The following is a 114,381-nucleotide window of genomic DNA, read 5'->3' as shown; positions in this document are numbered from 1 at the left end:
TATTCACCCCGGACGAATTCACGCATGTCTGGGAGAACGAAACGAGTCTGGACCGCCGCCCCTACCCGGTCAATCTGGCACCCGCCGCCACCGTCCGCACCGAATCCGAATACACCGCACTGCGACTACCCCAGCGCTTCACCCGCCAGGCCGATGCCGATCTGGCCGCCGCGCTCATGCTGTGCGCCCGCACCGACGCCACCACCATCACCGTCTCCGGTGAGTCGGGCGCCAGACGGATCCTGATCTTCGCCGCAGTGGTACACAACCACGCCGGCATCCTGATCGCCGATATCGACAAGGTGACAGTGCGCATGTGCCACGCCCGCAACCTCGGCAAACACCTCATCGAGATCATCGGCTCGGCCGAGCCGGGCAAGCTCGCGCCCATGCGAGAGCCACAGGACGCGGTACTGAACTCCGAGGAAGGCGACAGCGCGACCAACGGCCATCGCCGCGCCGCCCGCTTCCGCCAAACGCTCCGAAAACCGGTGGACGGTCGCGGCTTCATCACCGTGACCGTGGAACCGGAAAACCCGATGTCGCCACCCACCCGGCACCGCAGCTGGCTCGATTTCACCGGCGACGGACGCTATCTGCTCACCACCTCGCACGAGCTGACGCTCACCCCGGTCACCGACGAGGATTTCGCCGACCAACTGCTCCGACTGGCCCAGATCCACTGACCCCCTTGGCCGGAGGGTCGACAATCGCCACGCCCGAGCATCCGCGACCCCCACGGAGCGAGTATTACGAACGACCCGTTCGCGGCCCGTCTCGCGTCCGCGCCGAAGGTGCCGCCATCGAACACAACCGAGCCGTCGAAGCGCATGCGCCGCAGGCACGAGACTCACCCGTCCGGCGTGTGTACATCAGGTGCCGAACACCCCGCCATAAGTAACCACCGCGGAGCGAGTCTTGCGAGCGAGGTTCGCGGCCCGTCTCGCGTCCGAGCCGTCGAAGCGCATGCGACGAAGTCGCGAGTCTCGACGGCTCGGACGCGAGACCGAAGGGGGCCGCGAACACGCCGCGCCCGCGCGGCCAAAAATCCAGCCATAAGATATGTCGATGGCGAAGAAATGGTCTCTGCCGCCCATCGAGGCCCTGCGGGCCGATGGTTTGCGCATCGCCGAGCTCGACGCCGCCGGTACGCCCGGATTCAAAGGTGACAAGGGCGAGGGCTTGGAGCTGCTCGCCGAACGCACCACCGTGCTGTCGGGTCTGCAGGAGAAGCTCTTCGCCAGCGGCCGCTCCGGCGACACTCGCAGCGTGCTGCTGATACTGCAGGGGATGGATACCGCGGGCAAGGGCGGCATCGTCCGGCACGTCATCGGTTCGGTGGATCCGCAGGGCGTCGACCACGCGTCCTTCGGCGTCCCGACCGAGGAGGAGAAGAGCCACCACTATCTGTGGCGCATCCGCAAGGCACTGCCACGCGGCGGCCAACTCGGCGTCTTCGACCGCTCGCACTATGAGGATGTGCTGGTCGCGCGGGTGCATAATCTGGTGCCGCCGGAGGTATGGGAACCGCGCTACGACGAGATCAACGCCTTCGAGCGGGAACTGATCGACCACGGCACGACGCTGGTGAAGGTCGCCATGTTCGTCTCGCTCGACGAGCAGAAGAAGCGACTGCGCGAACGTCTGGACCGACCGGACAAGTACTGGAAGTTCAATCCCGCCGATATCGACGAACGCGGCTACTGGCCCGCCTATCAGCAGGCCTACCAGGTCATGCTGGACCGCACCTCGACCGACCACGCCCCATGGCATGTGATCCCGGCTGACCGCAAGTGGTTCGCCCGTCTCGCGGTCACCGAACTGCTCATCGCCGCCCTCGACGCGCTGAAACTCGACTGGCCACCGGCCCAGTTCGATATCGAGGAGCAACAGCGCCGCCTCGCCGAGGCCTGACCAAGGTTCCTCTCAGGTTGACCACGGATGATGTCGCCGTGCCCGTCCACGCCCCGGGGGAGTTCTGGATCTACCATCGTGGCGGCAGGAAACCGGCAGGCAAGCGAAAGGCGTGGTGAACGCACGGTGAGCAACAAACCGGGTGGTAAGACGAATCCGCTGGCGGCGGCGGAGCGCGCCGACCGCAACCGCAAGATCCTCATCCAGGTGGGTGTGGCCGTCGTCCTGGTCGGGCTCATCGCGGCGATCGGCATCGGTATCGCGGTGAAGAACGCCGGCAAGAACGATCTGGGCGCCACCCCGTCCATCGCCGCCACCGCGAGCCAGCTGCCCAACGGGGCCACCGCGACCATCACCGATAACGGTGCCGTCCGCATCGGCAAGCCCGATGCGAAGGTCACCGTCCGCGTCGTCGCCGACCTGCAGTGCCCGGCCTGCAAGGGCTTCGAGGCCGCCAACGCCCAGGCCCTCGTGAATGCCGTCGACAACGGCACCGCGATCGTCGAATACAACATCATCTCGTTCCTGGACAAGGCCTCCACCACGAAGTACTCCTCGCGCGCGGCCAATGCGTCGTACTGCGTCGCCGAGGCGGATCCATCGAAGTACCTCGGCTGGTTGGCCACCATGTACGAGCAGCAGCCCGCCGAGGGCAGTGCGGGTCTGACCGATGACCAGCTGATCGATATCGCGAAGAGTGCCGGCGTTCCGGATTCGGTCGGGCAGTGCATCAAGGACAACGGCTACAACAAGTACATCGGGGCCAAGACCAAGGACGTGCTGAACAGCGGCGTCCAATCGACCCCGACGATCTTCGTCAACGGCACCCAGCTGAACAGCCAGGACCTCGCCTTGCCATCCGGTCAGTTCAAGCCGGACGCGATGACAGCGATCATCGCGGCCGCTGCGGCCAAGTGAACAACACCTCCGCCAGGGCCGCCTGGGTGCTGCTGATCGGTGGGCTGGCCGGGTGGCTGGCCTCGGTCACGCTGACCATCGAGCGGTTCAAGTTGTTCACCGATCCGAACTACCGGCCCTCGTGCAGCATCAATCCGATTCTGTCCTGCGGCAGTGTGATGACCACCGAACAGGCCGCCAGATTCGGATTCCCCAATCCGATCATCGGCATCGTCGGCTTCTCGGTGGTGGTCACCCTGGCGGTGCTCGCGGTCGCCGATGTGCGCTTTCCGCGCTGGATCTGGGGCGGACTCTGGGTGGGGACCGTGCTCGGCACGATCTTCATCTGCTGGCTGATCTTCCAGAGCCTGTATCGGATCGGCGCGCTGTGCCCCTACTGCATGGTGGTGTGGGCGATCATCACACCGCTGCTCGCGGTGGCCACCGAACAGGTGTGGGGTGGTGCGCGCGGGCCGATGCGGATCGTCGTCGAGTGGCGGTGGACCTTCGTCGCGGTGTTCTACGCCGTCGTTCTGCTGCTGATCTTCCTGAAGTTCCAGGACTACTGGCTGTCGCTGGTCTAGTTCGGTGTGCCGAGCGCGAGCACGACGGTCACCGTGCGTTGCCCGCCGCCGACACCGAGAACGCCCAGTTGCACAGTGTCATCCGGTTTGTGCACATTGATCGCCGCCCGCAGCGCCTGCGCGCTGGTGATGTCACGACCGTCGATCGAGGTGATCACATCACCATCGGTGAGCCCGGCGGTATAGGCCGGCAATCCATACAGTGCGACATCGACCCGTGCCCCGCTCGGTCTCGCATCGGAGATCAGTACGCCGAGCGTCGCGGTCGGTCCGATGTGCACGGTTTCGGTGGGCGTACCGGAACGGATCTGGCCTACCACCCGCATCGCGGTGTCGATCGGAACCGCGTAGCCGTTCGCCGTGTGCCCGACATCGCGTGCGCTCTCGCCGGACGCGGCGGTGATCACGCCGACCACCGCACCGCCCGGATCGGCGAGCGCGCCGCCGGACTGTCCGGCGGTGACCGGCGCCGCGATCTCCACCATCCCGGTCAGCGCTTTGCGGGTCAGATCCGAGGAATTGAGCGCGACGATCGTACTGTTCAGATCGGTGATATTGCCCCGGATCGAGGTCGGAATGCCGCCTACGCCGCCGGCATTGCCGATGGCCAGTACCTCCTCGTGTACGCGCAGCTCGGCGGAGCGTCCGATGCGCGCGATCGTCAGATCGGTGGCGCCGGTGAGCTCCAGCAGCGCGATATCCGCACCGGCGTCGTAGCCGAGCACCGTCGCGTCGTAGACGGTGCCGTTGCCGACATCGGTGACCGTCACGGTTTCGGCGCCCTTGACCACGTGATGGCTGGTCAGCACCTGTCCGTCGGCGGTGAGCACGATCCCGGATCCGGCCGCGCCGACTCCGAACGGCCACGCGGACGTGCTGATATTCACCAGCGCCGGTTGGACGGTGTGCGCCACCGCCGCCGGATCCAGCGGCGGGAGCGGCTCGAGCAGAGCGGGCGGGGAGTTGTCCGCACCCGAGGACGACGACCAGTCGGGCAGTTCACCGCGCAGGCCGAAGAATGCGGCGACGGCGAGCAGCAACGCCATGAACAGCGCCAGCGCGCCCCCGCCGCCGACTCGCCGCCCCTCGGGCACGCGGTGCCGCTCGTCGTCCATGCCGCTCTCCCGCCTCCGGCTGGGCCCTTGACCAATTCCATTGTGGCCGGAGACCTACGCGGTAGATCAGAAAATGGCGCGCACAATTGCTCCGGCGGTGCGGTTGGCAAACCTGCGCATGCAACGGTAGGCATGTACGCATGACCGTTGCCGCCGCGTATGCGATGTCCGAGCCCGATGGGCATTTCGAAAAGCTCGCGATCGAGCGGCGCACGCCCGGGCCGCGCGATGTGCTGATAGATGTCAAGTACGCGGGCATCTGCCACTCCGATATCCACACCGCCCGCGACGAGTGGGGCGGCGCCAAATACCCGTGCGTCCCCGGCCACGAGATCGCGGGCATTGTCGCCGCGGTCGGCGCCGAGGTGACCAAGCATCGGGTCGGCGATCGCGTCGGCGTCGGCTGCATGGTCGATTCCTGCGGTGTCTGCGGTCCCTGCCTGGCCAATGAGGAGCAGTACTGCGACAACAGGGCCACCATGACCTACAACTCCCCGGTGGACGCGTCCATCCAACCGGGTGGCTACACGATGGGCGGCTACTCGACCCAGATCGTGGTGACCGAGAACTTCGTGCTGTCCATTCCGGAGGGCATCGGACTCGATGTCGCGGCGCCGCTGCTGTGCGCGGGCATAACGCTGTTCTCTCCGCTGCGGCACTGGAATGCGGGGCCGGGCAAGCAGGTCGCGATCATCGGCATGGGTGGACTCGGGCACGTCGGGGTGAAGATCGCCGCGGCGATGGGGGCCGAGGTCACCGTGCTCAGCCATTCGCTCAGCAAGCAGGACGACGGCAAACGCTTCGGCGCGCACCACTACTACGCGACCGGCGATCAGCAGACCTTCCGGGATCTGCGCAACCGCTTCGATCTGATCCTCAATACGGTCTCGGCCGATCTGCCGATCGACAACTATCTGCGACTGCTGAAGCTGGACGGCACCCTGGTAATCCTCGGCCTGCCCGAGAACCCGATGAGCATCAAGCCTTTCACCATCACCGGACGCCGGCGCGCGCTGGCCGGTTCGAATATCGGCGGTATCGCGCAGACCCAGGAGATGCTGAACTTCTGCGCCGCACACGGGATCGGTGCGGAGATCGAGTTGATTTCGGCCGACGAAATCGATGGCGCGTACGACCGGGTCGTCGCGAGTGATGTGCGGTACCGGTTCGTCATCGACGCCTCGACCATCTAGTCCGTGTCGTTGCGCCGATTCGTCGCCGGTTCAGTAGCTTGGCGGTGTGTCTGCGGATGAAGAGCAATCCCCGCCCACCGAAACGGCGGTGGTCACCGCCGATGTGACTGCGGGGCCGCCACCGTGGCTGCTGCGAGCGTTCCTGCTCGCGGCGGCCACGGTGGCTGGACTGGTATTCGGCTTCTGGGTTCTTCAGAAACTGCAGGGTTTCCTGCTGGTACTACTGGTTTCGCTGTTCTTGGCCTTTGCCATCGAGCCCGCGGTGAATTGGCTTGCCGCGCGCGGCGTTCGACGCGGGCTGGCGACCGGACTGGTCTTCCTCGTATTGGCCGTCGGCACCGTCGCATTCGCGTGGACGCTCGGCGCACTGTTGGTCGATCAGGTCACCACCCTGGTCAAGAACGCACCCGACAACGCGGATCAGGCCGTCGACTGGGTCAATCGCACCTTCAGGACGCATCTGTCCAGCGACGATCTGCGGAAGTATCTCGGTGAGTGGAGTTCCACCATCGACCGCTATCTGGTCGGGCTGGCGGGTAATGCCTGGGGTGTCGGCACCGCCGCGATCGGTGCCATCTTCCAGGCCCTCGGCGTCCTGTTGTTCACCTACTACTTCGCCGCCGACGGACCGCGCTTCCGCAATGCGGTCTGCTCGCTGCTGCCGCCGCGCCGCCAGCGACATGTATTGCGTGCATGGGATATCGCCGTCGAAAAGACCGGCGGCTACATCTATTCGCGCGCACTGCTGGCACTGTGCTCGACGATCGCACACTATGTCGCGCTGCGTATCCTCGACGTACCGTCCGCATTCGCCCTCGCGCTGTGGGTCGGCGTTGTCTCGCAGTTCATTCCGACCGTCGGCACCTATCTCGCCGGTGCGCTGCCGGTGCTCGTCGCCCTGGTGCACGGCCCGTCCACCGCGCTGTGGATTCTGGGCTTCATCGTGGTGTACCAGCAGTTCGAAAACTATGTCCTGCAACCGAGGATCACCGCGACCACGCTGGATATGCATCCGGCCGTCGCATTCGGCGCGGTCATAGCGGGTGCGGCGATACTCGGGCCGACCGGTGCACTGCTGGCGATTCCGGTCACCGCGACGGTGCAGGCGTTCGCGGGCGCCTACATCCGTCGCTACGAGGTCGAGGCTGACGGCGATTCCGAAGGGCCCGAGCGGCCGCCGAAGAAACAGCGAAAGTGGACTCGCCAGTTGACCATTCGCCTCACCGGCAGCGGTCGACCACCGGAGTGATCATGCGGCGCGCATGCCTTGCAGTGCGTCGATCAGCGCCAGACCGACCTTGCCCATCTGGGCGCGGCTGTACAGGGCGGTGTCGTATTCGACCTGGATGGTCAGGCGCCCGCCGACGGTGAAAACGGTGAGCTTCGGCGGCATGCCGGGGCCCATGGCGTAGACATCGTCGCGAATGTGGCGGATACCTTCGGGGGTCGAATGTGCGGGCAAGCGGCCGATATTGGAGATCGCGACCGTTGGCGCGGCCGCGAGGACCGTGGCGGTCGTCTCGTCCTGGACGCGCTGCGAGGCGAGTAGGAAGATGGGGGCTTCGCGCTGCTCCAGTGCGGCCGCCATGCCGGCAGCCACCTCGTGTGCGATGTCGATCGGCCCCGCGTCCTCGGCGACGAGCGCGGCGGTGCCTACGCCGGAAGCGCAATTCAGGATCGTATCCGCGGGCAGCGGCGGGTTCAGCTCGGATCGCACATCCACCGCGTGGCCGCAGAATACCGGGAGCCCTCCCGTCGCGGGTTCGAGCTGGGCACGGATCGCGACGAGTGCGGCGCCGCCGAGCAGGCTGTTGACCGAAAGCCCTTGTGCGCGAGCGGTGTCGACCATGTGCTGGGTTTCCGTGGTATCCAATTCGATTCGCTGCACCGCGAATCGGCCGAGTGGATCGTTGCCGAACCCGTCACCGTCGATCGGTAAGTTATGCGGAGCCGATTCCGGACCCATTGTCGCGGCCGCGGCCCGGATTTGGTCGAGCCACCCGGTGACTTCGACATCCGAGACAACCTCGGCGAGTTGGGTATCAATGCTATCGGGCAAGTCGTGATCGAAATCCGACTGCGGCAGTGCGGTTCCCGTCGCATGTGCGGTGTAACGCTGCCACAGCTGCGCCAGCAGCGCGAAAGCCGATCTGCCATCGGCGATTCCGTGATGGATGACCAGGACGATCCGATCGCGGTCACCGTCGCGGAGCAGATGGGCGCGGAATAGGCCGTCGCGCCAATCCCGGGGTCCATTGACCAGATTCAGGTATTCGGCTTCACCGCCATCGGCGATCTCGAGACGCGGCCGGTAGGTGTCGTCCCTGCGCAGATACCGCGTGCCATCGGCATCGGCCTCCGGCCTGGTGCGTAGCAGCGGATGCCGAGCCGCAAGTTCGTCGAGCACCCGGCGCAGGATCTCGATATCCAGCAGGCCGTGCACGGTGGATCCGATGAAAAGCGGCATACCGCCGGTCGGCACGCTGCCGAGGCGGGTTTCGGAGCCGAAGAAGGTGAGCTCGAACGGAGAAAGCCGTCGCTGTGCGGTCATTGGTCGTCTCGTACTTCCGTGTGGTGGAGCAGGCTACGCCCTCAACATACAGATGTTTCAAACATTTGTCAGAGACGATTGTTTGAAACGTGCGTCACAAACGGACGTATGCCACGCTGATGGGGTGGGAACCCGAGAAGATCTGCTCGCAGCGGCCAAACAGTGTCTAGCCGAACGCGGCTATGCACGCACCACCGTGCGGGATATCGTGGCCGCCTCCGGCAGCAATCTGGCTGCCATCAACTATCACTTCGGCACCCGCGACAAGCTGCTCTACCAGGCGATGATGGAATCGAGCGCGGATGCGGTGCAGCAGATTCTCGAATCGCTGCGCGCCCACGATGCCGAGGATCCGGCCGCCCGTCTACGCGATTTCCTCCAGCGGCTGATCACCTCGTTCACCGAGGATCGCGCCCTCTGGTCGGCCAATGTCGAAACCCTGACCCAGGCGCTGCACTCCCCCGAACTGCGCACCGAACTCGGCACAGCTCAGGCCGAGGCACGCGACGAGCTATCCGACTTCTTCGGGCCGGACGCCCAGGACCCGCGACTCGGCGCGATCCTGCAAACCATGATCGGCGGCCTGCTGATCCAACACCTGGTCGACCCGGACCATGCCCCGACCGCCACCGATATCACCGCGGGCCTGCACACCCTCGGCACGCTGCTCCCGCCCGCGCACCGCCCCCACTGATCCCGCAAACCGCACGTCACCAGACCTCGTGGCGAACCGACCGCGAACCCGATGTGCGTATATCGCAGCGCCGTCGGTTTCGGTGGCAGATGCTGGACCGGTGGCGATTCTGCTTGCATTGGTATCGATGTGCTCGACGCTGGTCGGCGGGCTGGTGGCGGTGCGGATCGGCGACCGCAAGCATCTCGTGCTGGGGCTGGCGGCAGGTGTCCTGTTGGGTGTGGTGTTCTTCGACCTGCTACCGGAGGCATTGGAGCAGTCGGGCGATAGCGTGCTCGGCCTTCCGGCTGCGCTGGTCGCCACCGTCATCGGCTTTCTCACCATCCACGTCATCGAGCGCGCGGTCGCCATCCATACCGGTCATGAAGGCGAATTCGGTTCGCACAAGCACGGTTTCGAATCGGTCGGGCTGGTCGCGGCGGCCGGGCTGATCTTCCACAGCACCCTCGACGGTCTCGGCATCGGATTGGGTTTCCAGGCCGGAGCCACCGTCGGTATCGCGGTCGCCATCGCCGTCATCTGTCACGATTTCGCCGACGGCTTCAACACCTTCACCATCACCACGCTCTACGGCTCGGCCCGCAGACGCGCCTTGATCCTGCTCGCCCTGGACGCGATCGCCCCGGTCATCGGTGCGATAGTCGGCACCGTCATCCGGGTTCCGGCGGGGACCGTCGGCCTCTACCTCGGATACTTCGCCGGATTCCTGCTCTACCTCGCCACCGCCGATATCCTCCCCGAGGCCCACGCCGAACACCCCTCCCGCCTGACCCTCGCCTGCACCGTCACCGGCGCGACATTCATGTTCGCGGTCTCTGCGCTCAGCTGAGACCAGCGGCGTCAGCGGAGCTCCGGCAGCACTTCCTGGGCCACCCAAGCCATGGCGTCGGCGAATGCGGGACCGGGTACCGGCAGCCAGATCGAGCAGGCGTGGAGTCCGGCTTCGTGCAGCGCCCCGAGTTCGTCGACAATGCTCGCGGCCGTCGGCTGCCCGCCACCGAGCAGCCGTCCCGGATCGCGGTCGATGGCGGTGAATCCAGGTGGGACCACGAAGGCCACCGAGGTCACTCGCAGCGGCTGCCGCTCGATGCCGGATGCTGCGGCGAGTTCGGTGAGTTGCCTGCGGATTCGGTCCAGTTCGGCGGGATCGGCGACGGGACCGTGCCATGCGCTGCCGAAGCGCACGGCTCTGCGCAGTGCTGCATCGCTGCGCCCACCGACCCACACCGGTGGTCCATCGGCCGTGCGCGGCGCGACACCGATCCGCGGCTCGGAATCACCCCGCCACAACGACGTGAGCACTGCCAAATGCGCGTCGGTGCGCCGGCCACGTTCCCCGAACGACACCCCGACCGCATCGAATTCGGACCGGTCCCAACCTGTTCCGACGCCGAGCGCGAACCGACCACGCGAGAGCCGGTCGAGTGTCGCGGTCTGATGGGCCAGCACGACCGGGTTGTACAGCGGCAAGATCAGCACACTGGTCGCGATGCCGATGCGCGAGGTCGCACCCGCGATCGCCGACAGCAGGATCAACGGCTCATGCGTGACCCCCAGGTCGCCGGCGAGCACATGACTCCCCGCGACAATGCGGTCGAACCCCAATTGCTCTGCGGTACGCGCGGTTTCGACAACGTCGTCGATCTCGAACGCATTGTCCGGCCACAACCGGTGCGGTGCGATCCCGACCCGAAGCGCGCTCCCCTCCTCGACCACTTCTCCCAAACGCATGGCACTCCCGATTCCGGCGTCCTAACAGAGTTCATATGGGGCACCCCGTCTATGCACCGGGCACCCTGCACACCGGATGCCCGGATGGTGGACGGGGTGCCCGGTTCAACGGACCAACACCGGCAGGCGGCCGACCATTCCGGTCAGCGGGCTATGGCACGGAGCAGGTTGTCGACGGACTGGGCGGCTAGGGAGTCGGTCAGGGGGAGATGGCCGAAGAGGGCGCGGTAGTAGATCGGCGCGGCGACGGCGTCGAGGACGAAATCGAGATCGATATCGGGATCGATATCGCCTCGGTGGATCGCCGACTCCAGGGCGATCGCGGTGGTTCGCCTGCGTGGTTCGAATACCGTTGCCAGGAAATGCGCGCGCAGCTCCGGGTCGTTGGCGAGATCGGCCACCAACGCCGGTAGTACGTGGCTCAGCGAGGTATCGCGTAGCGCGGCGACCAGGTTGCGCATTGCGGCGGTCAGATCGGCGCGCAGGTCGCCGGTATTCGGTGTCGGTTGCAAACCCAATAGGTCGGCGACGACATCGACGACCAGGTGACGTTTCGAGGGCCAGCGACGGTAGATCGCCGGGCGGTGCAGACCGGCTCTGGCCGCCACCTGGCCGATGGACATTTCGGCATAACCGTTCTCGCCCAACAGCTCTCGGGTGGCGGCGAGCACCGCGGAGTCGATGCGGTCCTCGCGGGCGCGTCCCGGCATCAGAAAACCGGTCGTGGCATCAGGACAACTCGCCAGCCGTCCGGATCCGGAAAGGTCAGGCCGCCGTTAGCCGCCCAGTACGGGTTCTCGGCGGGCACCGGCTCGACACCGAATTCGCCGAGGCGCTCTGCGACGTCGTACATCTGGGTTTCGGTCGAAAAGTAGAGCACGAGTAGGTTTTCCGCGCTCGGCGCATCGCCGGGACTGCCGTCCACGTGGGTGGTGAACTCCAGGTGATATCCGGTGCCCGGCAACCCGAGCATTACACCGTCGTAGCCCGCGTGATTTTCGAATCGGTAGAGCTCGCGCAGTCCCAACCCCTCGACGTAGAACCGCACGACCTCTACCAACCGATTGGTGGGCCTGGCAATTCGAACCTGGGCCACCGGCAACGACTCGGGCCATGTCTGCTCAGCCATATCTCAACGATACGGTACGTACTGTACCGATTTGAAATGGCATCCATCCCCCGAGCCGAAAAGGCCGCCGCCACGTCCCGAGACATGGCGGCGGCCTTCGCCTCCGGCATTACTCCGGCAGTGTGGCCCGCCGACGAACGCGACGCGCGGCCGCGACCATATTGCGCAGCGAGGGCTCCAGCTGCCAGTAGTGGCGGGTCTTCAGACCGCCGTCCGGATTCGCCCACAGACGTTCCGGACTGACGGCTTCGGCGGCGGCCGTGAGCAATTCATCGAGCTCATCGATGTCCGGAATCCGCGCCGAACGACTCTCGTAGACACCGGGACCGACGCCGTGACTCAGGCCGTGCCCCGTTGCGGAATCCTCCTTGAGCGCCTTCAACACCCATTCGATCGAGCGGGTCGCGACGATCGCGGTGACATCGGCATCGAGCTCTTCGATCGCGTCGACCACTTCGGTGCGACCGGAGTAGCCGATATGCGTGTGGATCTGGGTCTCCGGCTTGACGCCGGAGGTGGCCAGGCGGAATGCCGCGACCGCCCAGCGCAGATATTCGGCGCGCCCCTGCGGACGCATGGGTAGCAGTTCGCGGATGGCGGGCTCGTCGACCTGGATGATCGAAATCCCGGCCCGTTCGAGATCCACGACCTCATCGCGAACGGCCAGCGCGACCTGATCCGCGGTCTCGTACAGCGGCTGATCCTGCCGCACGAAAGAGCGCGCGATCATGGTGACCGGACCGGTGACCATGCCCTTGACCGGCTTATCGGTCAACGATTGGGCATAGCTGATCCACTCGACCGACATCGGCGCGGGCCGGGAAACATCACCGTAGATGATCGGCGGTCGCACACAACGGGATCCGTACACCTGCACCCAACCGAAGTGGGTAGTCGCGAAGCCATCGAGCAACTCGGCGAAGTACTGGATCATGTCGTTGCGCTCGTGCTCACCGTGCACGAGCACATCGAGGCCGATGTCCTCCTGCAGGCGGATCGTGGCCTCGATCTCGGCCTCGATCTTCTTGCGGTATTCGTCGTAGGACAGTTTGCCCTGGCCCAGGTCGTAGCGGGCCTGACGGATCTTGTCCGTCTGCGGGAAGGAACCCAGCGTGGTCGCGGGCACCAGCGGCAGATTCAGCTTGCGCTGCTGGGCATCGCGGCGCACCTCATACGGTTCGCGCGCGCGCATATCGGGTGTGATGGCGTAAACCCGTTGCCGCACCGCATGTTTCTGCTTGAAGTGCACCTCGGTGGGCCGCTTGCGCCACTTGTCCGAGGGCCCCTCGGTAAGGGCTTTCGCGAGCGAAACCACCTCGCCCACCTTCTGCTGTGCGAAGGCGAGACGGTCAGCGACATTGCCCTCGATATCGTATTCGGCGAGCACGTCATAGGGCACGTGCAGCAGTGTCGTGCCGGTGGACACCACGAGATCGGGACACACCTTCGCCAATTCGTTGAGGTATTCCAGCGTCACATAGCGGTCCGCGCGCCACACATTGAGGCCGCTGATCACACCCGCGTACAGGCGCTTACGCCGAATGCCCGGAATCTGCGCGAGCTCTTCTGGTTGGATCCGATAGCTGGCCAGATCCAATCCGATGGCCTCGATATTGGTTTCGGCCAGGATCCGCAGCGCCTCACCGAAATCACCGTATTGTCCGGTGACCAGCATGCGCGGCCGCAGCGCCGACGTCGAAAGTCGTTGGTAGGCTCGCTCGAACGCCGCCAGCTCGGCCGAGTTGCGCTCGCTGGTGAAGCAGGGCTCGTCCAACTGCACGCAGGTCGACCCGCGCTTGGCGAGGATTTCGAACAGCTCCTCGTACACCGGGAGCAGCTTGTCCAACAGGTTGAGGGTGTCGAAACCGCCTGCCTCACCGGGGATATGGCCCGCCTTGGACAGCAGCAGCAGCGACACCGGACCCAGCACCACCGGGCGCAGCTCGATATCGCTGGCCCTGGCGCGATCCCATTCGTCGAGCAAAGCCTCGGGGTGCAGCGAGAATTCGGTGTTCTCGTCGAGTTCGGGCTGGCGGTAGTGGTAATTCGTACCGAAGAACCGCACCAGCTCCAGCGGCGGCAGGTCCGGACGACCGCGCGCCATCAGGAAATAGAAGTCCAGCGGGTGCAGCTCGTCCTGATAGGGCTTGAACCGTGCGGGCACCGCACCGAAGAGCAGCGCATTGTCGAGAACGTGGTCGTAGAAGGAGAAGGTATTGCCAGGCACCTGGGTCAGACCGGTGGCGGCCAGCCCGCTGTACTGCCGCTGCTGGATATCGCGCCCAACCGCGAGCAATTGGTCGCGGGAAACGCCACCACGCCAATAGCCCTCGAGGGCCCGCTTGAGTTCCCGGTGCGGCCCGATCCTCGGGTAGCCGAGAATGCTGGATCCGAAACCGTCGGTGACGTTGACCATGAGCGGGGTCCCTTTCGATCACCTGCGCGGAGTCCTCGACCCAGTCCCCGCGGCAGCACTGCGCTCTCGGTATTTCGGCCGAGCCGCTGGTCACGGCCCGACCTTGTCTTGCAGCCTATGCCGCTGACAGCATCGGCAGGATCAGACTCCGCGGTGGTCGCTCGAGTGACCGTTGACACCTGAGCGACCACAAGGGAGTGAGTCTTACGAGCGACCTTCGCGGCCCGTCTCGCGTGCGAGCCGTCGAAGCGCACGCGCCGCAGTCGGAGACCGGCCCCGTCTGGCGCGTGTACATCAGGTGCCGAACGCCCCACCAGCACCGACCACCACGGAGCGAGTCTTACGAGCGACCGTTCGCGGCCCGTCTCGCGTCCGAGCCGTCGAAGCGCATGCGACGAAGTCGCGAGTCTCGACGGCTCGGACGCGAGACTGAAGGGGGCCGCGAACACGCCGCGCCGCAGGCGCGGCAAATTCAACACAGCATCAGACCTTGTACTGATAGAAGCCCGCGCCGGTCTTCTTGCCGAGCAGTCCGGCCTCGACCATGCGCATCAGCAGCGGCGGCGCCGAGTACAGCGGCTCCTTGAACTCCTGGTACATGGAGTCGGCAATGGACTTCACGGTGTCGAGACCGACCAGGTCGGTCAGTGCCAGCGGACCCATCGGGTGGGCGCAGCCGAGCACCATCGCCTTATCGACGTCCTCCTTGGTGGCGAAGCCGGATTCGACCATCCGGATGGCCGAGAGCAGGTACGGCACCAGCAGCGCGTTCACCACGAAGCCGGAGCGGTCGGCCGAGCGCACGACCTGCTTGCCGAGCACATCGCTGGCGAAGGCCTCCGCGCGCGCGGACACCGCCTCGCTGGTCTTCAGCGTGGTGACCAGCTCGACCAGCGGCAGCACCGGCACCGGGTTGAAGAAGTGCATGCCGACCACGCGCTCCGGATTGGCGGTGGCGACGGCGATCTTCATGATCGGGATGGAGGAGGTGTTGGAGGCCAGCACCGCGTCCGGATCGGTGACGACCTTGTCGAGTTCGGCGAAGATGGCGGTCTTCACCTTCTCGTCCTCGAGCACTGCCTCGACCACCAGCTGGCGGTCGGCGAAATCGCCGAGGTCGGAGGTGAACCGCAGCCGCCACGCGGCCTGTTCGCGTTCGCGCTCGGTGATCTTGCCGCTGCTCACGCCACGGTCCAGCGAGCGCAGGATGCGAGCGCGGCCCGCCGCGGCTAGTTCCCGAGTCTGTTCGTAGACGAGCACGTCGATATGCGCCCTGGCACACACCTCCGCGATTCCCGCACCCATCTGTCCGGCACCGATGATGCCGACGCGCTGAATCTTCTCGCTGCTCACGTCCCGCTCCTGCTGTTTTTGTCTGGCTGTCGGGTGGCTGGTGGCGAAGGACGCTCGGATGTGAGCGCGCCCTCGATGGTCCAAGGTATAGGGATGCCCTCCCCGCTGGGGCTGTTCAGCGGGGAGGGCGGTACACCCCTACTGGAGTAGAGGATTAGCGGTATTCACGTCGGGAAAACCTCATTCCCTGAAGCGAGCACCCGGTTCAAGCTCCGAAACTGCCTTAGCGACAACCACGGAGGGAGTCTTACGACCGACCGTTCGCGGCCGGCTCGCTTCCGAGTACTCGAAGCGCATGCGCCGAAGGCGCGAGTCTCGAGTGCTCGGAAGCGAGCCTTCGGGGCCGCGAACACGCCGCGCGAAGGCGCGGCTAGTGAAATTGCCCCTCTTCGGTGGAACCCTTCAGGGCCGCCGTCGAGGTGTTCGGGTCCACGGTGGTGGCGATGGTGTCGAAGTAGCCGGCACCGACCTCACGCTGGTGCTTGATGGCGGTGAAGCCACGCTCGGCGGCGGCCTTGAACTCGCGCTCCTGCAGATCGACGAAGGCGGTCATACCCTCGCGGGCGTAGCCGTAGGCCAGGTCGAACATGCCGTAGTTGAGCGAGTGGAAGCCGGCCAGGGTGATGAACTGGAACTTGAAGCCCATGGCGCCGAGCTCGCGCTGGAACTTCGCGATGGTCGCGTCGTCCAGGTGCGCCTTCCAGTTGAAGGACGGCGAGCAGTTGTAGGCCAGCAGCTGGTCCGGGAACTCGCCGCGGACGGACTCGGCGAACTTGCGCGCGACCTCGAGGTCCGGCACACCGGTCTCCATCCAGATGAGATCGGCGTAGGGCGCGTAGGCCTTGGCACGCGCGATGCAGGGCTCGATGCCGTTCTGCACACCGAAGAAGCCCTCGGCGGTGCGGGTGCCGTCCAGGAACTCACGGTCACGCTCGTCCACGTCCGAGGTGATCAGGGTGGCAGCCTCGGCGTCGGTGCGGGCGATGATGACCGAAGGCACGTCGGCGACGTCGGCGGCCAGACGCGCGGAGGTCAGGGTGCGGATGTGCTGCTGGGTCGGGATCAGCACCTTGCCGCCGAGGTGGCCACACTTCTTCTCGGAGGCCAGCTGGTCCTCCCAGTGCACACCGGCGGCACCGGCGGCGATCATGGCCTTCTGCAGTTCGTAGGCGTTCAGCGCGCCACCGAAGCCGGCTTCGGCGTCGGCGACGATCGGGGCCAGCCAGTTGGCGACGGAGGTGTCGCCCTCGACCTTGGCGATCTCGTCGGCACGCAGCAGCGCGTTGTTGATGCGGCGGACCACCGACGGCACCGAGTTGGCCGGGTACAGCGACTGGTCCGGGTAGGTGTGGCCGGACAGGTTCGCGTCACCGGCGACCTGCCAACCGGACAGGTAGATGGCCTTCAGGCCGGCGCGGACCTGCTGGACCGCCTGGTTACCGGTGAGGGCGCCGAGGGAGTTGATGTAGTCCTCGTTGTTCACGAGGTCCCAGAGGATCTCCGAGCCACGACGGGCGAGGGTGGCCTCTTCGACGACGGTGCCCTGCAGCTTCGACACCTGCTCGGCGGTGTAGTTGCGGGTGACGCCCTTCCAGCGCGGGTTGGTGTCCCAATCCTGCTGGATCTCCGCAGCGGTCTTCGGGGTGCCGACGTTCGACATCTCTGACTCCACTTCTTCGTTTCGGTGCCCCACGGTCGAGCAGCGCTCGAACTGCTGTGGCGGCAATTTGCAGGCTTGCTAGGCCCATGGGGTGTACTTCCACACGATGGCACACCAGGAAATAGCCGTCTACCTGTTGCAAGTGTGAATCCGAGCTAGGTTTCAACAGGTGTTTGCCAACTTTGCGAAATTTGCCTGCAAATTGCACGCATGCAACCTACCCGCCGGTAGCTCTGACATGCGGTTTTAGCGTAACGCCCGTACTGTTTGTGATCGGCCGAAGAGTCGCCATCCGACGCGCCCGACATTCCGGGTTGTGAGCACCTTCACAAGCGTCTGTGTGGCCTCCGCCACCTCGAGAGGGGACGGCAATGGTTCGATCGGACAGACCGAGTCCATCACGGACAGACGTCCAGCGTCCGAAAGGAGCTTCTGTGCGGAAACTGTGGTTCATCGCTGCCGTCGTATGTGGTCTGGGGCTGCCGCAACTGCCCGCGGCGGGCGCCGATCCGGGCGCAGTGCAATCCGTGGCGCCGCTGGCCGCGGCGGCCACCCCACCCGGTTCGGCGGATTCCAGCCGCATCTTGTACGCGACGACCACCACGAACGATGCGCCGACGGTGGCCAGCGCCGCGGTCTACTTTCCGCCCGGGGAGGCACCCGCGGGTGGTTGGCCGGTGATCGCGTGGGCGCACGGCACGGTCGGGCTCGGAGACGACTGCGCCTACAGCATCGCCGGCCCCGCCGCGGTCCAGCGGGACTGGGCGTATCTGGGGACCTGGCTGCGCCAGGGATACGCGATCGTGGCCGCCGACTATGCCGGAATCGGAACGCCGGGCGAGCATCCCTACCTCGATGGACGCGTCGAGGCGCACAATGTCGTCGACGCGGTCAAGGCTGCCACCAGGCAGTACTCGTCGCTGGCGCGGAAATGGGTGGTCGTCGGACAGTCACAGGGCGGCGGCGCGGCCGTGTTCACCGCCCGGTACGCGACCGAATTCGGCGGACCGGAACTCGATTACCGCGGCGCGGTCGGCACCGGCGTGCCCGCGTACATCGAAGACATTCTGCAGTTGCTCGGCCCGCAGGTGCCGCCGATCACGGTGAACCGCCACAGCACCGCGTATGTGCTCTACATCCTCAACGGGTTGCGCACGATCTATCCGGAGCTGGATATCGAATCCTTCCTGACCGACTCCGGGCGCGACTGGCTCATCCGGGCCCGCGAGATGTGCGTCAGCCCGCTGGCCGATGCGCTCGGCGCGGACGGCGTGCTGGTCGGCGATCTGTTCGCGCGCCCGCTCGCGCAGATTCCGAATCTGCACGGACTGCTGGCCGGATATCTCGGCCTGCCCGAATCCGGTTACGACCGGCCGCTGTTCCTGGGCCAGGGCCTGCGCGATACCGATGTGATCACCCCGGAGACGCTCCGGTTCGCCGCGGTGCTCACGGCCAACCGCCAGCCGGTCACACTGCACGTCTACCCCGACGATCACGACGGGACGGTCAACGCGTCGCTGCCGGATTCGCTGCCGTTCGTCCGCGATCTTTTCTCCTGAAACGATCCGAACCGCCCATTCCCGCACCGGTTTCGGTGGGCGCTGTCATCGGACGCCAATCGGGGCCGGGTGGGTACGGCGCCAGTGCTCGGCGATATCGATGCGCCGGGTGATCCAGACATCGTTGTGGGACTGGACATGGTCGAGGAAATGCTCGAGAGCCGCGATGCGGGCCGGGCGGCCGACCAGACGGCAGTGCAGACCGATCGACAACATCTTCGGACTGCCCTCCGCGCCTTCGCGATAGAGCACGTCGAAGGCGTCGCGGAGCTGGGCGAAGAATTGGTCGCCGCTCGGAAAACCCGCGGGTGAGGCGAAGCGCATGTCGTTGGTGTCGAGGGTGTACGGAACGACCAGGTGATTGCGGCCGTGCACGGTGACCCAGTACGGGAGATCGTCGGCGTAGGAGTCGGAGTCGTAGACGAAACCGCCGTGTTCGACCACCAGTTCCCTGGTGTGCGGGGAATCGCGGCCGGTGTACCAGCCGAGCGGGGCCGCGCCGGTGAGTTCGGTGAGAATTCGAACCGCCTCGGCCATATGCTCGCGCTCGGTGTCGCGGTCGGTGAGTTGGTAGGACTGCCAGCGCAGACCGTGGCTGGCGATTTCGTGGCCGAGTTCCCGAAAGGCGGCCACCGCCTCCGGATTTCGCTGCATGGCACGGGCGACGGCGAAAACGGTCAGCGGTAGGTCGCGGCGTTCGAAGGCGCGCAGGACCCGCCACAGTCCGGCGCGGGAGCCGTATTCGTACAGCGATTCCATACTCATGTGGCGATTCGGAAAGGCTTGTGCGGGAGTCATTTCCGAGAGAAACGTCTCCGAGTGCGGATCGCCGTCGAGCACATTGTGCTCCGCGCCCTCTTCGTAATTGAGGACGAACTGGACCGCGATCTTCGCACCACCCGGCCACCGCGGATCCGGTGGCGTGGCGCCGTATCCGACGAAATCTCGTTCGCTCATGCCGGCTCAGCCTCCCAGTTCGCCGAAGAGCCGCAGTCGCGCGAGCCCGCCATCCGGGTAGATATCCAGCCGGACCTCCTCGACCGAGGCCGCCATCGGCGCGATCGCGAAGCGATGCCTGGTATCGGGCAGCAATTCGGTGCGCGGCAGCAATTCGAGTTCGGTGCCGTCGGTGGTGCGGCCGGTGAGCCGGGCCGAACCGGGGCTATTGCCGAGGAAATACGACGTATCGATCTCGGCGAGGCGGATGAGGCCGGGTCCGGCCAGTCGGATGCGCACCCAGTCATTGCTGTCGTCGCGGCGGCGGGCGGTTTCCCAGCCGTCGCCCATTTTTCGCGCCAGCCCCGGGTAGAGCAGTTGATTCGGCGAACTGTAAAAGCGGTTGGAGCAATCCAGGACCAGGGCGCCGTTTTCCAGTGCCGCCAGGTCCAGCGGGCCGAGGCCGAGCAGCCTCGGATCGGGCCTGCCCTCGCCGTGTACGCGCAGCCGGGCGACTCCGCCGTCCGGGTGCATGGTGAGTTTCACATGGGTCCAACGGTTTTCGTTCTCGATCAAGAACCGATTGCGGCTGTCGCCGGTTATCGGGGCGCGGTCGATCAAGGTTACCCAGTCGTCGCGAACGGCAATGGTGTCCGCGGGCGGATAGCCGTCGATCTCGAGTGCGGAAACCGAAACCGCGGGCGGATAGTTGCCCTTGAACCAGGCGGTATCCACCACGATGCCGCGGACCACGCCGGGGACGCCCAGGCGCACGATGGCCGAATCGTCGCCGGGTCGGCCGCGGTGCCTGCGGGTTTCCCAGCCGTCGTAGATCTGGCCCTTGTGTCCGAAGGTCGACGGTCGGTATTCCGACGGACCCGGATTGATCAAATTCTCCTTCTCCGCGAAGAATTCGTCGTTGGCCCAGATGACCGAGCCGCCGAGCGGGCGGACCGCCAGATCGGGCAGCAGTGTGAAATCCACGGCGTCACGCCGACCATCGACCCCGATGGCATCGCTGCTCATAACACCTCCTGCGTAGTCATGCCCACCCGTCGCCCGACCACCACGGCCACGCGATGCTCCGCTCATGACGCCTCCTGCGGAATCGGCGCGCGCGCGACGAGTGCCCGCAGCACGTCGGGAGTCAGTACGGGCGCGAGCGCACGCAGTTCCTCGGTGCTGCGCGCACCACAGTTCAGGCCGCGTAATACCGTGGCCGCCAGGGCTTCCGCGGTGGCGGGTTCGTCCATCACACCGCCGGAGCGCCGATCGAGGTAGGCGACCAGACGCGGGACCGCGACGTCGATGGCTCGACGGAAGAACTCATAAGTGGCCAGCCAACGGGTGATCAGGTGGCCCGGGTGCATATCCCAGCCCTGGTAGTAGCCGAGGCGCAGCGCCCGGCCCACGAGCCGATGGTGGTTGCGCAGTGCGGATTCCGGGTCACGGTCCGGCACGATCTGAGTGGAGCCGTCACAGATCCAGACCCCCGTCTGCGCCGCGGCCACCTGCATGACCGATTTCGCATAATCCGCTGCCGGGTGGTCGAGCGCCTGATCGGGCGCGGCGATTCCGCAGGCGGCCGTGTAGTCGTACGTGCCGAAATGCAAAGCACTGCAACGACCTTCGGACATACCGAGCATCTTCGCGATCGGTGCGCTGCCGTCGGCGGCGATAATCGCCTGCGGGCTCTCGATCTGCAATTCGAACCGCAGCGTGCCCGCATCGAGTCCGGAGCCGTGCTCGAGTCCGTCACAAAGCGCGACCAGCGCTGAAACCTGTTCAGCCGCACGGATCTTCGGGACCGTGAAGACGAATCCCGGCGGCACCCCACCGGCGGCATCCAAGACCAGCTCGAGGGTGCGCAAGGCACGAGTACGTTCGGTGCCGCCCAGGCCCTTCATCCGGATGCCGAGACCGGCCGGCCCACCGGGTTGGCGCACCCACGCGGCGAGTGCCGCGCCCGCATCAGTGGCGGCCCGGTCCTCCTCGGCATCGGCACGGAAACCGTAGCCGTCCTCGAAGTCGATGCGCAGATCCTGGATCGGCCGCTGCTCGAGTTGTGTGCGCACTGCGGGCAGCGCGGCGGTGCCGTCGATTCCGGCGAGCAGGTCGCGGTGGCGATCGAGCAACTCCAGCGCCGCCGCACCCCAGTCAGCGGGGGTGGTGGCGGTGGCCCGGTCGGCGGGGACGTAGGCGGTGTGGATCGGCTGGACCCGACCGTCGGTGCCCGGGTACCGGGTCCGCAAGTCGGCGTCGACCGTGTCGAGCAGCGCGTCGATGCGAGCGCGGACATTCTCGGGTAGCCGTGTTGTCACCCCTGGTCTCCTTCCTGAAGGGCGCGCCAGATGCGGTCCGCCGTCATCGGCAAACCGGTCTGTCGTACCCCGACAGCATCGCGGATGGCATTCGCCAATGCGGGGGCGACCGGGTTGTACGGGGATTCGCTCATCGATTTGGCACCGAGTGGGCCCAGGTCATCGGCGGTTTCGGCGAAGTAGACCTCGGTATGCGGCAGATCGGCGAACTGCGGGATGTGATAGTGCCGCAGCGTCCGCGTGATTACCACGCCCTGCGCGGAACGCATGTCCTCGTAGAGTGCGGTGCCGATGGCCTGGGCCACGCCGCCGACCACCTGACCGCGGCACTGCACCGGGTTGAGCACCGTACCCGCATCGGCGGCCTGGACGGATTGCAGGATGCGCACCACCCCGGTCTCCGGCTGCACGGCGACCCGGAAGGCCTGCACATTGAAGCTGACCGAACGCGGGCTGCCCGCGTGTTCGCCGTATCCGGACAACTCGCCATCGGCCAGGAGTTCGGTGGCACCGATCAGTCGATCGCCACAGCGGACACCATCGGCCGTCAGCACGCACTCCGCTTCGACGCTACCGGTCAGCTTGGCGGCGCGGACCAGGATGTGCTCGCGCAATGCCACGGCCGCGGCGTAGGTGGCCTTGCCCGCGACGGTGATGCCCGTGGATCCGAAGGCGCCGGTGTCGTGGCCGACGACATCGGTGTCCGATTGACGGATCACTATGCGGCGCACGTCGGTGTGCAGCGCCGTCGCCGTGAGTTGGGCGTGCACGGTCGTGGTGCCATTGCCGAATTCCACTGTGCCCACCCGGAGTTCGTAGCGTCCGTCGGGGAGCAGGGTGACGGTGGCCTCGGAGCGGTGACCGCGCGGCGGAATGGTGGCGATCATGGCCAGCGCCATTCCGGTGCCGACCCGCCAGTCCGGTCCGGGCGCGCGGGCGCCGTTGCCGCGCAGTAGGGCTCGTTCGGCCAGGTCGAGGCATTGATCGAGGCCGTAGCTGCCGAAGTCCAGATCACTGTCGCTCACTTGCGCGCCGACGAACGCGTCACCGGGGACGATGACATTGCGGCGACGGAGTTCGAACGGATCGATATCGAGTGCGCGTGCCAATTCATCCATGGCCGACTCGACACCGAAGATGAGCTGGCCGAGGCCGTAGCCGCGGAATGCGCCGGAGGGAATGTTGTTGGTGTAAACCGTCTTCGCCTCGACGCGCTTATTGGCACAGCGGTAGACCTCGATGGATTCGCCGACGCCGTGGAACAGCACGCCGGTACTGTGATTGCCGTAGGCCCCGGCGTCGGCGAGCACGTCGATGGACAGTGCCGTCAACAGGCCGTCGGCATTCGCGCCCGCGGTGACCGCGACCCGCATCGGATGACGGCAGGTGGCACTGGTGAATTCGTCGGTGCGGGTGAATTCGTACTGCACGGGACGGCCGGTGCGCAGGACCGCCAGTGCTATCAGATCCTCGGCCAGCATCTCCTGTTTGGCACCGAACCCACCGCCGACGCGCTTGGCGAATACGCGCACCTGGTCCCGCGGCAAGCCGAATATCTGACACAGCTCGTCGCGCACCAGAAACGGGACCTGTGTGCTGCAGCGGATGACCAGCCTGCCGTCCGCGTCCAACCAGCCGATACCGCCGTGGGTTTCCAGATGGACGTGCTGAGCGCGCGGTGAATGCCAGACACCACTGATCACCTGTGCCGCTGCGGCGAGGCCCGCGGTGACATCGCCGACCTCGCCGTTGATCTCCGCGATCAGATTGCGTTCGGTATCGGCGATGCGAGCCGAATCCGGTTTATCGCCATGCAGTTTCGGCGCGGCCGGCAGCAGTGCCTCGGCCGGATCGAATACCGCCGGTAGGACGTCGTACTCGACTTTGAGCGCTCGGCAGCCCGCGCGCGCGATATCCAGGCTGTCCGCCACCACGGCCGCGACCCGCTGTCCGACGAAGCGCACCGTGCGATCCAGGATGTAGGTGTCGTCCGGATCGTCGACTCGAAGTTCGTGGCGCGCGGTGGAAAAGGCGATATCGGGCGCGTCCGCGTAGGTGAGCACCGCGTGCACACCCGGCAGGGCCTCGGCCGCTGTGGTCTCGATGGCGACGATTCGCGCATGCGGATGCGGGCTCGGCAGGACCGCGATGTGCAGCGGGGCCGTGGGTGGCGCCTCGGCATCACCAGGCAGGATGTCAAAGGTGAATGGCTCTGCGCCCGTGACGATCCGGGGCCCGGCGGGCGCGCCGACACCGGTGCCCGCTCGTCCGAAGGCGGCGTCTGCGGATTCGGGCTGGGTACCCGAACCGACGATCCGCGATATCGCGACTCGATCCGTCCCGCCCACCGTGGGTGAACCGGGTGCCGAGTCGGGGGCGACGTCAGCGCCCGCATCAGGGGGAGAACCGGGCGCCGCGCCGATGGCGTCGGCGATCACGCGGTACCCCGTGCAGCGGCAGAGATTTCCCTTCATGAGCTCCGGTAGCGTCTCGGGATCCGGGGCGGTCGGGCCGGCACAGCCGAGGCCCGCGGCGGTGACCACCATGCCCGCGGTGCAGAAACCGCATTGGAAGGCGGCGGAGTCGAGGAATCGCCGCTGGACCGGGTGCGGCTCGTCGGGGGTGCCGAGCCCGGCAGCGGTGGTTATGGTGCGGTCGGCGGCACGATAAGCGGGAACGAGGCACGAATGCACGGGCACACCGTCGAGTTGCACGGTGCACGCGCCGCAATCGCCCGCATCACAACCTTTCTTCACCGCGAAATGGCCGCATTCGCGCAATAACGTACGCAGGCATTGGCCGGGACGAGGTTCGGCCCACACCGACTGACCGTCCACCTCGAATCTCATTGCCCATCACCGACTTCGGTGCGTAACTCGGTCGCGACCGCGCCGGCCAGCGCACCGGCGATATGGCGCCGCCAGTCCGGGGCTCCGTGCGGATCGTCGAACCAGAGCGTCGGATCGATGGCCGCCACCGCACCCCGCACCTCGGCGTCACCGGGCGTCCCATCGAAATCCAGCACTATCGGCCGGGTCGTCGCGGCGGTTATGGTCAGTGCGCAGTGGCCGTCCACCTCACGGCGACCCATGACAACCGCACCGGAGCGACCGAGCGGCGCCAGCGCGAGCTTCCGGAAAGCGGTGCGCGCGTGCAGACTTCGGGTCGGTACGGTAATCGATCGCAATACCTCGCCCGCGGCGAGCACATTACGTTCCGGACCGAGCACGAACTCCCGCAAGGGAATCCGCCGATCACTCCCATCCGGACGCCACACCAGCGCGACGCCGTCCAATGCCACCAATGCACCCAATACCGCCCCGGCGGGCAACGACAGACACACATTCCCACCCACCGTCGCCGTGCGCCATATCTTGTGTGACGCCACCAACGCCCGACACGCCTGCGCGAACAATGCCGTCCCCGGCCAGTGCGCCCGCAACGCCTGCGCTCCCAGCTCCCGCCCTGGCGCGGCCCCCGCGAACTCCGCCAACGTGCAGGTGGCCGCGATCTCCAGCCCCTCGTCCGTCTCCGCTAACGCGGGCCACCCGAGCGCAGTGATATCAACCAGCCGATCCATCCCCTCCTGCGGCTCCGAAAACAAGAACGTCCCCCCGGCAAGCACCCCACAACCCTCGCCTACGAAAGCCAGGTCGGCCCGCCCCCGCGCCACAACCACATCCCGAATCGTGTCCAGATCCACGCCACACCTCGCTCCACGTTCCCCTGCCGCCAACCCTAGGAGCGCAGCGTTGCGCCGATATTTCACAACGGACACCCCAGATTGCGGGACGGTAACCACACCATCCTCCCTCGAGAACTATGCGCAGGTCAGCGGCAGTCGATCCGGTGGACACGTATCTGCAGCGGGGGCGCGTTTCGGCGTGTCCCGGCTCAGGGTCCGACGACTTCCATCGGGCACTCTCGACCGCAGACGAGGGCGTTGACGCAGGCGATCGAGCGCGGCGTGCCGGGGTCGCTGAAGTATCTACTCGTCACGGGACCGACCCTCACCACCATGACCTCGCCGTCCCATAGCCCGGGGACTTCGCGAATCCCCGGGCACCGGCAGGTTACGGTCGCGATGCTGGCTCGGCTCGCGGTCGGTCGCGACGACGATCCGCTCGAACGATCGCCGGGCGCGAGTCCGCTCGCACCGCGACACCGCCGACAGCACGGGGCCAGACAGCACGAAACAAGGGCAGAGAAAGAGGGACGGACGGACCCTCCGCAGGAACGACCGGACACCGGCCCGACCGGCTGCGGCACCGCAACACCGCCGACATGGCGCGACGACGGATGTCTATATACGTGTTGTATATAGACAATCCTGGATGACACCCGGCCGGGGATATGCCGTCTGACCAGTGGTCTCGCAGTTTCGGGGCGGCGTGTTTTGATCGTCGCACGGAAGACGCCACCGAATACCACCACCGAATGCCCCACGGAATGGCCTCATCAACATCAGAACACAAAAATTTGGTCTGCTATTGGAGCGTCGCGGTTATCCAGAATAATTGAAGATAATATCGGTACCCGGTCTGACGGGCGGCCTTTTGTCGCTGCAGCGCTACGACAGATTGAGATGACGATTCATCGACATTGCTGCGTCTGCCAGCTCGGGAAGCTCAATAACGGTAACGCCCTGCTGCTCCAGTTTCTCGACGCCAACACAGTCCTCAACGAACGTCGACGGCTCACGCCAGGCGATGACGACTTGCGGGATACCTGCCTGCAAGATGCGGTCGGTGCAGGGCACGCGGGTCTTGGTCGCACGCTCGGAACAGGGCTCGAGGGTGCTGTAGATGGTGGCCCGCGTCAGCCGCGGATCGTTTGCGTCGAGCTTGTCGAGCGCCGATTCCTCGGCGTGCACCTTCGGGTCGGTCTCACGCGAGTAACCGGTTGCAATCTCCGCTCCGTCGACCACGATGACCGCGCCGACCGAGAATGCACCCTCCACAACGGGGCACAGCTTAGCGAGGTCGATCGCACGATTCATCCAGTAGTGGTGGTCGCGCTGACTCATGAGATCTCCTTGAAATCCGGTGCATTGGACAGCATTAGGTGTTCAAGTGCTGCTGCCGTAGACGTAGCCGTCGACGCTGGCCGCCGATGGAGAGCAGGATGTGCGGTCACCCGATTGCCCATCGCTCCGCTGCGGCGCGGAATTCGACGACCTCGGCCTGTCGACTCTTGTGGTCGATCATGTTGTAAACGTTGCGGACGTTGTGCAGGATGCGTTCCGATCCGGTGCTGACGCCAATTTCCAGCACGGCCTGACCGAGGCGGGCGGCAGGTTCGGCGTCTCCTGCCTTGGCGTAGGCGACTGCTTGCCGCGCGACATAAACAGCCTGGTCGCGAGTTTGCCCGGACCTCATGGCGCTGATCGCCCGGCTGAACTGGTCGATCGCACCCTGGTAATCGCCGAGTGCTACTCGTCCTTGCGCTTGGTGAACGTCGATGTATGAATGGTCCAGGAAGAATCCCCACGACGGATCAACGCTCGCGTCGTCGGCCAATGCACGGGCGCGGTCAAAGGCGCGTTCGCTGTCACCACGATTACCGGACAGCGCGCAGCCTTGTCCAGCAAACGCGTATGCGACTGCGCCGAACCGGGTTCCGGGCGGGGCGGCGCGTTCGGCCGCTTCCGCGAGTTCGAGCGCTTCGTCCCCCTCACCCATATCGTTGGCGATCTGGGCTTTGCGGATCAGCGTGGCCGCGATCGAGTACGGGTCGCCGAGCTGATGTGACCATGTCAATGCTCGGTCGGTCCAGTGTTGTGCCCGATCCCAGTTGCGGCAATCTTGGTGCAGCCAGGCCGCGAACTCGGCGTAGAGGACGCGCATTCGCTGCATTCCGGCTGGATCGCCGATCCCGGCGCGCCTAAGCTGCCCGATCCTCTCAATGCTCTGCTCTACCAGAGGGATTACGTCACGGGATCCGTGTAAGTTGTCGCTCTCGATGAGGTTCAGGCGCAGCCTTCGGAAGTGGTCGAGGCGGTCGATGTCGGGTGTGTTCGCGAGGACGGCCGCAGGCTTGATGCCGACAGCGGCGGATAGCGCGCCGACCCCGATCCCGGTGACTATGGTGCGACGTGGGAGTGACACGAGAATGACCTCTCCAGCGGTGGTGCGGGCCGGAACCCATACCTGATCAGCTTCATCGGCACCCAGAACGGCCAGCGTGTGTCGACCTAGGGTGTCATTCGCCAGCGTAACCGTTGCCAACGAACTGCGATCGACGTTGCTTGGGTTGTCGGGCTCGAGTCCCAGCCTCGTGGCGAACCTGGCGACGACACTATCTGGTGCTGAGGCCAGCACCTTTTCGAGTTGACGTTTGCTGGATGCGCGTAGTGAGGCGTTCGCGCCCGCAGACTCCCATGCGTCGATGCTTCTCGGCGAAACTTGAACTGCCAGAGCGAATTCCTCGGTGGTCAGTTGCATTGCTTCGCGCAGCGCCTTGGATTCGATTCCGGTCCATTGGTAGATGATCATCGGCCCAGCTCCAGCCCCTGCTCATGCCGCGTTGTTGATCGAAAAATACACCGGTTCATGCGGTCTCGTGAATCGATCTGTCGACCACACGCATGAAGTTGCGGAAAGACTGCGGAACTACTTCGTGGTTGCTGCAAGCACGGCAGATAACGCTGGTCATTGCACCCGCCGCAGGGTTGATGCGCCGCCGTACTTGGACGCCGCCACGTGTGGCGAATCCCCCGGCGTCGGGTGTGTTTCCACTGTCAAGCGAATTGGGAGACAAGGGATGCCAGAACTGCCGCACCGGGCTGCGCTCGTAGGGCCGCCTCGCCCGGTCCGTTGCGATGTGCCGGGGGAGGTGATCGCGGCGTTCCGCGATGGCCTCCACGAATGGGACGCCACCCTCGACCCGGTTCCGGCGCTGAGCGATGAGATCGCTCGCGCTCACCACGCCCTCGGCGCGTGGTCCACCCCCGAGCGCCCCGATGGCGGGCCGTCGATGACCCCGCCATCGGGTGCAATCCAAGAGTTCCTGTTCCGGAGCCGATCATGAGCCGGGATAGGACGCGGACCAGTACCTCCCCCGATGGCCGCCTGGTCGCACAATGGCACCTTGACGGCACAATGGCCCGAATTCACCAGGTGCACAACCATGCTGGCGCCTCGACAGCGTTCTCATGGCCGAGCCACCAGCAGATCCGTAGTCGTGAGCGCGGGCTCGTGGTGTTCGACGCCTGGCCTGACCTGTCGACGGCGCGGGAAGCGTTCCCGGGCTACGAGGCCGTATGGGACGTGATCCGGCACGAACGGTTGGAGCTGGTGTTCACCGTGGCCGACCTGCCGACGGCCAGCGCGTGAGCGACAGTGCACGCGCGACGCTGGCCGATCGGGCACCGGTGCGCGTCAATGCATCCAAGCCGAACGCTGCTCGGGTGTACAACTATCTGCTCGGTGGCAAGGACAACTATGAGGTGGACCAGCACGTCGCCGCACGAATGCTCGCGGTCGCTCCGGACACCAAGACAACGGCTTGGTTCAGTCGCAAATTCCTGCTCAACGCCGTGGAAGACGCGGCGCGGGCAGGGATTCGGCAGTTCATCGATATCGGTTGCGGTTTCCCCTTCTCGCCCAACGTGCACGAGGTGGCGCAGGAGGTCGATCCCTCGGCACGCGTGGTGATGATCGACTACGACCCAGTCGTGTACGTGCACGCCAACGCGCTGCTGTCCGGTACATCCGGTGTCACGTCGATACTCGGTGATATTCGCCGAACGAACGAGATCATCGACAAGACGAGGACCGAAGGACAGATCGATTTCGACCAGCCGGTAGCGATCCTGATGGTTGGCTTGCTGCACTACTTGTTGGACGAGGAGCAGCCGTTCGATATCGTCGCGCGCCTGCGCGATGTGATGGCATCGGGAAGCATCCTGGCCTTCACCCACGCTTCGGCGTTGTCGTGCGATGAGCTTGTTGCGCGGGTGACTGCCGACACCGACGGCAGCTCGGCGCAGTGTCAATTCCGGACACCAGATGAGGTGGCTGTCTTCCTGCAAGGTTTCGAGGTGGTCGAACCCGGTCTGGTGCCGGTACAGGATTGGCTCGATGACGACCTGCCGCGCACCAGATTGGTGATCTTGGGTGGCGTCGGACGGACCCCGGGGGTGGGCTGATGGTTGGTTTCGCAGTGGTATTCGCCCCCGCGTGTGGCGGCTTCGCCCTGGCGCTTGCCCTGGTTTTCATCGGTATGTCGTTGTGGCCCAAACGGATTCCGCAGGGTCGAGGTGTTGGTGAGATCACGGACCGCGTGATCAGCGAGCGCAACCCCGCCCTCGGCAGTGATATTCGACGGGCCTGACCAGGCCCGCAACCCTGATGGAGGTATCTGCTTTGCAGGAAATGTCGAAGACAGGTGAGCCGGAACCCGTTGATATTCATTGCGAGGCCGGGTTGATCACTGAGACCCGCCCGGAGGATGACCGGGTACAGGAATATCGAAACACTCTCTCGAGGGGAATCATGCGTACTGCACGTCTGGCAGCTACCGCAATCACGACAGCCGCTTTGACCGCCACATTCGCCATCTGTACCGCCGAGGCCAATGCGGACAAACAGGACGGCCCGGTCAGCCTTACGGTGATGGGTACCGGCCTGGTTGTGGGCAAAACCGTCACCACCTATGCCAGCCCTGGCGGCGAGGGCCAAGTGCAGGCTTACTACATCATCGTCGGCCCGGACGGTCAGGCCAAACGGATCAATAGCGAGGTGACACAGCCCGGCGCGAAAAGCAGCGGCGTCTACCGGGACAGCTACGGGCCGACCGGAGGGTTCTTGGACGGTACGCGGATCTGCGCTGGGTGGTGGGACCCTACCGGTCGGGTCTCGATCTCCGGCTATCCGTGTGTGACAATCCACAAATGACCCTCCGCGATCAAGGCTGGGAGCCGGTCACACCGGTCGGCTCCCACGGCGAATACAGCTGGCGCGTCTGGTGCGACGCACGACGGCCCCCGGAAGCCGATCTGATGGGCTGGCCGAAGGATGGCGACTTCCTTATGACCTTTGTGGAGGTCACCAACGGCGCGGGCAAATTGCACTCGGGCGGCATCGGCGGAATGCGCGAGCCAAACGAGCAACTCCGGTATTGCACCGGCACGAGCGACGGGTTCCCGGAGATCGTTGCCGTCCGGGTGGCGCAGGATCGGCCTGGCATCCTGATCGAGACGACGCGGCGACACATCGAGGTCGACGCCGCTGAACTCGGCGAATCACATTATGGGATGCGGTTTTTCGCGATGGCGCTGGATGACGGGGAAGACCTCGTCGCAGTCATCAGTGGCGATGTCCGGCGTGAACATATTGCACTGTCGGCGCGCTGAAACCCGACGTTGCGAACACGAAGCCCCTGGGACATGGACAGGAGCCTCGGTTTCGTTGAGCTTGTGCCGGACTTTGACCAGATCCTCGCGGCTACGGCGAGCCCACCAGCGCGGCCTGTCCGCTCGGTTCACACCCTTTTGTCAGCGGGCTAGGCACAGCGCGGCAGCGAACCTGATCTGCATTCCGATCTGTCGAACTACGCCATCGCCGACAAGTCTCAGAGACCGCAAATCGCCACTGGCGCAGGGGAATAGAGACACAGGGTGCATAAGCCCACCGATCCAGCCGGATCTCGCAAACGATCGCGCTGTCGAAACCGTCGTCCTAACGCCTCAGCATCGTCATGACGATGGTAGCTATAGCTGTGACGATCGGCGTCAAGGTCATCACCCACAGTCTGATTCGTTCCTCGCGAGACTCGCGTCTGGGGCGTCGGACTCGGGGCCGGTGACCCGAGTCTTCTGTGGTCGGCCGTCCGGGGATTCCCGGCTCGTTTACATTGGCGTTCGCGCTGTCCATGCGAAACCCCCCTTTATGGTGGTCTTTCCACCGCGTCGGGACGGGGTAGTGGGGCAGAACAACTTTCGCTGGCTTTCCCGTCCTGTGGGTGCCATTGATCGGTGCTCGCAGGGTGTGACGATCGGCGTCGCACGCCCCACTAAAAACCAACCTACAGTCTGTTATTCGGCTTGTCTACAAACTGTTGACCTGTTTTCTGTGTCTCAGTGGTTCGCCGGTGCATCCCGACGCGCCCGCTCACGGCCGCCGGATACCGACCGGCATGATTCGAATTGCTGGTCCTTCGACGGTCAAAGTGTTCGGATTGTGGCACGTTAGGCCCACAAACTGGGAGCCGAGTGCTCATGGAGAGCGCTCGCCGCTGTTTGTTCCGCGTGTTTTTGGGGTGCGAAGCCGTCAAACCCACCAAGTGCGTGAGCGCGCCGTTAGGGAAGGTGTTCCCCAGAGGTCAGCCCTAAGAATCTTGGGAGGCTCTTTCGTGGCTCTGCACGATCAACGTCATCCCGATCGTGCTCGGCCCCCAACGCGCCCCGCTCGCGGGGAGGACGGCGGCCGCGGACCGAGCTTCAGCCCGCCTTCGCGACGAGCGCCGCCTGGGTCCGCGCGACCTCGCCGCCGACCTTCTCTTCGTCGACCGTGCGTACCTCGCCGTCTCGAACGACCATCCGCCCGTTGACGATCAACGCGGCCAGCGGCGGCGCGGCACCGAGAATCAAGGCGGTCACCGGATCATCGATGCCCGCATGTGCGGGCGTATCGAGCCGCCACAGCGCGAGATCGGCGAGTTTGCCCGGTTCGATCGACCCGATTTCGGCTGCCCGCCCCAGCACCCGCGCACCGCCGATGGTGGCGAGCTCGAGGGCCTTTCGAGTGCTGATCGCGCGCGGTCCGCCCTTGGCCCGTGCGTAGAGCAGCGCATTGCGCGGCTCCTCGATCATCGAACTGGATTCATTGCTTGCCGCACCGTCCACGCCGAGCCCGACCGGCACCCCCGCCGCGACCAGATCCGCGGTGCGCGCCGTACCGGCACCGATGCGCGCATTCGAGGTGGGGCAATGTGCCACTCCGGTACCGGTTTTCGCCATGATGCCGATGGCGGCGTCGTCCAGGTGGATGCCATGTGCGTACCAGACATCGGAGCCGAGCCAGCCGAGCCGCTCCAGGTACTGCGCGGGTGTGCAGCCGAACTTGTCCGCACAGAACTCCGCTTCATCGATCGTCTCCGCGAGATGCGTATGCAGGCGCACACCGAGATCACGTGCCAGCACGGCGGATTCACGCAGCAGCTCGGTGGTCACCGAGAACGGCGAACACGGTGCCAGCCCGATCCGCAGCATCGAGTCGAAGGATGGATCATGCCAGCGCGCAACGGCATCCGCGCTCGCGGCCAGAATGGCGTCGAGGGGCTCCACGACCTCGTCGGGGGGCAGCCCGCCCGCACTCTGCCCGAGATCCATCGAGCCGCGCGTCGGATGGAAGCGCAACCCGACCTCGGCGGCCGCGGCGATCTCCGCGCCGAGCAGATCACCACCCGCACGCGGGAATACGTAGTGATGGTCGGCCGAGGTGGTGCACCCCGTCCGGGCCAGTGCGGTGAGCGCACCGGTCGCGGCGACCCGAACCGCATCTTCGTCGATGCCCGCCCAGATCGGGTAGAGCGTGGTCAGCCATTCGAAAAGGGTGCTATCCGCGGCCAGACCACGGGTGATCCACTGATAGAGATGGTGGTGGGTATTCACCAGCCCCGGCGTCAGCAAACAACCACGGCCATCGATGCGCCGCACATCCGCGCCGAGGTCGGGTGCGTCACCCGCACCGACCGCGGCGATCCGGCTACCCTGCACCGTCACATACCCCCGACGGTATTCGGTGCCGTCCGGATCGACCGTGGCCACCGCGCACCCGTCGATGACCGTCATTGTCGTCATGGTGCCTACGCTAGCCAAGCGGACCCGGCTTCCGGGGCATCTTCCCGCTGCACAGTGGCATGGATGAGGCCGTAGGGCCGGTCGTCGGCGTGATAGACCTCGCCGTGGTTCTCGATGCCGAAGCGACCGAGGTCGTAGTCGAAATGGTGCTTATTCGGCGCGGCCAGCCGGATCTCGGCGAGCACCGGAAAGGCCTCGAGCGCGGCCTTGCCCATTTCGAAGAGCGTCTGCTGCAGCGCCTTCGAATGCAGCGTCGCGAAGACCTCGACCAGCCGCTGCCGGACGCCCGCGTACACCGCATCCCAGTCCACGCCGGTCGCGACGGCGAAACGCCACTGCGCGACAAGTGAGGTCGCGAGCATTCGGTCGTGTGTCGGCGCGAGCACCGTGAAATCGTCGGTCAGGAAGTCGGCGAACTCCGAACCGGTCGACTTGAGGATCACCAGATCCTTGACCCCGCCGATCACCCAGGCCTGCTGCCGGTCGCCCTTACCCGCCACCGTGACCGTCGCGGTCCGCACCTCGGAACCTTGCCGCACCCAGGTGTAATCGTGCGCACTGCCGTCGACGGTGACCCGCTGCCAGGCATACTCCTCGACCTCGACGCGCGCGCTGTCGACCGGGGCGATCTCGTCGACGAAATGTGCGGCGAGCGTGCGCGCATAGTCCTCGATCGGTTGCAGGCCAGGCTTTTTCGCATATGCGTAGGCGGTCTGCTTCTGGGTATCGGTGGGCAGCACCTTCGACTGGTCACCGCTGACGTAGGCAGCGGCGAAATCGCCGCGCAGCACGGTGGAGACGTTCACATCGCGGATCTCATGGCGCGGCTGATCCCGGTAGATCCGAACGATGCGGTTCTCCGCCTTTCCGTACCGGTTGTCGGACAGCACGATCGGCCCGGTCAACTCCATGGCTGGCTCAGCTCCCTCGATAGGTGGAAAAGGCAAAGGGCGACAACAACAGTGGGACGTGGTAATGCCGCTCCGCGATGACAACGAAGGTGATGGCGACCTCCGGATAGAACGATTCGAGCCCGCGTTCGGCGAAGTAGGCGCCGGTATCGAACACCAGTCGGTACGTGCCGGGTGGCAACGCCACACCGAGCGAGGCGATCCGGCCGTCGTCATCGGTGGTCGCCGAACCGAGCACCTCGGTGTCGCGATGGAGCACCACCGCGACACCGGCCGCCGGCGCACCCGCGACGGCATCGAGCACATGCGTGCCGATCGTGCTCATTCGGCAGCTCCGACCAGCAGCCGCGCCAACCGAATCCGATTGATCTTCGCCAATTCCGTTCGCATAACCCGCCTTTCGGTCTCCAGATCATTACCGAGCCGGGCGGTGAGCAAGGCCAGCAGCTCATCCCCGGACTTACCGGTCGCGCACACCAGATAGATATGGCCGAACTTCTCCTCATAGGCCAGATTGCCCTCGGCCAACCCCCTGCGCACCGCGTCCTCGGCCCCGGCCACCCCGGCCTGCTCGCGCGCCGATGCCGCGGTATCGGGCCGGGCACCGATGCGCGGATGTCCGTCGAGTGCGCGATCGATCTCCGCTTCGGACAACCCGGCCAGCACGGCATCGGCCGCATCGAGTACGGCATCGATACTCGGATACGGCCGCCCGGCGACCAGCGCACGAGCCCATCCCGGCGCAGAGCAACACACGAGCAAGGCCGCATTCGCCGCCGCCGCGGGCAACGCGTTGAATTCCACGAGGCCCAACCCGTCCGGTGTCATCGAACCAGCATCGAATACGACCGACCCGGCCGCCAGTCGAACGAGACAGATCACTCTCCGGCGTGTCGCCGCATCCAACGGTCCACTTCACAGCACTTTTCCGTAACCCATCGGCTACGCGGCCGGGCTACCGTCTTGGCATGGCTGCACCACCCGATCCGGTCTGCGCGGGCATCGTCCTGGCCGCGGGCGCCGGGACGCGCTACGGAATGCCCAAGGCCTTGGCCGAGGGTGGTGCCTGGCTGCGGGCGGCGGTGGCGGCACTGCGCGACGGTGGCTGCGATCCGGTGATCGTGGTGCTCGGCGCGACCGGACCATCGCCGGACACGGTCGACCTCCCCGAGGGCGCCGATCATGTGTGGGCGGCGGACTGGGCGACCGGACTCGGCGCCTCCCTGCGGGCGGGCCTGCGAGCCGTTGCGGGCACGTCCGCCGAGTACGTCGCGATCATGCCGGTGGATACCCCCGATGTCGGTGCCGATGTGGTCGCCAGGGTGGTCGCCGCGGCCTTCGCGGCACCGACCGGCCTGGCCAGGGCTGTGTTCCACACCACTCCCGGTCATCCAGTTGTGATGTCCCATAAACATTGGACCGCGGTGTATCAAGCAGCCGTTAGAGATTCCGGCGGGCGCACCTATTTGGCCGGTAATAACGATATGGTGTGCGTCACGTGCGACGATTTGGCGACAGGCGATGATCGTGACTTCCCGGCCACGCCGCACGGGTGAGTGGAGCTGAGCAGATGCGCGACATCGTCGACGACCTATTGCGGGTATGGCATTCCGGCCGGACCGGTGGACTGGCCACCATCGTGCGCACTGTTGGTTCCGGACCGCTGCCGGTCGGCACAGCGATCCTGGTAGATGCCAACGGCGCGGTCTACGGTTCGATCCTCGGCGGCACCGTCGAAACGACCGTGATCGAGGCGGCCGCCGACGCCGCGCGCAGCGGTCGACGCGGACTACACCGGTTCGGCGTTCCGCCCGGCGAGCCCGGATTGGACTCCGGCGGCATGGTCGATGTCTTCATCGAGCCGTTCTCGCGCCGGGACTTTCCCGAATTCCCCTCCATCGCCGCGGAAATCGCCGCGCACCGCAGGGTTACTCTCTTCACCGTGGTGTGGAACCCGGATCCGGATCTGATCGGACAGCATCTGATCACCCCGCAGCGACATGCGACCGAACTCGTCGCGCTGCCCGAATCCGATGTATTCGTCTCCTCGTTCCCGCCGCCACCGCGGCTGATCATCTTCGGCGCCAACGCTTTTGCCGCGGCGCTGACCATACAGGCCAGACTGCTCGGCTACCGCGTCACGATCTGCGATTCCCGGGACACCTTCGCGACTCCCGATGCCTTCCCGGGCGCCGAGGTCGCCGTCGATTGGCCGCACCGGTACCTGAACACGCTCTCGGCCGCGGGCGAGATCGATAACACCACCGCGATCGTCGTCCTCGGACACGATCCGAAGTTCGAAATCCCGCTGCTCACCGTGGCACTGCGACTACCCGAGCTGGGGTATCTCGCCGCGAACGGCTCCTGGTCCGCACACCTGAGACGCATCGAAGACCTGAAGGCGGGCGGCTTCGACGATGCGACGCTGGCCCGCCTGCACTCCCCCGCCGGTCTCGATATCGGGGCGCGCACCGCCCCCGAGGTCGCCGTCTCGATCGCCGCGGAACTGCTTGCCGCTCGTTCCCGAGCCGGGCAGCAGACCACCGAAAACCGGGACGCCGCACCGGAATTCAGCGAATTCCCGGCCAACGCCCCGGTCGCACTCTAGCTCTACTTCAGGCCCGGATTCTCCGCGTACACCTCACGCAAAACCGAGAGGTCGAACAGCTGGTCGGCCTTGATATCGATCTTGGCAGTGCGCAGCGCGGCGATATTCTGCTCGATCAGCTGATCGGTCATGGTCAGCAAACCATTGGCGGTCGAATCCGCGGAGACGACGAGACCGTTCTGCGCGGTCGCCTCCTGGGTCTGTTCGTTCAGATCGAGCTTCTGATCCTTGCCGTAGACCTCGACCGCGAGCCGGGCCGATTCGGCCGGATTCGCGACCGCATCCTTCCACCCCTTGATCTCGGCGATCAGGAAGGCCTTCAATTTGTCGCGTTCCTTATCGATGGTGGACTGCTTGACCGTCAGGGTCTCCGCCACCAGCGGCAGGTTGTAGTCGGCGAAGAGGAAGTTGGTATTCGCGAATCCCTTGGCGGTCAAGGTGATCGGCTCATTGGTCACATAACTGACCCAGCCGTCGACCTCGCCGTTGGCCAGCGGGGTCGGATCGTATTGCGCGGGCACGATGGTCACATCGCCGGGCTTCATGCCATTGGCGGTCAGCAGTGCGTTGAAGATCAGCTGATTGGTGTCCTGGACGCCGATCTTGCGGCCCTTCATATCCTGCGGGGTCTTGATCGGCTTGGCGGCGGAGCTGACGATACAGAACGGGTTCTTCTGATAGGTGGTCGCGACGATCTTGGCGGGTAGGCCCTCCAGGATCGCGGGCGCGGTGGTCTGCGGAGCAGAGGTGCCCAGCCAGACCTTGCCGGTGTCCAGGCCCGCCTCGACCGAGGTGCTCGCGGCGCCACCGGCGATCAGATTCACCGAACCGAATCCGGCCTCCTTGTAGTAGCCCTTGGAATCGGCGAAGTATTCGCCCGCGAATTCGATGTTCTTCAGCCAGGACAGCTGGATGGCGACGGAACCGTACTTGGATCCGTCCGCCACCGACCCGCCCGACGAGTCTTTCGAATCATCGCCACATGCGGCCAACAGGCTCGCACCGCCCAATGCGGCGCCGGCCAGCGCGGAGTAACGAAGCAGGGATCGCCGGTTCAGGTTCGGCCCGAACGAAGAGCGTTGTACGGGGTTCATGAGCCGAATCTAAAGGGATTGGTGTTTCGATTTCTTTACTTTGGCGTTCCGAGCGTTGATTTGCGAAAAACTAACCGGTCAGCGGCGGCCCGCCTCCGGGCCGAAGCGGGCCAACACCAGATTTTCGATGACGCCGACGATCGCGTACAGCAGCACCGAGACGATGGTCACAATGACGATCGAGGCCCACAGCTTGCTGTATTGAAATGTCGGGATGGCGCGAATCAGACTGGCCCCCAGTCCGGTTCCGCTACCCAGCCATTCACCGAGCAGTGCACCGATCAGCGCCCCGGGCACCGAGATCCGCGCCGCCGCGAATACCGAGGGCAGCGCGGCGGGCACCGCGACCATGCGCAGTCCGGTCCAGCGGGAGCCGCCGTATGCGGCCACCAAATCCATTGCCTGCCGGGGTGCGTTGCGCAATCCGGCCATGATCATGACCAGTGCCGGGAAGAACACCACGATTGCCGCCAGTACCGTCACACCGGCCAGTCCGCGCCCGAATACCAGCACGATGATCGGGGTCAGCGCCACCAGCGGCACCGACCGCAAGAGCATGGCGACCGGCATGAATGTCTGCTCGACCACCGAGAACGAGACGAACAGCGCCGCGACGACAAGCGCCGCCAGCATGCCGACGCCGAAGCCGATCGCCGCGTCGCGCAGGGTGATCTGCAGATCATCGAAGATGGCTTGACGTGCCGTGTGTGCGCCGGCGGAGTCGAACAGGTACTTCCAGATATCGCTCGGCGTCTTGCCTACGCGCGGGCCGACCTGCGGGAAGGCCTTCAGGAAGACGTACCAGATCACCAGCATCAGCAAGAGTGCGGTGCCCAAGGGGAACAGGAAGCGGCCGATCCTGGTCAGCACAGTGAACGTCCCCACGGCGGCACCGCGCTGGGGCCGTGTGCTTTCCACCGCGGGCGCTGTGGGGGCAGTCACGTTGTCCACCGGCCCGAGTTCGTCAGTCATCGCATTCCTCCAAGCGGGCCGCTCGGCGCGCGGTCTCGTCCGGCGCGCACTGTTTTCCCACCGCGCACCTCCTGGCTCGACGCACGCCGACATGTTCCACGCACCCGAATTCATCCGGCGACTGCGGGGCGCTGATTTGTGCGCGGCTCATCGCTGCGCGGTCCACGGGGTGACCAGTCGAGCGACCAGCGCGACAATCGCGTAACCGAGTCCCGCGAGCGCGGCGGCGGCCAGCGCCATCCCCCACGTGCGCGGCACGTTGTACGCGGTCTGTGCGGCGGTCAGCGCGACACCGATGCCGCTGTCCACACCGCCGAGGTACTCCCCGATGATCGCGCCGAGCACCGCCGACGGCGCGGCGATCTTCAACGCCGCGAACAGATTCGGCAGCGCCGCGATCGCCTGCACCCGGTACAACTGCTGCCAGCGACCGCCGCCGTAGGCGCGGATCAAATCCAGACTGGTGACATCGGCCGAGCGCAGTCCGGTGACCGTGCCGACCATGGTGGTGAAGAAGCAGTACATCGCCGCGAGGAATACCGTCGGGGTGCGCCCGCCGAAGACCACCAGGATGATCGGCCCGAGCGCGAGCAGCGGGATGCAGTAGCTGAGGATGGCGAGCTGGGTCGCCAGCGGTTCGATCCATGGGATCAGCACGATCAGGATCGCCAATCCGATGGCCAGCGCGTTGCCCCAGATGAATCCCTTCAGCGCGCCGAGCGCGGTGATCCGGAAGTTGGGGCCGTACAGGTCCCAGCCGTCGGTGTACACGGTGTGCAGCACGGTCCACGGACTCGGGATGGTGCCGCCCGCCACCTCCAGCGCGGCCAGTAGCCACCACACCGCGATCAATCCGAGGACGCCGATCAGGCCGCCGATTCGTTTCATGCGACTCCACCCTTGCCGGACTTTCCGAACAACAGCTCGGAGAGATAGTCGTGCAACTTGTGGAATTCCGGGGTCCGCATCATCTCGGGCGTGCGCGGGCGCGGCAGATCGATCTTCACCAGCTCCAGCACCCGGCCCGGCCGGGGGCTCATCACCGCGACGACATCGGAGAGGAATACTGCCTCCGCGATGCCGTGCGTGACCATCAGGGTGGTCGCGGGCTTCTCGGTCCAGATGCGCAGCAGTTCCAGATTCAGCCGCTGCCTGGTCATATCGTCGAGGGCGCCGAAGGGCTCGTCGAGCAGCAGCACGGTCGGCTTCACGACCAGGGCGCGCGCGATCGAAACACGTTGACGCATACCGCCGGACAGCTGCGCCGGTTTGGCCTTCTCGAAGCCCTCCAGGCCGACCAGTCGGACCAGATCCGCGATCAGCGCCGGATCCGGTGCGATGCCCGCGACCTGCAGCGGCAGTTTGATATTGGATTCCACCGAACGCCACGGCAGCAGCGCCGAATCCTGGAAGGCGATACCGAGTTCGTGGCGGCTGCGCAGTTGGGCGGGGGTCTCACCGTCGATGAGTGTCTTACCCGCGGTCGGTGTCTCCAGCCCGGCCAGGATGCGCAGCACCGTCGATTTACCACAGCCCGATGGTCCGAGCAGGGACAGGAATGCGCCCTGTTCGGTATGCAGCTCGACTTCGTCCAGCGCCTGCACCGTTTTCCGGCCGACCCGGAATGTCTTCGTCAAACCGCTGATGTGGATGCCCGTCCCCCCGATGGGCTCCTCGGTACCGCTCGCCGTCATGACCAAAACACTAGGAGCAGGTCGTTGCACGGATATTGCGAATCGCCACCCCAGATTGCGCAATCGTTACGCGTGCCGTGCCGGCCTTTCGATCCGGGTGCGTCGAATCCGCAGGTTGGGATGAGATATCGACCCGCCCGGGTTACAGCGGTGGTGAACCCACTTTCCGCGCTGCTCGACGCCGAACTGCATATCGCGGGCTCGGAGATCCTCTGGCGCGAGATCATCGGCAATGGCTTCGGTCTGGCTTCCGCGGTCGGCGGTATGCGGCGGCGGGTGTGGGCGTGGCCGGTCGGGATCGGGGGCAATGCGCTGTTGTTCACCGTATTCGTCGGCGGAATCTTCAATACGCCACAGCATTTGAATATGGCCGGACAGGCCGGGCGCCAGCTGATGTTCATCGCGGTCAGCGGATACGGCTGGTGGAGTTGGTACCGGCATGCCCGCGCCGAAACCGGACTAGAACACCGTGGCGTCGCGCCGCGCTGGGCCAGCGGACGGGAACGGCTGGTGCTGGTGGTCGCGATGTCGGCCGGCACGGCGGCATTCGCCGAGCTGTTCGCACTGATCGGCTCCTACGGGCCGTGGGCGGAGGCGTGGATCTTCACCGGATCGGTGCTGGCGACCTACGGGATGGCGCGCGGGCTCGCCGAATTCTGGTTGATCTGGATCGCCGTCGATCTCGTCGGTGTGCCCTTGCTGCTGAAGGCGGGCTACTACCCGTCCGCGACGCTGTATTTGATCTACGCGGGCTTCGTCGCGTGGGGCTTCGCCGTCTGGGTGCGCACCCTGCGCACCTCGTCCGTGGCGGCCGAACCCGCACCGGCACGACCCTAGAAACTTTCTTCGAAACCTCCGATGAATCGGCACCGCGGCGCCGGTACATACCCGCACAACCATCGGAGGAATGCAATGAAGATGACCACCCGACAGCGCTGGGTGCTGGCGCTGACCGCACTGGCGGGCTTGATGATCGTGCTCGACGCACTGGTGGTCACGACGGCGATGCATGCGATCCAGCTCGATCTGCACGCATCGATCGGCGAGCTGGAATGGACGATCAACTTCCAGCCGCAGCAGCGGACCAAGGCACTCGGACTCTTCGCGGCGGCAACCGGATTGGCCCCCCTCGGCGGACCGCTCGTCGGCGGTGCGGTGGTGCAGGGCCTGGCCCGGCAGTGGATCTTCTGGTTGAACCTGCCGATCGGCGCGGTGCTGATCCCGCTGGCGCACACGCGTAGCGGGCAATCCATGCGCGGCGCAATACCATCGACACGCCAGCCTGCCCGGTCATGTGGCGCGTGGCAGGCGAATCCGTGCGCGGCGCAATGCCGTCGACGCGCCAGCCTGCCCGGATCAGACCACGTCGACCCGGACCCCGGCGGCTCGGATTGTCGCCACCGCGGCTGGGTCCGCGTCCGAATCCGTTACCAGCACATCGACCTGGTCGATCCCGCAAATCCGTGCCAATGCGGAGCGCTCCAGCTTGTCGGCGGTGGCGACGACCATTACGTGACCGGAACGTCGCACCATCTCGGTGGTCACCCCGGCCTCGTCGATATGCCGACACTGGGCTCCGCCCTCGGCGGAGATGGCGTTCACTCCGAGAATCAATGCGTCCAAACGCAATTCGGCCAATGCCCGCTCGGCCAGCGGTCCGTGCAGCTCATAGGACTCCCGGCGCGCCACGCCACCCAGCACGATGGTGCGCATATGTGGCCGCAGGACCATTTCGCCCGCGATATTGAGCGCGTTGGTGACGATGGTCAGTGGGTCGCCGGCCGCATTGGCCAGATCGGTTCGTCCGGCCAATGCCCGTGCTACGGCGGTTGTCGTTGTGCCACCGTTCATTCCGATTACCGCGCTTGGTTCGATAAGTCCCGCGGCATGTTCGGCTATCCGCTGCTTCGGCTCATCCGCACCCTGCCGGTAGCGCGCGGGCAGGTCGTAGGCGACCGAAGTCGCGACCACACCGCCGTGCGTTCTGGTCGCCAGCTGCTGTTCGGCGAGTGCGGTGAAGTCGCGGCGCACCGTCGCCGGGGAAACCCCGAGGCGTTCGGCGGCCTGCTCTACCGATAGCCGCCCGGATTCGGCGAGCAATTCCAGCAGTCTGTTCCATCGCTGCGGCCGGTCCACCGGTCCGGTCATCTCACACCTTCCCGGCCAGGCGGGCGACCTGCCGTTTTTCCATGCACGCAAACAATAGGACCACAGGCACGTGCAGACCGTAGAGATTCGGTCGCCGCATTGCCAAGCCGGGCATCCGCATCACCGCGCCCGCAACCCATCGAGCACGATCTCGACCACCCGACGCACCGCCTCCGGATACGATTCACCGGCCCGGGTATATATCTGCAAAGTCATCAGCCCGGCCACCTCCCCTGGTTCGATATCGGCGCGCATGGCACCCGCATGCTGCGCCTGCCTGGTCATCCGCGAGACCAACTCGACAATCCGGCCACGCACCTCGCGCAACCGCGGATCGGCCTGAATCTCGGCATGCAGATTCGGCTCGATCGCCGAGGCCAGGGCCCCGACCCGCCGCTGCGCACATTCGTGCAGAAACCGGGAAAGCGCAGGCCACGCCGCATCTTCCTGTACCAACGCGGTCGCCGCCAATTGCGCGAGATCCGCAAGGTAGGACTGTGCGGTCTCCGCGATCAACGCATCCCGGTCCGGGAAGTGCCGATACAGCGTGCCGACCCCCACACCCGCCCGATCGGCGATCTCTTTCATCGGCACATCGACACCGCGCTCGCGGAAGGTCACCAGGGTCGCGGCAATGATCTGATCCCGATTGCTCCTGGCATCCGCCCTCTTCGGACCGGTCGACGCCCTCACCTCCAAGACTAAGTGGACGAAATCCTTCCGTTTACTGTACCCTTCGGCTAACCGGACGAAATTCGTCCACATAGCCGAAAGGTGTTGCGATGAACAAGACGGTGCTGATCTCGGGCGCGGGCGTCGGCGGCTCGACCCTGGCGTACTGGCTGGCCGACCGTGGCTTCCGGGTCACGGTGGTCGAGCGGGCGAAGGGTCAACGCTCCAGCGGAAATCCGGTCGACGTCAAGGGACCCGCCATCGATGTGGTCGAGCGCATGGGCATCCTGCCGCGGCTGCGCGACGCGAATTCCGCTGTGTCCCAGATGAATTTCGTCGATGCACGCGGCCGCCGCGTCGCTCGGGTCGACCTGAGGGCCTTCCAGGGATCGGCGGGCGACCGCGAAGTCGAGGTCCCCCGGGCCGATCTCGCCGCGATCCTGCTCGACGCGAGCCGCGACACTGCCGAATTCCGCTGGGGCGATACCATTACCGGCCTCACCCAGCACACCGAGGGCGTCGACGTCACCTTCGAATACGCCCGACCCCGACGCTTCGACTTCGTGATCGGCGCCGATGGCCTGCATTCCGCGGTGCGCCGCTTGACCTTCGGCGAGGAATCCGAATTCGTCCGACATATGGGCATCTACATCGCCACCATCCGGATCGACAAACCATTCGGCAGCGAGCGCGAGGTCCTGATCTACAACACTCCGGGACGGGCACTGTCGGTGCACCCGACGAAAGGCGGCGCTCTCGCGGCATTCATGTTCCGACACAAGGGCGTACCCGGTTTCGACCACCGTGCTACCGAACTGCACAAGCGCCTGGTCATCAAGGCCTTCGCCGAGCAGGGCTGGCGGATCCCCGAATTGCTGGACCGCGTCCGCGACACCGACGACCTGTTCTTCGACTCCGTCAGCAAGGGCGAGCTGCCGCGCTGGTCGGACGGACGCATCGCCCTGCTCGGTGACGCCGCCTCCTGCGTTTCACTGTTCGGCGACGGTTCCACCCTCGCGATCGCCGGCGCGTACACGTTGGCGGAGGAACTGGCCGCCGCCCCCGAGGACCACGCGGCCGCGTTCCAGCGCTACGAGACCCGGCACCGGGTCATGGTCGATCCCAAACTCAACGGCGTGGCCGCCGCGGCTGCAATGCTCATTCCGGCGACCAGGGCCGGAATCGTACTGCGCAATACCGCAACTCGTGTCCTGCCCGCAGTCACGGCTATCCGCAATCGGACCCGGCACGTCGCTTGAAGAGGGCTAACCCACGGCGAGCCGCCGATAGCGACGGAATCGCGAATCAGTTCAACGCAAGTCCGGAATTCACGAAATACGCGATCTCCTCGCATATTTCATCCAGTGACACCTCGGCATCGGGATGCGTGGTCCGCACCAACTCCTGGGCCAGTGAATTCACCGCACCGATTACCGCGAGCGCGAACAGATCGAACCGCCGTCTCTTGGTCTCGCCCCGCTCGACGGCCCGCTCCGCCTCGCTGATCAGCAACGATGAGAGTAGACGCCGCTGCTGCCCGCGCCAATCTTCCACCGCCGCACTGACCCCGACCACTTCGACATAGACCACCCGCGCCGACCGCCGATCGGCACAGGTCACCTCCAGGTAGGACCGGAAACCGTCGATGACCCGCGCGGAAAGCGGTTGCCCGGCAGTCTTCGCCATACTGTCCAGCGCCCGCTCGACCGCATGCGCGGTAATGCGGTTCACCAGCGCGATCAATAGTGCCTCGCGACTGCCCATATCCTCGTAGAAACTGCGCGTCGAAACATTCGCGACGGCACACAGCCGTTCGATCGAGGTGGCGGCATAGCCCTGGGTGCCGAATAATTCCAACGCGGCATCGATGAGTCGCGCCTGCCGCTGGGCTACCCGCTCCTGTTTGGACAGCCCGCCGTAACTGCGAGCCTCCTTGGGTTCGTCATCCTGCCGTGCCACGGATTCGATGCTACCGGTCGGAAGCGCCTACCCCACGGTACGGACACAGCCACCCGCGAACACGAAAACGGCGGGGGCACATGGCCACCCGCCGGCTATCGGGCTACTACTTGACGCTGCCCGCGGTAAGCCCCGCGACCAGGCGCTTCTCGATGAACGCGAACAGGATGACCACCGGAACGATGCCCACCGTCGAAATCGCGAAGACGTACTGCCACGCCGTGTCGTACTGCCCGACGAATTTGGTCAGCGCCACCGACAGCGGCTGGTTCTCCGGGGTGGTCAGCACCACCAGGCTCGCCGCGAATTCGTTCCAGCAGGCCACCACCACGAAAATCGTCGCGGTGACGATGCCCGGCCAGACCAGCGGCAGACTCACCCGGACCAGGATCTGCCAGCGACTCAGACCGTCGAGCTGCGCGGCCTCCTCGATCTCCACCGGAATCGCGGCGAAGAAGCTGTGCAGGATCCACACTGCGAACGAGAGGTTGAATGCGGCGTTCACCAGGATCATGGCCAGCCAGGTGTCATTGATGCCGAGGGTGAAGAACTGCCGGATCAGGCCGGTAACCAATACCGTCGGCTGCAACATCTGGGTCACCAGCACCAGCGCGAGGAATAGCGCACGTCCAGGAAACTTGTGCCGCGCCGTGTAATACGCGGCCGGTATGGCCACGCAGAGCACCAACAAGGTGGCGCAGGCCGAGATGACTATCGTGCTCACCAGGTTGTATGGCAGCGGCGTCTCCGGCGTGTCCCACATGGTCGCGTAGTTGTCCGGATGCCAGGTGTCGGGCAGATAGGTCGGCGGAATGCGCAGGATTTCGGCGCGGCTCTTCAGCGAACCGAGCACCATCACCACGAACGGGGTCAGGAAGATGACGGCGAGCACCACGCCCACCGCGGTGAGTTCCCAACGCCGGCGCCGAGTTCGCCCGGTCGGCACCTCGGCAATCGTGGTGTCCGGCGGGAGTTCCACACCCTCGATGTGAATATCGGCCTGTGTTGTCATGCGTCCACCTGCTGGGTCGGCTTGATGACCTTCACGTAGATCGCGATGATGACCACGATCAGCGCGAAGTTCAGCACGCTCATGGCGGCGGCGGTATCGAGCTGTTGATTCTGCCGAATCAGCTTGAACGTCAATGTCGTTGTCGTATCCGCACCGAAGCCCGCGATACTGCCGGTGATCACCTGCAGAATGGGCAGCGAATTGAACACATTGATGATGTTGATGATCGTGGCCACGGCGATCGCTGGACGCAGTTGCGGCAGCGTGAGATACCGATAGCGCTGCCACGCACTGGCGCCGTCCACCCGGCCCGCCTCATCGATCTCGGCCGGAATGGATTGCAGCCCGGCCAGAATCGTGTATGTGGTGAACGGGATCGAGACGAAAACCGCGACGCCGATCGCCACCAGGAATGCGGGGGTCGGCTGTTTGGTGAAACCGTAACCCCGATCCAGCAGCCCGATATCGACCAGGAACCGGTTGGCGATGCCGACATCGGGATCGAGCATGTAATAGAAGATGGTCGTCGTCATCACGACCGACGCCGCCCACGGCACCAGAATCGCCATGCGCACCGCGGTGCGTCCCGGAAAATCCTTGTTGAGGAACTGCGCGAGCCCCGCCGAGAGCACCAGGGTGATCAGCACGACACTGACCACCCAGACCACGGTATGCACCAATACCGATCCCAATTCGTTGATGTCGAATAGGTTTCGGTAATTGGCCAGTCCGGCGGGACCGCGGTCCTGGCCGTAGGCGCTCAGGTCCCGGGTGCTGGTCCAGACCATATAGCCGACCGGGAACGCGACAATGGCCGCGATCAGCACCAGGGACGGTCCGATCCAGGGGACGGCCCGCAGTGTCGAATTCTTCCCCGCTAGTACCCGGGTACCTGTGCGCTCCACGCTATTTCGCTGCTTCCTGTATCCGCTGCAACACCTGAGCCGGGTCCGCACCCTGCGCGATGGTGCCCATCTGCTGATGCATGGCGCCCTGCACCGCGGCCCATTTCGGGTTATTGCTCGGGTAGAACTTGGCCACCGGCAGGGTCGACGCGAAGGCCTTGGTCACCGGGTCGTCGGCGAGCACCGTGGTGGCACTGCTCGTGATCGGGATGAAGTGCTCGTTCTTGACGAAGTTCGAGTACACATTCGCCGAGTAGAAGAAGTCGAGGAACTTCTTGATCGTGTCCGCCTTCTTGCCGTCCTTCTTGAAGGCCATCAGGTGATCGGCCACGCCCAGCGTGACGGGCGTACCGTCCTTGGTCGGCGTGGGCGCGGTGGCGTACTTCAGCCCCGGATTCTTATCGGCGATCTGGGCGATGGTGGGCGGCAGGCCCGCGATCATCCCGATCTTGCCCTGGATGAAGGAATTGATGACATCCTTGCGGTTGGTCGCACCGGGATTCGGCTGGGTGACACCGGCATCGAAAATCTCCCGCATGGCCTTGACCCCCTCCAGGTTCTGCGGGGTATCCACGGTGATCTTGTCGCCATCGGACCAGTTGCCGCCCGCGCCGAAGGTCCACAGCGACGTCTCGGCCTGGGATTCCTCACTACCCAGCGGCAGACCGTAGCCGGAGACACCGCCGCCGAGCGCCTGGATCTTCTTGGCGGCGTCGGTCAGCTCGGCCCAGGTCTTCGGCGGCGTGGTCACCCCGGCCTTCTCGAAGAGGTCGGTGTTGTAGAACAGCGTGCGGGTGGAGGCGAACAGCGGCATCGCGTACTGCGTGCCGTTGAGCGAGGCGTTCTTGGCGAAGCCGGGCTGCACATCCGACAGCACATTCGGGGAGACGACCTCGGACACCGGATAGAGCATGCCGTCACCGGCGAAGCTGGCGTAGGCGTCGATATTCAGCAGGTCCGGGGTGGTGGACTCGGACTGCAGCTTGGTCTTCACCACATCGTTGATCGACTCCCAGGACTCCATCTGCAGGTTGACCTGGTAGCCCGGGTTCTGCTTCTGGAAGTCGTCGATGATGCGGTCCCACAGCGCCTTCGTGCCATTGGCACCGTCGCTGTAGGTGGGAGCCAGGAAGTTGATCGTCGTATCGGAGTCGGCCGAATTCTTGGAGCCGAAACCACAGGACGAGACGGCGAGCGCGAGGCCGGTCGCCAACGCGATCCCCGCGAGTACGCCGTGGAGGGGTCTTTTCACGAGCAGAACCTTTCAAATTTTCACTCCGGGCGCTACCGCACCGCCGATGATGGAGCGAACGAATCGACTGCCCAAAAGATTAGACCCAATTGTGATCAGATGTGACTGATTTGATCGTAAATTTGACATGAACGATCACATGGGTTGATTCTGTTGGTGTGCCGATCTCCGCTCACCCCACCCCCGTGACTCATCTGGCCGCCGAAGTCGCCACCCAGCCGGACGACTGGGTGCGCGCCGAGACCACCGCCGCCGAATACCGCGCCGTACTGCCCCAACCGGGCGAGCGCGTCGCCGTCATCGGATGCGGCACTTCCCTGTTCATGTCCCGTGCCATCGCATCGCTGCGCGAGGGCTCGGGGCAGGGCATAACCGACGCCTGGCCGGCCAGCGAGGTCCGCGCCGGTCGCGATTACGACCGCTACCTGGTCATCTGCCGCTCCGGCACCACCACCGAAGTGGTCGATGCCATGCGCGCGATTCCGGCGCACATCCCGCGCACCGTCATCTGCAGCAGTCCGGGCACCCCGGTGCTCGACCTCGGCGATCCGATCCTGATCGACGAGGTCGACGAGCAGTCGGTGGTGCAGACCCGCTTCGCCACCACCGCGCTGGCGATCCTGCGCTGGCATCTGGGCGCGGATCTGCGTCCGGCCATCGAGCAGACCAGGGCAATACTCGCCGAAGATCCGGCGACGGCACTCGCCGCCGTGCGGCGGGCCGAGCAGATCAGCTTCGTCGGGATGGGTTTCGCGGCCGCGATCGCCGAGGAGGCGGGCCTCAAGCTGCGCGAATCCTGCCAATCCTGGACCGAGGCGTATCTGCAGACCGAATACCGGCACGGCCCGATCAGCATCTCCACCCCCGGCCGCGCCGTCTGGGCCTTCGGACCGCTGGTCCCCCATTTCGCCGCCGATGTGGCCGTCACCGGCGCCCACTTCGAACACCGCGAGATCGACCCGATGGCCGATCTGGTCCGCGTGCATCAGCTCTGTGTGCTGCGCGCCGCCGACCAAGGACTCGACCCGGACCATCCACGCAATCTGAACCGTTCCGTCGTCTTGGATCGGTGAGCGGTCGCTACCAGGAACTACTGTGCCGATATGGGAACGGAACAGCCCCCGACCACCGTGCACCGCGACGATCTCGCGGACCGCACGGGTTCGGTGACTTCGGCGATGCCGGACGCCGCGGCAGCGCCGGGACCGGTCGCGGAACAGCCACGACCGGTCACGGCGTTGACCGACGATCTGCTGGTGCTCGGCCTCGATGTCGGCGGCACCACGATGAAGGGCGAGGTCACCGATGCCGCGGGCACCGTGCTCGCCTCGGGTGTGGTGGCCACACCGCAGGGCGAGGCGGCCTTCGAAACCATGGGGGCACTCGGCGATCAACTGCTCGCCGAGTTGACCGATGACCAGCGCGATCGCGTCGCGCGCGCGGCGGTGCTGCTGCCGGGCATTGTCGATCCGGTCCGTTCGATCGCGGTATTCAGCAGCAATGTCGGTTGGCGCGATGTGCACATCGGCGATCGGTTCACCGGTCGCTGGGGTATGCCGGTGCTGATCGAACACGATGTCGCGGTGGCGGGCTGGGCCGAATGGCGTTTCGGCGCCGGGCGCGGCCACGACGACGTCTGCGTGGTCATTCTGGGCACCGGCATCAGCGGCACCCTTTCCGTCGGTGGTCGTCTGATGCGCAGCGCCTATGGGCAGACCGGCGAATACGGGCACATCCCGGTTCGGCACGCGGACGGATTGCGCTGTCCCTGCGGCAATATCGGCTGTGTGGAGACCGTGGCATCGGGCGCGTCCATCGCCCGCGCCTACGCGAAGCGTACCGGACACGAAACAGCCAGCGCGGCAGATGTCTTCGCGATTATCGACCACGATTCGGATGCCAAAGCCGTTGTCGACGAAGCGATCAGCGCACTCGCCGACGGCCTGCTCGGCCTCATCCACGCGGCCTGCCCCGAACTGATCATTCTGGGCGGCGGCCTGGCCGGGGCCGGGCCCGCGCTCACCGAACCACTGCACCACACCATTGCCGAACGCCTGCGCGTGGTGCCCGCACCGCGGGTGGTGCTCGGCGAATTCGGCGCCCGCGCGGGGCTCATGGGCGCGGCCCTGTTCGCGAGACAGGGCACCCTCGTATGACTCGCGCCGGGATGTTCGCATGAGTTCCGAGGTACGCGGGCGGATCGTATCGGCGACATCGAACTTCGACGACGGTGTCGTTTCCATCCGCGCGGACCGGATCGATCGGGTGCTATCACTGGCGGACTGGGTTGCCGCACATCCGGATTCGACCGTGCCGCCATTCTCCGGCACCGTACTGCCCGGCCTCGTCGATATTCACAACCACGGCGGATTCGGCCACCGGTTCGACACCGTCGACGGTGCCGAGGCGCGCGCGGCCGCCGAGTTCCATCACACGCACGGCTCCACCACCGTGCTGGCCAGCGTGGTCACCGGCACCGCGACCGATATGGTCGCGCAGGTCGCGACGCTGCGAGCCTTGGCGGCGGACGGCACCATCGGCGGAATCCACGTCGAGGGACCGTTCCTGGCCGCGGCCCGGTGTGGTGCACAGGATCCCCGATTCCTGCGCGATCCCGATCTCGAGCTGACCGAACGCCTGCTCGCCGCCGCCGACGGGCAGCTGCGGGTGATGACGCTCGCCCCGGAGCTGCCGGGATTCGACAAGGTCGCCCAACGGCTTTCCGACAGCGGTGTAGTGGTTTCGCTCGGCCACAGCGATACCGACTTCACCCGGTTCCGACAGGCCATGCGACCCAATGGATTCGGCGGCCTGGTCACGCACTTGGCGAATGGCATGCCGCCATTGCACCACCGGAGGCCCGGTCCGGTGGCCGCCGCGCTCGTCGCCGCGGCGCAACGTCAGGTCGTCGTCGAGCTGATCGGCGACGGGGTGCACGTCGACTCCGGCTTCGGCGCATTGGTTTTCGCGGCCGCGCCCGGACAGGTCGCGCTGATCACCGATGCGATGCAGGCCGCGGGCATGCCCGACGGCGAATATCAGCTCGGTCCGCAGGTCGTCCACGTCGCCGATGGCGTGGCCCGGATAGCCAATGGGTCCATCGCGGGCGGCACCGCCCACCTGCTGCGCTGTCTGACCTGGGCGGTCCGAACATGCGGTATGCCGTTGCGCGAGGCGGTGCTCGCCGCCACTTCGGTACCGGCCACGGCGGCGGGACTGGCTGATGTGGGCGATCTCAGGACCGACCATTTCGCCGACCTGCTGATAGTCGATGACAATCTACAGTTGCGCCGGGTGCTCAGACGTGGACAGTTGTTGACGTGATCCTCACCGTGACAATGAATCCCGCCTACGACATGACCTACCGGGTAGAGCATTTCGAGCGCGGCCAGGCCCATCGGGTCCGTTCGGTCGAGCAGCGCATCGGCGGCAAGGGCATCAATGTGACGCGGGTGCTCAATCAGCTCGGCAAGTACGCCAGGGCAACGGGCTTCTCCGACCACGCCTTCGCGGCCGCCGCAGAGCTGGAGATGCCCGTCGACTTCGTGCACGCACTGCCCTGGGTCCGGCGTACGGTGGTGATCAGCGAATCCGGCGACGGCACCGCGACGGCACTGTGGGAGCCGGGCGCCCGGGTTTCGAATCCACATGCCGCCGAACAACTCTCGGTCCGGGTATCCGGCATGCTGCCGGATATCAATGGCCTGGTCATCTCCGGATCACTGCCCGGCGGCATCCCGCACGGCCTGCCCGCCGAAATCGCGCGAACCGCGATCGCCGCCGGTGTCCCGACCATCTGCGATGTCGACGGCGAGTCATTGCGGCTGGCCGCCCAGGTCCCCGGCATCGTGTTGATGCCGAATACCGAAGAGCTGGAACGTCTCACCGGACGCGTCCCGGTGACCCCGGACGAAGTCGCCACGGCCGCACGGCCGCTCATCGAACGCGGGGTGCGCGCCGTCATCGCCACCCGCGGCGCCGAAGGCATGGTCGTGGTCACCGCCGAGGGGGCATGGGCGGCGGCGCTACCCGAACCGCTCGCCGGAAATCCCACCGGCGCCGGCGATTCCGCGACCGCCGCTGTGATCGCGGCACTGTCGGATTCGGCCGGCACCCCGGACTGGCCCGCGGTCCTGGTCGACGCCGTCGCCACCTCCGCCGCCGCGGTTGTCATACCGGTCGCCGGTGAAATCGACCGTCGCGTGCGCACCCAGATCGCACCCACGGTGATCATCGAACGACTATCCACCCCGCAGGAGACCTCCCCATGACCTCGCGACCCGTCGCGGATCTGATCGCGACCGCCCGCCAGGGCGGTCTCGGCGCCTTCAATGTGATCACCATCGAACATGCCGAGGCCATCGCCGAGGCTGCCGAGGCGGCGAAACGGCCCGTGCTGCTCCAACTTTCGGAGAATACCGTGCGCTACCACGGCGATCCGGCCCCGATCGCCCTGGCCTGCTTGCGCATTGCCGCGGACAGCGACGCCGATATCGCCGTGCACCTGGACCATGCCACTTCGTTCGAACTCATCCGCACCGCGGTCGACCTCGGCATCGGCTCGGTCATGTACGACGGCTCCACCCTCGACTACGCCGAAAATGTCTCCGCCACTGCCGATATCGTCCGCTGGTGCCACGACCGCGAGGTCTTCGTCGAGGCCGAACTCGGCGAGGTCGGCGGTAAGGACGGTGCCCACACTCCCGGCGTCCGCACCGATCCGGACGAGGCCGTGGAATTCGTCGCGGCGACCGGCGTGGACGCGCTTGCCGTCGCGGTCGGCTCCTCGCACGCTATGCAAACGCGCACAGCCGAACTCGATAACGACCTGATTGCTCGGCTGGCCGCGAAGGTTCCGGTCCCCCTCGTGCTACACGGCTCCTCCGGCGTATCCGACGCGGGTCTGCGCGCCGCCGTCGAGCACGGCATGACCAAAATCAATATCGCCACCCGACTGAATGTCGTTGCTACCGAAGCGATCCGGACCGCACTCGCGGACAGCCCCACCATTGCCGATCCACGCAGGTACCTACGGCCCGCACGGGACGCGATCCGGTCCGAGGTCGAACATCTGCTGCGGGTGCTCGCCGGGTAGTTCGCACCAGTCCGGGGAAAGTATGGGCAGCCAACAGCGGCCAGCGATGATAGGCTGAATTGCTTTTAGTTTAGCTAAGGATTTGCTGTCCGTTCGAGCTGTATGACCTGATGAAGGAAAACAACTCCATGGCTGTCATCCTGCAATCAGGAGAACAGCGCGCTGTCGGTGTGGGGACGCCGCCCAAGGTCTCGCACAAATTCACGCTCAGTGCCGCGATCGTATTCACCTCCCTGTCCATCGGCGCCTGGCTGCTATTTCTGCGGCCCAACTGGCAGATGTACTGGCACCAGGTCGATCTCCAGGTCTATATGTGGGGCGGTACGGCCGCGGCGACCAATCCCGCGTTGTTGTACGACGGCCGCGGACCGCTCGGCCTGCCCTTCCTCTATCCGGTCTTCGCCGCGTGGATCTGTGCCGAACTGTCGAGATTCCCGATCAACTACATCGGTACCGGTGTCACGGTGCTCACCATGGCGTCGCTGTTCGTAAGCGTCTGGAGCGCCGCCAGACTCCAGCAACTGCGCCGCGGCACCGGTTTGCTGGCAATGAGCATCGCGGTCACCGGCGCCGCGATCTGGTTGGAGCCGGTCCAGCAGACCTTCCGTTTCGGTCAGCTCAGCGCGATCCTCATGGCCTTGGTGCTGGCGGATCTCGCCATGCCGAAGGAGAGCCGATATCGGGGCATCCTCATCGGCATCGCGACCGGACTGAAACTGACCCCCGCGGTCTTCATCGTCTACCTGCTCATCACCCGCCAGTTCCGGGCCGCCGCAACGGCCGCCGCGACCTTCGGTGCCACGGTCGCGATCGGCTTCTGGTACCGGCCGACCCAGGCGCTGCAGTTCTGGACCACGACTACGACCTCGCAGAACCGCATCGGCTTCGCCTATGTGCAGAATCAGTCGATCAACGGCATGTTCGGCCGCCTGGAATGGACGACCTGGAACGACACCACCTCCTCGTTCGTCTGCGCCGGACTGCTCGGACTGGCCGGGATGGCGGCGGCGCGGATCGCCTACCTGCGCGGTGACGAATTGCTGGGCGCACTGCTCGCGGCCACGGTAATGCTGCTGGTCTCGCCGATTTCCTGGACCCATTACTGGGTGTGGATCGCACCGGCACTGCTGTGGTCGATCCATGTGCTGCGCCACCGTCCGCTCGCCGTCCGGATCGCCGTCCCCACGCTCATCTACCTGTTCGTATTCGCATGGCCGCTGCGGGCCGACCGGTTCGGCGCATGGGATCCGGATCTGCCACTGTTGCCGCAGGGGCTGATCTGGCAGGTACCGCAGACCGAGGGCCGGGAATTCCGTTGGACGCTATGGCAATTCCTACTCGGCGATTCATACACCCTGCTCGCCACCGCCGCGCTCATCGCCGCGATCGTCTGGCTGATTCCGCTCCGACCGGACCTCGCGCAGCTGCCCGATGAGGGAGTTGCAGACCGGCGGCGCGAGCGAGGGGTGGGCGCCGCCGGTCGGCGGGTAGACGGTCCGAGCAGTGAACCGCCGGAGTCGAGCGAATTGGAAGCCGTAGGGTAGGCGCCTTTTCACTGGGCGCCGCTTCGTTCGCCGACACCGATCATCCTGCTCCGATCACCTCGAGAATGCTGACAATCCAGCTGTGAATCGTCTGGGAACAGCTCGGTGGGCGCTAACGATCGATGGATGGGCCCGCCTCATTCGCCGAACAGATGAAGACCGAATCCAGCGGCCAGAAATGCCTTCGCGATGTAAAGAATTCCGGTAACAACCGCGGCGACGATCAGCGCGAAGCAGGCGTACGCGCCAGCCAGTGCCCGGTAATTGCGTTGGGCGACACCGTCTTGCGCGGACCCGGTGTCGGCGACCGACACGGCCGATTGCCATGCGGTTGCCACCGATCGGGACGCCTTCCGATCAGCTCACTCGGGCCACTACCCGACGACCTTCGTGCAGCCGACCGGTGCGGGTGCGCCCGTGAAGCGTGCATCGATCCAGGAATCGGCGACCGAAACTCCGGTTTCGGCAACGATGACATGCTCGCCGGGGTGGGCCTCGAAGCGCACCGGGACCCCCAACCGGCACCAGTCGTCGTAGAGGCGTTCGGCGCCGGCGAATGGCACCCATACCTCGTTGATGCCGTGGTACAGCAGGACCGGCACCCGCGGCGCGGCGGCACCCAGGCGGTTATCGGCCAGGATGTCCCTGATCATCGGCAGCTGCGTCGGCTGGGGTACGTCGGTGAGCGTTTCCGCCGGGATAGGCGCGATCGCACCGAGCAGCGCCGCGTCCAGAAAGCAGAAGTCCTTCGCGAATTGCGATAGCCGCCAACCGTTGTCATTGAACAGCGCCATGATTTCCGGGTACTCCCTGGCCAGACCGAGGGTTGCGGCCAGGAATACGCCGGAGGCGGCATTCGCGCCGTTCATCGTATTGATCAGCATGCCGAAGTCGGCGGGCACGCCACCGACCACCGCACCGACAAGGTTCAGTTCCTGCGCGTATTCCGGTGCCAGTTGCGCCGCCCAGCCCGAGGCGATGGCGCCGCCGGAGTATCCGGAGACGACTGTGGGCGCATCGGGCGACAGACCCAGCTCGGGTGTGCGCACGGCGGCGCGTATCGAGTCCAGTACGGCATGTCCGGCCATGCGACCGGCCGCGTAAGCCTGTCGCGGACCCTGGTGATCGGGCACGATCACCGCATAGTTCTTCGAAAGCGGCAACTGCATCGAGCGGAGACCGGCCGATGCACCTGTCTTGAGGTACTGCGACGGCGCACAGATATTGCCGAGTGAATCGATGGGCATGTTGTAAGCGACGAGGGGTCGGGGACCCGAACCTTGCCACGGTGCGAAGGGCACGAGCAGGGTGGCGACCACCGGCACCGGGTGGCCTTTGGCATCGGTCGATCGGATCAGCAATTCGGTGGCGGTGACCGGCGTCGGATTCAGCCCGACATCGATGGCACGGGCCGCGAGCACCGTGCCGGGATCCAGCTGCTCGAAATCCGGTGGCGGCGTATAGAAGAGGTCGTCGAGCGGCGTCGGCATGACGGAGGCGGGGTCATGCGTGGGGTGCAGGAGATCGGCGGGCGGATTCGGTTCCGCCGCGGCGATTCCCGGCATCGCTATCCCGACCGCCGCCACCCCGACACAGGTCACCGCACCGAACACCGCCGCCTTCCGTATCGGTCGACCGATAGCCGACCACGCTCCCATCCATCGTTTTCGTGCCGCACCGAGCAACGCCGAGTCCCCGTTTCCGCGCGTGTACCGGACCGAATCGGAGTCAGTCTGGCCCATGAGGCGGACAAGTACCGGGAACAGACCCGCGCGGTCCAGATAACGATTCGGCTGCCCTCCTCGCCGAGCTGATCCAGCTGAGGGGGCGATCAGGTCAGGCAGCAGCGCCGGAGCGGACCGATCGATTACGGCAGGAGTGCGCGGACCGTTTCGATGGTGTCGGCATCGGCGGCGGACTTGTCCGGTCGATAGCGCACGACGCGGGCGAAGCGCAACGCCACACCGCCCGGATAGCGCGGGCTGACCTGGACGCCGTCGAGGGCGATTTCGACGACGAGTTCGGGCCAGAGGTAGACGGTGTATTCGTCGCGAGTGCGTTCGTGCCGCGGGAATTCGGCGGTCTGCCACTGCAGCAATGCATCGGTGAGGCCCTTGAAGGTCTTGCCGACCATGACCGGTTCACCGGTTTCGGCATCGCGCGCACCGAGATGCAGATTCGACAGATATCCGGTGCGGCGGCCATAGCCCCATTCGGCACCGAGCACCAGCAGATCGAGGGTGTGCGTCGGCTTGATCTTCTGCCAGGACCGGCCGCGGCGGCCCGCGGCATACGGCGCGGTCAACGCCTTGACCATGACGCCCTCGTGCCCGGCGGCCAGCGCACCGTCGAAGTACTCCGCGGCCGCCTCGGCATCGGGGCGGATCAGGGCCGGGATGCTGTGCGCGGCCGCCACCTCGGTCAGCGCCGTGCGGCGCTCATACAGCGGGGCGTCGAGCAGATCCACCCCGTTCAGGTGCAGACAGTCGAAGAAGTACGGGTGCAACAGCAATTCCCTGGTCGAGCTGACCTCGGCGAACCGGCTCATCGTCTCCTGGAACGGACGCGGCCGTCCGGAATCGGTGAGCGCCAACGTTTCTCCGTCCAGCACCACACTCGTGCAGTCGAGCCGGGCGACCAGGTCGACCAGTTCGGGCACGCCGGCGGTGATATCGCGCAGCGTCCTGGTGAACACCCAGACCCGCGAACCGTCGCGGTGCACCTGGATGCGCGCGCCGTCCAGCTTGTGTTCGACGCTCACTTCGACACCGAATTCGGCCATCGCCTCATCCAGGGTCGCGCCGGGCGAGGCGAGCATGGGTTGGATAGGACGGCCGACCTCGAGCCGGAATTCGCTCAGCGCCTCGGCCCCACCGGTCAGGGCCGCGACAGCGGTGACCGGCAACTGCCCGGAGAGCATGTACGCCCGCCGGACCAATTCGATCGGCACCGCCGCGGCCACCGCGACCGCCTCGGCGACGATCGCGGTGAGTGCGCCCTGACGCAACTCACCACCGAGCAGACGCATCAGGAAGGCCTGCTGATCGGCGGTGGCGGCGGTCCACAACCCCCGCAGCAATTCCTTGCGCCGGTTCGTCGAGCCGGGGCCGGAAGTGGTGGCCAGTTCGCTCAGCGTGTGGTCGACCGACGAAACCGTCAGCGTCCCAAGCTCACTCGGCTCGCAGTCGAGGTTTGTCAGCGTGCGCCAACCGGTGCCGATACGCCCCTGCCGCAGTTCACCGGAGAGCCAGGCCACCACCGGTGCCAGCTCATCCGGGGCGGCCGCGGACAACAGTGCGGCCAGGGTCGCGATCTTCGTCTTACGAGACCGGGTCGCACGGACGGTCTCCGAGGCCTGCACGACATCCGAGAACAACATCAGTCGACGGTAACCCAGGGGGATGATAACGAGGCGAAGCCGACGGGGTGGGTGAACACAGGGGGATGGTAAGGAGGCGAAGCCGACGGGGTGGGTGAACACACGGGGATGGTAAGGAGGCGAAGCCGACGGGGGGTGAACACAGCCTTGTGACATATCGCTCCGCTCCGCTGCTAATTACCCATTGGCAAGGGTGCGAATCCACCCATAAACTGGACGCATGGCCAAGACTTACGTCGGGGCGCGGCTTCGTCAGCTGCGGACCGAACGAGGGCTGAGCCAGGTCTCACTCGCCCAGAAGCTGGAGATCTCGGCGAGTTACCTCAACCAGATCGAACACGATGTGCGCCCGCTCACCGTACCGGTACTGCTGCGCATCAGTGAAGTATTCGGCGTCGACGCAACCTTTTTCTCCTCCCAGGACGACACCCGGCTCATCGCCGAACTCCAGGAGGTCGTGATGGATCAGGAACTCGGGATCGAGGCCGATACCCAGGAGATCGCGGATATGGTCTCCGCACATCCCAGCATGGCGCGCGCGCTGGTCAATATGCACAACCGGTACCGCAATACCTCCGCACAGCTGGCCGCCGCCACCGAGGACCGCTTCGCCGACGGCTCCGGCAGCGCGACGATCAGCAAACCCCACGAGGAGGTGCGCGACTTCTTCTACCAGCGGCAGAACTACATCCACGAATTGGACACCGCCGCAGAGGAACTCACCGCCCGCATCCGCTTCCACGGCGGCGATGTGAACAGCGAGATCGCCCGCCTGCTGCGCGCACACGATGTGCACATTATCGAGCGCATCGATCTCGGCGAGGGGGTATTGCACCGCTACGACCCGCAGACCCAGCGGCTAGAGATCGCGCCGCATCTGTCCGGTGGCCAGCGCACCTTCAAACTCGCCGCCGAACTGGCTTACTTCGAATGCGGTGATCTGCTCGAAAAGCTGGTGGAAGAGGGCAATTTCGCCGCCGAGGACACCCGCAAACTGGCCATGCTCGGCCTCGCCAACTACTTCGCCGCGGCAACCGTATTGCCCTACACGCACTTTCACGAGGTCGCCGAGGACTTCCGCTACGACATCGAGCGGCTCTCGGCCTTCTTCACCCAGAGTTACGAAACGATCTGCCACCGCCTCTCGACGCTGCAGCGGCCCAAGCTGCGCGGGGTTCCGTTCTCCTTTGTGCGCGTGGACCGCGCCGGAAATATGTCGAAACGTCAGTCCGCCACCGGTTTCCACTTCTCCTCTAGCGGTGGCACCTGCCCGCTGTGGAATGTCTATGAAACCTTCGCCTATCCGGGCAAGATCATGACGCAGATCGCCCAGATGCCCGACGGTCGCAAATACCTCTGGGTCGCCCGCACCGTGGAACGCCGCGCGACCCGATATGGCCAGGCCAGCAAGACCTTCGCGATCGGGCTCGGCTGCGAACTGCGGCATGCGGGTCGCGTCGTCTACGCCGACGGCATCGATCTCGACGTGGCGACGGCCACGCCGATCGGTGCGGGCTGCCGGGTCTGTGAACGCGCCAATTGCCCGCAGCGCGCATTTCCGCCGCTGGGCAAGGTGCTCGATATCAGCGAACATCGAAGTTCGGTATCGCCCTACGTGCTCAAGTGAGATGGCATAGCGCCCGCCGCCCGGAACCCTCGTGGTCCGCATGGCGGAGGCGCCACGCATTGTTCGCGACATCTGTGTGCGTCCGCTGAAACTTCGATGCGTCGGCGCCGCCCGGAACGCACCGGGCCGACATCGGCGAATTCCGATATCGGCCTCGATGGTTCGCTATTCGGCTACACGGGCAGCGTGGACCGCTGGATCCGCACCCCGAACAGCGTCAGGCCGAGCGCCGCGACCAGCAGGATGGCCAGCGTCCACGCCAGCACCGAAAAGCCGTGTGGCGCGGCAGTCGCGGCCACCAGCGGTCCGGCGGTGGCACCGACATAGAAGCTGAACATGGCGACCGAGGATGCGGCCGCACGCGCCTCACCACCCAACTCCCCCGCGGTCTGCAGGACCGCGGGCGCGATGACACCGAGCCCACCGACCAACACGGCGAGCAAGATGGTCAGCACCGCGAGGTGGGTTCCCTCGAAGGTGGCGATCACCATGGCGGTCGCGGCGATCAGCACGCCGAGCACCATCTGACCCGGCTTGGTCAGCCGCGAGAGCGGGATGGCCAGCAGCGGCAGTGCGAACATCACCGGCAGCGCACCCGCACGCAGTGCGAGCAGTTCGCCGGAACCCTTGACCAGACCGGTGATTTCGATCCCGGTGTACACCCCGACCATCACGGCCATGGCGAGCGCGCCCGCCGCCAGCATCGGCAGCAGCGCCTTGATCCGCAGCACCGCGGGGATCGCGGCGTAGCTGTGCGCGAGCGGCTTGTCGCGACCGGTGGGTGCGTCGTCGAGCATGACCGCGCGCAGGACGAAGGCGAGCGCCAGGAAGGCGACGGCCGAGCCGATGAACATGGTGCGCCACGGGAATGCGGCGACGACGGCCTGCGCGGCGATCTGGGCCAGCACGGTCGCGGCCAGGAAGGAGGTGGCCACCGACATGGTCACCACCGCCCGATGCGCAGGTGTGATGCGGGTGGCGATATAGGCCATGATCGCGGGCGGGATCGAACCGACGACCAGGCCCTGCGCGACGCGCAGGCCGACCGCGATCGGCGCACTGAACGATAGACCGGTCAATAGTGTTACCACCGCGGCGACGATCATGCCGGTGACCAGTACCCGGCGGTGGCCGTAGCGATCCGACAGCGGGCCGAACAGCACGAAGCCGCCCGCATAGCCGAAGGCGAAGGCGCTGATAATCCAGGTCATCACCCCCGCGCCCACATTCCAGTCCGCCTTCATGGCGGTGAACAGGGGAATCGGTATGTACATCTGGCCGGTGGCCAGCAGTGCGGACAGCACGAAAACAGGGAGGGTACGCCCGGTGTGCGCGCGTGGTGACGCGCTACGAGTACGTGCCCGAGCCGGGAAACCGGTGGGAAGCTGAAGAGTCGGCGTTGCCATGTGGACGAAGTTAGGCCCGTTGCCCGACTATTGTCAACCAAATAGTTGGTTTAATAAGATGGTAAAGTCGCGGTCATGACGGTCACGATGAAACGCAGCGACGCGACCAAGCAAGCACTGCTGCGCGCCGCCCGCGACGAATTCGCCGAATACGGCCTGGCCGGCGCGCGGGTGGACCGGATCGCGGAGGCGGCCGGGGTGAACAAGGAGCGCATCTACGGCCTGTTCGGCAGCAAGGACAAGCTCTTCGACGTCATCCTGATCGACACCATGCGCGAATTCATGGACGTGGTCCAACCCTTGGCCGAGACCGAACCCGGCGAGTATGTGGGCAAACTGTTCGACTACCACCGCGAAAATCCGCAGCTGCTAAGGCTTTTGCTCTGGGAGGGGTTGCACCGCGGCACCGACGCCCACGATATCGATGGCTGGCGCGCCCAGCACTACGTGCGGAAATTCGACCGCGCCAAGGAGCAGTTCGATGTCGACGCCAGCCACGCGGGCCGATTGCTGCTCGCCCTGTGCGGCCTGTCCAACTGGAACCTCGCGGTCCCGCAGACCACCCGCCTGCTGCTCGGCGCCGATGCCGAGAACCAGGAGGCGACCCGGGAATTCATGATGGAATTCGCCAGGGCGGCGCTGCGCACGGACAAATCGATCCCGCACCGCGAGCCGGTCAACGAGTTGACCACCGAACCGGTGCGCGGGATCGACGACGCCACCGCGGTCGAGGCGCCGACCGATCCGGTAGACCGCGCCGCCCAACGCCTGCGCGCCGCCCAAGCCGCGGCCGACGCGGCCCGCGCCGAACTCGCCACCGCGCTGCGCGATGCACACGCGGAAGGCACGAGCGCCAATCAACTCGCCCGGCAGGTGTCGGGGACGTTGTCCCGCCCCGTCGTCCTGAAACTGCTCGCGCCCTAGCGACCGACGCGGCGGTATCCTCCGGCGGACATGGGTTCCGCCGGATCGAGAGGGATGCACATCTGGCCGCAGGCCAAGGCCGCGGCGGGATGAGCCGATCGCGCGGCACGCGCTGAATCGCCGGTCGCGCCGCGACGACGACCGCCGGAATCGGCTGTCTATCGGTCGATTCCGGCGGCCGCCGACGTCCGGCGTTCAGAAGGACGCTTCGTCCAGCTCCATGATGTCGACATCGATCGCGGCGAGAATGTTGTTCACCGCGGTCAATTCCGGCAGCGCGTTCTTCGCGAAGAAGCTTGCGACGGCGACCTTTCCGGAATAGAACGCTCGATCCTTCTCCGGTGCTTCGGCGGCCAGTGCGGCGGCCGCGATCTCGGCCTGCACCAGCAGTCGCCAGCCGATGAGTAGATCGCCGACCGCGAGCAGGAAGCGCACCGAACCGAGCCCGACCTTGTACAGCTCCTTCGGATCCTGTTGGGACGCCATCAGATACCCGGTCAGCGTGGCCGCCATTGCCTGCACATCGGCGACCGCGGTGGCCAGTAGCGTCCGCTCGGCTTCGAAGCGACCGGTCCGCGCGGCCAAGAAGGCGGTGATCTGCCCGGTGACGTGAGCGAGCGCCGCACCCTTGTCGCGAATGATCTTGCGGAAGAAGAAATCCTGCGCCTGGATCGCCGTGGTGCCTTCGTAGAGCGAGTCGATCTTCGCATCACGGATGTACTGCTCGATCGGGTAGTCCTGCAGATAGCCCGAACCACCCAGCGTCTGCAGCGATTCGGTCAGGTACTGGTAGGCCCGCTCGGAACCGACACCCTTGACGATCGGCAGCAGCAGATCGTCGACCCGATGCGCCAATTCCGCGTCCGCCCCCGAAACCAGCTGCGCCACATCGGCATTCTGATGGGCGGCGGTGTAGAGGTAGACCGCGCGCAGACCTTCGGCGTAGGCCTTCTGCAGCGCCAGCGAACGCCGCACATCCGGGTGGTGGGTAGTGGTGACGCGCGGGGCCGCCTTATCCGCCATCTGCGTCAGGTCCGCACCCTGCACGCGCTGCTTGGCATAGTCGAGCGCGTTGAGATATCCGGCGGACAGCGTGCCTGCGGACTTGATGCCGACTACCATGCGGGCGTTCTCGATCACCTGGAACATCTGGGCGATACCGTTGTGCACCTCGCCGACCAGCCAGCCCTTGGCGGGCACATCGGTCGCGCCGAAGGTCAGCTCACAGGTGGGCGAGGACTTCAGCCCCATCTTGTGCTCGACGCCGGTCACGTAGACGCCATTGCGGTCGCCCAGCTCCAGCGTCTCGTGATCGAACAGGAATTTCGGCACGTAGAACAGTGACAGCCCCTTGGTGCCCGCACCGGCACCCTCCGGACGAGCCAGCACCAGGTGGAAGACGTTCTCAGCGGTCTCGCCGACATCGCCGCCGGAGATGAAGCGCTTGACGCCCTCGATGTGCCAGGAACCGTCCTCCTGCCTGATCGCCTTGGTGCGGCCCGCGCCGACATCGGAACCGGCATCGGGCTCGGTCAGCACCATGGTGCCCGCCCAGCCGCGGTCGTAACCCTTTGTGGCCCACTGCTTCTGCTGTTCGGTGCCGACATTGAACAGCACCGAGGACATCACCGGGCCCATATTGAAGAAACTCGCCGCCGGGTTCGCGCAGGTGAGCATCTCGTTGATCGACCAGATCACCGCGGCGGGCGCGGGCGTGCCGCCCATCCCCTCCGGCATGCCGAGCCGGCTCCAGTCGGCCTCGTTCACCGCCCGCACGGTCTTGCGTAGCGGCTCCGGCACCGAAATCGAGAAGGTGGCCGGGTCGTAGACCACCGGATCGCGGTCGGCCGCGGCGAAGGATTCCGCCACCGGCCCCTCGGCCAGCCGCTTCACCTCGGCCAGGATCTCCCGCACGGTTTCCGAATCAAGATCGCCATAGGCACCCGTATCCAGGAGCTTGTCCAGTCCCAACACCTCGAACAGGTTGAACTCGATATCCCTGACGTTCGCCTTGTAGTGACCCACCCGGTCCTCCTCGACTCACGCCTCCGCAACCCGGCGGCCGCGGGATCGGCGTTTTGACGTTGTACAAAAGGAGCCTGCCGCACCGCCGTCTTGCTACGCAACCGTAGCCAGGCCGGGACCTCACAACGGTTTACCGAGCGATTACCGCAAACGTTCACACGGCGGAAACGTGCGCAACGGACTCGTCACCGAGAGATATTCCGGCGCAACAACTCCTGTCTAACGTTCGCACCACGAATACAGCCGTTGTATACAACTCGGTCTACAGGCCCTTTCGAGCGACCTGCAAGCAGTCGCTACGGGAGCGTGACCGGGGCAAAGGCGGGCGTATTCGGCGCGGCGCACGCAGCGCCGCCGAACACCTGATGAGGAAGAAGGGTCGCGCCCCATGCCAGAATCCCGTGATATCCGTCGATCGCGTTCCCGCCGCATAAGCAAGGTGCTGGTCGCGCCGACAGCCGTCGCACTCACCGGCCTGTTGCTGACCGGCTGCGGCGCCAAGGATGACGCCGCGAGCAGCGGGTCCAACGCCTCGTCCTGCGTCGATACCTCGAAGGACTCGATCAAGATCGGCTCACTGCACTCGCTGTCGGGCACCATGGCGATCTCCGAAGTCACCGTTGCCAACTCGACCAAGCTGGCCGTGGACCAGATCAATGCCGCGGGTGGCGTGCTAGGCAAGAAGCTCGACCTGGTACTCGAGGATGGCGCCTCGGATCCGAAGACCTTCGCGGAGAAGGCCGAGAAGCTGATCAGCTCCGACTGTGTCGCAGCGGTATTCGGTGGCTGGACCTCGTCGAGCCGCAAGGCGATGAAGCCTAAGTTCGAGAGCCTGAACTCGCTGCTCTACTACCCGGTCCAGTACGAGGGCCTCGAGGACAGCAAGAACATCTTCTACACCGGTGCGACCACCAACCAGCAGATTCTGCCCGCGCTGGATTATCTGAAACAGAAGGGCATCAAGTCCCTGTACCTGGTCGGTTCGGACTATGTCTTCCCACAGACCGCCAACCGGGAAATCAAGGCCTATGCGGCGGCGAACGGCATCGAGATCAAGGGGGAGGACTACACCCCGCTGGGCTCCACCGATTTCTCCACCATCGTGAACAAGGTCCGCAATGCCAAGGCGGGTGCGGTATTCAACACCCTCAACGGCGACTCGAATGTGGCCTTCTTCCGCGAATACACCAACGCCGGCCTGAAAGCCGCTGATATGCCGGTGGTTTCGGTATCCATCGCCGAGGAAGAGGTCGCCGGTATCGGCGCGCAGAATATCGCCGGACAGCTGACGGCGTGGAACTACTACCAGACGGTCGACACCCCGGTGAACAAGAAGTTCGTCGCGGACTACAAGGCCGCATTCGGCGCCGACAAGCCGACCTCGGACCCGATGGAGGCGGCCTACGCCTCGGTCTACCTCTGGAAGAACACCGTCGAAAAGGCGAAGTCGTTCAAGGTGGCCGATATTCAGGCCGCGGCCGACGGCGTGACCTTCGATGCCCCGGAGGGGCTGGTCACCATCAACGGCGCCAACCACCACATCACCAAAACCGCTCGCATCGGCGAAATCCGCCCGGACGGCCTGATCTACACGGTGTGGGACTCGGGCAAGGCCGTGACACCGGACCCGTACCTGACGTCCTACGAGTGGGCCAAGGGCCTCAAGTAGTCGACTAGTGCCGGGTGCGGACTCGATGAGGGCGGAGCCCGCACCCGGCCGACCCCGTTAGGAATCCAAAATATGGACGTGTTGATCGGCCAGCTCTTCACCGGGCTGAGTCTGGGATCCATTCTTCTGCTTGCGGCGCTGGGCCTTTCGCTGACCTTCGGTCAGATGGGCGTGATCAACATGGCGCACGGCGAATTCATCATGGCCGGGTGCTACACGACTTATGTTGTGCAGAAGGTCATCTCGTCGGCCGGGGTGTCGCTGGTCGTTTCCTTGCTCATCGGCTTTCTGGTCGGCGGCCTGCTCGGCGCGGCCCTGGAAATGGGTCTGATCCGGTGGATGTACGACCGGCCGCTGGACACCCTGCTCGTCACCTTCGGCGTCGGCCTCGTGCTGCAACAGGCCGCGCGCGACATCTTCGGTGCGCCCGCCAAGAACGTGCTCGCCCCCGATTGGCTGAGCGGCGGAATCACCATTCTCGGTGCCGTAGTGCCGAAGACCCGCATCTTCATTCTTGTGCTCGCGGTCGTCGCGGTGACCGCGCTGGCCACCGTGCTCAAGACCACTCCGCTCGGCCGGCGTATCCGGGCGGTCGTGCAGAACCGGGGTCTGGCCGAGACCAGTGGTGTGTCCAGCCGGATCACCGATATCAGCACCTTCTTCATCGGCTCCGGCCTGGCCGGGGTCGCGGGCGTGGCGCTGACCCTGATCGGCTCGACCAGCCCGACGATCGGGCAGAGCTATCTGATCGATGCCTTCCTGGTCGTCGTGATCGGCGGGCTCGGCCAGATCAAGGGCACGGTGATCGCGGCCTTCGCACTGGGCCTGCTGAATTCGTATATCGAGTATTCGACAACGGCCTCGATCGCGAAGGTGATCGTCTTCGTCATCATCGTCATTTTCCTGCAGGTTCGGCCGCAGGGGCTATTCACCGTTCGAACCAGGAGTCTGGCATGACCACACTCGGACAACGTTGGCGCGCACATCCTTCCGTGACCGCGTGGGGCGGCTTCGTGGTCGCCGCGATTCTGCTGTTCGCGGTCGCACCCGCCCTGCTCAGCGATTTCCGGCTCAATCTGCTCGCAAAATTCCTGTGCTTCGCGATCGTGGCGGCGGGCATCGGATTGGCTTGGGGCCGTGGCGGCATGCTGACGCTCGGTCAAGGCGTGTTCTTCGGTATCGGCGCCTACATCATGGCGATGCATCTGCAGATGGCCGATGCGGCTCGGCTGCACAATGAGGTGCCGGAGTTCATGGAGATTGCCGGTATTCGTGAATTGCCGTCGTTCTGGCGGCCGTTCGCATCGGCTCCGGTCGCCCTGATCGGCATTCTGGTGCTGCCCGGACTGATCGCGGCGGCACTCGGGTACGGCGTATTCAAGCGCCGGGTCAAGGGCACGTATTTCGCGATTCTGAGCCAGGCCCTGGCCGCGGCGCTCGCGATTCTGCTGACCGGACAGCAGAAGATCGGCGGCTTCACCGGACTGTCGGACTTCCGCGCCTTCTTCGGCTTCAAACTCTCGGATCCGGTCAACCGACAGATGCTGTTCTTCATCGCGGCGGGCATCCTGCTATTGGTGGTCGCCGCGGTGCGCCAGCTCATGCACAGCCGCTACGGCGAATTGCTTGTCGCCGTGCGCGATCAGGAGGAGCGAGTGCGTTTCCTCGGCTACGATCCGGCCAATATCAAGATCGTGGCCTATGTCGTCGCGGCATTCTTCGCGGGCATCGCCGGTGCGCTGTTCACGCCGATCGTCGGCATCATCTCACCCGCCGATATCGGTGTCGTGCCGTCCATCGCATTCATTATCGGTGTCGCGATCGGCGGACGGACCACACTGCTCGGGCCGATACTCGGCGCGATCGGCGTCGCCTGGGCGCAGACGGCGCTCTCGGAGGAGTTCCCGTCCAGCTGGACCTATCTGCAGGGTGTGCTGTTCATCGTGGTCGTCGGCTTCATTCCGGCGGGTCTTGCCGGGGTCTGGCCGATGTTGAAGGGGTTGCTGGACAGTAAGTCTCGTAAGACCGCCGCGCACGCTCCGGTGGTGGTGGCGGAAACGCTGCCCGAAGTCGTGACCGAGGAGAAGGTGGAATCCCGATGAACGCACACGACCCGAAGCCGGGCGGCAATGCGGGCATGTCGAGCGAGTACCTCGAAATCCGAGGTCTCTCGGTAAGCTTCGATGGGTTCAAGGCCGTGTCCGATGTGGATCTCACCGTGCTGCAGGGTGATCTGCGGTTCTTGATCGGACCGAATGGCGCCGGGAAGACCACTCTCATCGATGCGATCACCGGCCTGGTGCCCGCGACCGGATCAGCGCAGAAGTCCGGTGTCGAATTTCTCGGCAAGAAGGTGCACCAGATCGCCAGGCTCGGCATCGGCCGAACCTTCCAGACCGCAAGCGTTTTCGAGCAACTCAGCGTGCTGCAGAATCTCGATATCGCGGCGGGCGCGGGGCGTTCGGCATTGACGCTGCTGCGCCGTCGCAGGTCGGTATTGCCGAGTATCGAAGAGGCACTGGAGATCACCGGTCTCGGTGCGCTGCGCGATAAACCCGCCGGAGTATTGGCGCACGGGCAGAAACAGTGGTTGGAGATCGGCATGCTGCTGGTCCAGAACGCCTCGGTGCTGCTGCTCGACGAACCGGTGGCGGGTATGAGCGCCGAGGAGCGCGAGGAGACCGGCAAGCTGTTGCGGCGCATCGGCGGTGAACGCATTGTCGTGGTGGTCGAGCACGATATGGATTTCATGCGGTCCTTCGCGACCTCGGTGACGGTGCTGGCCGCTGGCAAGGTACTCAGCGAGGGCACCGTCGAACACGTACAGGCCGATCCGAAGGTGCAGGAGGTCTACCTCGGCACCGCCGCGGCCATCGGCACCGAACTCGAAGACGCGCAGACCGCGCGCGAGCTGACCGCAAAGGAGTCCGCCGATGCTTGAGCTAGTCGACATCCACTCGGGTTATGGCCGGACCGAGGTGATCCACGGCGTCTCGATCACCGTTCCGGACGACAGCGTGGTCGCGGTCATGGGCCACAACGGCGCGGGTAAGACCACGCTGCTGCGCACGGCCGTCGGTCTGATCGGCACCAAATCCGGCCGGATCAACTTCAACGGTGAGGCCATCACCAAGATGTCGCCGTCACGTCGGGTCAACCGCGGTATCGCCTATGTGCCGCAGGGTCAGCAGAGTTTTCCACAGCTGACCACCGCCGAGAATCTGCAGGTCGTCGCCGATGGCCGCAAACGCGGCAAAGCCTTGATCGATGAATCGCTCGACCTGTTTCCGGCACTGCGCGAACTGCTGAACCGCAAGGCGGGCTTGCTATCCGGCGGTCAGCGTCAGCAATTGGCGATTGCCAGGGCACTGATCACCGAGCCGAAGCTGCTCATTCTCGATGAGCCGACGGAGGGCATCCAGCCTTCCGTGGTCGCCGAAATCGAGCGCACCATTATCGATCTGACCGGTCGCGGCGGACTCAGTGTGCTGCTGGTGGAACAGCACATCGGTTTCGCACTGCAAGCGGCGCAACGCTATTACGTCCTGCGGTCCGGGCAGGTGACGTCCACGGGCGAGGGCGGGGCGGGCGCGGAGACCTCGGTTCGCTCGGCGATGGCGATCTGAGCTGGCCGCCATGACGCGCAGAGGGCGGGTTCCGCTCAGCGAGCGAGTGTACGAATCGCTGCGGCGGGACCTGGCCACCGGGGCGATCGTGCCCACCGAACGGCTCGGCGAGGAGCGCCTGGCCGAGATCTACGGGGTTTCGCGCACGCCCGTGCGGGAGGCGCTCGCCCGGCTACAGGCAGACGGACTGGTGGAGCGGCACGCCGATGGGCTGTATCCGTATCGACCGCGCCTGGCGGAGCTGGACAATCTGTACGAGTTGCGGATTGTTCTGGAAACCAGGGGAATTCAGCGGGTGACCGGTACCGTCGGCGAACCGGCACCGGCGCACGATGCGGCGCTGGTCCGTGCGGAACTCGAGATCTGGCGCGGGTTCCGCGACAACCCACCCGAGCCGGGACCCGCACTGGTCGCCGCGGACGAACAGTTCCACACGACGCTGCTCGCGGCGGCGGGCAATGCGGCGCTGGCGGACGCACTGACCGGCGTCTACGTCCGGGTGCGGCCGGTCCGCACCCTGGACCTGCCGACACCGGAGCGCATCGCCACCATGACCGCCGAGCACATCGCTATCGCCGAACAGTTGCTCGGCGGTGCTCCCGATGCCGCACTGCGCACCCTCACCGCACACATCGCCAGCTCGCGCGCGCACGTACTCGCGCGCGCTCAGCAGGCAATCGAGTTCACGAAACTCTCACGTGCCGTAAGGGATTGACGCGTGACCCGGTTCGACCGAACCGGGTCGGAAGGCCGGCCACCGGCCATGCCGACGCGAACACCGACGGCGGGCCCCTCCGGCATCAGCAGTTCTGCTGGAGGGGCCAGCACTCGATCGGGTGGTACGGCGGCGGCGAGGGCGTCACGCTCCTCGTCGAGGTGTCCGGTTCGCGGGCCGGCTGGGCCGAATCGTGGGCGAGCGAACTCGCGATCACGACGAGGATCACGACCATGCCGATCAGGGCGACCGCGAAGACCGCCCACCCCGCCGCCGTCTGCCGCCTGCTCGGCGGCAGCGGCGCGGGGATGGCGTGCCGGCGCATCTCACGCGCCGACAGTGACGGCGCTTTGGGCTGCACCTCGTCGAAGCCGTCGGCGAGCAATTCGGCGCGGGCGGGCTTTTCGGTGACGCCGAGCGCAGCGCAGGCGGCGAGGACCCGATCCGCGGTCCAGCTGCGCGGTCCGGCGGAGAAACCCTCGAGGTAGATACGGAGTTCGGTCGTGTCGCGGGCATTCGCGACGACGATGTCCATGCCGGGGCGCAGGTTGGTCCGGGCCGGCCGCACCGCGACCCCACGGAACGGTAGGAGTACGACGGCGCCGCAGATGTGGCCGGGATCGATGAGCGACCGCTCCAGCCGGGTCTTCACCGCATGCACGCTGTGTTCCAGCTGGTCTACGGGGTCACCGGAGATCTCCTCGTCCAGATCGGCGGGCTCCGCGCTGATCGTCCACGGACCGTCGCCCGGAAGGCTCAGAATCCCGCTCTGCCGGCGGCGGAAGCCCTTGATATCGATCACGGTGATGCCGCGCGGGGTGAGGACGACCGCGTCGACCCGACGAGAGCCGTTTTCGCCGATCTCCATGCCGACCAATGCGACACCGGTCGTCGGATACGACCGCAGGCATTCGACGAACTCCTGTTCGGCCCCGGAGAGATTCGTTCCGGTCTTCATCTTCACCAGCATCGCGTATTCCCTGCCTCATCCGGTTCGCCCCGGCGTCCCACCATCCACCGCGCCGGTACTGATGATGACCCGCCGTCGCCGCGAAGACCACCGGAAAGCCAAGAAGACCAGCACAATCCAGCTATACGGAACCAGCCAGTCGGATCTATTTCGGCTGCCGCCATCCCCTAGCGGCACCCCTAGCCGTGATCAGGACTCAGCGGAGCAGCCGAGGTCTCACGACCACGCATCGCACAACTCGCTACCGTCGCCCCGCCGATCGCGGACCTACCCGCTAGTACGCTCGGATTCGGTCCGACAGGACGGATCCCGCCACCGGCGGCGGACAAGGAGGCACAGGCATGGTTTCGGCGCTGCAACCACGCATTTCACCCGGTCGGCTCCGCGAGCTCGGTCCGATCAACTGGGTTGTCTGGCAGATACTTTCGCGTGCGGCGGGGACCGACGACGCTCATCTGTTCAGCACCCTCGGCCGCACCAAGGGACTGTTCCGCGGCTGGCTGCACTTCTCCGGACGATTGATGCCGGGCGGCCGTCTGCCCAGGCATGAATCCGAGCTGGTCATCCTGCGCGTCGCCGAGCTGCGCGACTGCGCTTACGAAATGGACCATCACATTCGGCTCGGCAGGCGGGCGGGCATCACGCCGGAGATTCTGGACCGGGTTCGCACCGGCCCCACCACCGACGGATGGTCGGATAAACATCGCGCGCTGCTCACCGCCGTCGATCAGCTGGTCGAAACCCGCGATATCGACGACACCACCTGGACCGCCCTTGCCCAGCACTACGACGAGCGCAGCCTGATCGAAATCGTGCTGCTCATCAATCAATACGAGGGGTTGGCCGCGACCATCACCGCCCTGCGAATCCAGCGCGACGGCGTCTGACCGAGGTCGGGTGTCTTCCTTGCCGCGCGACATCCGGAACTACGGAGTCGGCACCGGCAAGCAGCAGTCCGGCGGCTCAGCGGTTTTCGATGAGGTGCGCCAGACCGTCCAGCACTCGCGCCAGCCCGAATTCGTAGGCATGGTCGGCGCTGTAGGCGGAATCGTGCGCCCGCCCCGCGACCGCGCCGATGCGCGCGGCGAGCGGATAGCGCTCGGCGTCGAAGAACTGAGCCAGTAGCGGGGCGGCGCGCTCCCACCATTGCCGGTCGGACATGGCGCTGTCGGCGGCGGCGCGTGCGGTGTCGATGGCAATGCGAGCCACCGAAGTGACGAAACCGAGGACGTAGGTGACGGCGGCGTCCATCTCGAGATCGTCGAGGCCGAGTCCGTCGAATGCGCGCAGTTCGTGCTCGTACTTGGCGGCGACGCCGGGGCCGAGCGGCGGCCGGGTGGTGGGCAGGTAGGCGACCCACGGGTGGCGGACCAGCATGGCGCGGTTCTCGGCGGCGATCGTCGCGACGCGATCGCGCCAGGGCAGACCGCGCAGGTCGGCACGCGGCGTCGCCCGGTAGACCGCATCGAGCATGAGGTCGACGAGTTCCGCCTTACCCGGCACATATGTATACGTAGCCATCGGCGTCAGGCCCAGCTTGGTGGCGACTGCCCGCATGGTGAGCGCGCCGATCCCATCCGCATCCGCGATCTCGATGGCCGCCGCGACCACGGCACCCACACTGCTGCGCTGCTTCGGTCCACGCACCGATGCGGCGGGCACGCGCCACAGCAGTTCCAAGGTCCGCACGGGATCGCCCGCGCTGCTGCGGTCCCGTGACTGCTCGGCCATGCCGCCTCCTCGTATCGCGAGATCCTCTGCGCGAAAGCTGATCGTATCGGCGTGATCCACACAACAGTGCGGCCACCCGGGAATTTCTCTACAAAGTACATCGTACTAAGTATAATATTTGAGACCCGACCCCGAGGAGGACCTTGTGAATATCACCGCTTCCGCCGTCTCGCTCAATGTCGCCGACCCGCAGGCCTCGGCGAAGTTCGCCATCGACCACCTCGGCTTCACCGAGCAGATGTCGGCCGACGGTTTCGTCTCGGTCGCTCGCCCCGATGCCGGTTTCACCCTGTGCTACCTGCGCACCGGTCTCGACAGCTTCAAGCCGAAAGACAAAGCGGGCAGTGCGGGCGAGGGCCTCCTGGTCGCCTTCGTCGTGGACGATATCGATACCGAGTACGAACGGCTCCAGCGCGCGGGCGTGCCGATCGTCACCCCGATCGAAACCGAGCCCTGGGGCGAGCGCTACTTCCAGACGGCCGATCCGAACGGCATCATCCTGCAACTGGTGCAGTGGGTCTAGCGGTTCGATGGGCAGTGTCGACTGGTCATGCGACCTCGACTATTCCGTTGACACACAACGGGCTCGCACGCCGCAGCAATCGCCGGCGGCGTGCGAGCCCCTTCGAGCGCGTCAGGAGAGGGCGGCGCGGAAGACGTCGACCGCGGCCGTGGCGGGGCGGCCGAGCAGTTTCTGGAGGTCGCCGGAGTCCACATCGAGGATGCCGTCACCGATTCCGGCGTCCGCATCGGCGAGCACCGCGGCATAGGTGCCGGGCAGTCCGGCCTGCTCGAGCGCCGCGCTGTAATCCTCCTCGGACAGGTTCTCATAGCGCACGGGCTTGCCCGATGCCTGCGAAATCACCTGGGCGAGTTCGGCATAGGTGAGACGCTCATCACCGCCGAGCTCATAGGTCCGACCTGCGTGACCATCGGTGCTCAACACCTTGGCGGCCGCCTCGGCGTAGTCGGCGCGCGCGGCACCGGCGACCCGACCCGCACCCGCGGCACCGCGCAGCACGCCGGATTCGACCGTATGCCCGAGCGCACCGAAGTAGTTCTCCCAGTACCAGCCGTTGCGCAGGAGGGTATGCGGGACAGTCGATTCCGCGAGCACCTCCTCGGTGCCCCGGTGCTCCTGAGCCAGGATGAGCGGGTTCTCGGTGGCACGCGGAATGCTGGTGTAGGCGATCAGTTGCACGCCCGCTCGCTCCGCGGCCCGAATTACGTTGGTGTGCTGAGCGACTCGCGCACCGAATTCGTTGCCGGAAATCAGCAGCACCCGGTCGACACCGGCCAAGGCGCGGTCGAGCGCTTCCGCGTCGTCGTAGGAGGCCTGCCGGACCTCGACACCCCGCTCGGCCAGATCGGCGACCTTCTGCGGATCACGCACGATCGCGACCACCGGCGTGGTCCCCTCGCGCAACAGCGCCTCGACAACGAGACGGCCCAACTGCCCACCAGCACCGGTTACGGCGACGGTCATGACTACCTCCATGGTTGTATACGTTCCATCAAGTACTAACTATTCGTAAGCACTATGCATTCCGTAGCCACTTCGGTCAAGTTGAGTACTATCGGTTCCATGACCACTCAGCGCACGCCGTTGGTGGATACCGACGATCCGACGCTGGAAGCCGATGTATTCGCCCGAAACTGCACGTCACGACCGGTGCTTCAGAATGTGAGCAGCCGCTGGGGCATCCTCGCCCTGGTCGCGCTGCGCGAAGGCCCGTACCGGTTCAGCGCCCTGCGCCGTCGCGTCGACGGCGTCAGCGAGCGCATGCTCTCGCAAACCCTGCAGGCCCTGGAGCGCGACGGCATGGTGCATCGCGAGGTCCAGGAGACCATCCCGCCACGAGTCGAATACACCCTCACCGACCTCGGCGCCCTGGTCGCCGAACGCCTGGAAGATCTCATCCAGACCGTCGAAACCAATATGCCCCGCGTCCGCGAGGCCCAAGCCGCTTACCACCGCGACTGAATCGGCCGGTCGAGCACCGTGCGATCTCGGCCACTGCATGGTGATCATCTGACCAGGTGCGCGGGCGGGGAAGGTCGAGGGGCGCGCACGGGTTGGTGTGGATATGGAGATTTCCTCGGCTGTCGATTTTGCGCGGAGTACCAAGCGGTCGGTGCTCACCACGATTCGGCGTAATGGTCGTCCGCAGCTGTCCAATGTGCTGCATGTGGTGGGTGACGATGGGATCATCCGGATCTCCATCACTGCCGACCGGGCCAAGTACCACAATCTGGTGCGCGATCCGTGGGCCGCCATCCACGTCACCCGCGACGACTTCTTCGCCTACGCCGTCATCGAGGGCACGGTCGACCTCACCCCGGTCGCCGCCGATCCGAGTGACGCCACCGTCGACGAACTCGTCGCCTACTACCGAGCGGGCGCGGGCGAGCACCCCGACTGGGCCGAATACCGCAAGGCGATGGTCACCGACCGTCGCGCCCTCGTCCGCCTGACCCCGACCCACGCCTACGGCATGCTCTGACCTCAGTGCTTCAGCAGATCCGACACCGTGACGAATTGGTAGCCGACGGAACGAAGTTCGCCGACTACGCGCGGGATGGCGGCGAGGGATTCGTGCCACCGGCCCATGACGTGCAGTAGGACAATCGAGCCCGGCCGCACCTCGGCGACGGTCTCGGCGACGATGGCGTCGGCGCTCGCCTGTTTGCCCGAGTCGGGCTCCACATCCCAGGTGATCGTCGTGCGGTCGTGGTCGGAGAGGTACTTCGGGAGGGCCCAGAGTTTCTTGCCGTAGGGCGGGCGGAAGGTGATCGGACCCTCGTAGCCGGTTTTCGCGATCTCCGCGTCGGTTCGTTCGATCTCGTCGCGGACGGTGTCGCCGGAGACGAACACCATGCGTCGATGGTCGTAGGTGTGATTGCCGATTTCGTGACCGGCCTGCGCGATGGCCCTGCCGTATTCCGGATGCGCGGCCAGATCCCGGCCCATGAGATAGAAGGTGGCCGGAATCCCCACTTCGGCAAGGACTTTCAGCACTTCGGGCGCTTTGTCGGTCGGCCCGTCGTCCAGTGTCAATGCGACCACCTTGTCGGTCGTACCGACCCGATTCACCAACCGCCCCGCCAGTTGGAATGTGCGCGAGTTCATCAGGTAATAGCCGCTGATCACCAGCGCCGACACCACCACAAGGACCAACGCGCTACCGATCGACCACTTGCGTCGCATAATTCGATTCTAATGAAAAACGGTGGTGCCCAGACCTTTCGGCCCGAACACCACCGCCTTCGATACGGATCAGAAGTTGATCATGTGGCCCGCGAGGCCGTGGAACGCCTCCTGGAGGGCTTCGCTCAACGTCGGGTGGGTGTGGACGTTGCGGGTCAGCTCGTTGACGGTCAGGTCCCACTTCTGGGCCAGCGTCAGCTCCGGCAGCAGTTCGGAGACGTCCGGACCGATGAGGTGGCCGCCGAGCAGTTCGCCGTACTTGGCATCGGCGACGAGCTTGACGAAGCCGGTCGGATCACCGAGGCCGTGCGCCTTGCCGTTGGCGGTGAACGGGAAGGTGGCGACCTTCACGTCGTAGCCTTCATCCCTGGCCTGCTGCTCGGTGAGACCGAAGCTGGCGACCTGCGGCTGGCAGAAGGTGGCGCGCGGCATCATCCGGTAGTCGCCGAGGGTGACCGTCGGCGCACCGGCGATGGTCTCGGCGGCGACGACGCCCTGGGCCTCCGCGACGTGGGCGAGCTGCAGCTTGGCGGTCACGTCACCGATGGCGTAGATGTGCGGCACATTGGTGCGCATATTGTCGTCGATGACGATGGCACCGCGCTCCAGCGCGACACCGGTGTTCTCCAGGCCGTAGCCCTCGACCCGAGGCGCGAAGCCGACGGCCTGCAGCACCTTGTCGACGGTGACCGTCTCCAGGTTGCCGGTCTTGTTGTCCTTGATCGACACGGTGACCTTCGAACCGTCGTCGTCGATGGTCTGCACGGCCGCACTGGTGGTGATGGTGATGCCGAGCTTCTTGTACTGCTTGGTGATCTCCTTGGAGACGTCGACGTCCTCGTTCGGCAGCGCACGGTCCAGGAACTCCACGATGCGCACGTCGACGCCGTAGTTCTTCAGGACGTAGCCGAACTCCATGCCGATCGCGCCCGCACCGACGATGAGGATCGAACCGGGCAGGTCGCGGGTGAGGATCTGCTCCTCGTAGGTCACCACATTCGCGCTGAGCGAGGTGCCCGGCAGCAGCTTGGTGACGGTGCCAGTGGCGATGATGACATTGCTGAAGGTGATCGTCTCGGTGCCGCCGCTGGAGAGCGCGACCGAGAGGGTGTTCGCGTCGGTGAAGGTGCCCGTACCGTCGAACTCGTCGATCTTGTTCTTCTTCATCAAGAAGTGGACGCCCTTGACCCGGCCGTCGGCGACCTTGCGGCTGCGGTCGAATGCGACGCCGAAGTCGAAGCTCACCTCGCCGGAGATGCCGAAGGTCTTGGCTTCCTTGGTGAAGATGTGCGCCAGTTCCGCATTGCGCAGCAGCGCCTTGGAAGGGATGCAGCCCACATTGAGGCAGACACCACCCCAATACTTCTGCTCGACGATCGCGGTACGGAGGCCAAGTTGTGCCGCGCGGATGGCGGCGACATAACCGCCAGGACCGGCACCGAGAACGACAACGTCGTAATGGGAAGTCACGTCGTCGAGCCTAACTCCGCCGAGCAAACTTCACCCACCGTCCCCCTGCAACTATGAGACGCGCGCCACATGGCAGCGCGGCTTTTCGGCGCCGAGGGAGCCGCGCAAGGCCGAGATACCTCGACTGGCGGCGGCGACGCCAACTGTTGTGAACTAAACCCCTCGCGCCGCCAACAGCACTGATAGCTATCAGCCATTTATCGCGTCGGTGCGCAGACCAGGCCGAATCGTCGTTGCGGTGAACATTATTTACACGACGGCGACCGTGGCCGATTCGGCTCGGCTGACCATAATTGGTCCGGTGGTGACCTCCGATGACGTGCGGCGAATCGCACTGGGCCTGCCGCGAACGACCGAGGCGCTGGTGCGGGATCGGGTCAAGTTCCGAGTGGGCCGAATCGTGTACCTGGCGCTGTCCAGGGACGAGACCCGCATGGGTTTCGCCTTTCCCAAGCAGGAACGGGCGGCGCTGGTCGCGGGTGAACCGGACAAGTTCCTGATGCCGCTGCCGAGAGACGAGCGGTACAACTGGGTCCGGGTGCGGCTCGACGCCATCGACCGGGCGGAGTTGGCGGAACTGGTCATCGAGGCGTGGCGCATGGTCGTCCCCAAGCGCGTCGCCACCGAGCACCTCGGCGACTGAGCACGGCTAGTCCCGCCAGACCTGCGGTGCGACCCGAGCGAAGTTGCCACCGAATACCGCCGCCCGGTCGGCCGCGCTGAATCCGCGATCGGCGAGTGCCGCATCCAGCCCGGGTAACTCGTTGAGCCCCAGTAGATCCTCCGGCGGCACCCATTGCAGTGGCCCCCACTTCGTATACGCGTCGGAAAACGCCCCAGGATCCTGGGTGAGCATGTCGTTGAAATCCTCGGCATCGAAGGAGTAGTCCGATCCGATGCCGATATGTTCGATCCCGACGAGTTCCGCACCGTATTCGATATGCGCCGCCATTGCCGCCACGCGCTCGGCCCGCCCATCGATCGCGTTCTGACCCAGGAAGATTCCCACGCCATTGATACCGATAACGCCGCCGGTCCGGGCACAGGCCAGCGCCTGTTCATCGGTGATATTGCGTGGATGCGCCCACAATGCCGCGAAATTGGAATGGCTGTAGATCATCGGCACCTCGGTACATTCGGCCAGGTCCAGTCCGGTGCGCCGAGAGCAGTGCGAACCGTCGACGAATATGCCGACCTCGTTCTGTTTGCGCACCAGATCTCGCCCGTAGGCGGTGAGTCCGGTGTCGTCGGTATCCAAACAGCCGCAACCGGCCGCGTTGGCGTGATTGTAGGTCGGCAGCATCGAGCGAACGCCCAGTTCGTAGAACATCTCGAGGTTATCCGGATCACCGCCCAGCGGCCCCGAATCCTCCAGGTCGAAGGCCAGTGAAATGGTATCGGCGGCACCGATATCGGCGAACCGCTCGACCAGCCGGAACCGACCGTCGCCCAGCGCATCCCGGCGGAACTTGTGCAGCAGCGCCAGCGAATCCGCGGTCGACTGCCGCGAATACCCGACGTTCACCGATAAATACGACCCGAGCGGATAACGCGCCAGCTCGGCGATCCTGGCGGAATGCAGTAATGGCAGACAGCAGTGCTGCTCCCAGAGAAACTGTGGCAAGCCCGGCCACCTTCCGCTCGGATCGGTATCGGAGCAGCGATCCTACTGAGCCGACCGGTACGTATGTCACACCTTGACCAGATGTCGGGCAACCGGTAACGATGCGCCCGAATTGCCCGATTCCTGGAGTGATATCTCACCTTTAATAGCCTCTCGGCAACAATGTGGACATGACGGGCGTTGAGCAGACTGTGACCGATCCTTACCTGTGGCTCGAAGAAGTAACCGATGAGCGGGCCCTCGACTTCGCCCGCGCGCACAACGAGGTGGTCGTCGAGCGGTTCGCCAGCTCCGATCGGTTCACCGAACTCGAGCGCCGCATCCTGGACATGCTCGACACCGATACCAAGATCGCCTACCCGGGCCGGCGCGGCCGCTGGCTCTACAACTTCTGGCGCGATGCCGAACATCCGCGCGGGCTGTGGCGGCGCACCACCTTCGCCGAATACGCCAAGGAATCGCCGGACTGGGATGTGCTGATCGACCTGGACGCGCTCGGCACCGTGGAGGGCGAGAACTGGGTGTGGGGCGGTGCCGCGGTACTGCGGCCGGAACAGTCGCGCGCGCTGATCAGCTTGTCCCGCGGCGGGGCCGATGCCAAGGTCGTGCGCGAATTCGATATCGAAACAAGGGAATTCATCGATCCAGCGGACGGCGGCTACTTCCTGCCCGAGGCGAAATCCGAGATGCGCTGGATCGATATCGACTCGGTGTACGTAGGCACCGATTTCGGTCCGGATTCGCTCACCGATTCCGGCTACCCGCGCATCGCGAAGCGCTGGCGGCGCGGCACTCCGGTCGACGAGGCCGAAACGGTGTTCGAGGGCGAGGCAGGCGATGTCGCGGTCTCGGCCGGATATGACCGGACACCCGGCTATGAACGGCATTTCGTGGGTCGCGCCACCGACTTCTTCAACGAAGAGGTGTACCTGCTCGAAAGCGACGGCAGTCTGCGGCACCTCGAAACACCCACCGACGCCAGCGAATCCTGGTACAAGGATTGGTTCCTGGTGCGGCTCAAGTCGCCGTGGGAAATCGGGGACAAGACCTATCCCGCCGGTGCACTGCTGGCCATCGACTTCGAGAAATTCCTTTCCGGGGCACGGGAATTCGAGGTGATCTTCACTCCGGACGAGCACACCTCGCTGCACGGCTACGGCTGGACCGAGAACCACCTGCTGCTGATCACCCTCGAGGATGTGCAGACCAAGCTCTACATCCTCACGCCCGGTCCGGACGGCTGGCGCAAGGAGCCGCTCGCCGATACCCCGCCGATGGCGACGACCAGCGTGATGAATCTGGACCCGCTCGAGGGCGGCGACGAATTCATGCTGACCACAAGCGGATTCACCAATCCCGCCACACTGCTCGCCAGCGCGGTCGGCGGCCGGACCGAACAACTCAAACAGGAACCCGGCTTCTTCGACGCGGACGGCATCGAAACCGAGCAGTTCTTCGCGCGCTCCGATGACGGAACCATGGTGCCGTACTTCGTTATCCGCCACCGCGACCGCAAGGACTCCCCCGGCCCGACGGTGATGTCCGGCTACGGCGGCTTCGAGGTATCGCGCACCCCCGCCTACAGCGGCGCATCCGGCATGGGCTGGCTGGAACGCGGCGGCACCTGGGTAATGACCAATATCCGCGGCGGCGGCGAATACGGCCCGCAGTGGCATACCTCGGTGCAGAAGGCCAACCGGCACAAGGTCTATGAGGACTTCTCCTCGATCGCCAAGGACCTGGTGGCGCGCGGCATCACCACACATGACCAACTGGGTGCGGTCGGCGGCAGCAATGGCGGCCTGCTCATGGGCGTCATGCTGACCCGCTATCCGGAACTTTTCGGCGCCATCGTCTGCCAGGTCCCGCTGCTCGACATGCAGCGGTATCACCTGCTGCTGGCCGGTGCGTCCTGGATGGCCGAATACGGCGATCCGGATAAGCCCGAGGAGTGGGAGTACATCAGCAAGTACTCGCCCTACCAGCACGTGCGCGCCGACGCGTCGTACCCGCCGATCCTGCTGACCACCTCCACCCGCGACGATCGGGTCCACCCCGGCCACGCCCGCAAGACGGCGGCGCGACTGGAGGAACAGGGCCACACCGTCTGGTACCACGAAAATATCGAGGGTGGCCACGGTGGCGCGGCCGATAACAAGCAGTCGGCATTCCAGGCCGGACTCATCTACGAGTTCTTCACCCAGATGCTGATCGAACGGTCCGCATAACCACGTCCACGTCCAACCGGCCCGGTGCACCCCACTCAGGATGTACCGGGCCGACTTCTTGCACCAGCATGTCTACGTTGTAGACTCAGTCTACGTTGTAGACAAGGAGCCGCAATGGCCGAAGCTGCCGTACGAATCGTCGAAACCCCTGGCACACGACTGCACACCGAAGCGGCCGGCACCGGGCCGGATCTGGTCCTCATCTCCGGTGGCGGCGGTGATGCCGGAATGTACGAGGCCGTCGTGCCACTGCTGGCCGACCGCTTCCGGGTCATCACCTTCGACCGGCGCGGCAATTCGCGCAGCCCACTCACCCATCCGCACGCCGCGATCGATATCGCGACGCAGGCGGCGGATGTCATCGCGGTGCTCGACGCCTACGCCATCGAGCGCGCCCACATCTTCGGCAGCAGCGGTGCCGCGATCATCGCGCTCGAACTGCTTGCCGCATACGAAGATCGGCTCATCGATGCGGTCGTGCACGAACCACCACTGGTCCAACTGCTCCCGGTCGAAAGCCCCGCGCGACAGGAAATCGCCGACATCGGCGAACTCGCCATCACCAAGGGCCCGATGCGCGCCTTCGCGGCATTCGGTGCGCTGACCATGCCGAATGTGCCACGGATCCTCCGGTCGAGTCCGGGACAGGCCCTGATGGCCGGTGCAAGTCGCGCGTCACTGGCGATCGGGGCGGCCCTTCGCCGAATCACCCGAATTCAGCCGTCGACCATGACCCGCCAACTGAACAATGCCGACCTGCTGCTGCGACGCGAACTACCCGCCTTCTGCTTCGACTACCTTCCGGATCTACCCGCCCTCCGGAAGGTCGAAGTGCCGTGGCGACTCGCGACCGGCCGCGAGAGCACCGGCAAGCCGTACTACGTCGCCACCCACACACTGGCCGACGAACTCGGCCGCGACTGCGTGGAATTCCCTGGCGGACATGTGCCCTACCAGTTGCAGCCGGAACAGTTCGGCACCCGACTGGTGGAGCTGTTCGACACGATGAGCGCATGAGCAAGCCGAAGCCGACCACCCGGATCGCATTGAATCGCGACTACATTGCCGCGACGGCGCTGACCGTGATCGATACGGCGGGGCTCGACGGCTTCACGATGCGGAAATTGGGTACGGCACTCGGGGCGGACCCGATGGCGGCCTACCGGCACTTCACCGATCAGCAGGACCTTTTCGACGGCATCGCCGAGGCCATGTTCGACGAACTGGAGATGGAAACCCTGCCATGGCAGCAAGATTGGCCGGAGCTGATGAGCGCCTACGCACATCGACTGCGTTCCACACTGCGCCGACACCCGAATGCCGTACCGATCTTCGCGACGCGACCGGTGCGCAGCGCCGCGGCGATCGAAACCGGAAACTGGATGCTCGAACGTCTACAAGGCGTCGGCTTCACCCCCGCGGTAGCCCTGCAATTCGCCCGCTGCCTCCGCGAATACGTAGTCGGCCACATCCTGAGCCACACCGTGGCCGCCGTAGCCGCCCAGCGCAGCCGCAAACCCACCCCGAGCACACCCGACTACAACACCCTCGCCGCGGCCGCCGACGCCACCGCGAACACCGACCACTTCGACATCGGCCTCACCGCAATGCTCGACGGATTCCGCAGGCTCCTCACCGAAATCACCGATCACCCTTAGCGCCTTCCGACGGGGCCTTCGGCTCAGTTTCAGCAGCAGACTCTCGAATACCCTGTCCATCAACGCCTTTGGGCTTCCTTATTTGCGGGCCAGGTGGAAATCGGCCGCACCATGTACAAAGCGTCAACGCCGCGGGCGTCGGCATCGGCCAGGTAGCCGTCGATGACGTCGAGTGTGTCTGGTGTGGGCATCTGAGGACGGCGGCGGTGCGCCAGTCGCTCGCGTTCGATGTCGATGTCGCTGTATCCGCGGCGCTCACGCAGCAACCGTTCGATCTCCTCGAGAGAGGAGGCCGACGCGAGAAACGTTGCCAGCGACGATTCCGCAAGGGCGGTGGCTGCAATCCGGTAGATGCGGGTAGCCGCGTCGGTGACCTCGACGACGGCACCGCGCTGGATCTCGACGGAGCCGCGCCAGCCCGACGCAGCCACGGCAAGCAGAGCATTGGCCTCCGATGGGTGCCATGACCAGATGCTCGTGAATCCTTCCGCATCCCGAGCTATCAGGTCGCCGACATCTTCCGCATCCAGCGCGTGCAATCGCCCATCGAGCTCTGTACGGGACAATTCGCCGTCGAGGCCGACACCGGCGACGAACACCCGAGTCGGCAGCCCGGACGTAATCGCGGCGGCCAAAGCGGCGGAGTCCGCAAGCGTGCCTGCGGCCTCCCGCTGCGGTTGATCACAGGCAGGTGCTCCCAACGTCGGCGGGTCCGAACGACAGGATTTAGTCGTTGTTCCAGCCGCCTAAGAATTGCCGTTGGTGGGAACCAGGATGACCACCGGAATCTGCCAGGACACCTTCGCCTGGAAGTCGGTGAGGAATGGTGCGTCCACTAGTTGGCGTTCCCAAAGTTCTTGCCGCTCATGACCTTCGGCAAAGGACGCGACTACCGGCCAGGATTCGATCCCGACCTCGACGACGGCCTCGGGACGCGCCGACAGATTGTGGTACCAGCCCGGACGATTCGGCCGCCCACCGTTCGCGGCGAAAACCACCACCCGGTCACCGTCACGCTGATATGCCAGCGGCCAGGTTCGGGGTTCGCCGCTGCGCGCACCGGTGGTGGTCAGCAGCAGCAGCGGTATATTCGCGAACTGCCCACCGACCTTTCCCGCGTTGGCGCGGAACTCCGCGATGACATCCAGATGTAGTTGCCGCCGTTGCTCATTCGACACGAGCACCAGCCTAGGACGGCTTACCGGAACGTGCGCCCGATCAGCGGTCGCGCAGCCACTTCTCGATTTGATCGACCGTGCTGCCGTACCGGCGGATCCAGCCGTTGTGGCCCAATCGTTCCGGCTGCACCCAGGTAGTCACCTCGGCCTCGGGCATCTTGGCCAGCAGGTGCGCGGCCGAGCTGCGCGGCGCGACGTCGTCGCCTTTGATGGTGATGGACAGCACCGGCAGCTTCAGTCGGGCGATTCGCTCCTCGTAGTCGATATCCGCATCGACCGGCACGAAGCGACCGGTGCGGGCCAGTCGGGCCCAGTCCGACATCAGCACCTTCGACTGGCGACCGAAGCCACCGAGCGAGATCCGGTCACCGGGCCAGAATCCGGCCAGATTGGCCGTCAGCGACATCGCCGTGGTGCCGACCAGCATGCCCGGACCCGAAATGCCCCGGAACCCACGGTGATACGGGGTACCGGAGGCGATCAGGATCAGCCCACCCAAGCGGCCCCGGATCCGCGATGCGTACAGCACCGCGAGCTGGCCGCCCATGCTGTGGCCGAGCAGATACGGGGTGCTGTCCGGGAACCGGTCGCGCACCACCGAGAAGATCGCCGGAAAGTCGACCGACGCCAGTTCGTGGTAGCCGAAGGCGCTCGCGGCGCTCGGGCGCGGGCGGCTGTCGCCCGCCCCGCGCAGCTCACCGATCGCGACATCGAAGCCGCGCGCGGCCAGCGCCTGGGCGAACAGTTCGTAATACCCGGCCGGGACACCGAGGCCGGGCACCAGCACCACCACCGGACGCGGCGCATCCGGGCGCACCGGATGCCGATGCACCCCGGTCGCCGCGAACAGCCGCACCGGCACGGTGGTGCCGTCCGGCATCTGGATGGGAACCGTCTCCATAGAGCGCACGCTATCCGACGGTCGCCGGAACTACGCGCCGACCGCACCCATGATCACTCGACTGAGCACCCGGATCACATCGTCCAATGGCGGGCGCGGGTCCGAACCGCTCCAGGAATCCACCACGTAGTTGACCGCGCCGATGATCGCCAGCACCCGCATCTCGTAGTCGCCCGTTGGGATTTCGCCGTGTAGGGCCGCATCCTCCGCGGCGCTGGCGAGTAGCGAGCCCCAGACCCGACGCAGCTCCAGCCGGAACTTCTCCACCTTCGGCCCGGCGCCGACGACCTCTACCAGCGCCACCCGCGCCTTGCGCGGATCGGAGCCGATGGATTCGACGTATGCGCGCACCGCGGCATCGATGATCTCGAGCGCGGTCGCGTCGGATTTCTTCTCGAGGGCGGCGGTCACCGCATCGCGCGACTCCCTGTCGATCTGCTCGTATAGCTCGAGTAGGAGGGATTCGCGGCCGGTGAACTCCTCGTAGAACTGCCTCGAGGAGAGTCCGGCGTCCTTACAGATAGCGCCGACCGAACTATTGGCGTAGCCGTCGCGCGCAAAGACCGTAAGGCCCGATTCCAGAAAACGCGCACGCCGCTGACGTTGCCGGTCCTCTACGGGTTGCCCGGCATACATTCGTCCCGTATTCGCATCCTGTGACATTGGGGCAGACAATACCGAAGGGCCCGATCCCCTCGTCATGGATCGGGCCCTTCGTCTCAACCTTCGGCCGAATAGGCGTTAGCCGAAAGTTGGCCGCTCGGTTGCTATTGCGCTTACGGTCCGCCGCTCTCCGATCTCACTGCCGCGACAGTGGACGTCACTGACTGTTTGCCGCAACGGAGGATACCGAAAGGCTCGGCGCGCCGAAAGTATTTTGCCGGACAATTTTAGAATAATTCTTTCGACAGGACTTTCAACAACGCGGGTAGTTCCGCCACGGAATCGATGACGTGATCCGGTGCGGCCGATGCCGCCGCCAGAACGGCGGGCCGGAATTTGCCGGTGCGCACCAGAACTCCGGTCATCCCGACCTGTTGGGCGGCGAGCACATCCGAGTGCAGATCGTCACCGATCATCAGCACCTCAGCCGGATCGAGGCCCATAAGGTCCGCGCAGGTTCGGAATCCGGCCGCCGCGGGCTTGCCGACCACCGCGATCTCGGCATTGCCCGCTGCCTCCAGACCCGGCAGGTACGCACCCGCGTCGATGCGGAGTCCCGTATCGGTGGCCCAGGTCAGGCCGCTGTGCATCGCAACGACCGGTATGCCGTCCAGCATCAGCTCGGCCACCCGGCTCAGCGCATCATGGGTGAATTCCGCACCGGCGCCGCCGATTACGATGACATCCGGATGTTCGCGGTCGAGCGTCAGCTCGGCGAGGTCGGTCTCGATATCGCCGTGATTGAGTACCCACACCGCCGCATCCGGATAGCGGCGACCCACATATTCGCCGGTGAGCCGCGCGGCGGTGACGATCTCCGCGGGATCGACATCGAATCCGGCCGCCCGCAGCCGCTCGGCGATCTCATCGCAGGTGCGGGAGGTGGTATTGGTGAGAAACCTTCGGCGCAAACCGCTTTCGCGCACGCGGCGCACGGCGTCGACCGCGCCGTCGAGCTCGCGCCAAGAGGTCACCAGCACGCCGTCGATGTCGTAGAGCACACCGCGTATGTCGCCGGACATGGCTTCAGCCTACGACCCTCGGGCGCGGTCGTCGCCGCATCCGTTCGGCCGGCGCGTCAGCGGGCGGCGGCGAAACCGCGGGCGGCGCGCGCGAGCATCCATGGCGTCAGCCTCCGGTGGAATGGTCGTATAACGGCGAAATACATTCGGCCCCATCGGTTTCGATACTCGACCAGCGAGGTGATGGTGACTGTGTCGTCGTGGACGAGAACCGAGACGACAAAGTCGAGAACCGCCATCATGTCGGCGGTCAGGTGCTCGCGCTCGTCACTTTCGCGATCGAGAAAAGGCTTGCCGAAGAATATCTTTCGGGTCCACTCCCGAGGATCGGTAGGCGCGCCGGGCGGCAACACTACTTCGTAGGAATCGATGTAATCCCAATTGGCGCCCGACGAGCGGGCCAGGGCGGCTCGTTCGGGAATTTCGACTCGTCCATAAATCGGCATCGCATTCCTCCGAATCCATACGGGAGCGTATGGAAAGACCATACGATAGCGTATGGGAATGACACAAGGGGACGCGACCGCGAAGGCTCGGCTCAGCGCCGGCGACTGGGCACAGGCCGCGCTGGACGCGCTGGCGGCGGGCGGTCTGGCGGCGGTCGCCGTCGAGCCCATCGCCAAGCGGCTCGGCACCACCAAGGGCAGCTTCTACTGGCATTTCAAGGACCGCGCGGCCCTCATCGACGCGGCCCTCGCGCGCTGGGAGCAGCGCAGTACCGACGATGTGATCGCCGAGATCGACGTCGAGACCGACCCGGCCGAGCGGTTGCACCGACTGTTCGCCCACGTCATCGACTACGCGGCCACCGGGCGCATCGAATTGGCACTCTTGGCTTCGGCGGACCAGGCATCGGTCGCCGCGACCCTGCGCCGGGTCGCGGACCGGCGCATCGAATACGTCGCGGAACTACTGCGCGAATCGGGACTGAGCGCCGGGCATGCGCGGACCAGAGCGGTTGTCACGGTGAGTATCTACCACGGCTTCAACCAACTGGCCCGGGTATCCCCCGATGCACTGCCGAGCACCGAAGCTCAGCGAAAGGCACTGGTGGACAGCGCATTCGAGAGTTTGCTGCCGAAGCAGCACTGAATCAGCTGCCGCCGCCGCAACCACCGCCGCCACCACCACATCCGCCGCCGCCGCAGCTCGAACCGCCGCCGCAGCTGGAGCCGCCGCCGCAACCACCGCCGCCGTCGCCGCCGCTGCCCGCGGCCCAGCGACTCCGACTGCGGCGGTTGCGACGCCCCCGACTGTCCCGGTTCGCGAGATTGATGATCGCGAGCATGCCGTACAGCAGCACGATGCCGATCACGATTATGATGAAGATCCCGTCCATTGTCCCCACCCCTGAGTGACATTCGAGGCTTGTCCCCGCCCCAAGTGCACCCGCTAGGGGACCGCTGGTAAAGCCACTACTTTTGGGGCGTTTGAATACCAGGCGGCCGATGCGCTCGGGTCAGGATCGTGAGCCGTTGACGATCGCATCGAGCAGGCCGGGAAAACGTTCCTCCAGATCGTCGCGTCGCAGTTCGACGAGCCGGTTGCGGCCGGAGACGTAGGTGGTCGTAACACCCGCGTCGCGCAGCACCTTCCAGTGGTGCGATGCGGTCGCGGCGGTGATTTCGACATCGTATTTGTCGACGGCGCAGCTGAGCGGTTCGCGAACCCCGGCGAGGGCGCGGATCAACTCCAGCCGGATCGGATCGGCGATGGCGCCGAGCACCCGGATCAGGTCCAGGTCGCCGGTGCTCGGCTGCGGTAGCTGGCGCACGTTCATCCTCCGATCGTTTGACAATCATCTAATTATATCTCAGCATCGTAAGATGCTTCGACAACTATCGAACAATCTGTACCGATCCCTGATTCCCCTCGCCGTCGGTACCTTCGTGCTGGGTACCGACGGATTCGTACTCAATGGCATGCTCCCGCTCATCGCCCACGACCTGCATGTTTCGGTGGCGACCGCGGGCCAGCTCACCACCATGTTCGCCTGGACCTATGCCATCGCCTCACCGGTTATCGCGGCCGCCACCGGATCTTGGGACCGACGCTGGGTATTGGGCGCAGGCGCGACACTTTTCGTCATCGGCATGATCGGACAGGCCGCGGCACAAGACTTTTCGACGATGGCTGCGGCGCGTGTCATCGCCGCGATCGGCGCGGCGGCATTTCAGGCCAATGCCTTCGCCGTCGCCGGGGTGGTCGCCGACGACGCGCATCGCGGTCGCGCGCTGTCCGTCGTCACCGCCGGAATCACGCTGTCCGCCGTCGCGGGCGTGCCGATCGGCATATTCGTGGAGCGCTGGATCGGCTGGCGCGGGGTGCTCTGGGCGATCGTCGCGGGCGGCGCCATCGCGGCCGCGCTCGTGGTGCTGCTGCCACGTGTCACCTTGCCGAGTACCGGACTGCGCGACCGCGTCGGCATCCTCGCCCGGCCCGCCGTGCTGCGGGTGCTGCTGGTGACGACGCTGCAGATGACCGCCGGCTACACGACCATCGTCTACCTGCCGGTCGTCGTCGCGCCATCGGTGCCGCAGGGGCAACTCGCGTGGCTGCTGCTGGTCATGGGCGTCGGCCAAGTCATCGGCAATGCCCAGGCGGGCCGGGCGGTGGACCGCTTCGGCCCGACACGGACACTGACCGTCGGCCTGGTCGGCAGCTTCGTCGGACTGATCCTGCTCGGCCTGGCTACCCACGCCAACTGGGCGGTCTTCGCAGTTCTCGGCCTGACCGGCCTCTTCGGATCCGCGATTCTGATCCCGCAGCAGTTCCGGCTCTTCGCCATTGCCCACGACGCGCCGACCGTCGCGCTCGGACTCAATGGCTCGGCCATCTACCTCGGCAGCGGCATCGGCTCACTACTCGGCGGCACGGTGCTGGATTCCTCAGGCGCGAGCTGGCTCCCGTGGACCTCCGCCGCGGTCGGCTTCGTCGCGCTCGCGCTCGGTGTGGCGACATTGCGCCGCCCGACCCGCGCCGCGACGGCGGTGGCCGCTTCGGCGTGAAATCGCGTACACCCCAATAGCTCCCGGGTCGATCCGATCCGGGAGCTATTTTTTCGGCGCCGATTCGGGGCGGATGGAGTCGAGCAGGTCGGCGCAGCGGGTGAGCAGGCCGCGCAGTGCGGCGATTTCGGCCTCGGTGAATTCGTCGGCCAATGCGCGTTCCACGGGGACGGCATTCGCATCCGCCTCTTGCGCGAGCACCGCACCCGCTTCGGTGAGACGGGTCTCCAGGACGTTCTTGTGCCAGGCGTGCGGGATGCGCTCGATGAGGCCGCGGTCCTGGAGATTCGTCAGGATCGTATTCATGGTCGGCGGGGTCACCCCGCACAGCCGGGCCAGCGCGGCGGCATTGATGCCGGGGTTTTCGATGAGGAACAGCAGGGCCCCGTACTGGGGAACGGTGAGGCCCACCGGCTTGAGCGCCGCACTCTTCGCCGAGTTGAGGGCCTGTTCGGCGCGTTTGATGTACGAGCCGAGGCGCTCGGAGGAGTGCATGGACGTCATATCCGCATGGTAACTGCCCGTCTTCTCGTTAGACTCTTGACGATAATTAGAGTTCTAACATATGTTTGTGCGCATTCTTAGATGTGAGTACATCCAGATGTTCGACTATCAGGAGCCACGAGCATGTTCCGCACCATCTCGACCATCGCCACCGCCGTTGCCTGCACCGCCGTCGCGGCGTGCGGCACCGCGACGGAGGCCACCATCGCGAGCCCACCGGCCATCCACATCGGAACCGCGTACGAACTGCCCGGTGATCGCGTCTACCCGGAGGGCATCGCCGTTGATCCCCGCACGGGTGACACCTACGTCGGCTCATATGCCAACGGTGCCGTCTACCGTGCAACGCCCGGCACCGCGCGGGCCGAAATCTTCCTGCCCGAGGGCACCGACGGCCGCAAGACCGCCAATGGCCTGAAAGTCGATGCGGCGGGGCGACTGTGGGTTATCGACTCGACCGCCGGAGTCGCCGTATACGACATCGCCAGCCGGGCGCTGATCGCCCGCTTCGATATCACCGGCGCCGGACCGAGCCTGGTCAACGATCTGGCCATCACCCCGGACGGCAGCGCATATCTGACCGACAGCCTGCGGCCGGTGGTCTACCGAGTCACCCCGGAGCAGGTCACCGCCGCAGCGGCGCACGGCGGAAAGGCTGATCTGACAACACAATTCGACCTGAGCACCACCATCAGCCCGCATGCGCCCGATGCATTCACCTTGAACGGCATCGTTTGCGACGATTCCGGTCGCTATCTGCTGATCGTCGATATGAACACCGGTGAGCTGTATCGCGTTGCGACCGCTGCGAATTCGCCGGATCCGGTCCGCAAGGTGACCATGCGCGGCGCGGACCTGAAACACGGTGACGGACTGGAATTGCACGGCAGCACCCTGTGGGCAGCCCAGAATGCCAGCAACACCATCACGCGCTGGCAGATCACCGACGATGGCGCGACCGTCGAACTGGAACGTACGGTGACCGATGCGTCCCTGCGCATTCCCACCACATTGGTGCGCAGCAATGATCGAACGCTGGTTGTCTCTTCTCAATTCGACAAGGGCGGGCCGATGGGTCCGGGCACCCCGACCATGCCATTTGCCGTTCTGACGGTCGACGGAATCTGATCCGAGCCGTCGATTCGAGCAGCTGAGGCGGCCAACCGGTTATTCGGCGGGTGACAAGTTGATCTAAATCGCGACGAAACGCCCGCACCCATTGCGGGTTTGCCGACGCGGTGGCGTAAGCTCGGCCGACTGACTGGGCACGAGGCTGGGGTGGCGACCTTCGGTCGAGTGTCTTACGCTTCGCCGCGGAGGAAAACCGCCTCATGGAGGGACAATTGACCACTCCGAGCCAGGGCGATATCGGAACCGGCGGGTCGCAAAAGGTTCCACTGTCGCAACTGATCCACCTGATGGCCGAATATCAGAAGCTCGGCACGCACCGACAGACCTTTCTACCGGCGCCGGCGAGCGATACTTTCGTGCGCGGCTGCGGGATCGTCGCCGGCGGGTTCATGGCCGTCGGGGTCATCTGCGTGACGGTCGGGGCATATCCCGGTGCGCTCGCGGTCGGTCTGATCGGCCTGGTGCCCGCATCGATGGCATTCCTGCGCGGGCGGCGCAATCGTCGACACCGCGCCGCCCGGCTGGATCTATTCGACTTCGGCATGACCGTCTATCGCTCCGGTGAGCAGGTGGCCGGATTCCGCTGGAATACCGCCGAAGTGCGTCAGCAGGTCATCCCCTTCCAAACTTCGGCCCCCACCGAGTACTCGCTGCGGATGTCCGGCCCCGACGGCGCCGAGGCCGCATTCGACGACACCCTGTTCGGCGACGCGCGCGACTGGGGCAGGGCCATCCAGTCTGCCGTTACCCTGGCCCAGCTCCCCCGCGCCGTCGCCGCCATCGATGACGGCGCGACCGTCGAATTCGGCGAAATCACCCTCGACCTGACCGCGCTCTACTTCCGCAGTCGGGCCTACACCTGGGAACACATCCAATTGATCGACGCCCGAAGCGGTTTGGTCCGCATGAAGGTCGACGGCAACTGGGTCTCCCTCACCCCCGTCGGCCAGGTCCCGAACTTCTACATCTTCAACGAACTCGCCGAACGCCTACGCGTGGCCGCCGCCGCGGAGTTCGCCGCTGAATCGGCCGCAACCGAACCCGCGGATCCCGAACCGTCGGCCGTCGAACCGGTTACCGAGCCCGAACCGCCCACACCGGTGGTCGACAGCACGTCCGAGCCAGCCGTCGACCGACAAATCGAAGCTCCGCCCCCTACGGCCGATGCGAGCACCGAAACAACCGACCGCCCAACGCAAGATCTGAGCGCCGCATCGAATTGATACATACCCCAACACCTTTTGCCGAATAGATAGCTGACGCGATAGTCACTCGGGCCTCGCGGCGAACGGAATCGCCAGCGGGAAGGCTCTTTCAAAGTAGACCGGAAAGGCCGAAGGCCGGTCCACCAATAGTGGACCGGCCTTCGGTTTCGAAGGTGTTGCCAGAGGCTGGACTCAGAAGTCCATGCCGCCCATGCCACCGGTCGGGTCGCCCGCGGGAGCGGCGGCCTTCTCCGGCTTGTCGGCGACGACGGCCTCGGTGGTCAGGAACAGGGCCGCGATGGAGGCCGCGTTCTGCAGGGCCGAACGGGTGACCTTGACCGGGTCGGCGACACCAGCGGCCAGCAGGTCCTGGTACTCGCCCGAGTCGGCATTCAGACCGTGACCCGCCGGAAGGTTCGAAACCTTCTCGGCGACAACGCCGGGCTCGAGGCCCGCGTTGAAGGCGATCTGCTTCAGCGGGGCCGACAGCGCGACACGCACGATGTTCGCACCGGTCGCCTCGTCACCGGAGACCTTCAGGTCGTCGAGCGCCGGAGCCGACTGCAGCAGGGCCACGCCACCACCGGCGACGATGCCCTCCTCCACGGCGGCCTTGGCGTTGCGCACGGCATCCTCGATGCGGTGCTTGCGCTCCTTGAGCTCGACCTCGGTCGCGGCACCGGCCTTGATCACCGCAACACCACCGGCCAGCTTGGCCAGACGCTCCTGCAGCTTCTCCCGGTCATAATCCGAATCCGAGTTCTCGATCTCGGTGCGGATCTGCGCGACGCGGCCCTTGATGGCCTCCGCGTCACCCGCGCCCTCGACGATGGTGGTCTCGTCCTTGGTGATGACGACCTTGCGGGCCTGGCCGAGCAGCTCGATGCCGGCGGTCTCCAAGGAGAGGCCGACCTCTTCGCTGATGACCTCGCCACCGGTCAGGATGGCGATATCGGCCAGCTGAGCCTTGCGACGGTCACCGAAGCCCGGCGCCTTGACGGCAACGGACTTGAAGGTGCCGCGGATCTTGTTCACGACCAGGGTCGACAGGGCCTCGCCCTCGACGTCCTCGGCGATGATCAGCAGCGGCTTACCGGCCTGGATGACCTTCTCCAGCAGCGGCAGCAGGTCCTTGACGGTGGAAACCTTGGATCCGACGAGCAGGATGTACGGATCCTCGAGGACCGCTTCCTGACGCTCCGGGTCGGTCACGAAGTAACCCGAGATGTAACCCTTGTCGAAGCGCATGCCCTCGGTGAGCTCCAGCTGGAGTCCGAAGGTGTTGCTCTCCTCGACGGTGATGACGCCTTCCTTGCCGACCTTGTCCATGGCCTCGGCGATCAGCTCACCGATGGACGCGTCGCCGGCCGAGATACCGGCGGTGGCGGCGATCTGCTCCTTGGTCTCGACCTCCTTGGCGGTCGCGAGGAGCTTGGTGGTGACGGCCTCGACGGCCTTCTCGATGCCGCGCTTCAGGCCCAGCGGGTTGGCGCCGGCGGCGACGTTGCGCAGGCCCTCACGTACGAGCGCCTGGGCGAGCACAGTGGCGGTGGTGGTGCCGTCGCCCGCGACGTCGTCGGTCTTCTTGGCGACTTCCTTGACCAGCTCGGCGCCGATCTTCTCGTACGGGTCCTCCAGGTCGATCTCCTTGGCGATGGAAACACCATCGTTGGTGATCGTGGGGGCGCCCCACTTCTTCTCCAGGACAACGTTGCGACCCTTGGGGCCCAGCGTCACCTTGACCGCGTCGGCGAGGGCGTTCAGACCCCGCTCGAGGCCGCGACGGGCCTCTTCGTCGTACGCAATTGTCTTGGCCATTGCGTTGAGATCCTCCACATGTATATGGCTGACACACAGGACGATCGCAGGTTGGATCGCCCCATTTACGCTGGCCAGGTTCGGTGCCCGCGACGGACGACCGAGGGTGTCGATGGAACCCGGTCTCACCGTCCCGACCTGGCACTCACACGTCGAGAGTGCCAAGCCCTTTTTAGCACTCAGGGGTACCGAGTGCAAGGTCCGCGCCCGGCGGCTCGGTGCCGGGTCGGACCAGCTCAGGCCGAGCTGCGGTCGTCCACCCGGAGTATCAAGGCGACAAACGCATCGGCCCGGCGCTGTTCGGGCGTGCGCGGTTCACCCTCATCGACGGTTACGAGTTCCGCGTCGTTCAGCAGCAACTCCGCCTCCACCCGCATGATCGCCCGAATGAACGGCGGCGCGACGTCTGGCGGCAGGTCGCCGTTGATGACGTAGCTGCCATCCGGTTGCGATTCGGTGGAGACATAGGTCATCGCACGCTCGAGATCAGCGCGTCGTTCCCCCGCAACCAGGTCGGAATCCATGTCATCCGCCATTGCTATAGCTTACCGGTGCACCGGAGCAGCCTATTCCCGACAGGCCGACCAGTCCGGATTCGGCGGCGCCGACCCAGGCCGCGCGACAACAAATCGCTGTCCGCCAACGCCTTCCGATCCACGTGGCGCGGCGCATGATCGACGCCGACCTTATGGTGTCCAGGTGAGTGAAAGTCCCGGCTGGAACGCTATCGACGCCGCGTTGGAGCAGCTGTACCACGACACCGCACCCAGCCACTGGGGGACGCGGGTCTCCTGGTCGCTCGGTGGGCCCGATCCGCTGGACGGCATCAGCGCCTATCCGCGCACCGAACCGGTCCCACACTGGCACTACATCAGCTACGGCATGACCGAGCTGTACGAGAAGGAATGGGATAACCCGGATGAATCGGGCTGGGGATTCGAATTCACCTTCCGGCTGCTCCGCACCCCGACCGATACTGATCCACCGGTCTGGCCCGCGAACTTCCTGCAGAATCTGGCCAGGTACGTATTCCAATCCGGGAATTGGTTCGCACCCGGCCACACCATCAAATCGAACGGCCCGATCGCCGCGGACCATCCGGATTCCGATATCCACGCCGTCGCCTTCACCGTCGACCCGGAACTCGGCGCCATCGACACACCGCACGGGCGCGTCCAGTTCCTGCAGATCGTCGGCCTGACGATGCCGGAGTACCGAGCCGCACAGGGCGGGCACACCCAGGCCGTCCTCGACGAGCTCGCGCCATGGCTGCCGCTGTTGGTCACCGATATCGAGCGCGGACCGCTCATGGAGGAGCCGAAGGCCAAGGCGAAATGGCCGCGCTGGGGCGGGGGCCTGCGCGGGCGGGCGTAGATTGCGTCACGGAGAAAGATCAACGATCCCGAAGGGGGCGCCCGTGCCCGCGTTGCCGTTCGACTCGCTCTATCGGCACGGGTTCGCGCGGGTGGCGGTCGCGGTGCCGCGAGTCCGGGTCGTCGATCCCGCGTTCAATGTCGAGCAGACACTCGAGCTCGCACGGCGCGCGGCCGCCGACGGCGTGGTGCTGACGGTCTTTCCCGAACTCGGACTTTCCAGCTACACCGCCGACGATCTGTTCCACCAGGATGCGCTCGACGATGCGGTGGCCGCGGCCATCGAGCGGGTGGTCGCGGCGAGCGCGGATATCGACACGGTGCTGGTGGTCGGTGCGCCGGTGCGGACGCAGGGTCGGCTGTTCAACTGCGCGATCGCGGTATGCCGCGGCACCGTGCTGGGCGCGGCGCCCAAGAGCTATCTGCCGAACTATCGCGAGTTCTACGAGAAGCGCCAGTTCGCGGCGGCACGCGAAACCCTGGACGACCACATCACGATCGCGGGTCAGCGGGTGCCGTTCGGCTCCGATCTATTGTTCACCGCGACCAATCTCGACGGCTTCGTATTCCACCTGGAAATCTGTGAGGACGGCTGGGTTCCGTTGCCGCCCAGCGGCTATGCCGCGCTGGCCGGTGCGACGGTGCTGGTCAACCTGTCGGCCAGCAATATCGTCATCGGCAAGGCCGACTACCGGCGCGCGCTGTGCACCTCGCATTCCGCGCGCTATCTGGCCGCCTATCTGTATTCGGCTGCGGGGCACGGTGAATCGACCACCGATATGGCCTGGGACGGACAGGCACTGGTGTGCGAGAACGGGGACCTGCTCGCCGAGGGTGCGCGGTTCTGCGACCAGCCGCAGTTGATCACCGCCGATCTCGATCTGCAGCGGCTGGCCGCAGATCGCATCCGCACCACCAGTTTCGCCGACAATGTGCACGATCACCGCGACCGCCTGGTCCGGCTGCGGCGCATCGAGCTGACGTTGCCGATCCCGGCGAGTGCCGTCGCCTTGCGGCGCGAAATCCAGCGCTTCCCTTACGTTCCCAGCGATCCGGCCGCCCGCAACGAGCGGTGCGCCGAGGTACATCACATCCAGGTCGAGGGGCTGAGCACTCGCCTGCGCGCGACCGGCAGTCAGCGGGTGGTCATCGGCGTCTCCGGCGGTTTGGACTCCACCCAGGCGCTGATCGTGGCAGCGAAAACCATGGACCGGCTCGGGCTGCCGCGCACGAATGTGCTGGCCTACACCATGCCCGGCTTCGCGACCAGCACTCGCACCCGCACCGACGCGCACGCGCTGATGGACGCGCTCGGCGTGACCGCCCACGAGATCGATATCCGCCCGTCCGCCACCCAGATGCTGCGCGACCTGAATCATCCAGCCGCCGACGATGTTCCGCAGTACGACATCACCTTCGAGAATGTGCAGGCGGGCGAGCGCACCTCGCACCTGTTCCGACTCGCCAACCAGCACCACGGGCTCGTGGTCGGCACCGGCGATCTCAGCGAACTCGCCCTGGGCTGGTGCACTTTCGGCGTCGGTGATCATATGGCGCACTACAGCGTGAATGCCTCGGTCCCCAAGACACTGATCAAATATCTGATCGCGTGGGCGGTCGACACCGATCAGTTCGGACCAGAGGCGGGCCGGGTGCTGTCATCGATCCTGCAGACCGAGATCTCGCCGGAGCTGGTGCCCAGCCACGATTCCACCGCACCGAGCCAGAGCTCCGAGGCCACCGTCGGCCCCTACGAACTGCAGGACTTCCACCTCTACTACCTGCTGCGCTTCGGCTACCGTCCGAGCCGGGTCGCCTACCTGGCCCGGCACGCCTGGTCCGAGCGTGACCGCGGTAGCTGGCCGGACCTCATTCCGGCCGACCAGCGCAACACCTACGATCTGCCGACCATCAAACACTGGCTCGCCGAATTCCTGCGCCGCTTCGTCCAGACCAGCCAGTTCAAACGCTCCACCCTGCCCAATGCCCCGAAAGTCGGTTCGGGCGGCTCACTTTCACCACGCGGCGACTGGCGCGCGCCGAGCGACGCCTCCGCCGCCGCCTGGCTGGACGAACTCGCCCGCAACGTGCCGGAGAACTGAGCCACCGTCTCGCCGCGACGGGCGCCGGTATTCGGGCGGATCCCGGAACCGCGCCGACATCCCCCGCGTGCGGATCGCCCGCCGCTGCCGTGCCCTGGCCCCGTGCGCGAGCGCCAGCGAGCGGAACCATGAACACAGCGCCCATCGGCGCGCGACGGAGCCGAGCGCCGATCGAATGCCGATGACCATCCAGGCAATTCGGCGTCGTCGAGCGGCGAACGCGGCCCGGACGTTCATGACTTCTCGGCGACGATCACCGAAAGCAGTTCGACCAGATCGGCTTCGGCCTTCGCCTTGTCCACGCCGAGATCGGACAGGATTCCGGAACCGTTCTCCTGTTCGAGCAGTGCGAGCAGTACGTGTTCGGTGCCGACGTAGTTGTGCCCCAAGCGAAGTGCCTCACGGAAGGTCAGCTCCAGCACCTTCTTGGCCTCGGGTCCGAACGGAATGAGCGGACCCACCTTCGCCGGGTCGGCAGGCCGTTCGGCGATGGCCGCTGTCGCCGCATCCCGGACCGCGTCGAGTCGTACCCCCTGGGCGGTGATTGCCCGCGCGGCGAGACTTTCCGGTTGGGACAGCAGGCCGAGTACCAGATGTCCGACGGCGATCTCCGGATGACCGGAGGTGTGAGCCGCCTCTTGGGAGGCCACCACCACCTTCCGCGCCCGCGGAGTGAACTTCGCGAAGCCCGCACTGGGGTCCATGGCCGTAGCCTCCGCCGGATCACCCGGCCCCTTCGGGACGAACCGCTTCTGCGCCGCCTGTTTGGTGACGCCCATGCTGGCGCCGATATCGGTCCACGAGGCGCCGGAGCGGCGGGCCTGATCCACGAAGTGGCCGATCAGATGATCGGCCACTTCGCCGAGATGCCCGGCCGCGACCACCGCGTCGGAGAGTTGGTCGAGCACATTGTCCGGACGTGCCTTTTTGATGCCATCGATCAGATCGTCGAGTCGTACGTTGATTGCCATGCGTCAACCATAGGTTGACGATATCGCTTCGTCAACCGTTAGTTGACGCTTTCATGGACGCGCCGCATTTGCCGCACCGCGCACGATCTGTTCCTTGAACCAGGCCGCCCTCCGCCCGGTGAGAACGGTCCGACCCGGCGCATCGTCCGCGTGCAGGAACTGGATGACGCCATCGCGCCGACCGAGGCTGATGCACTGAAAGTAGTACCGGAACCGCAGCTCACGGGGCACACGACCGGCCAGCCGTGCGACTACGGCATCGGCCGCGTACTTACCGGTGGGCAATGCCGTCGCACAGGCCATCCGCAGCTCCCGACCACCCGGACCCGCGATCACCGCGGCATCGCCAGCCGCATACACATCCGGATGCGATACCGACCGCAATATCTCGTCGGTGCGCACCCGACCATGTCCGTCTACCGCGAGCCCGGCCCGCCGCGCCAGCTCCGGCACCCCGAATCCGGCGGTCCACACCGTCGCGGCCGCCTCGACCACGGCCCCGTCGGCCAACCGCACACCCTCGGGCGTCACCTCGATGACCTTCGCATCCGAACGGATCTCGACCCCGAGCCGCTCCAGCACGCGCCGCACATGCCCGCGCGCTCGTCCCGACAACCAGGAAGCCGGCTCATCCGAGCCGAGCAGCACCACTGGCGAATCCGGCCGGGACTCGGCCAGTTCCGCGGCCAGCTCGATGCCGGTGGCGCCGCCACCGACCACCACGATCCGTCCGGTCGGAATGCCGTTGCGCAACCACTCCGAATCCTGAGGTGTGGCAACAGAATACGCGTACTCGGCCACCCCGGGCACGCCCGCCGCGTCGTTCGCGCTGCCCAGCGCATAGATGAGCGTGTCGTATTCGAGATCCGGTACGCCATCGAGAATCACCCGCTTGCGCTCGGTATCGATCCCGCGTGCCCACGCCCGCACGAAATGGATTCGCCTGGGTTCGAGCAACTCTCGCAGATCCCATTCCGGAATCGACTGCCCCGCACCGTATTGGTGCAATCGCACCCGTTCCACGAAGGTCGCACGGGCGTCGACAACGGCGATATGGACGTCATGCGCGGTGCGCGCCAACCTGCGGGCCGCTGCCAGCCCCGCGTATCCGGCGCCGAGGACGACGATTCGATGCTGTCCGGTCATGATGTGGCTCCCTTTCGATCGGCCGACACCCCTCAGACGGCACAACCGACCGATCTCTGACAGCCCCGGGATATGACCCGCATCACTCCACGACGACGCGCTCGATATAGGACAGCTTCTCCGGATTGACGATCAAACGCAGCGCGGTCACCACCTCGTCGAGAGTGTCCACGCCGACGACCAGCGCCGGTTCCCCAGCCAACCGCACGACGACCGCGAGCGTGCCATTGATCTCCTCCAGCACCATCTGCATCCCCGGCACTTCCCAGCGGAATAATCCGGCCACGTACCGGGCGACCGCGGGCGCACCGACGACCGGCCGTCGAGCCGCATTGACCTGCCCGCCGCCGTCCGCGGTCGAGACGACATCGGCCGCGAGCATTCGCTCCAAGGCCTCGATATCCCCGATCCGCGCCGCCTTCAGGAAGCGTTCGATCAGTTCCCGAGCCTGATCGGCCGGAACATCGAAGCGCGGCCGCCCCTCGCGCACCCGGATCCCGGCTCGGCGGAAGATCTGCTGCGAATTGGCCTCGGACACCGCGAGCATGTCCGCGATCTCCCGGTGGGCATAGCCGAACGCCTCGCGCAGCACGAAAACCGCGCGCTCGATCGGGCTCAACCGTTCCAATGCGGTCAGCAGCGCCAGCGATACCAGCTCGCGCTCCTCGACCGTCTCCAGTGGCCCGAGCTCACCGCGAGCGGTCGGCACCGGCTCGGGCAGCCACGGTCCGACATAGGTTTCGCGGCGGGCCCGCGCCGAGACCAGCCAGGTGCGGCAGAGATTCACGATCGCGGTGGTCAACCAGGCCTCGGCCGAGCGAATCGTCGCCCGATCGGTGCCGTCCCAGCGCAGGTAGGTCTCCTGTACCGCGTCCTCGGCTTCGGTCGCGGAGCCGAGCATCCGATAGGCGAGCGCGAACAGGCGCGGGCGATGCGCCTGGAATTCGCGCAATCCATCCAGTTCCACCGCCACCTTCTTCCGTGCTCGGCCGCCGGAGATGACGGTACCGGTCAGGGTCCACCCGGCCCTCGGGAGTTCGGTGGCCCGCCCAATGGCTCGGCCACCCCAGAAAACCCGACCCGGATCGAAACCCCAGACTCCCAAACCACCAAGTGCCGCAAGACCGCTCATTACCGCAGCATTCCCGGGCGGCCTAGACGATTCCTTAAGGAATACCAGGCAACCCGAAACAGCGGATAAACGCTCAGTTGTGCAGGTCGTCCATCCGACGTTCCTTACCCGGACTGCGCAGCCGCAGGCGGCTCGCCCCGCGGATCGCCGGACGCCGCAGCGCGGGCCGGCGCCGCTGCGCCCGCCGCTGGGCCCGCCGCTCGGACGGCTTGTGCTGCCAGGTCTCCGGACGCGCGGCCACCCAGCGCTGCGAATGCCAGGCGAACGGGATATGCCCGAGGTACAGCGCGACCAGCACCAGTAGCAGCACGATCGGATAGGTGACCAGCGCCGCCGCCGCCAACGCGGTCAGCACCAGCAGCCCGGCCGCGGCCTGCGGCGCCACCGACACCGACTTCATGGCCAGCGTCGGAATCGTGCTGACCGCCAGCGCCGCGGCGAATAAGGTCCAGGCCGCGACCTCGTAGTAGCCGACCCACCAGCCGTCACCGAACTGCACGTACAGCCCGATCGGCACCAGCGCGATCAGCGCCGCCGCCGGCGCGGGGACACCGACGAAGTACTCGCGTGACCATTCCGGCCGCGTGTCGTCGTCGAGCAGGGTGTTGAACCTGGCCAGGCGCAGCACGATGCTCACCGTGAAGACCAGCGCGATGATCCAGCCCGCGCTATTGCTGTCCAGCAGCGCGATGTAGAGCACCAGACCGGGCGCGACGCCGAAGGAGATGGCGTCGGAGAGCGAATCGAGTTCGGCGCCCATCTTGGTGGTGGCGCTCAACATCCGGGCCAGCCGACCGTCGAGAGTGTCCAGTACGGCCGCGGCGCCGACCATCGCCAAGGAGATGTCGAGCTTGTCGTCCAGGGCGAACTTCACCGCGGACAGTCCGGCGCACAGCGCCATGATTGTCACGATGCTCGGCAACAGCCGGATGGTCCGGCGCCTTCGCTGCGGTGTGGGCAGGGCCTGCTCCATCATGAGTCGGTGGACAGTACGGCCAGCACAGTTTCGCCCCCGATCGTGCGCTGTCCGGGTTCGACGAGTAGTTCGGTACCCGCCGGGAAATACGTGTCGACCCTGGAGCCGAATCGGATCAGGCCGTAGGTATCGCCGATGGTCAGTTTGTCGCCGACCTGTGCGTCGCAGACGATGCGCCGCGCCAGCAGACCCGCGATCTGCACGACCACGAGCTGCGCGCCACCGGCGGTATCGATGACCATGCTGTTGCGCTCGTTCACCGCACTGGCCTCCGGCAGATCCGCAGAACGGAACTGCCCGGACTGGTGCAGCACGGTGCGCACGACGCCGGAGATGGGGGTGCGCTGCACGTGGACGTCGAGCACCGAAAGGAAGATGCTCACGCGCGGCAGCGGCACATCGCCGAGGCCCAGTTCAGCAGGTGGAGTCGCGGTATCGACCAGGGCGATCTCACCATCGGCCGGTGCGACGACCGCGCCCGGCCGGTTCGGTGGCACCCGGTTCGGGTGCCGGAAGAACGTCGCGCAGGCCGCTGCGGCCAGCAGCCCCGAACGGCGCACCCACTTGCGCTTGCCGCCGATGACCGCCACCGCGAGCGGTGCCGCGACAAAGGGCAGCCCAGCGGGATGTAGCGGGGGAATCGCGGCCCGGACCAGATCGACGATATGGCCGACTCCGGTCGTTTCGGGCGTGCCGGGCGGGGTGGGACGGCGTGCCACAGGCTCCTCTTTCGTGCTCGATGCAGACGGTTTGCGCCCCTCAACGATAGGTCGGCGCAAGCGTTCACACCTTACGGGAACGGAGCCTGTAGCACTGCGGCGTTCGCGTCAGGCCTGGAGTAGACAGCCTGGGTAACCACGGAGGGCCCCGCGAACGCCGCAAATCCAACACGGGCGGCGTTCGCGTCAGGCCCGGAGGATACAGCCTGTATACGCGAACGCCGCAAATCGAACACCGCGCTCAGTGCACGGCTCTACGGCCGGTGAACAGCTTCACCAGGAACAACAGGATCACCGCGCCACCGAGGCAGGTGAAGAAGCTGAACCACAGTCCGCCGCCCTCGACGTCGACACCTAGCAACTTGAGTAGGAATCCGCCTAGTAGCCCCCCGACCACGCCGACCACAATGTTGAGGAGGATGCCCTGTTGCGCATCCGTCTTCATGATCTTGCTGGCGATCCAACCAGCAAGACCGCCGATGATGATCCACCCGATAATCCCGAGTCCGAGCATGGTGTCCTCGAATCAATAGTTGGGGCAGCGCCGCACCACAGGGCGTGCTTCGAGGGTATACCCGCCAAATGTGAGAATACGCACTCCCAACACGCGCAACACGGGCTAATATGAGGGGGCCTCATGTCTACGTGTGACGTAGGCGGCTGGCCGATGAGGGACTCAGTTCGATGCTTCGGGGTACACCCCGGCGGCGCCGCCGCAGGTACATAGGAGACGCATAATGGCTGCTCGAATCGCCCAGACAACAGGGGCTGAGCACACGGCGATCCTCGGGCTCGGCGTTTACCGCCCCGCTCGAATCGTCACCAACGACGAGGTGGCCGGACCCATCGACTCGAGTGACGAGTGGATCCGCACCCGTTCCGGGATCAAAACGCGGCGTTTCGCCTCGAAGGAAGAGACGATTCACAGCATGAGCGTCGCGGCCTCCCGCGGCGCGCTCGAATCCGCGGGCGTAGAGGCCGACCAGGTCGACTGCGTCATCGTCGCCACCTCCACCCACCTCTTGCTGACCCCGGCGGCCGCGCCGCAGATCGCGACCGAGCTGGGCATGAACGGCACCGCGGCATTCGATATCTCGGCCGGCTGCGCGGGCTTCTGTCATGCGCTCGCGCTGGCATCGGATCTGGTGCGCGCCGGAACCGCCGGACATGTGCTGGTGATCGGTGTGGAGAAATTGACCAACACCATCAATCCCAAGGACCGCGCGACCGCCTTCCTGTTCGCCGACGGCGCGGGCGCCGTGGTGGTCGGACCGTCCGAGGAGCAGCGCATCGGACCGACGGTGTGGGGTTCGGACGGCACCCAGCACCACGCGATCCGGCAGGACAAGGACTGGATCGAATTCTTCGAGGAGATCGAGGAGAAGGGCCTGGACGCGGTGCGGCCCTACCTGGCCATGGAGGGTACGGCGGTATTCCGCTGGGCCGCACATTCATTGGAGAAGGTGTGCCGCGACGCCATCGATCGCGCCGGCCTATCCACCGATGACCTGGACGCGATGATCCCGCACCAGGCCAACGGTCGGATCATCGAGATCATGGCCAGGGTGCTGAAGCTGCCCGAGCACTGCGCGCTGGCCAACGATATCGAGGAGACCGGAAATACCTCGGCCGCCTCGATTCCGCTGGCGATGGAGGCGCTGCTGCGCAAGGGCGAGTCGAAGCCGGGCGATACCGCGCTGCTGATCGCCTTCGGTGCCGGTCTTTCCTACGCCGCGCAGGTCGTGACACTGCCCAACTGGCAGTAACTCGACTCAGCCGAGACCCCAGGTGACCTTCACCGTGAAGGTCACCGTCTGGGTGCCCGGTTCCAGCTGAAACGAATCAGCCGCACCGACTTTCGAGGTGCTGTTGTCCTCGCGGCTGCTGGCCTCGTTGATGGTGATGACATCGGTCAACTTCAACCCGGCCAGCACCGCGTACTGGTCTGCCCGCGATTTGGCATCGGCGAAGGCGCGCGAGCGGGCATCGGCGAGCAGCTTCGAATTGTCCTCGATCGCAAAGGAAACCCCGCGCATCCGGGTGTCGTTGCCACCTGCCTTGGTGCCCGCGTCCAGGATCGCCGAGCCCTTGGACAGATCGCGGATGACGATGTGCACCGAGTTGGTGGCCTGGTAGCCGGAGATGACGTGTCCGTCCGGACGGTACTGCGGCTGAATGGCAACATCCTTGGTCTGCACATCCTCGCGGGCCAGTCCGGCGGCGACCATGGCATCGGTCATCGCCTTGGACTTCTCGTTGGCACCGGCGATGGCCGCGGATACGTTGTCGGCGTTCACCTCGACGCCGAGATCGGCGTTCAGGGTGTCCGGCGCACCGCGCACCTGACCGGTGCCGACCACCGTGACTTCGCGCGCGGGCGCCGAATCGGATTTACCGCATCCGGTGAGCGACAGGGCCGAACCGAGAACGGCGACAGTGACTACCGAATAACGTGCAATGGGTCGCATAGACGCAACCTACGCATCCAGCGCGCCCGTTCGCGCGAAAACATCCGAAGGCTAGGCCGCTGTCTCGACCGCAGACTTGATCTTGTCCAGGGTTTCCCGCATCCCGCGCTCGAGCAGCTCCTCGAACGGCGCCTCACCGCCGAGCGCGGCATCGATGGCCTTGCGGGAGAACCAGCTGGTGCCGTTGGGCACATCGCGGCGTTCGACCAGCCGGGTGCCGGTGGCGGTCGGCTCCAGCGTGAAGCTCCAGATGCTGCGGTTCTCGTTGATCCGAAATGCGAAGGCTTGGTTGGGCTCATAGCGCACGATGCGCGCGGTGGTGGGCCAGTACTTCTTGCCGTCGGTATTGAGGTTGATCGTCCAGGTGCCCGCCTTCGGTGCGCCCAGCGCGAGCATCCGTACGCACTGCGGGCTGAACTCCGGCATCCGCTTGAGATCGGCAACGACGGCCCAGACCTGTTCCGGCGGTGCCGCGATCTCGATCGTGGCTTCGATATTTTTCGGCAACGCTGCCTCCGAAAGAAAAAAAGGGGCGATTGGCAACAGCCTAAAGCGTGTCTCGGACCCATGGGGTCGGTGCGCATCCTCCTGCTCGGACGTCCTCGACCCACACCGGTGGTGTGTGCGCGACAACAACGACTACCGAGAAGCAAGCCCCTGGTCGGCCGCTGTTGGAAGACAAATGGGTCACTTTTTCGCGATTTGTTTACCCGGCCTTGTAATGGCGCGCGCACAATGGCGGATAGACGAAGCATCAGACACTGCCACAAGCTTTTCCATCAAGCGTGAGGTGATCGGCCGTGAAACTGCGCTCGCTCTTACATCGTCGGCACGCGGATCGGGTTCCGCTGCTTCCCGCTATCGAACCCCAGATCCCCGCTACCCGAGACACCTCCGCCCCGCGCACCGCCCACCCGATAGTCACCGAAGAACAACTCGAACGCCTGCTCACCCCCACCGAACTCGACTTGGTGCGCGAACATCGCGTTTGACGAGCGGACCATACTCGATATGTGACTGCACCCGCTGCTCCGAAACCGGCCATCCTCAGCGTCGACGACGATCCGGGGGTTTCCCGCGCGGTCGTACGCGACCTGCGCCGCCGTTATGGCGCCGATTACCGGATTCTGCGCGCGGAGTCGGGCCCGGACGCGCTCGACGCACTGCGTGAGATGAAATTGCGTGGTCAACCGGTCGCGGTACTGATCGCCGATTATCGGATGCCGGGCATGGATGGCATCGAATTCCTCGAGCAGGCCATGGACCTGCACCCGTTCGCGCGTCGCGTGCTGCTGACCGCCTACGCCGATACCAGCGCCGCGATCGATGCGATCAACGTCGTCGACCTGGACCACTATCTGCTCAAACCGTGGGATCCGCCGGAGGAGAAGCTGTATCCGGTCCTGGACGGACTGCTCGAGGCCTGGCGCAGCAACGACCACAAACCGGTCACCGAGACCAAGGTGGTCGGTAACCGCTGGTCGCCGCGGTCGTCGGAGGTGCGCGAATTCCTGGCCCGCAATCAGCTGCCCTACCGCTGGTATCTGGCCGAGGAACCGGAAGGCGCCCGGCTGCTGGAGGCGGCGGGTGCCGATCCCGATATCTGTCCGGTGGTGATCACCCCGGGCGGTCAGGCATTGGTGCAGCCGAGCGACGGCGAGCTCGCCGAAAGTGTTGGGCTGAATACCAATCCGACCGGCGACTTCTACGATCTGATCGTGGTCGGCGGCGGACCCGCCGGACTCGGCGCGGCGGTGTACGGCGCCTCCGAGGGGCTGCGCACCGTGCTCGTCGAGCGCACCGCGACCGGCGGCCAAGCCGGGCAGAGTTCGCGCATCGAGAACTATCTGGGCTTCCCAGACGGGCTGTCCGGCGCGCAGCTGGCCGACCGAGCGCGGCGGCAGGCCGCGAAGTTCGGCGCCGAGGTGATCACCACGCGCGAGGTGGTCGGACTCGAGGTGAACGGGTCCGCGCGGACCGTGCGGTTCGCCGACGGCGGACGGCTCTGCGCGCACACGGTGATCATCGCGACAGGCGTGGACTACCGGCGCCATCCCGCCCCCGGCGTGGACGATTTCACCGGGCGCGGGGTCTATTACGGCTCGGCCATGACCGAGGCTTCCGAATGTGCCGACCACGATGTCTACATTGTCGGCGGGGCGAATTCGGCGGGGCAGGCGGCGGTATTCCTGTCCCGCAACGCACGCACGGTGCATCTGGTGGTCCGTGCGGATTCGCTGGAGAAGTCCATGTCGCACTATCTGATCCAGCAGATCGCGCAGATACCGAATATCCGCGTCGATACCTGTACCGAAGTGATCGCCGCCGACGGCGAAGATCACCTGCAGCAGATCGTGCTGCGCAACAATCGGACCGGCGCGGAAGAAAAAGCCGAGGCCGAACGGTTGTTCCTGTTCATCGGTGCCGCACCGCAGACCGACTGGCTCGATGGCGTGGTCAAGCGGGACCAGACGGGCTATGTGCTCGCCGGTCCCGATCTGCTCGTCGACGGATCCAGACCCGCGGGCTGGGAGCTACCCAGACCGCCGCATCACCTGGAGACCAGCGTCCCCGGCGTATTCGTCGCTGGTGACGTGCACGCCGACTCGGCGAAGCGGGTGGCCTCGGCGGTCGGCGAGGGTGCGATGGCCGTCATGCTCGTGCATCGGTATCTGGCGTGATAGGAGGCTGGACCATGAATTCGACGGAGACAGCGGAGCGCAGCAGTCATCTGGTCTGCGATCCGGAGGAGCTGCGCAGTCTGTTCCTCTTCGAAAAGCTCACCGACGAACAGTTGGCGCTGCTGTGCGCCGATGGCCGCATCGAGATCGTCGAACCGGGACTGGTCTTCCGCGAGGGCGATCCGGCCACCTGCTTCTACGTGATGATCGAGGGCGAGGTACAGCTCACCAAGCTCTCCGGCGGTGCCGAGATCGAGACGACGCGCACCGACTACCGCGGCGCGTATGCGGGCGCGTGGACGGCCTATCTCGGTGACAAGGTCGACCAGAACTACACCGGTTCGATGTACGTGACCCGTCGGTCGCGGTTCTTCGTACTGGATGCGGGCGCCTTCGCGCAGCTGATGCACGACTGGTTCCCGATGGCCGTGCACCTGCTCGAGGGCGCGTTCTTCGGCGCCCGCAAGAGCAGCGAGCGCATCGCCGAGCGCGAACGCCTGCTGGCGCTCGGTTCGCTGTCGGCCGGTCTGACCCATGAGCTGAACAATCCGGCTGCCGCCGCGGTGCGCGCGACCTCCGGGCTGCGTGACCGGATCGCGGGCATGCGGCACAAGCTGGCGATGATGGCGCAGGGCAAGTTCGATACCGCGTCGCTGCAGGTGCTGGTGCGGCTGCAAGAGGAAGCGGCGGCCCAGGTCGCCAAGGCCCCGGAGCTGACCACCCTGGAGGCCTCCGAGCGCGAGGACATCCTCAGCGAATGGCTGGAGGACCACGGCATCGATGACGGCTGGAATCTGGCTCCGAATTTCGTGCAGGCCGGTTTCGATGTGGACTGGCTGGAACGGGTTTCGGCCACCCTGGAGGACTGTCCGGAGCAGGTGTTCCAGGGTGCGATCCGATGGCTGAACTACACCATCGAGACCGAGCTGCTGATGAACGAGATCGCCGATTCGACCACGCGCATCTCCACCCTGATCGGCGCCGCCAAACAGTATTCGCAGATGGACCGGGCGCCGTTCCAAGTAGTCGACATCCACGAACTGCTCGACAGCACGCTGGTGATGCTGAGCCGCAAGATCGGTGACGGCGTCAAGGTGGTCAAGGAGTACGACCGGACACTGCCCGAAGTGCCCTGCTATGCGGCGGAATTGAACCAGGTGTGGACCAACCTGATCGATAACGCGGTGTACGCGATGAACGGCCAGGGCACGCTCACCATCCGCACCAGGCACGAAAACGATTGCGCCGTCGTCGAAATCGACGATACCGGCCCCGGCGTGCCCGCCGACGTGCGCAGCCGTATCTTCGAACCGTTCTTCACCACCAAGCCGGTGGGCGAGGGAACCGGTCTCGGCCTGGATATCTCGTTCCGGATCGTGGTGAACAAGCACCACGGCGATATCCGGCTCGATTCCGAGCCGGGCAATACCCGATTCACGGTCTGGCTCCCGCTGCACCGTCCCGAAGACATGGCGGAGTCCGGCGACCGATCCGAAGCCGATGCAGGAGATCAGCAATGACGCAGGAGTTGGAGGGTATCGATCCCACGGTCGCGCCCAGCGGTCCGGGTTGTATGGAATGTGAAGCCGCCCAGGGCTGGTGGGTGCATTTGCGGCGCTGTGCGCAGTGTGGCCATATCGGCTGCTGTGACACCTCGCCGCAGCAGCACGCCTCCAAACACGCCAAGGACACCGGACATCCGTTCATCCAGAGCTATGAGCCGGGCGAGGATTGGTTCTTCGACTTCCGCTCCGACGAGATGTACAGCGGCGGACCGGAACTCACACCGCCGACCCATCATCCGGTGGACCAGCCGGTTCCCGGACCGCACGGCCGGGTGCCCGCCGATTGGCAGAGCCACATCCACTGACCTCGACTTCCTCCCCACAGCTGAAGCCGAGGGATTCCAACTGGCGCTAGAACCAGTTGGTACGGTATTTCCTCGCGGGTACCCGCTGGTTCCTGCTTCGCAGACCGCCCAACGGCGAGGTCTCCACAGGCTGTCACCGCCTGCCCGGCGGCGAGAACACCGACCTCGACTTGGCTATCGCCGAACACCGGTGAGTGAGTCGGTGGCTAACAGAGAAACTCATTGCGGCGCAAGAACATGCGGGATCGATGTGCTTACCCCACGGATGAATCCGGGGCTCTGCGCGCTACGTTTCTCCGATCAGGGATCGTTTGGGAAAACATAAGGGCCGCATCGCACGGTGGGCTCTATGACAGCCGAACGATCTCACCCGGTACCCTGCTCCGGACGCGCCGGAGACTCCGGCGCCGCGAGTTACCGGGGAACGCACGTGATCAAGCGAGTTACCGCCATCGCCCTGGCCACCGGGGCGGTGGCAATCGCACTGGCCGGATGTGGCAGTTCGGATGATTCCAACACCGATGCCAACGGTCTGCGCAAGGGCACCTCGGGCACCAGTACGCCCGCGAGCACCACATCCGCGCGCCCGAGCGGCGCCGCGCCGACCTCGGCCGCGGACGCACCGACCAGCACGAAAACCACGGCGAGCAACTCCTCGCTCGGCCCGGCGTCGAGCACCACCTGCGGTGAGTTCAAAAAGTTGGACAGCACCGAGGAGAAGGAGCTGATCGAGAAGGTGCTTGCGGAGAATCCGGGCAGTGCGTTCGAGGGCAGCCCGAATGTCGCACTCGGCACCGCCAAACTCGTCTGCCTGGCTCCCACCTACGCCGATACGCCGGTCGCGGTGGCGGCCGGGATCGTCGAAAAGAACCAGTAGGGCCGCGCTGCTCGGTCGCAGCACCGACGGCACAGACACAGAACGCGCGTACACAGCGGGCAGGCGCTGTATACGCGCGTTCTACTTATTGCGCGACGATCAGGGCTGACCGGTGGCGAACGCGATCACGGCGTCGAGGAACTCCTGGCCGCCCATGACGTATCCGCCGATCAGCGCACCGGCCGGGATGCTGATGATCCACAGGAAGGGGATGAAAGCCCCGATGACGGCACCGATGACGATGCCCGGCAGGTTCTTGTTGACCTGCTCCATGAGCCGGTCGTAGGAGCTGATGTCCTTCAGCCCCGCAATGTCCTTCAACTTCGCGGTGTCCGCCGGGGTCATCGTCGAAACCAGCGCGACGGTGCGGCCGTCCGCGCTGATCTGCTGGCTCACCGCGATCGGGAATCCCGCCACCTCGGAGCGCAGCGGCACCTGGTCCACCGTCGCGCCGTCGTCGGACTTCAGCAGCACTGCGGCGCCGTCCGAGGCGAGCTCGAACCGGCCGCTGTCAACCGCCCAGGTGATGGTCTTATCAGTTGGGGAAACCGTTGTGTGGTAGTTGATTCCGTGTTCAACACCAGAAGTCACGCCCCCCTGGGTCACTGCCGCCGGCTGGTCGGTCGCCACGGCGGGCTGCCCATTGGCGGTAGCCGCGGTAATCCCCACCGCGGTGACGGCCATGAAGACAGCAGTAGTGATCTTTCCGAACTTCATTTCTTGAATTCCCTCCACTTTGTTGTCCCGCCCCGACAAGGGGCGGGACCAGAACGTTAGCGTGCGGAATTCGTTGTCGCACATCGGGGTTCGTAAGTCGTGAAATCTTTGGCAATTGCCGAGGTTTAACTGTCCACAGTTCCACGGATCGATCTGTAATGCAGTCGGGCGACATGAGCGATGCCCCACATTTGCTCGAGCCGAGCTGCTAATTCCGAAACAGTCGCGCCTCATATCGCGAGTGGGCCGTGGCTCCCGCTCGATCCGTGGTGAGGCGGCATGATTCGCCGAGGCTAATGCGATCAACTCGGACAGACGTACCAGTCTTCGGGGCGAAATTACTGGTCAGAGCGCACTGCCACGACTGCACGTCCGATCGGCGATATCGAAGACGATCCGCAGCCGTTTTCGGTTCCGTGAGTACATTCACAATTTCGGATTGCGGCGCGCATTAGCGGATCGGGACACTCACCATCGACGATTTTCCGCATAATCTCGGATCTATCCGACGGTCCGCCGACCAACGGGGGCCGGACGCGGGCAGAATGGCACAGTGGCAGAACTGGCACTCACCGCTCGACTGAATCCCTCCGCCGCGGATGCCAGGCGCGGGGTGGTCCGTTTGCATCCGGAGGCGCTGACCGCGCTCGGCCTGCGGGAATGGGACGGTATCGCGCTGATCGGAGCGCGGCGCACCGCCGCGGTGGTCGGGGTGGCCCCGGCGGGCACACCGGCGGGGGTGGCGCTGCTCGATGACGTCACATTGTCCAACGCGGGACTGCGCGAGAACGCGAACGTGGTGGTTTCCCCCGCGACGGTCTATGGCGCGAAGCAGATTTCGGTGAGCGGTTCGGTACATGCCACCAGAACCATTCCGGCGGCGACGCTGCGGCAGGCGCTGCTCGGCAAGGTGGTCACGGTCGGTGACGCGGTATCGCTGCTGCCCCGCGACCTCGGCCCGGATATCAGTTCGTCGGCTGCCACCCAAGCACTTTCGCGCACCTTCGGCATCGCGTGGACCACCGAACTGCTGACCGTCACCGCGACCGATCCCGGCCGCGCTCCGGTGAGTGTGCAGCCGAATACCGCGGTGGTATGGGGGGCGAGCGCGGTGGCGGCCCGGGATTCCGCCGATCGGGCGGCGGCCGGACTGCCGGGACCGCAGGGGGAGGCCGCGCGTGGGGCCACCGAGGCCGCGGCGCTGGCCGCGACCAACGGGGCAGGCGCGGGTTGGACCGCGAACATCGGCGAGTCGGCCGTTCCGGTCGAGGATCTGGCGGGTGCCCACGGGCAGGCGGCGAAACTCCAAGAGTGGCTCAGCCTCGCGCTCGACGAACCGGAACTGCTGAAGGCCCTCGGCGCCACGCCGCATCTCGGGGTCTTGATCACCGGCCCGGCCGGGGTCGGCAAGGCCACACTGGCCCGTGCGGTCGCCGCGCCGCGGCGCATTGTCGAATTGGATGGTCCGACGGTCGGTGCGGCCGAAAGCGGTGCGCGGCTGCGCGAGGTCGCGGCCGCGGTGGCCGAAATCGGCTCCGGACGGGGCGGCATCCTGCTCGTCACCGATATCGACGCACTGCTGCCCGCACCGGCCGAACCGGTCGCCACGCTCATCCTGGACCAGTTGCGCGCGGCGCTCGCCGAGCCCTGCGTGTCCTTCCTGGCGACCACGGCGCATCCGGCCGGTATCGATCCGCGGCTGCGGGCACCGGATCTCTGCGATCGCGAACTCGCACTCGCGCTGCCGACCGCCGCCGTCCGCAAGGCGCTGCTGGAGCAGCTGTTGCGCAAGGTGCCGACCAAGGATCTGAAACTGGAGGAAATCGCCTCGCGTACACCCGGTTTCGTGGTTTCCGATCTGGCCGCGCTGTGCCGGGAGGCGGCGCTGCGCGCGGCTTCACGGGCCAGTAAACAACATTCGGAACCGGAGCTGACCC

General features: G+C 65.6%; 114 protein-coding genes (2 of these 114 running past the window's edge). 54 read left to right on the top strand and 60 right to left on the bottom strand.

Annotation, left to right across the window (positions count from 1 at the left end):
* The 4 genes from AB0L58_RS22610 to AB0L58_RS22595 form a co-directional block, all read left to right on the top strand.
* Positions 1-686, top strand: the 3' portion of a protein-coding gene (locus tag AB0L58_RS22610; RefSeq protein WP_364389463.1) for an ESX secretion-associated protein EspG. Its footprint begins 10 nt before the window's first position; the window shows 686 of its 696 coding nt (coding positions 11-696); its start codon lies off the left edge, out of view; its stop codon occupies positions 684-686.
* Between the two features lie 382 nt (positions 687-1,068).
* Complete coding sequence (locus AB0L58_RS22605) at positions 1,069-1,914, top strand: polyphosphate kinase 2 family protein (protein ID WP_364389461.1); 846 nt, start codon at positions 1,069-1,071, stop codon at positions 1,912-1,914.
* Positions 1,915-2,040: 126 nt separating this feature from the next.
* Positions 2,041-2,832 (top strand): thioredoxin domain-containing protein, encoded by a 792-nt coding sequence (locus AB0L58_RS22600; RefSeq protein WP_364389459.1) that lies wholly within the window; start codon positions 2,041-2,043, stop codon positions 2,830-2,832.
* Entirely contained in the window at positions 2,829-3,395 is a 567-nt protein-coding gene (locus AB0L58_RS22595; protein ID WP_364389458.1) for a vitamin K epoxide reductase family protein, read from the top strand. Before AB0L58_RS22600 ends, AB0L58_RS22595 begins: the two co-directional genes overlap by 4 nt.
* On the opposite strand, the gene AB0L58_RS22590 is transcribed toward AB0L58_RS22595, so the two are convergent.
* Positions 3,392-4,510 (bottom strand): trypsin-like peptidase domain-containing protein, encoded by a 1,119-nt coding sequence (locus AB0L58_RS22590; protein ID WP_364389456.1) that lies wholly within the window; start codon positions 4,508-4,510, stop codon positions 3,392-3,394. The genes AB0L58_RS22595 and AB0L58_RS22590 overlap by 4 nt on opposite strands.
* Before the next feature lie 140 nt (positions 4,511-4,650).
* Between AB0L58_RS22590 and AB0L58_RS22585 the strand changes: the two genes are divergently transcribed.
* Both AB0L58_RS22585 and AB0L58_RS22580 read left to right on the top strand, forming a co-directional pair.
* The gene (locus AB0L58_RS22585) at positions 4,651-5,703 is read left to right on the top strand and encodes an NAD(P)-dependent alcohol dehydrogenase (protein WP_364389455.1); all 1,053 of its coding nucleotides are present in this window, start codon (positions 4,651-4,653) and stop codon (positions 5,701-5,703) included.
* A 46-nt stretch (positions 5,704-5,749) separates the two neighbouring features.
* The gene (locus AB0L58_RS22580) at positions 5,750-6,952 is read left to right on the top strand and encodes an AI-2E family transporter (protein WP_364389454.1); all 1,203 of its coding nucleotides are present in this window, start codon (positions 5,750-5,752) and stop codon (positions 6,950-6,952) included.
* Here the strand turns inward: AB0L58_RS22580 and AB0L58_RS22575 are convergent, their stop codons facing one another.
* Complete coding sequence (locus tag AB0L58_RS22575) at positions 6,953-8,254, bottom strand: condensation domain-containing protein (protein WP_364389453.1); 1,302 nt, start codon at positions 8,252-8,254, stop codon at positions 6,953-6,955.
* 124 nt (positions 8,255-8,378) lie between these two features.
* Between AB0L58_RS22575 and AB0L58_RS22570 the strand changes: the two genes are divergently transcribed.
* Complete coding sequence (locus tag AB0L58_RS22570; RefSeq protein ID WP_364389452.1) at positions 8,379-8,948, top strand: TetR/AcrR family transcriptional regulator; 570 nt, start codon at positions 8,379-8,381, stop codon at positions 8,946-8,948.
* Positions 8,949-9,048: 100 nt separating this feature from the next.
* Positions 9,049-9,777 carry a ZIP family metal transporter gene (locus tag AB0L58_RS22565; RefSeq protein WP_364389450.1) on the top strand — a complete coding sequence of 243 codons (729 nt, stop codon included), beginning with the start codon at positions 9,049-9,051 and terminating at the stop codon, positions 9,775-9,777.
* A gap of 11 nt (positions 9,778-9,788) precedes the next feature.
* Here the strand turns inward: AB0L58_RS22565 and AB0L58_RS22560 are convergent, their stop codons facing one another.
* From AB0L58_RS22560 to aceA, 6 genes are all read right to left on the bottom strand, one after another.
* Positions 9,789-10,679: an LLM class flavin-dependent oxidoreductase gene (locus AB0L58_RS22560; protein WP_364389449.1), complete on the bottom strand. Its 891-nt coding sequence runs from the start codon at positions 10,677-10,679 to the stop codon at positions 9,789-9,791.
* A 143-nt stretch (positions 10,680-10,822) separates the two neighbouring features.
* On the bottom strand, positions 10,823-11,389 hold the full coding sequence (locus AB0L58_RS22555; protein ID WP_364389448.1) for a TetR/AcrR family transcriptional regulator: 567 nt from the start codon (positions 11,387-11,389) through the stop codon (positions 10,823-10,825).
* Positions 11,389-11,808 carry a VOC family protein gene (locus tag AB0L58_RS22550; protein WP_364389447.1) on the bottom strand — a complete coding sequence of 140 codons (420 nt, stop codon included), beginning with the start codon at positions 11,806-11,808 and terminating at the stop codon, positions 11,389-11,391. Before AB0L58_RS22550 ends, AB0L58_RS22555 begins: the two co-directional genes overlap by 1 nt.
* A gap of 109 nt (positions 11,809-11,917) precedes the next feature.
* Positions 11,918-14,224, bottom strand: a complete 2,307-nt coding sequence (metE, locus tag AB0L58_RS22545) for a 5-methyltetrahydropteroyltriglutamate--homocysteine S-methyltransferase (protein WP_364389445.1) — start codon at positions 14,222-14,224, stop codon at positions 11,918-11,920.
* 483 nt (positions 14,225-14,707) lie between these two features.
* Positions 14,708-15,577 (bottom strand): 3-hydroxybutyryl-CoA dehydrogenase, encoded by an 870-nt coding sequence (locus AB0L58_RS22540; protein ID WP_364389444.1) that lies wholly within the window; start codon positions 15,575-15,577, stop codon positions 14,708-14,710.
* Positions 15,578-15,947: 370 nt separating this feature from the next.
* Positions 15,948-17,237, bottom strand: a complete 1,290-nt coding sequence (aceA, locus tag AB0L58_RS22535; RefSeq protein WP_364389443.1) for an isocitrate lyase — start codon at positions 17,235-17,237, stop codon at positions 15,948-15,950.
* Between the two features lie 443 nt (positions 17,238-17,680).
* On the opposite strand from aceA, the gene AB0L58_RS22530 reads away from it, so the two are divergent.
* Complete coding sequence (locus tag AB0L58_RS22530) at positions 17,681-18,796, top strand: lipase family protein (protein ID WP_364389610.1); 1,116 nt, start codon at positions 17,681-17,683, stop codon at positions 18,794-18,796.
* Positions 18,797-18,841: 45 nt separating this feature from the next.
* On the opposite strand, the gene puuE is transcribed toward AB0L58_RS22530, so the two are convergent.
* The 7 genes from puuE to AB0L58_RS22495 form a co-directional block, all read right to left on the bottom strand.
* A complete protein-coding gene (gene puuE / locus AB0L58_RS22525) occupies positions 18,842-19,753 on the bottom strand; it encodes an allantoinase PuuE (protein ID WP_364389442.1) in 912 nt (303 codons plus the stop codon).
* A 6-nt stretch (positions 19,754-19,759) separates the two neighbouring features.
* Positions 19,760-20,758 carry an allantoicase gene (gene alc, locus AB0L58_RS22520; protein ID WP_364389441.1) on the bottom strand — a complete coding sequence of 333 codons (999 nt, stop codon included), beginning with the start codon at positions 20,756-20,758 and terminating at the stop codon, positions 19,760-19,762.
* Between the two features lie 62 nt (positions 20,759-20,820).
* Complete coding sequence (locus AB0L58_RS22515) at positions 20,821-22,053, bottom strand: aldolase/citrate lyase family protein (protein ID WP_364389439.1); 1,233 nt, start codon at positions 22,051-22,053, stop codon at positions 20,821-20,823.
* Entirely contained in the window at positions 22,050-24,902 is a 2,853-nt protein-coding gene (locus AB0L58_RS22510) for a molybdopterin cofactor-binding domain-containing protein (protein WP_364389437.1), read from the bottom strand. Before AB0L58_RS22510 ends, AB0L58_RS22515 begins: the two co-directional genes overlap by 4 nt.
* Positions 24,899-25,756, bottom strand: a complete 858-nt coding sequence (locus AB0L58_RS22505; RefSeq protein ID WP_364389436.1) for an FAD binding domain-containing protein — start codon at positions 25,754-25,756, stop codon at positions 24,899-24,901. The genes AB0L58_RS22510 and AB0L58_RS22505 overlap by 4 nt, the downstream gene beginning before the upstream one ends.
* 867 nt (positions 25,757-26,623) lie before the next feature.
* Positions 26,624-27,079, bottom strand: a complete 456-nt coding sequence (locus tag AB0L58_RS22500; protein ID WP_364389435.1) for a deaminase — start codon at positions 27,077-27,079, stop codon at positions 26,624-26,626.
* A gap of 106 nt (positions 27,080-27,185) precedes the next feature.
* Complete coding sequence (locus AB0L58_RS22495) at positions 27,186-28,547, bottom strand: helix-turn-helix transcriptional regulator (protein WP_364389434.1); 1,362 nt, start codon at positions 28,545-28,547, stop codon at positions 27,186-27,188.
* A 268-nt stretch (positions 28,548-28,815) separates the two neighbouring features.
* On the opposite strand from AB0L58_RS22495, the gene AB0L58_RS22490 reads away from it, so the two are divergent.
* The 6 genes from AB0L58_RS22490 (at position 28,816) to AB0L58_RS22465 (ending at position 31,408) form a co-directional block, all read left to right on the top strand.
* Positions 28,816-29,082: a hypothetical protein gene (locus AB0L58_RS22490; protein WP_364389433.1), complete on the top strand. Its 267-nt coding sequence runs from the start codon at positions 28,816-28,818 to the stop codon at positions 29,080-29,082.
* Positions 29,079-29,387, top strand: a complete 309-nt coding sequence (locus AB0L58_RS22485; protein WP_364389431.1) for a hypothetical protein — start codon at positions 29,079-29,081, stop codon at positions 29,385-29,387. The genes AB0L58_RS22490 and AB0L58_RS22485 overlap by 4 nt, the downstream gene beginning before the upstream one ends.
* Positions 29,384-30,202, top strand: coding sequence for an SAM-dependent methyltransferase (locus AB0L58_RS22480; RefSeq protein WP_364389430.1), 819 nt, complete (start codon positions 29,384-29,386; stop codon positions 30,200-30,202). Before AB0L58_RS22485 ends, AB0L58_RS22480 begins: the two co-directional genes overlap by 4 nt.
* Complete coding sequence (locus tag AB0L58_RS22475; protein WP_364389428.1) at positions 30,202-30,387, top strand: hypothetical protein; 186 nt, start codon at positions 30,202-30,204, stop codon at positions 30,385-30,387. The genes AB0L58_RS22480 and AB0L58_RS22475 overlap by 1 nt, the downstream gene beginning before the upstream one ends.
* A gap of 161 nt (positions 30,388-30,548) precedes the next feature.
* The gene (locus tag AB0L58_RS22470) at positions 30,549-30,950 is read left to right on the top strand and encodes a hypothetical protein (RefSeq protein ID WP_364389427.1); all 402 of its coding nucleotides are present in this window, start codon (positions 30,549-30,551) and stop codon (positions 30,948-30,950) included.
* Positions 30,947-31,408, top strand: a complete 462-nt coding sequence (locus tag AB0L58_RS22465) for a hypothetical protein (RefSeq protein WP_364389426.1) — start codon at positions 30,947-30,949, stop codon at positions 31,406-31,408. Before AB0L58_RS22470 ends, AB0L58_RS22465 begins: the two co-directional genes overlap by 4 nt.
* Before the next feature lie 1,086 nt (positions 31,409-32,494).
* Here AB0L58_RS22465 and AB0L58_RS22460 read toward each other — a convergent pair.
* From AB0L58_RS22460 to uraD, 4 genes are read right to left on the bottom strand one after another with little or no spacing between them, the layout of a single operon-like run.
* Positions 32,495-33,856 carry an 8-oxoguanine deaminase gene (locus tag AB0L58_RS22460; protein WP_364389425.1) on the bottom strand — a complete coding sequence of 454 codons (1,362 nt, stop codon included), beginning with the start codon at positions 33,854-33,856 and terminating at the stop codon, positions 32,495-32,497.
* Positions 33,857-33,861: 5 nt separating this feature from the next.
* On the bottom strand, positions 33,862-34,767 hold the full coding sequence (gene pucL / locus AB0L58_RS22455) for a factor-independent urate hydroxylase (protein WP_364389424.1): 906 nt from the start codon (positions 34,765-34,767) through the stop codon (positions 33,862-33,864).
* A 7-nt stretch (positions 34,768-34,774) separates the two neighbouring features.
* The gene (gene uraH, locus AB0L58_RS22450) at positions 34,775-35,092 is read right to left on the bottom strand and encodes a hydroxyisourate hydrolase (protein ID WP_364389422.1); all 318 of its coding nucleotides are present in this window, start codon (positions 35,090-35,092) and stop codon (positions 34,775-34,777) included.
* Complete coding sequence (gene uraD, locus AB0L58_RS22445; RefSeq protein ID WP_364389421.1) at positions 35,089-35,595, bottom strand: 2-oxo-4-hydroxy-4-carboxy-5-ureidoimidazoline decarboxylase; 507 nt, start codon at positions 35,593-35,595, stop codon at positions 35,089-35,091. Before uraD ends, uraH begins: the two co-directional genes overlap by 4 nt.
* 140 nt (positions 35,596-35,735) lie before the next feature.
* Between uraD and AB0L58_RS22440 the strand changes: the two genes are divergently transcribed.
* Together AB0L58_RS22440 and AB0L58_RS22435 are read left to right on the top strand one after the other, a co-directional pair.
* Positions 35,736-36,323, top strand: a complete 588-nt coding sequence (locus tag AB0L58_RS22440; protein ID WP_364389419.1) for an NTP transferase domain-containing protein — start codon at positions 35,736-35,738, stop codon at positions 36,321-36,323.
* 14 nt (positions 36,324-36,337) lie between these two features.
* A complete protein-coding gene (locus tag AB0L58_RS22435; RefSeq protein WP_364389418.1) occupies positions 36,338-37,375 on the top strand; it encodes an XdhC family protein in 1,038 nt (345 codons plus the stop codon).
* Between the two features lie 2 nt (positions 37,376-37,377).
* Here AB0L58_RS22435 and AB0L58_RS22430 read toward each other — a convergent pair whose 3' ends face one another.
* The 4 genes from AB0L58_RS22430 to AB0L58_RS22415 all read right to left on the bottom strand — a co-directional run bounded on the left by AB0L58_RS22430 (position 37,378) and on the right by AB0L58_RS22415 (position 41,135).
* Entirely contained in the window at positions 37,378-38,469 is a 1,092-nt protein-coding gene (locus tag AB0L58_RS22430) for an ABC transporter substrate-binding protein (RefSeq protein ID WP_364389417.1), read from the bottom strand.
* A gap of 78 nt (positions 38,470-38,547) precedes the next feature.
* Complete coding sequence (locus tag AB0L58_RS22425; RefSeq protein ID WP_364389416.1) at positions 38,548-39,441, bottom strand: ABC transporter permease subunit; 894 nt, start codon at positions 39,439-39,441, stop codon at positions 38,548-38,550.
* 147 nt (positions 39,442-39,588) lie between these two features.
* Positions 39,589-40,329 carry an ABC transporter permease subunit gene (locus tag AB0L58_RS22420; RefSeq protein ID WP_364389414.1) on the bottom strand — a complete coding sequence of 247 codons (741 nt, stop codon included), beginning with the start codon at positions 40,327-40,329 and terminating at the stop codon, positions 39,589-39,591.
* Positions 40,326-41,135, bottom strand: coding sequence for an ABC transporter ATP-binding protein (locus AB0L58_RS22415; protein WP_364389413.1), 810 nt, complete (start codon positions 41,133-41,135; stop codon positions 40,326-40,328). The genes AB0L58_RS22420 and AB0L58_RS22415 overlap by 4 nt, the downstream gene beginning before the upstream one ends.
* Positions 41,136-41,288: 153 nt before the next feature.
* Here AB0L58_RS22415 and AB0L58_RS22410 point away from each other — a divergent pair, with 153 nt between their 5' ends.
* Complete coding sequence (locus AB0L58_RS22410) at positions 41,289-41,972, top strand: nicotinamide mononucleotide transporter family protein (protein ID WP_364389609.1); 684 nt, start codon at positions 41,289-41,291, stop codon at positions 41,970-41,972.
* 519 nt (positions 41,973-42,491) lie between these two features.
* Here AB0L58_RS22410 and AB0L58_RS22405 read toward each other — a convergent pair.
* Both AB0L58_RS22405 and AB0L58_RS22400 read right to left on the bottom strand, forming a co-directional pair.
* Positions 42,492-43,283 carry a DeoR/GlpR family DNA-binding transcription regulator gene (locus AB0L58_RS22405; protein WP_364389411.1) on the bottom strand — a complete coding sequence of 264 codons (792 nt, stop codon included), beginning with the start codon at positions 43,281-43,283 and terminating at the stop codon, positions 42,492-42,494.
* A gap of 120 nt (positions 43,284-43,403) precedes the next feature.
* On the bottom strand, positions 43,404-43,976 hold the full coding sequence (locus tag AB0L58_RS22400; protein WP_364389409.1) for a helix-turn-helix domain-containing protein: 573 nt from the start codon (positions 43,974-43,976) through the stop codon (positions 43,404-43,406).
* An 89-nt stretch (positions 43,977-44,065) separates the two neighbouring features.
* Between AB0L58_RS22400 and AB0L58_RS22395 the strand changes: the two genes are divergently transcribed.
* Complete coding sequence (locus AB0L58_RS22395; RefSeq protein ID WP_364389407.1) at positions 44,066-45,214, top strand: FAD-dependent monooxygenase; 1,149 nt, start codon at positions 44,066-44,068, stop codon at positions 45,212-45,214.
* 46 nt (positions 45,215-45,260) lie between these two features.
* Here AB0L58_RS22395 and AB0L58_RS22390 read toward each other — a convergent pair whose 3' ends face one another.
* The 4 genes from AB0L58_RS22390 to AB0L58_RS22375 form a co-directional block, all read right to left on the bottom strand.
* Positions 45,261-45,914 (bottom strand): TetR/AcrR family transcriptional regulator, encoded by a 654-nt coding sequence (locus AB0L58_RS22390; RefSeq protein ID WP_364389405.1) that lies wholly within the window; start codon positions 45,912-45,914, stop codon positions 45,261-45,263.
* Between the two features lie 106 nt (positions 45,915-46,020).
* On the bottom strand, positions 46,021-46,926 hold the full coding sequence (locus AB0L58_RS22385) for a carbohydrate ABC transporter permease (RefSeq protein WP_364389403.1): 906 nt from the start codon (positions 46,924-46,926) through the stop codon (positions 46,021-46,023).
* A complete protein-coding gene (locus tag AB0L58_RS22380) occupies positions 46,923-47,831 on the bottom strand; it encodes a sugar ABC transporter permease (RefSeq protein WP_364389402.1) in 909 nt (302 codons plus the stop codon). Before AB0L58_RS22380 ends, AB0L58_RS22385 begins: the two co-directional genes overlap by 4 nt.
* Position 47,832: 1 nt before the next feature.
* Positions 47,833-49,083, bottom strand: coding sequence for an extracellular solute-binding protein (locus AB0L58_RS22375; RefSeq protein WP_364389401.1), 1,251 nt, complete (start codon positions 49,081-49,083; stop codon positions 47,833-47,835).
* 158 nt (positions 49,084-49,241) lie between these two features.
* On the opposite strand from AB0L58_RS22375, the gene AB0L58_RS22370 reads away from it, so the two are divergent.
* From AB0L58_RS22370 to AB0L58_RS22345, 6 genes are all read left to right on the top strand, one after another.
* Complete coding sequence (locus AB0L58_RS22370; RefSeq protein ID WP_364389399.1) at positions 49,242-50,156, top strand: sugar isomerase; 915 nt, start codon at positions 49,242-49,244, stop codon at positions 50,154-50,156.
* Positions 50,157-50,186: 30 nt separating this feature from the next.
* Complete coding sequence (locus AB0L58_RS22365; protein WP_364389398.1) at positions 50,187-51,239, top strand: ROK family protein; 1,053 nt, start codon at positions 50,187-50,189, stop codon at positions 51,237-51,239.
* Between the two features lie 19 nt (positions 51,240-51,258).
* Positions 51,259-52,407, top strand: coding sequence for an amidohydrolase family protein (locus AB0L58_RS22360; protein ID WP_364389396.1), 1,149 nt, complete (start codon positions 51,259-51,261; stop codon positions 52,405-52,407).
* Positions 52,404-53,354 carry a 1-phosphofructokinase family hexose kinase gene (locus AB0L58_RS22355; RefSeq protein WP_364389395.1) on the top strand — a complete coding sequence of 317 codons (951 nt, stop codon included), beginning with the start codon at positions 52,404-52,406 and terminating at the stop codon, positions 53,352-53,354. Before AB0L58_RS22360 ends, AB0L58_RS22355 begins: the two co-directional genes overlap by 4 nt.
* Positions 53,351-54,178: a class II fructose-bisphosphate aldolase gene (locus AB0L58_RS22350; RefSeq protein WP_364389394.1), complete on the top strand. Its 828-nt coding sequence runs from the start codon at positions 53,351-53,353 to the stop codon at positions 54,176-54,178. Before AB0L58_RS22355 ends, AB0L58_RS22350 begins: the two co-directional genes overlap by 4 nt.
* Before the next feature lie 128 nt (positions 54,179-54,306).
* A complete protein-coding gene (locus AB0L58_RS22345) occupies positions 54,307-55,722 on the top strand; it encodes a glycosyltransferase 87 family protein (RefSeq protein WP_364389393.1) in 1,416 nt (471 codons plus the stop codon).
* 137 nt (positions 55,723-55,859) lie between these two features.
* On the opposite strand, the gene AB0L58_RS22340 is transcribed toward AB0L58_RS22345, so the two are convergent.
* The 3 genes from AB0L58_RS22340 to AB0L58_RS22330 form a co-directional block, all read right to left on the bottom strand.
* Complete coding sequence (locus AB0L58_RS22340; protein WP_364389391.1) at positions 55,860-56,060, bottom strand: hypothetical protein; 201 nt, start codon at positions 56,058-56,060, stop codon at positions 55,860-55,862.
* A 36-nt stretch (positions 56,061-56,096) separates the two neighbouring features.
* A complete protein-coding gene (locus AB0L58_RS22335) occupies positions 56,097-57,335 on the bottom strand; it encodes a lipase family protein (protein ID WP_364389390.1) in 1,239 nt (412 codons plus the stop codon).
* A gap of 254 nt (positions 57,336-57,589) precedes the next feature.
* On the bottom strand, positions 57,590-59,101 hold the full coding sequence (locus AB0L58_RS22330) for an ATP-dependent DNA ligase (protein ID WP_364389389.1): 1,512 nt from the start codon (positions 59,099-59,101) through the stop codon (positions 57,590-57,592).
* Positions 59,102-59,321: 220 nt separating this feature from the next.
* Between AB0L58_RS22330 and ramB the strand changes: the two genes are divergently transcribed.
* Positions 59,322-60,728 carry an acetate metabolism transcriptional regulator RamB gene (gene ramB / locus AB0L58_RS22325; protein WP_364389387.1) on the top strand — a complete coding sequence of 469 codons (1,407 nt, stop codon included), beginning with the start codon at positions 59,322-59,324 and terminating at the stop codon, positions 60,726-60,728.
* 173 nt (positions 60,729-60,901) lie between these two features.
* Here the strand turns inward: ramB and AB0L58_RS22320 are convergent, their stop codons facing one another.
* Entirely contained in the window at positions 60,902-62,134 is a 1,233-nt protein-coding gene (locus AB0L58_RS22320) for an MFS transporter (RefSeq protein WP_364389385.1), read from the bottom strand.
* 75 nt (positions 62,135-62,209) lie between these two features.
* On the opposite strand from AB0L58_RS22320, the gene AB0L58_RS22315 reads away from it, so the two are divergent.
* Entirely contained in the window at positions 62,210-63,058 is an 849-nt protein-coding gene (locus AB0L58_RS22315) for a TetR/AcrR family transcriptional regulator (protein ID WP_364389384.1), read from the top strand.
* Positions 63,059-63,253: 195 nt separating this feature from the next.
* Here AB0L58_RS22315 and AB0L58_RS22310 read toward each other — a convergent pair whose 3' ends face one another.
* Entirely contained in the window at positions 63,254-65,083 is a 1,830-nt protein-coding gene (locus tag AB0L58_RS22310; RefSeq protein ID WP_364389383.1) for an acyl-CoA dehydrogenase, read from the bottom strand.
* A gap of 388 nt (positions 65,084-65,471) precedes the next feature.
* Between AB0L58_RS22310 and urtA the strand changes: the two genes are divergently transcribed.
* From urtA to AB0L58_RS22280, 6 genes are all read left to right on the top strand, one after another.
* Positions 65,472-66,752 carry an urea ABC transporter substrate-binding protein gene (gene urtA, locus AB0L58_RS22305; RefSeq protein ID WP_364389382.1) on the top strand — a complete coding sequence of 427 codons (1,281 nt, stop codon included), beginning with the start codon at positions 65,472-65,474 and terminating at the stop codon, positions 66,750-66,752.
* Between the two features lie 72 nt (positions 66,753-66,824).
* Positions 66,825-67,709 carry an urea ABC transporter permease subunit UrtB gene (urtB, locus tag AB0L58_RS22300; protein ID WP_364389381.1) on the top strand — a complete coding sequence of 295 codons (885 nt, stop codon included), beginning with the start codon at positions 66,825-66,827 and terminating at the stop codon, positions 67,707-67,709.
* Positions 67,706-68,854 carry an urea ABC transporter permease subunit UrtC gene (gene urtC, locus AB0L58_RS22295; protein ID WP_364389380.1) on the top strand — a complete coding sequence of 383 codons (1,149 nt, stop codon included), beginning with the start codon at positions 67,706-67,708 and terminating at the stop codon, positions 68,852-68,854. Before urtB ends, urtC begins: the two co-directional genes overlap by 4 nt.
* A complete protein-coding gene (gene urtD / locus AB0L58_RS22290; RefSeq protein ID WP_364389379.1) occupies positions 68,851-69,693 on the top strand; it encodes an urea ABC transporter ATP-binding protein UrtD in 843 nt (280 codons plus the stop codon). The genes urtC and urtD overlap by 4 nt, the downstream gene beginning before the upstream one ends.
* Positions 69,686-70,378: an urea ABC transporter ATP-binding subunit UrtE gene (urtE, locus tag AB0L58_RS22285; protein WP_364389378.1), complete on the top strand. Its 693-nt coding sequence runs from the start codon at positions 69,686-69,688 to the stop codon at positions 70,376-70,378. Before urtD ends, urtE begins: the two co-directional genes overlap by 8 nt.
* 10 nt (positions 70,379-70,388) lie before the next feature.
* The gene (locus AB0L58_RS22280) at positions 70,389-71,093 is read left to right on the top strand and encodes a GntR family transcriptional regulator (RefSeq protein ID WP_364389376.1); all 705 of its coding nucleotides are present in this window, start codon (positions 70,389-70,391) and stop codon (positions 71,091-71,093) included.
* Between the two features lie 85 nt (positions 71,094-71,178).
* On the opposite strand, the gene AB0L58_RS22275 is transcribed toward AB0L58_RS22280, so the two are convergent.
* Positions 71,179-72,063 carry a nuclease-related domain-containing protein gene (locus AB0L58_RS22275; RefSeq protein ID WP_364389375.1) on the bottom strand — a complete coding sequence of 295 codons (885 nt, stop codon included), beginning with the start codon at positions 72,061-72,063 and terminating at the stop codon, positions 71,179-71,181.
* A 353-nt stretch (positions 72,064-72,416) separates the two neighbouring features.
* Here AB0L58_RS22275 and AB0L58_RS22270 point away from each other — a divergent pair, with 353 nt between their 5' ends.
* A complete protein-coding gene (locus tag AB0L58_RS22270; protein WP_364389608.1) occupies positions 72,417-72,950 on the top strand; it encodes a carboxymuconolactone decarboxylase family protein in 534 nt (177 codons plus the stop codon).
* Positions 72,951-73,026: 76 nt separating this feature from the next.
* On the opposite strand, the gene AB0L58_RS22265 is transcribed toward AB0L58_RS22270, so the two are convergent.
* Positions 73,027-73,794: a TetR/AcrR family transcriptional regulator C-terminal domain-containing protein gene (locus AB0L58_RS22265; RefSeq protein WP_364389374.1), complete on the bottom strand. Its 768-nt coding sequence runs from the start codon at positions 73,792-73,794 to the stop codon at positions 73,027-73,029.
* 145 nt (positions 73,795-73,939) lie between these two features.
* Here AB0L58_RS22265 and AB0L58_RS22260 point away from each other — a divergent pair, with 145 nt between their 5' ends.
* A complete protein-coding gene (locus AB0L58_RS22260; protein ID WP_364389372.1) occupies positions 73,940-74,317 on the top strand; it encodes a VOC family protein in 378 nt (125 codons plus the stop codon).
* Between the two features lie 111 nt (positions 74,318-74,428).
* Here the strand turns inward: AB0L58_RS22260 and AB0L58_RS22255 are convergent, their stop codons facing one another.
* The gene (locus tag AB0L58_RS22255; RefSeq protein ID WP_364389371.1) at positions 74,429-75,280 is read right to left on the bottom strand and encodes an SDR family oxidoreductase; all 852 of its coding nucleotides are present in this window, start codon (positions 75,278-75,280) and stop codon (positions 74,429-74,431) included.
* A gap of 99 nt (positions 75,281-75,379) precedes the next feature.
* Between AB0L58_RS22255 and AB0L58_RS22250 the strand changes: the two genes are divergently transcribed.
* Both AB0L58_RS22250 and AB0L58_RS22245 read left to right on the top strand, forming a co-directional pair.
* Positions 75,380-75,778 carry a helix-turn-helix domain-containing protein gene (locus AB0L58_RS22250; RefSeq protein WP_364389370.1) on the top strand — a complete coding sequence of 133 codons (399 nt, stop codon included), beginning with the start codon at positions 75,380-75,382 and terminating at the stop codon, positions 75,776-75,778.
* Between the two features lie 103 nt (positions 75,779-75,881).
* Complete coding sequence (locus AB0L58_RS22245; RefSeq protein WP_364389369.1) at positions 75,882-76,298, top strand: PPOX class F420-dependent oxidoreductase; 417 nt, start codon at positions 75,882-75,884, stop codon at positions 76,296-76,298.
* A gap of 2 nt (positions 76,299-76,300) precedes the next feature.
* Here AB0L58_RS22245 and AB0L58_RS22240 read toward each other — a convergent pair whose 3' ends face one another.
* Both AB0L58_RS22240 and lpdA read right to left on the bottom strand, forming a co-directional pair.
* Positions 76,301-77,002, bottom strand: coding sequence for a polysaccharide deacetylase family protein (locus tag AB0L58_RS22240; RefSeq protein WP_364389367.1), 702 nt, complete (start codon positions 77,000-77,002; stop codon positions 76,301-76,303).
* Positions 77,003-77,071: 69 nt separating this feature from the next.
* A complete protein-coding gene (gene lpdA, locus AB0L58_RS22235; protein ID WP_364389365.1) occupies positions 77,072-78,472 on the bottom strand; it encodes a dihydrolipoyl dehydrogenase in 1,401 nt (466 codons plus the stop codon).
* A gap of 301 nt (positions 78,473-78,773) precedes the next feature.
* Here lpdA and AB0L58_RS22230 point away from each other — a divergent pair, with 301 nt between their 5' ends.
* Positions 78,774-79,115 carry an MmcQ/YjbR family DNA-binding protein gene (locus tag AB0L58_RS22230; protein WP_364389606.1) on the top strand — a complete coding sequence of 114 codons (342 nt, stop codon included), beginning with the start codon at positions 78,774-78,776 and terminating at the stop codon, positions 79,113-79,115.
* A gap of 6 nt (positions 79,116-79,121) precedes the next feature.
* Here the strand turns inward: AB0L58_RS22230 and AB0L58_RS22225 are convergent, their stop codons facing one another.
* Positions 79,122-80,096: a membrane dipeptidase gene (locus AB0L58_RS22225; protein ID WP_364389364.1), complete on the bottom strand. Its 975-nt coding sequence runs from the start codon at positions 80,094-80,096 to the stop codon at positions 79,122-79,124.
* Between the two features lie 170 nt (positions 80,097-80,266).
* On the opposite strand from AB0L58_RS22225, the gene AB0L58_RS22220 reads away from it, so the two are divergent.
* From AB0L58_RS22220 to AB0L58_RS22210, 3 genes are all read left to right on the top strand, one after another.
* Positions 80,267-82,324, top strand: a complete 2,058-nt coding sequence (locus tag AB0L58_RS22220) for a prolyl oligopeptidase family serine peptidase (protein ID WP_364389362.1) — start codon at positions 80,267-80,269, stop codon at positions 82,322-82,324.
* A gap of 114 nt (positions 82,325-82,438) precedes the next feature.
* Positions 82,439-83,341: an alpha/beta hydrolase gene (locus AB0L58_RS22215; protein ID WP_364389360.1), complete on the top strand. Its 903-nt coding sequence runs from the start codon at positions 82,439-82,441 to the stop codon at positions 83,339-83,341.
* Positions 83,338-83,982, top strand: a complete 645-nt coding sequence (locus AB0L58_RS22210; protein ID WP_364389359.1) for a TetR/AcrR family transcriptional regulator C-terminal domain-containing protein — start codon at positions 83,338-83,340, stop codon at positions 83,980-83,982. Before AB0L58_RS22215 ends, AB0L58_RS22210 begins: the two co-directional genes overlap by 4 nt.
* Before the next feature lie 59 nt (positions 83,983-84,041).
* Here AB0L58_RS22210 and AB0L58_RS22205 read toward each other — a convergent pair whose 3' ends face one another.
* The 6 genes from AB0L58_RS22205 to AB0L58_RS22180 all read right to left on the bottom strand — a co-directional run bounded on the left by AB0L58_RS22205 (position 84,042) and on the right by AB0L58_RS22180 (position 88,192).
* The gene (locus AB0L58_RS22205; RefSeq protein WP_364389358.1) at positions 84,042-84,683 is read right to left on the bottom strand and encodes a DUF1152 domain-containing protein; all 642 of its coding nucleotides are present in this window, start codon (positions 84,681-84,683) and stop codon (positions 84,042-84,044) included.
* Positions 84,684-84,728: 45 nt separating this feature from the next.
* Positions 84,729-85,160 (bottom strand): nitroreductase family deazaflavin-dependent oxidoreductase, encoded by a 432-nt coding sequence (locus tag AB0L58_RS22200; RefSeq protein WP_364389357.1) that lies wholly within the window; start codon positions 85,158-85,160, stop codon positions 84,729-84,731.
* A 40-nt stretch (positions 85,161-85,200) separates the two neighbouring features.
* Complete coding sequence (locus tag AB0L58_RS22195) at positions 85,201-86,061, bottom strand: alpha/beta fold hydrolase (RefSeq protein ID WP_364389356.1); 861 nt, start codon at positions 86,059-86,061, stop codon at positions 85,201-85,203.
* A gap of 30 nt (positions 86,062-86,091) precedes the next feature.
* Positions 86,092-86,724, bottom strand: coding sequence for a TetR/AcrR family transcriptional regulator (locus AB0L58_RS22190; protein ID WP_364389355.1), 633 nt, complete (start codon positions 86,722-86,724; stop codon positions 86,092-86,094).
* Between the two features lie 227 nt (positions 86,725-86,951).
* Complete coding sequence (locus AB0L58_RS22185) at positions 86,952-87,746, bottom strand: HAD-IIA family hydrolase (protein WP_364389354.1); 795 nt, start codon at positions 87,744-87,746, stop codon at positions 86,952-86,954.
* A 56-nt stretch (positions 87,747-87,802) separates the two neighbouring features.
* The gene (locus AB0L58_RS22180; RefSeq protein WP_364389353.1) at positions 87,803-88,192 is read right to left on the bottom strand and encodes a DUF2867 domain-containing protein; all 390 of its coding nucleotides are present in this window, start codon (positions 88,190-88,192) and stop codon (positions 87,803-87,805) included.
* A 58-nt stretch (positions 88,193-88,250) separates the two neighbouring features.
* On the opposite strand from AB0L58_RS22180, the gene AB0L58_RS22175 reads away from it, so the two are divergent.
* Entirely contained in the window at positions 88,251-88,838 is a 588-nt protein-coding gene (locus AB0L58_RS22175; RefSeq protein WP_364389352.1) for a TetR/AcrR family transcriptional regulator, read from the top strand.
* A 1-nt stretch (position 88,839) separates the two neighbouring features.
* Here AB0L58_RS22175 and AB0L58_RS22170 read toward each other — a convergent pair whose 3' ends face one another.
* Positions 88,840-89,085 carry a hypothetical protein gene (locus tag AB0L58_RS22170; protein WP_364389351.1) on the bottom strand — a complete coding sequence of 82 codons (246 nt, stop codon included), beginning with the start codon at positions 89,083-89,085 and terminating at the stop codon, positions 88,840-88,842.
* A 120-nt stretch (positions 89,086-89,205) separates the two neighbouring features.
* Positions 89,206-89,526 carry a helix-turn-helix domain-containing protein gene (locus AB0L58_RS22165; RefSeq protein WP_364389350.1) on the bottom strand — a complete coding sequence of 107 codons (321 nt, stop codon included), beginning with the start codon at positions 89,524-89,526 and terminating at the stop codon, positions 89,206-89,208.
* Between the two features lie 46 nt (positions 89,527-89,572).
* Here AB0L58_RS22165 and AB0L58_RS22160 point away from each other — a divergent pair, with 46 nt between their 5' ends.
* Positions 89,573-90,754: an MFS transporter gene (locus AB0L58_RS22160; protein ID WP_364389349.1), complete on the top strand. Its 1,182-nt coding sequence runs from the start codon at positions 89,573-89,575 to the stop codon at positions 90,752-90,754.
* Between the two features lie 45 nt (positions 90,755-90,799).
* Here the strand turns inward: AB0L58_RS22160 and AB0L58_RS22155 are convergent, their stop codons facing one another.
* Positions 90,800-91,258, bottom strand: a complete 459-nt coding sequence (locus AB0L58_RS22155; RefSeq protein ID WP_364389348.1) for a MarR family transcriptional regulator — start codon at positions 91,256-91,258, stop codon at positions 90,800-90,802.
* A 123-nt stretch (positions 91,259-91,381) separates the two neighbouring features.
* Between AB0L58_RS22155 and AB0L58_RS22150 the strand changes: the two genes are divergently transcribed.
* Both AB0L58_RS22150 and AB0L58_RS22145 read left to right on the top strand, forming a co-directional pair.
* Entirely contained in the window at positions 91,382-92,386 is a 1,005-nt protein-coding gene (locus AB0L58_RS22150) for an SMP-30/gluconolactonase/LRE family protein (protein WP_364389347.1), read from the top strand.
* Between the two features lie 215 nt (positions 92,387-92,601).
* Positions 92,602-93,612 (top strand): DUF6585 family protein, encoded by a 1,011-nt coding sequence (locus AB0L58_RS22145; RefSeq protein WP_364389346.1) that lies wholly within the window; start codon positions 92,602-92,604, stop codon positions 93,610-93,612.
* A gap of 174 nt (positions 93,613-93,786) precedes the next feature.
* Here the strand turns inward: AB0L58_RS22145 and groL are convergent, their stop codons facing one another.
* The gene (groL, locus tag AB0L58_RS22140) at positions 93,787-95,412 is read right to left on the bottom strand and encodes a chaperonin GroEL (RefSeq protein WP_364389345.1); all 1,626 of its coding nucleotides are present in this window, start codon (positions 95,410-95,412) and stop codon (positions 93,787-93,789) included.
* Between the two features lie 236 nt (positions 95,413-95,648).
* Positions 95,649-95,948 (bottom strand): DUF222 domain-containing protein, encoded by a 300-nt coding sequence (locus tag AB0L58_RS22135; protein ID WP_364389344.1) that lies wholly within the window; start codon positions 95,946-95,948, stop codon positions 95,649-95,651.
* Between the two features lie 163 nt (positions 95,949-96,111).
* Here AB0L58_RS22135 and AB0L58_RS22130 point away from each other — a divergent pair, with 163 nt between their 5' ends.
* Together AB0L58_RS22130 and AB0L58_RS22125 are read left to right on the top strand one after the other, a co-directional pair.
* The gene (locus AB0L58_RS22130; RefSeq protein WP_364389343.1) at positions 96,112-96,786 is read left to right on the top strand and encodes a suppressor of fused domain protein; all 675 of its coding nucleotides are present in this window, start codon (positions 96,112-96,114) and stop codon (positions 96,784-96,786) included.
* A 43-nt stretch (positions 96,787-96,829) separates the two neighbouring features.
* Complete coding sequence (locus AB0L58_RS22125) at positions 96,830-98,887, top strand: NAD(+) synthase (protein ID WP_364389342.1); 2,058 nt, start codon at positions 96,830-96,832, stop codon at positions 98,885-98,887.
* 233 nt (positions 98,888-99,120) lie between these two features.
* Here AB0L58_RS22125 and AB0L58_RS22120 read toward each other — a convergent pair whose 3' ends face one another.
* The 6 genes from AB0L58_RS22120 to AB0L58_RS22095 all read right to left on the bottom strand — a co-directional run bounded on the left by AB0L58_RS22120 (position 99,121) and on the right by AB0L58_RS22095 (position 104,345).
* A complete protein-coding gene (locus AB0L58_RS22120; protein WP_364389341.1) occupies positions 99,121-99,858 on the bottom strand; it encodes a Clp protease N-terminal domain-containing protein in 738 nt (245 codons plus the stop codon).
* 51 nt (positions 99,859-99,909) lie between these two features.
* Positions 99,910-101,004, bottom strand: coding sequence for an FAD-dependent oxidoreductase (locus tag AB0L58_RS22115; RefSeq protein ID WP_364389340.1), 1,095 nt, complete (start codon positions 101,002-101,004; stop codon positions 99,910-99,912).
* An 82-nt stretch (positions 101,005-101,086) separates the two neighbouring features.
* Positions 101,087-102,136, bottom strand: coding sequence for an RNA polymerase sigma-70 factor (locus AB0L58_RS22110; protein WP_364389339.1), 1,050 nt, complete (start codon positions 102,134-102,136; stop codon positions 101,087-101,089).
* Positions 102,137-102,209: 73 nt separating this feature from the next.
* A complete protein-coding gene (locus AB0L58_RS22105; protein WP_364389337.1) occupies positions 102,210-103,112 on the bottom strand; it encodes a phosphatidylcholine/phosphatidylserine synthase in 903 nt (300 codons plus the stop codon).
* Positions 103,109-103,831: a phosphatidylserine decarboxylase gene (locus AB0L58_RS22100; RefSeq protein ID WP_364389336.1), complete on the bottom strand. Its 723-nt coding sequence runs from the start codon at positions 103,829-103,831 to the stop codon at positions 103,109-103,111. Before AB0L58_RS22100 ends, AB0L58_RS22105 begins: the two co-directional genes overlap by 4 nt.
* A 241-nt stretch (positions 103,832-104,072) precedes the next feature.
* Positions 104,073-104,345: a GlsB/YeaQ/YmgE family stress response membrane protein gene (locus tag AB0L58_RS22095; protein ID WP_364389335.1), complete on the bottom strand. Its 273-nt coding sequence runs from the start codon at positions 104,343-104,345 to the stop codon at positions 104,073-104,075.
* Positions 104,346-104,568: 223 nt separating this feature from the next.
* On the opposite strand from AB0L58_RS22095, the gene AB0L58_RS22090 reads away from it, so the two are divergent.
* Positions 104,569-105,597, top strand: coding sequence for a beta-ketoacyl-ACP synthase III (locus AB0L58_RS22090; RefSeq protein WP_364389334.1), 1,029 nt, complete (start codon positions 104,569-104,571; stop codon positions 105,595-105,597).
* Positions 105,598-105,603: 6 nt separating this feature from the next.
* Here the strand turns inward: AB0L58_RS22090 and AB0L58_RS22085 are convergent, their stop codons facing one another.
* Positions 105,604-106,299, bottom strand: a complete 696-nt coding sequence (locus AB0L58_RS22085; RefSeq protein WP_364389333.1) for an SIMPL domain-containing protein — start codon at positions 106,297-106,299, stop codon at positions 105,604-105,606.
* A 51-nt stretch (positions 106,300-106,350) separates the two neighbouring features.
* The gene (locus tag AB0L58_RS22080) at positions 106,351-106,806 is read right to left on the bottom strand and encodes an SRPBCC family protein (protein WP_364389331.1); all 456 of its coding nucleotides are present in this window, start codon (positions 106,804-106,806) and stop codon (positions 106,351-106,353) included.
* Positions 106,807-107,099: 293 nt separating this feature from the next.
* Between AB0L58_RS22080 and AB0L58_RS22075 the strand changes: the two genes are divergently transcribed.
* From AB0L58_RS22075 to AB0L58_RS22055, 5 genes are all read left to right on the top strand, one after another.
* Positions 107,100-107,291 carry a hypothetical protein gene (locus AB0L58_RS22075; RefSeq protein WP_364389330.1) on the top strand — a complete coding sequence of 64 codons (192 nt, stop codon included), beginning with the start codon at positions 107,100-107,102 and terminating at the stop codon, positions 107,289-107,291.
* A gap of 21 nt (positions 107,292-107,312) precedes the next feature.
* On the top strand, positions 107,313-108,980 hold the full coding sequence (locus AB0L58_RS22070) for an FAD-dependent oxidoreductase (protein ID WP_364389328.1): 1,668 nt from the start codon (positions 107,313-107,315) through the stop codon (positions 108,978-108,980).
* A 14-nt stretch (positions 108,981-108,994) separates the two neighbouring features.
* Complete coding sequence (locus AB0L58_RS22065) at positions 108,995-110,500, top strand: ATP-binding protein (protein ID WP_364389327.1); 1,506 nt, start codon at positions 108,995-108,997, stop codon at positions 110,498-110,500.
* Positions 110,497-110,850, top strand: a complete 354-nt coding sequence (locus tag AB0L58_RS22060; protein WP_364389326.1) for a UBP-type zinc finger domain-containing protein — start codon at positions 110,497-110,499, stop codon at positions 110,848-110,850. Before AB0L58_RS22065 ends, AB0L58_RS22060 begins: the two co-directional genes overlap by 4 nt.
* A gap of 430 nt (positions 110,851-111,280) precedes the next feature.
* Positions 111,281-111,727, top strand: a complete 447-nt coding sequence (locus AB0L58_RS22055; RefSeq protein WP_364389325.1) for a hypothetical protein — start codon at positions 111,281-111,283, stop codon at positions 111,725-111,727.
* 99 nt (positions 111,728-111,826) lie between these two features.
* Here the strand turns inward: AB0L58_RS22055 and AB0L58_RS22050 are convergent, their stop codons facing one another.
* Positions 111,827-112,444 (bottom strand): hypothetical protein, encoded by a 618-nt coding sequence (locus tag AB0L58_RS22050; protein WP_364389324.1) that lies wholly within the window; start codon positions 112,442-112,444, stop codon positions 111,827-111,829.
* 553 nt (positions 112,445-112,997) lie between these two features.
* Here AB0L58_RS22050 and AB0L58_RS22045 point away from each other — a divergent pair.
* On the top strand, positions 112,998-114,381 hold the 5' portion of the coding sequence (locus tag AB0L58_RS22045) for an AAA family ATPase (protein ID WP_364389323.1). Its footprint extends 875 nt past the window's final position; 1,384 of the gene's 2,259 nt are visible here — the first part of the coding sequence; the start codon lies at positions 112,998-113,000; the stop codon falls past the right edge of the window.

Origin of the sequence: Nocardia sp. NPDC052112 (assembly GCF_040680135.1) — a bacterium.
Taxonomy (GTDB): domain Bacteria; phylum Actinomycetota; class Actinomycetes; order Mycobacteriales; family Mycobacteriaceae; genus Nocardia.
The sequence above is the reverse complement of the archived record's forward strand: the minus strand, read 5'-3'. Positions and strand labels throughout refer to the sequence as shown.

Coding starts and splice junctions, on each gene's coding strand:
- AB0L58_RS22350 (WP_364389394.1), top strand. CDS start 53,351: ATGACCTCGCGACCCGTCGCGGATCTGATCGCGACCGCCCGCCAGGGC.
- AB0L58_RS22060 (WP_364389326.1), top strand. CDS start 110,497: ATGACGCAGGAGTTGGAGGGTATCGATCCCACGGTCGCGCCCAGCGGT.
- AB0L58_RS22280 (WP_364389376.1), top strand. CDS start 70,389: ATGACGCGCAGAGGGCGGGTTCCGCTCAGCGAGCGAGTGTACGAATCG.
- puuE (WP_364389442.1), bottom strand. CDS start 19,753: ATGAGCGAACGAGATTTCGTCGGATACGGCGCCACGCCACCGGATCCG.
- AB0L58_RS22175 (WP_364389352.1), top strand. CDS start 88,251: ATGACACAAGGGGACGCGACCGCGAAGGCTCGGCTCAGCGCCGGCGAC.
- AB0L58_RS22170 (WP_364389351.1), bottom strand. CDS start 89,085: ATGGACGGGATCTTCATCATAATCGTGATCGGCATCGTGCTGCTGTAC.
- AB0L58_RS22365 (WP_364389398.1), top strand. CDS start 50,187: ATGGGAACGGAACAGCCCCCGACCACCGTGCACCGCGACGATCTCGCG.
- AB0L58_RS22105 (WP_364389337.1), bottom strand. CDS start 103,112: ATGATGGAGCAGGCCCTGCCCACACCGCAGCGAAGGCGCCGGACCATC.
- AB0L58_RS22470 (WP_364389427.1), top strand. CDS start 30,549: ATGCGTACTGCACGTCTGGCAGCTACCGCAATCACGACAGCCGCTTTG.
- AB0L58_RS22465 (WP_364389426.1), top strand. CDS start 30,947: ATGACCCTCCGCGATCAAGGCTGGGAGCCGGTCACACCGGTCGGCTCC.
- AB0L58_RS22385 (WP_364389403.1), bottom strand. CDS start 46,926: ATGACAACACAGGCCGATATTCACATCGAGGGTGTGGAACTCCCGCCG.
- AB0L58_RS22245 (WP_364389369.1), top strand. CDS start 75,882: ATGGAGATTTCCTCGGCTGTCGATTTTGCGCGGAGTACCAAGCGGTCG.
- AB0L58_RS22475 (WP_364389428.1), top strand. CDS start 30,202: ATGGTTGGTTTCGCAGTGGTATTCGCCCCCGCGTGTGGCGGCTTCGCC.
- AB0L58_RS22185 (WP_364389354.1), bottom strand. CDS start 87,746: ATGTCCGGCGACATACGCGGTGTGCTCTACGACATCGACGGCGTGCTG.
- urtC (WP_364389380.1), top strand. CDS start 67,706: ATGACCACACTCGGACAACGTTGGCGCGCACATCCTTCCGTGACCGCG.
- AB0L58_RS22215 (WP_364389360.1), top strand. CDS start 82,439: ATGGCCGAAGCTGCCGTACGAATCGTCGAAACCCCTGGCACACGACTG.
- AB0L58_RS22150 (WP_364389347.1), top strand. CDS start 91,382: ATGTTCCGCACCATCTCGACCATCGCCACCGCCGTTGCCTGCACCGCC.
- urtA (WP_364389382.1), top strand. CDS start 65,472: ATGCCAGAATCCCGTGATATCCGTCGATCGCGTTCCCGCCGCATAAGC.
- uraH (WP_364389422.1), bottom strand. CDS start 35,092: ATGAGCACGATCGGCACGCATGTGCTCGATGCCGTCGCGGGTGCGCCG.
- AB0L58_RS22575 (WP_364389453.1), bottom strand. CDS start 8,254: ATGACCGCACAGCGACGGCTTTCTCCGTTCGAGCTCACCTTCTTCGGC.
- urtE (WP_364389378.1), top strand. CDS start 69,686: ATGCTTGAGCTAGTCGACATCCACTCGGGTTATGGCCGGACCGAGGTG.
- AB0L58_RS22555 (WP_364389448.1), bottom strand. CDS start 11,389: ATGCCGGGACGCGCCCGCGAGGACCGCATCGACTCCGCGGTGCTCGCC.
- AB0L58_RS22405 (WP_364389411.1), bottom strand. CDS start 43,283: ATGACCGGACCGGTGGACCGGCCGCAGCGATGGAACAGACTGCTGGAA.
- AB0L58_RS22440 (WP_364389419.1), top strand. CDS start 35,736: ATGGCTGCACCACCCGATCCGGTCTGCGCGGGCATCGTCCTGGCCGCG.
- AB0L58_RS22315 (WP_364389384.1), top strand. CDS start 62,210: ATGACGGTCACGATGAAACGCAGCGACGCGACCAAGCAAGCACTGCTG.
- ramB (WP_364389387.1), top strand. CDS start 59,322: ATGGCCAAGACTTACGTCGGGGCGCGGCTTCGTCAGCTGCGGACCGAA.
- AB0L58_RS22210 (WP_364389359.1), top strand. CDS start 83,338: ATGAGCAAGCCGAAGCCGACCACCCGGATCGCATTGAATCGCGACTAC.
- AB0L58_RS22605 (WP_364389461.1), top strand. CDS start 1,069: ATGGCGAAGAAATGGTCTCTGCCGCCCATCGAGGCCCTGCGGGCCGAT.
- AB0L58_RS22435 (WP_364389418.1), top strand. CDS start 36,338: ATGCGCGACATCGTCGACGACCTATTGCGGGTATGGCATTCCGGCCGG.
- AB0L58_RS22395 (WP_364389407.1), top strand. CDS start 44,066: ATGAACAAGACGGTGCTGATCTCGGGCGCGGGCGTCGGCGGCTCGACC.
- AB0L58_RS22085 (WP_364389333.1), bottom strand. CDS start 106,299: ATGCGACCCATTGCACGTTATTCGGTAGTCACTGTCGCCGTTCTCGGT.
- AB0L58_RS22095 (WP_364389335.1), bottom strand. CDS start 104,345: ATGCTCGGACTCGGGATTATCGGGTGGATCATCATCGGCGGTCTTGCT.
- AB0L58_RS22460 (WP_364389425.1), bottom strand. CDS start 33,856: ATGACGACAATGACGGTCATCGACGGGTGCGCGGTGGCCACGGTCGAT.
- AB0L58_RS22320 (WP_364389385.1), bottom strand. CDS start 62,134: ATGGCAACGCCGACTCTTCAGCTTCCCACCGGTTTCCCGGCTCGGGCA.
- AB0L58_RS22485 (WP_364389431.1), top strand. CDS start 29,079: ATGAGCCGGGATAGGACGCGGACCAGTACCTCCCCCGATGGCCGCCTG.
- aceA (WP_364389443.1), bottom strand. CDS start 17,237: ATGTCGAACGTCGGCACCCCGAAGACCGCTGCGGAGATCCAGCAGGAT.
- AB0L58_RS22490 (WP_364389433.1), top strand. CDS start 28,816: ATGCCAGAACTGCCGCACCGGGCTGCGCTCGTAGGGCCGCCTCGCCCG.
- AB0L58_RS22180 (WP_364389353.1), bottom strand. CDS start 88,192: ATGCCGATTTATGGACGAGTCGAAATTCCCGAACGAGCCGCCCTGGCC.
- AB0L58_RS22115 (WP_364389340.1), bottom strand. CDS start 101,004: ATGACCGGACAGCATCGAATCGTCGTCCTCGGCGCCGGATACGCGGGG.
- AB0L58_RS22190 (WP_364389355.1), bottom strand. CDS start 86,724: ATGTCACAGGATGCGAATACGGGACGAATGTATGCCGGGCAACCCGTA.
- AB0L58_RS22585 (WP_364389455.1), top strand. CDS start 4,651: ATGACCGTTGCCGCCGCGTATGCGATGTCCGAGCCCGATGGGCATTTC.
- AB0L58_RS22195 (WP_364389356.1), bottom strand. CDS start 86,061: ATGGAGACGGTTCCCATCCAGATGCCGGACGGCACCACCGTGCCGGTG.
- AB0L58_RS22330 (WP_364389389.1), bottom strand. CDS start 59,101: ATGTTGTTCTCGGATGTCGTGCAGGCCTCGGAGACCGTCCGTGCGACC.
- AB0L58_RS22220 (WP_364389362.1), top strand. CDS start 80,267: ATGACGGGCGTTGAGCAGACTGTGACCGATCCTTACCTGTGGCTCGAA.
- AB0L58_RS22275 (WP_364389375.1), bottom strand. CDS start 72,063: ATGCTGGTGAAGATGAAGACCGGAACGAATCTCTCCGGGGCCGAACAG.
- AB0L58_RS22090 (WP_364389334.1), top strand. CDS start 104,569: ATGGCTGCTCGAATCGCCCAGACAACAGGGGCTGAGCACACGGCGATC.
- alc (WP_364389441.1), bottom strand. CDS start 20,758: ATGAGCAGCGATGCCATCGGGGTCGATGGTCGGCGTGACGCCGTGGAT.
- metE (WP_364389445.1), bottom strand. CDS start 14,224: ATGGTCAACGTCACCGACGGTTTCGGATCCAGCATTCTCGGCTACCCG.
- AB0L58_RS22050 (WP_364389324.1), bottom strand. CDS start 112,444: ATGAAGTTCGGAAAGATCACTACTGCTGTCTTCATGGCCGTCACCGCG.
- AB0L58_RS22510 (WP_364389437.1), bottom strand. CDS start 24,902: ATGAGATTCGAGGTGGACGGTCAGTCGGTGTGGGCCGAACCTCGTCCC.
- AB0L58_RS22155 (WP_364389348.1), bottom strand. CDS start 91,258: ATGACGTCCATGCACTCCTCCGAGCGCCTCGGCTCGTACATCAAACGC.
- AB0L58_RS22590 (WP_364389456.1), bottom strand. CDS start 4,510: ATGGACGACGAGCGGCACCGCGTGCCCGAGGGGCGGCGAGTCGGCGGC.
- AB0L58_RS22495 (WP_364389434.1), bottom strand. CDS start 28,547: ATGATCATCTACCAATGGACCGGAATCGAATCCAAGGCGCTGCGCGAA.
- urtD (WP_364389379.1), top strand. CDS start 68,851: ATGAACGCACACGACCCGAAGCCGGGCGGCAATGCGGGCATGTCGAGC.
- AB0L58_RS22420 (WP_364389414.1), bottom strand. CDS start 40,329: ATGAAACGAATCGGCGGCCTGATCGGCGTCCTCGGATTGATCGCGGTG.
- AB0L58_RS22500 (WP_364389435.1), bottom strand. CDS start 27,079: ATGAGTCAGCGCGACCACCACTACTGGATGAATCGTGCGATCGACCTC.
- AB0L58_RS22110 (WP_364389339.1), bottom strand. CDS start 102,136: ATGAGCGGTCTTGCGGCACTTGGTGGTTTGGGAGTCTGGGGTTTCGAT.
- AB0L58_RS22550 (WP_364389447.1), bottom strand. CDS start 11,808: ATGGCTGAGCAGACATGGCCCGAGTCGTTGCCGGTGGCCCAGGTTCGA.
- uraD (WP_364389421.1), bottom strand. CDS start 35,595: ATGACACCGGACGGGTTGGGCCTCGTGGAATTCAACGCGTTGCCCGCG.
- AB0L58_RS22560 (WP_364389449.1), bottom strand. CDS start 10,679: ATGCGTTTGGGAGAAGTGGTCGAGGAGGGGAGCGCGCTTCGGGTCGGG.
- AB0L58_RS22345 (WP_364389393.1), top strand. CDS start 54,307: ATGGCTGTCATCCTGCAATCAGGAGAACAGCGCGCTGTCGGTGTGGGG.
- AB0L58_RS22250 (WP_364389370.1), top strand. CDS start 75,380: ATGACCACTCAGCGCACGCCGTTGGTGGATACCGACGATCCGACGCTG.
- AB0L58_RS22120 (WP_364389341.1), bottom strand. CDS start 99,858: ATGGCAATCAACGTACGACTCGACGATCTGATCGATGGCATCAAAAAG.
- AB0L58_RS22255 (WP_364389371.1), bottom strand. CDS start 75,280: ATGACCGTCGCCGTAACCGGTGCTGGTGGGCAGTTGGGCCGTCTCGTT.
- AB0L58_RS22135 (WP_364389344.1), bottom strand. CDS start 95,948: ATGGCGGATGACATGGATTCCGACCTGGTTGCGGGGGAACGACGCGCT.
- pucL (WP_364389424.1), bottom strand. CDS start 34,767: ATGGAGTTGACCGGGCCGATCGTGCTGTCCGACAACCGGTACGGAAAG.
- AB0L58_RS22415 (WP_364389413.1), bottom strand. CDS start 41,135: ATGACGGCGAGCGGTACCGAGGAGCCCATCGGGGGGACGGGCATCCAC.
- AB0L58_RS22360 (WP_364389396.1), top strand. CDS start 51,259: ATGAGTTCCGAGGTACGCGGGCGGATCGTATCGGCGACATCGAACTTC.
- urtB (WP_364389381.1), top strand. CDS start 66,825: ATGGACGTGTTGATCGGCCAGCTCTTCACCGGGCTGAGTCTGGGATCC.
- AB0L58_RS22160 (WP_364389349.1), top strand. CDS start 89,573: ATGCTTCGACAACTATCGAACAATCTGTACCGATCCCTGATTCCCCTC.
- groL (WP_364389345.1), bottom strand. CDS start 95,412: ATGGCCAAGACAATTGCGTACGACGAAGAGGCCCGTCGCGGCCTCGAG.
- AB0L58_RS22430 (WP_364389417.1), bottom strand. CDS start 38,469: ATGAACCCCGTACAACGCTCTTCGTTCGGGCCGAACCTGAACCGGCGA.
- AB0L58_RS22240 (WP_364389367.1), bottom strand. CDS start 77,002: ATGCGACGCAAGTGGTCGATCGGTAGCGCGTTGGTCCTTGTGGTGGTG.
- AB0L58_RS22425 (WP_364389416.1), bottom strand. CDS start 39,441: ATGACTGACGAACTCGGGCCGGTGGACAACGTGACTGCCCCCACAGCG.
- AB0L58_RS22165 (WP_364389350.1), bottom strand. CDS start 89,526: ATGAACGTGCGCCAGCTACCGCAGCCGAGCACCGGCGACCTGGACCTG.
- AB0L58_RS22265 (WP_364389374.1), bottom strand. CDS start 73,794: ATGGCCGAGCAGTCACGGGACCGCAGCAGCGCGGGCGATCCCGTGCGG.
- AB0L58_RS22065 (WP_364389327.1), top strand. CDS start 108,995: ATGAATTCGACGGAGACAGCGGAGCGCAGCAGTCATCTGGTCTGCGAT.